We start from the raw sequence: 97,722 nt of genomic DNA on the forward strand, positions 1-97,722 counted from the left end.
CGGCAGCGGCGCGTGGACGGCCGCGCTGGACAGCGGGGCGACGCAGGCCTTCGACGCGACGCTCGCCATCGCGGCGACGGCCTATTCGGCCTCGATCGACGCCGCCGGCAATGTCGGCACGCTCGGCTTCCTTCCCGGCAACACCTCGGGCGGCTCGTCGCTGGGCGGCGCGCTCAATCTGGTCCAGTTCTGGAACAACACGATCGCCGGCGTGGCGTCCGGCGCTTCGCTCGGCGCGACCGACAACGTCTCCGTCACTGCATCGACGACCGACCAGTTCTTTGGCGTCGCGCCGACGTCCGGCAAGGCGGCCGGCGCCCTGGCGCTGAACGGCATCACGTCGATTGCGCTCGTGAACAACACGACCCATGCCTCGATAGGCATCGGCGCGACGGTGTCGGCTCCGACCGTGAATGTGCTCGCCCAGCAGGATCTGTCGATGCTGTCGGTTGCCGGCGCGGTGTCCGCCGGCGGTAACTCTGCCGTCGGCCTCGCCGTCGCCTATCTCGGCGCGACCACCGACACCGCCGCCTATGTCGGTGACAATCACAGCGACATCCGCCCGGGCCCGTTCAGTTCGGACGATCCGTTCTCGGGAACTGGCAGCGGTAACGGGTCGGTCACGGCCGACCATCTGGCGATTTCCGCGACGACCGCGGGCCGGATCACCGCAGCGTCGATTGCGGCTGCGATCTCGGAACCGTCGGTTTCGGACTTCGGCACCAAGGCCGGTGCCGTCGGCGCAGCCGCGACCGGCGGAGCGGGCGGGATTTCAACCGCGCTGGCCAAGGTTGGGTCGTCGTCAGGCGCCTCCAGCAGCGGCTTCACGATTGATCTTGCCGGCAGCTCCTCCATCAGCGATGTGAGCCTTGGCACGACCGCCTCGATCACCGGCGTCACGATCAACCGCTACTCGCCGAGCCCAACGGCCACCTTGTTGGTCCAGGCGCTCAACGACACCATCCTCAACAACGGCTCGGGCGGCGCCGCCGCCAATCTGGGAGGCAGCGCCGGCTCGACGAGCGTGGCCGTCGACGGCACCATCGCCGCGGCGATCTCGAACAATGTGACCAAAGCCTTCATCTCCAACTCCACGGTCAACAACCAGCAGTCCGTGACCGTGCAGGCCTTGAACGGCGGATCGGAAACGGTCGTGGCGATCGGCCTGGCCGCGTCAACGCGGTCCAACGCCGCCTCGATCGCGCTGTCCGTCGGCATCATCACCGACAGTGCGCAGGCCTACATCGAAAATTCGACGATCGCCGGCGGGAGCACAGGCGTCCTGCGGGCTCTCGAGGTCGATGCTTACCAGACCAGCAACATCGCGGTCGGCGGCGGTTCGCTCTATATTTCCGGCGGACAGGGCGGCTTCGGCGTCGCCATGACGTATGCTTCGATCGGCGATCCCTCCGGCGGCAACGCGACTGACGCGCACATCAAGTCCACCTCGATCAGCAATTACGACTCGCTTTTGGTGCTCGCCGACAATGCCAGCATCATCGCGGCCGGTGCCGCGTCGGCCGGGGCAGGGTCGAACGGCCTGTCGGGTTCGATCGTCGTCGACGAAATCACGTCCACGACAACGGCCTATATCAGCAGCAACTCGACGGTGAACATCAATGTCGGCCGTGTGACGGTGCTGGCGGACAGCGGCGCTGTGTCGGACCTCGATACGGCGCTCGGCAATCTCGTCAAGAAGTCGAACAACAATCATTTGGCATCGGACACCTGCACGGCCGCCGCCGGCGGTGGCACGCAGAACTGCATCGATTTTAGCGCGGCGGCGCTCAACGGCGGCGCGGCCAACGGTCCGGGCGCCGGCATCATCTCCGTTGCGGGCATTATCCAGGCCGGCAAGAACAATGTCGGCGCCTCGATGGTGTACGATACCATCGCGACGACGCATTCGGCCTATATCGCCAACGTGCGGATGTCGACGATCGGCAGCGTCAGTGTGAATGCGGTCGACACCACGAAGATCCAGTCGGTCACGATTGGCTTCGGCCTGGCGACCGGCCAGTTTGCCGGCGTCGGCGGCATGACGATCAGCTCGATCGCCAATAGTGTTTCGGCGGCAATCGGCAATAACCAGTCCGACACGACACAATCGACCGTGACGGCCTCCAATATCTCCGTCACCGCGACCGACAATTCGAGCATCACCGGAGCCGCCGCCGTCGCTGGCGCCTCGACGCAAGGCAGCGCAGCGGGCTTGGCCCTTGTCTACAGCAGCATCGCCAACAATGTCAGTGCCGGCGTCACCGGCTCCAAGCTGACCGCCTCCGGCAATGTCGCCGTCAACGCGAACTCGAATGCCGATATCTCGACGGTTGCCGTCGGTATTGCGATTTCCTCGCAGATCGGCCTTGCCGGTTCGGTCGCCACCAATCTGATGGGAACCAACGTCACCGCCAGCATTGCCGGCGGGGCCGACGTCACCGCGAACGACAACGTTGCCGTGATTGCCGGCAATAATGACAAAGCGGGTGTTTTTGCCGGCGCCGTGTCCATCAGCAAGGGCGCGGCCGGCGGCGCGGGCTCGATGGTCACGAACAAGATCACCGGCACCACCGCGGCCTATATCAGCGGGACGACGACGAAAGTGGATGCGCTCGGAACCAGCACGAGCGACGTGCTTTCGGTCAACAGCGGCACGCTCGCGCACGCGATCGATCTCGGCGGCTTCAGCGCGCCCACTGACACCACGCCCGATCTGAGCGAGACCCAGGAGAGCGTACGCGGCCTCGCCGTCGTTGCCAGCTCGCACCAGGCCGTCGTCACCAACGTCGCCACCCTGTCTGCGGGCTCGGGCATCTCCATCATGATCAATCCGATCACCAATGTGATGAGCGGATCCACCAAGGCCCATATCGATGGCGCGGCAATCGATACGCGGCTCGCAAGTTCGACGCTGGACCCGCAGATCGACGTGGCCGCCAGCAGCTTCTCCTATTCGGGCGCGTTCGGCGCTGGCGTGGTGCCGCCAACCGGGAGCGGGGGCGGCGGTGCGACCATTCTCAGCACGACGATGTCGCGTGACACCGAGGCGTACATCACCAATGCGACCGTTGGTGGCGTGCAGTCGGCGAGCGCAACGGTGGGCGCCGTCACCGTGAAGGCCAATGCCGAGCAGGACGCGTCATCGATCGCGGTCGGTTTCGGCACCGGCTCGGTCGGGCTGAACGTCTTCGTCGCGACTACCGAGGCCTATGTCGACGGCGGCTCCCTCACGGCGTCCTCGCTCACGGTCAATGCCTACGACGCCACGGGTATCGCGTCGGCGAACGGCTCGGGCGCCTATGGCAGCCAGGCCGCGATCGGCGCGGCGTTCCTGGTTCAGGTCTCGGCGAACCGGACCGAGGCCTATGTCGGCGACGAGTTCCACTACCAGGGCAACGGCGCGGCGCACACGACCGCGGTCAATCTGAGCGGCGCGCTCGACGTCGAGGCAACGACGAAGAACCGCTTCCAGGCCTATTCAATCGGCGGGGCGCTTTCGACCGGCACGGCGGCGATCGCCGGCATGGCCAACATCGAGATCGCCAACAACACCACCATCGCGGGCGTCTACGACACCACGCTGCAATCGCCCACGGGCGGCGCGGCTGGCGCGGTCACGATCAACGCCACCGAAGACGTCGCGATCAAGGAGATCGCAGGCGCGCTTTCGATTGCCGCCAGCGGGTCCGGCGTCGGCGTCGGCGCGGCGGCCAACGTCATCGTCTTCAAGAGCCAGACCATTGCGGAAAGCCGCAACAGCAACCTCAATTCGTCCGGCGCAATCAATGTCGGCGCGCTCAGCACCAAGGAAGTGTTGTCCTATGCGGTCACCGCCGGCATCGGCGGCAGTGTCGGCATCGGTGCGACCGTCGGCGTCATCATCGTCGGCACCAACACCGCTGATCCGGATACGCAGGGCGAGCAGACCGGCCAGCTCAACCAGGGCAACAACGGCACCCTCGCGTCGGTGAACGCCGGCACCAATTCCTCGCACGGCAGCGACGCGGTCGCGAGCGGCACCTCGGGCAATCCGGGCAACGCCAACGCAACCTCGACCTACGACGTCAGCACCGTTCTGACGGGCGGTAATGACGGTGTCACCGCCCAGATCACGGGCGGCAACGTCACCGGCACCCAGGTCAACGTCGCTGCTACCAGCGCCAACGCGACCAAGATGTTCCTGCTCGGCGCCGGCTTTGCCAAGAATGTCGGGATCGGTGCCGGCATCGGCTACACCAGCGTCAACAGCAGCGTGCTCGCCAATCTGAGCGCGATCGTTGCGGCGCCTTCCGTGACGGTCGCCGCCCGGGTCAAGGACGCCGACACCGGCCCTTATTCGGGCAAGACCGTCGACAGCGAGGCGATTGCCGGCGGTGCAGCGCTCTACTTCGGCGCGGATGCTGCCGTGGCGGTCGGCAACGTCGCCAACACCGTGACAGCCCAGCTCGGCGGCTCCGTCACCGGCACGGGCGGCACCGGCGTCGCCGTCATGGCGATGGACAGCTCGACCCAGAGCGTGACCGCGGGCGGCGGCACCGGCGGCCTTGCGGCCATCGGGGTGTCGATCGCCACCACGGGACGATCCAGTTCGGTCGCGGCAAAGGTGCTCTCGAACGCGACGGTGAACAGCTCGACCCTTGCGGTTGGCGCAGGCGAGGCCGGCGCAATGTCGGCGTCCGCGACCGCGGTTGCCGGCGGTATCGTCGCCGGCGACGGCGCAGTTGCGACGGCAAAGGAAAATTCGACTGTTCTGGCCGAGATTGGTTCCAGCGCCTCGATCACCACCTCCGCGGCCGGCGTCGGCACGCTGGTGTCGGCATCGCTCACCCCCAATCTTTCGAGCGAAGCGATCGGCGTCGCGGTCGGCGGCGGCGCCATCGGCGTGTCGGTCGCGGAATCGATGGTGACGGCCACCGTCACGGCCGATGTCGGCGACAACACCACCTTCTCGGGCGGTGCGCTCGCCGTGACCGCGATGGCGCTGGTTCCGACGAGCGGCACGACGACCTACGCCTGGTCGCTCGCGGGCGGCGGTGGCTCGCTGATCGGCGCACAGGGCAGCTACGCCAGGGCGTCCGAGAACGCGACGGTGAGCGCGTATGGCGGCACCGGGATAACGCTCCCCAACGCCGACGTGGTCATCACGGCCCAGAACGACAGCAGCCAATACGCCCAGGCGACCGGCCTTTCGACCGGCTTCCTGGCAGTGGGTGCGACGGTCGCCCAGACGTCGTCGAGCGCGCACACTTACGCTTATCTGGGCGCCCCCGACGATATGGACGAGACCCATCTGAATCACGCCGACTACACCGGCATCCTCCAGATCACGGCGACCGGCAAGGACATCAACGTCTCCAACGCGACGGTCGGCGCGGGTGGCACTTATGCCGGCGCTGCCGCGGTCGCAACGACCAGCTCGACCGCGGTGACCAATGCGCGGTTCGACGGCGGCACGACGGATGACACGCTGTTCTTCGGCGGCCTCAACATCCAGGCCAAGCACACCACCAACTATGCCGCCAGCGGCGATGCGTACCAGGCGTCTACGGCCGGCGTCTCCGGAGGCAGCACGCAGAACGACGTCAACGCGATCACGACCGTCGACATTGGACCTCATCTGATCATCAACTCGGCCGGCGGCGACATGGTCGTCATCGCCAACGACATCGTCAACCAGGCCGGTGGCGGCGCGCGGTCGGGCTCCGGTGGCGTGTTCGCGGGTGCTGCGGCACTGAGCAGCACGCATGTCACCCAGACCGTCACCACCGATATCGGCGCCGGGACGGTGCTGAGCCTCAACGGCGATCCGCGGACATCGGCGGCGGTGATCAACATCGAGGCCTACAACACGCTGAATACCAACGACACGGCGAGCCTGGCCACAGCCGCCTTCTTCGCCGGCGGTGGAGCCGAATCCAACACGACGGCGAACGCCACGCTTGCGGTCAACATCAATGCCCGCGAACTCTTCAGCGCCGGCAAGATCTATATCGGTACGGCCGCCAAGATGGCGGCGGCCAACAACGCCAATGCCAGTCTCTACGGCGCGATCGCCGGCGTCGGCGCCAGCACCAACAGCTGGGTTCATGCCAACCAGGCCGTCACCGTCGGCAACAATGCCAAGGTCGAGGCCTGGGGCCAGATCAACATCTATGCCGGCATGTCGGGCGACACCATCATCTTCAGCAGCGTTCAGGCTACCGCGACGACGGTCGTCTACAACAACACCGCCATTCCGATCTCGACGCTCTACCGCGGCACGGCCAATGCCGATGACACCACGAGCCTGACGCTCGCCAACACCTCGAGCGTGCTCGGCGTCCAGAACATTTCCCTGGGAGCGACCCAGGGTCAGGTTACGGCCTCCGGCAATGGCAGCAACTACAATCCGTATCTGGACATCTTCAGCGCCAAGAACAGCGACAACCATAGCCACACCAGCGGAACCGGCGATGTCGCGCTCAATGGCCTGGTGGTCGCGGGCATCAACAACGATATCACCATTACGATCGACGTTGGTGGAGGCACACCGACTGCGAGCACGACGAGTCCCTACTCGTCACTGCTGTCCGGCGGTTCGTCGACGCCCACCCTCGAATATGTCGCCGACGTCGATCACTTCAACCCGATGATGAGCTGGAACCACCAGGTGGTCCAGTACACCATCGTCGGCGGCTTCAATCCCTATCAGAGCGTCGTCAACCAGCTCGCCGCGCTGACCGGCCTGACCGCGACGCAGATCCGCACACAGCTCGCGGCGGCGACGCCCGCGGCCCCCGCCACGATGTCGCCGTCCGGCACCGATCCGACCGGCGACTTCCAGCGCCAGATCAACGCGCTGATCCAGCAGGCGCCGTATACCTCCGACGCCGCCGGCAACGCCTTCGCGTTCGGCGATATGCTGGTGTCCGCCGGCAACGTCTCGATCCTGGCGCAGAAGCTGACCGGAAACAGCGGCACGAATCCGATTGCGCCGGCGGTCATCGCGCGCAGTTCGCCGATGATCAAGATCGAGAACAGGGGTCTCGACTTCATGGACCTGGCCAACCTCACGGTCACCAATATCACCGGAGGAAACATCACCTACCGCCAGATCGACCATGTCGACCCGGATTCGCACTCCAATGTGACCTTCACCGCCACGCCGAGCGCGACGCCGATCATCGACATCTCGGCCACCTACAACCGCCTGGATCCCTCCAGCGGGCTCGGCGTCGACCAGAACGGCAACCAGCTGACCCGCACGCCCGACATCTATTTCGACGGCGTCGTCAACAACGAGAACGGCCTGCTCAAGATCACCAACAATCTCGGCAGCATCGTCGCCTCGCAGTCGCTCAACGCCGCGACCGTCCAGATGGTGGCGCCCAACGGCTCGTTCGTCTTCCTCGGCGGCATCGGCAGCTTCTACACCTCCAACCACGATGTTCTCTCGCAATGGTCGGGTGTCGAGTTCAAGCCGGGTGACGACGACACGCTGACGGCGGTGATGGCGGCGGCGACCTATCTCGGCGCCTATGGCGACTACGCGAACAGCCCGCACATCGGCGCGGGCGGCGGTCACCCGTATTCCTACTATTGCTGCGTCGACGGCAATAACGGCGTTCAGCAAACGGCGAGCAACAGCACCATCTTCACCGCGCGCATGCTGGATTTGTATTACGACGGCCTGTCGCTCTATTCGGCGATTTTCCTGCCGATGGGCCAGGGCGCGCCCGGCAGTGGTAACCCGAACGCCGGCGGCGTGCCGAACGCTGCTACGCTCGCAATCATGGAGGGGCCGACGGTTCAGACCATCTCCACCGCGCCGTGGGAGCGGAATACCTATACTGGCCAAGGCGTCTACAGCAACTCGACCTACGACTACACCACGACCTCGACAGATGCGCAGGGCAACACCACGACCACCAACCACACGGCCACGTATTACTCGCCATTCAATTGCGCGGGGTGCTCTGCCTACTTCCAGGTCGTCAATATCCAGCCCGACGTGATCACGCCGAAGACTGCGTCTTCGAACTCAGCCGCGAACTCGAGCACGGGGACCAACCCGCCGGCTAACGCGCCCTTCATCTTCGGCAAGGCGATCATCATCTCGGCGGGGGTCATCAACATCAACGGCACCATCCAGAGCGGCACGAGCAGCGATTACTCGGTCGACATCGGCGGCTCCACGTTGACCGCCATCAACGACCTCAAGAGCCGCAATGCGGGCGCGGACTTTGCCCAGGCCCAGGTCAACGCCCGGAACGGCAGCTATTACGACATCACGGCGTCTGCGACGACGGAGGCCGCCGGCGACATCAAGATCGGGGTGAAGTACAACGCTCTCACCGACCAGATCCTCGTAAACGGCGTGGTGCAGGGCTCGGGCGGCTACGTCTATCTGAACGGCAGGATCATCTCGACCTCAACTCAAGATGGTGTCTCCCAAGGCACGATCGCGGTCAAAGGTGGCGCCGGCTCGATCACGGTCAACAACACAACCGGCCTGCAGCTCGTCACCAACACCATCAATACCGGCGTCAGCGCGCCGAGCGTGATCGAGATCGTCGATCAGCTCAAGCAGCAGACGACGTGGTACGTCTACAATCCTTCCGCCGCGGGCGGCCAGCAGGTGTCGACGTATCAAACGAGCGGCGTCAATGCGAGCCAGTACACAGATACGATGCTGACCAGCCTCAGCGGCACGGCAGGCATCCAGTACGCGACCAAGGCAAACATGTTCTACCAGTGGGTCGATACGGCTACGCTGGATCGTCCGACGAGCTCGACGCAGTTCGACTACGGATGGCACTATACGCCCAACTCGGCCACCGGGCAGAACTGGACCCGCACCATCAGCCTGGTTTCGGACGTGCAGCAGGCCCAGGGCGGCGGCGGCAGCACTGGCCCACAGACATCGAACTTCCAGGAAGTCGTCACCGCGACCGGTTCCTATCACACCGGTGGCGGCAACACCCATCCCGAGAAGTGCTGCGGCACGGACAACCAATACAACTGGTACCAGAATATCTATGATCACCTGACCCTGACGCTGACCAATACGGTCAAGGCGTCGAACCCAATCAACATCTCGTTCAGCGGCGGCGGCAACAGCACGGTTCTGGTCACTTCCAACTCCGGCATCGTCGTCAACGGTCCGATCAACAACCTCTCGGGCACGACCACGGTCAGCGCCACCGGGGCAAATTCGGCCATCACCAGCGGCACGAACGCGAACAACCCGATGATATCGGGCCGGAGCGTCATTCTGTCGGCGGATGGCGGCATCGGCACGATCGGTGCGAACGGTGTTCCCGTCCAGGTGCAGGTCTATGGCGGCAGCCTGACGGCCAGTTCGATCGACCACGACATCGCGATCGCGGCCGTCGGCTCGCTTTCGATCAACCAGGTGAAGGTGAACTCGGCAGGCAGCACGCCGCAGGGCAGCGTCTTTATCTCGGCGACCGGCGACATCAACTCGGCCTCGCCCTACGACGTCACCAACCCCGTCGTGATCGGCAAGAACGTCGAGATCAACTCCACCGCCGGCGCGATCGGCGCGACGAGCGCCGTCATCAACGGCGCGAGCACCCTGACCAATATCAATCCGCTGGTGATCCAGGCGACGGGCACGATTCAGGCCGGCGGCACCGTCGACGGCGGGGTTCTCGACAGCGCATCGGCGACCGGCACCTACATCGTGCAGTCCAAGGGCGATCTGCGTCTCGGCACGGTCCAGTCGAGCGGCGGCCCGGTGTTCCTCGAGGCGGCCGGCTCGGACGGCAACCAGGCCAGTATCCTGAACGGAAGGGCGGCGGTTGGTCTCACCCAGGCGCAGAGCCAGCATCTCCAGGACGTCTGGACCAGCCTCGACCTGCTCAGCGGCAACGCCGCGACCAACGCCGTCAACAGCTACCAGTCGATGGTGACGTCGGCCTATAACGACTACTTCCAGCTCAAGAACATCGCCTTCGCGAACGGCAGCACCTACAACCCGACTTCGGTGGGATTGACGGTGCTACGGGCGCAGGTGGCGGCCAAGCTCGGCATCGATCCCGCGAACGTCTCGACGACGGACATGAAGGTCGAGGCCACGACGCGGTTCCTGAGGGACCAGTTCCTGCTCGGCAAGATCACGACCGACGAGCTCAAGACTTCACTGACGACATTGCTCGGCACGGCACCGGCAGATCCGCTGGGGACCGTGTTCGGCAGCTCGTTGTCGTCGACGCTGTTCACGAAGCTGTTCGACGGCGTAACGACAGCCAATCAGCGCCTGCCGAGCAATACGGCGCTGCAAATGGCGCTGAACACTTACAATGCGAACTACGCCTATACGCTCGCATCGACCGAGCGGGTCTACGGCATCATCACCGCGGGCGCGCAGTGGACCCAGAGCCAGCTTGCCTACACCGTCTCGTCGTCGGCCGTCGGCGCGGCACCGCCGCCGATCGACGAGAACGTCGTGGCCAATGTCAGCGCCAACCAGATCATGCTCTACGCGCCGCACGGCTCGGTCGGCAATTCGGCAGCGCCTCAGACGTTCACCTTCACCAGCGTCGATTCCTCGTCGCTGACGCCGGCGCAGAGGGGATTGCTCGCGACGGCCGGTCCGGGTCAGCTCACCGTCGGCGCGGTCACGGATCCGACCACCCACATCGTGACCTATACGGTCGCCCTGTCGCAGCAGAACCTCGTCGTTGTCGACAACCCGATCGCGATCTCGGCCAAGGCGCTGACCAACGTCTACCTCGGCAGCAAGAACAGCCTCACGCTCGGCGGCATCACCGCGAACTACGGCCCGATCGCGGCCGCGCAGGCCAACGGCATCGAGGTGACCGGCCGCGGCGACGTCAAGCTCGACGCCGTGACCAGCATCACTGCCGCCGCCGGCGTGACCGGTACGCCCGTGATCTCCGGCGATATCGGCAATCTGACTCTGATCGCCGAGCACGGCAATGTCGGTGCCCCCGGCGCTGCCGGAAGCAATCCCGCGACCAACGCAAACGCGATCCAGATCGCGTTCGCCGATCCGAGCAACGACCAGCTCGACCAAGTCTCGTCGGCGCAGGGCATTTATGTGAAGCAGACCACCGGCGATCTCATTCTCGGCAACATCGCCGCCGGCAATGCAATCCAGCTCGCGGCGACCGGCAGCATCTACGCCGAGTCCAACTTCACGGATCGTAGCGCGATCCATATTCTCGGCACCGACCTCGATCTGCGCGCCGGCGGCAGCATCGGCTTCAACGGCTCGACCTTCCAGCCGGTGCAGGTGAATATCTCCGGCGCCGTGATCGGCTCGGCGGTCGGCGATTTCAGCATCCTCGCGGTCACCGGCGATCTCGTGGTCGGCACCAGCGGCGCCTATGGGACGCTGACATCCGGCGGCGCACTGACGCTGAACGTTGCGCGCGGCGCGCTCACCATCAATGCTGACCTCGCCAGCGGCGGCTTGATGCAGCTCCTCGCCAACCGTGGCATGACCTTCGCGGCCGGCACCGGCACGGCCCCCGTGACGGCGACCAGCAGCGCCGGCGGGGTGACGCTGGTAGCCGCGACACTGTCGATGGGAGCTTACTCCGCCATCAACGCGGCCGGCGTGATCTCCGTGACCACCACCGGCGACGCGAGCATCGGCCAGCTGAATTCATCGCTGTCCTATGCGGCGGCCTCGAATGCAGCTTCGATCATCGTCACCGCCGGCGGTGTCGCCTCGCTCGGAGCCATCATCGACAATGGCGACGGCCAGACCAAATTCGTCGCGTCCGGCTCCGGGGCCGAAGTTTCGCTGGGCGCATCCAACGGCATCGGCAACGCGACGAGCCGGTTCATCCTCAGCGCCGCGCGGTTGTCGGCAAGCACGAGTGCCGGCGACATCTATCTGAAGTCTCTGACCGACACCGAGGCGAGCCTGCTCTCGGCGGTCAAGGGCAGCGTGGACATCCTCGGCACCGGCGGCCTGACGTTCGACCAGGTGCTGGCAGGTACGGATGCAGGCGCAAGCGGCTCCTTCAGCGCCGTCGCGAGCAATGGCAGCATCGTCATCGGCACCGCCGACAGCAGCGGCTCGCAGACGGTCCATGCCACCCAGAACGTGACGTTCAAGTCGCTCACGTCCACCGGCTACACCGGCGATGCCGGCAGCATCAACGTCAATGCGGACAACGGCTTCATCCTGGCGCAGACGGTGATGTCGGGCGGCGTGACCACGCTCGGCTCGGTCTCCGCCCACGGATCCGCAAGGCTGATCGCGGCGGGCAGCAACACCGGTCATAACCTCACGGCGACGACCGGCACCGCGGTCCTGAGCGGCACCGTGGTCCATTGGGATAATCTCACGGCTGGCGGCACACTCGACGTCACTGCGACCGCCGGGGGGATTACCGTTGGCACCGCCATCAGCGGCGGCACACAGACCTTGCACGCCGTCAACGACATCGTCTTCAGCCAACTCACCACGACAGGCATCCCGGGCGACGCCGGCGACCTCAACGTCAAGTCCGACACCGGCTCGCTCCGTGGCGGATCGATCTCGGCCAGCGGAGATACGCATTTCGATGTGGCCGGATCGGTCTCGCTCGACCGGGTCAGCGGTAATGTGATCAAGCTGACTTCGTCGGGCGACCTGACCATCGATTGGGTCAGCGTGGTCAGGGAACTCGATCTCGCCGCCGATACCATCAACGTCAAGGGCGAGCAGGTCCGCTCGAACCCGTCGGTTCCGCTGATCATGAACATCACCGGCCATAACGGCGGCACCGCGACCTCGGCCAATATCTCGATCGATCCGGACAGCATCATCATCAACCAGTTCAGGGTGGTGGATGCGAACTTCTGGACCGACGCCCACGCGGTCGCGATCCTGAACGGCTATGTGCCGGGTCAGCTGATGCTGACCACGGCAACCCAGCAGGTGCTGCTCAACAACCGTACGCCGGCGCCGTCCAACTGGCCGTCGCTCCAACTCTACCAGCCGGGTGGCGTGTTCACGATGAGCCAGGTCGGGAATGCCAATGTCAGCAACGCGTATGTGGTGTTCTACACCGGCGACGTCTCCGCGACCGTCACCAATTACGGGCCGACCCACACCTGCTGCAACGACTTCACCGGCGCCAGCATGGTCCGCAACATCTCCGTCGACGGCGAGGGCACCGAGAGCATCGAGACCTGGCTCGCGAAGAAGGACGGGGGGACGTTCTACCTGCTCGGTCTCTCCGGCAAGGCGCGGCTCGATGCCCTGCTGACGCCGCTGCCGGTCGAAACCATCGGCGCCGGTCCCGCCGTCAACATCGAGGGGCTGAGCGACATGCGCAAGCTGCGCCGGCAGGGCCAGCGCGTGGGACGCGTCGGCTGGAAGGACGCGGCGATCGAGGCGGCGAAGCCGGCCATCGGCCGTCTCGCACAGGCATGGTAACGGAACCAGGGATGCGGATTTGGGGGGCAGCGTTAGGGCTTGGGCTGGCAGCGTCGTGCATCGCCTCCGCGCGGGCGCAGATTCCGTCGATCAATCCCGGCGTGATCCAGAACGATGTCGACCGGCAACGCCGGCAGCTCGAACAGCAGAGCGCGCCGCCCAAGCTCAAGGGGCCGGCGGTGATCGGCGGTGAGCGGGAGAAGTCCCAGCTCCTGAAGCCGGGCGGGCCGAAATTCCGCCTGCGCAAGGTCGAGTTCGACGCCTCCAAGTTCATCACGCCGGCCGAGCTCGACGAGATCGCGAAGAAGTATGTCGGCAAGAACGTCGACATCGCCTCGCTGCTGCAGCTCGTCGCCGACATCAACGCCGTCTATACCGAGCGCGGCATCGTCACGGGCATCGCGACGCTGCCCGAGCAGGATGCCAAGGGCGGCATCGTCCGCGTCAAGCTGACCGAAGGCCGGCTGCAGAAGACGACCATCGAGGGCAACAAGCAGACCCGCACCGAGTACATCCTTCAGCGCGTGAAGGAGCCCGAAGGCGAGGTCCTCGACGTTCCAAAGCTCAATCGCGATGTGATCTGGTTCAATCGTACCAACGACGTGCAGATCAAGGCGCTGCTGCAACCCGGCACGAGCTTTGGCCTGACCGATCTCCAGTTCGCCGTGATCGAGCCGCCGGTCGACACCTTGCAGCTCTTCACCGACAATCAGGGCGCGGAAAACACCGGGCGTTGGGAGGGCGGGGCCTTCTACAAGCGCCACGGCCTGTTCGGCGTCGACGACCGCTTGACCTTCTACGGCGTCCGTTCCGACGGCAACCTCAACGGCAACGTCGCCTACAGCATCCCGGTCAATCCCTGGGGCGGCCGCGCCGGCGTCAGCTATACCGAAGGCAAGATCAAGATCATCCAGGGACCGTTCGTCGCGCTCGACGTCACCGGACGCTCGAGCCAGGCCGCGGTCAATTTCAGCCAGCCGGTCTGGGTGACGCAGAACTGGCTGGTGCTGCTCAACGCTGCGGAGACCGAGGGCAAGACGGTCAGCCGCTTCGCCACGGTCGCCGTGACCCAGGATCATTACGACAAGGCCACGGCCGGCCTCTCGGTGACCAATTCCGGCAACACCTATTCGATCACGGTCTCACCGGCGGTGAACTACATCACGTGGCAAGACCACGTGCTCGGCAATAATCGCACGTTCAACACCTATACCGGCTCCATGTTCGCGACCAGCGCCGCAGGGCCGGCAAATTTCAGCACCAATGTGCTGGCGAGCTGGCAGTACACGCAGGAAAAGCTGCTGCCGGGCGACCAGATCTTCTCGATCGGCGGCCCCACCACCGTGCGCGGTTATCCCTCCAACTCGGCGTCCGGCGACAGCGGCTATTATTTCAATGCCGAGCTGCACTACAACTGGTCGCAATGGCTCAGGGGTTTCGACACCTATATCTTCACGGACTGGGGTGCGGTGTATTCGACGTTCCCCGGGATCACCGAGCTGGGCTCGGTCGGCGTTGGCTTCTCCTGGACCTACGCCTCGTTCATGACCTTCGAGGCCAATTACGCGACACCGCTCAAGATGGCGGTCTCGACCCAGCACCACTACGAGGCCTATGGCCGTGTCATTCTCCGGCCGTTGTTGATGTTCCAGAAGCAGGAAAGCCCCGCGCCTTTGGCGGCGGTTGCTGGCAGGAGCAAGTCGTAGTGATTTCGGCGGAGTGGTTCGGCAGCACCTGGCCGCCCGGATCAGCATTCCGGGGTTGATTAAATCGACGCCTTGCGGTTGCATAGGCCAGTTCCGCTACTGGACGGGCGAACGCAGATGGCCGCCACAGAACCAACCGAGCCGGTCGTGCAGAGCCTGGAGCGCTATCGCCTGCGCCTCGGCTTCTGGCAGGCCATCTGGGGCACGCTGATCAGTGGCGGCGTGGCTGTCGCCATTCCGGCCGCGGTCGAAGCCTACAAAGCGCGGCTCGATCTCAGGAAAGCCGAGCAGGAGGTTGCTCTCAAGCAAAAAGAGATCGAGGGCAAGGCCCAGGATCTACACCAAACCTACATCTCGAAATTCATCGACACGGCTCTGAACCAGGACATCGAACTGCGTCTGCGCTTCTCGGAATACTTCTCCTATGTCTCGGACAAGGAGAGCAGAGACCAATGGAGGCTGTATCATGACGAGCTGGAGAAGCGGCGCGACGCGATAAGAAAGAGCATCAATGACAAGGAGATGGACGCGGCGCATCTGAGCGCGCTTCCTAAACCGAGCGAGGCCGAACAGATCAAAATGGCGGCCTTGCGAAGAGAGCTCTATTGGAATTATGCGGAGGTCGGATACGCAAGGCAGGACAGCAATATCACTGTGCCGAGCCTACCGGCCGTTGCCCCGCGGTTCGATTCGAAAGCCATTCAATCGGAGGCTGAGCAACTCTTTGACCAGGCCATCATTGATCCTCAGCGCATGTCCGATGTCGATAAGATGGTTGGGCGCATCCAGGCCAACAAGGAGCGATACCAAGCCATTGAAACCAAGACCAGTGTGCCATGGTACGTCGTGGCGTTGCTTCACGGTGACGTCAATTTCGATTTTTCGCGTCATTTGAACGGCGACCCGCTGTCCGCCAGAACTGTGAATGTGCCGAAGGGGCATCCTTCGCAGGGTGATCCGCCGTTCCCTTGGGAGGATAGCACAATCGACCTCCTAACCCTCGTTGGTTGGCAAGGCATCGATTGGTCCGGCGTCGGAACTGTCCTATTCCGGCTGGAAACCTACAACGGGCTCGGTTATCGGAATCACAATGCCAGATCGCCGTATATCTGGGGGTGCACCAATTTGTACGTTTCCGGAAAGTTCGGACGTGACGCTACGTATGATCCAAATCTGAAAGATACGCGATGTGGTGTGGGTGCGGCGTTGAAAGTGCTCACGCAACGCAGAATCGTTGAGCTACCGTAGCGGATATTGAGTCGTCTAGCGCTTCAGGGTGAACGCGTCCGCGCCGCGCCGATGCTCCCATTTCGCCAACTCGAGCTCAGGCTGCTCGCATTCAACTTCCGGATAGCCGATGCAGAGATAGGCGATGAATTTCCAGGTGTCGGGCACGTCGAGAATGGCGTGGATGCGATCCGGATGGAGGATCGAGACCCAGCCAAGCCCGATGCCATCGGCGCGCGCGGCCAGCCACATCGCGGTGATCGCCGCGACCACGGAATATTCCGTCGTCTCCGGCATCGTCGCGCGGCCGAGGCCGTGACCGACGTCGCTGGCCTTGTCCGCAAACACGGCGAGGTGGCCGGGGGCCTGTTCGAGACCCGAGAGTTTCAGCGTAGCATAGCGCGCTGCGCGCTCACCGGCATAGGCATTCAGCGCGTCGGCGTTGCACGCTTTGAAATCGTCGATCACGGCGCGACGCCGCGCGTCGTCGTCGACGATGACGAAGCGCCAGGGCTGGCTGAGGCCGACCGAAGGCGAGAGACAGGCCGTCTCGATCAGGCGATCGATGGCGCCGTCAGGCAACGGATCGGCGCGAAAGCGGCGCACGTCGCGGCGCCACACGAACAGCTCGCGCAAGTGCTGGCGGAAGGTGTCGTCGAATTCAACCATCGCGTCACCCTCCGATCTGGAAAGCTGCGGCAACCAGCAGGATCAGAATCTCGCCAGTCTGCTCAAACGCGCCGAGGATGTCGCCGGTCTGCCCGCCAATCTGGCGGATGGCAAGTCGCGCCAGCATCAGGCCGGCGAGGGAGAGCAGGATCAGGCTCACCAGCGCCTTGCCGGGCCCCAGCGCGAGCGTGAGCGTGAGGATTCCAACAGCGAATGCGATCGCAACGCTGCGGCCCGGCGGTGATCCGGCGCTCGCCGACAGGCCGTCAGGTCGCGCAGGCGCGACCTGCGACATGAAGGCCGGCAAGCCCGCGCGGGCCGCAGTATGCGCAGCGCACAGCGCGAGCGCGACGGCCCACGGATTGGCGATCGCCGCGAGCGCGCTCCAGCGCAGGCCGAACGACAGGATCAGCGCGCAGACGCCATAGGTGCCGATCCGGCTGTCGCGCATGATCTCGAGCTTGCGCTCGCGGGTGCGGCCGCCGCCGAGCCCGTCGGCAGTATCGGCAAGGCCGTCCTCGTGCAGCGCGCCGGTGACGAGGGCGGTCGCGGCCAGCGCGAGCAGCGCGGCAAGGTTCGGTGCCAGACCGAACCGGCTCGCGACCTTGTAGACCAAGGCGCCGGCAAGGCCGACCAGCAGTCCTGCGACGGGCAACGCCCAGGTCGCGCGTGCGACAGCGCCGTCGGCTGCGGGCTTCGACGATGCGACGGGGAGGATCGTCACGAACGATGCCGCCATCCTGAGATCGGCGATGACGTCTCGCAAGAGTTGGTCGCGCGGCATCATTTCAGTTTCATCGGCAGGCCGGCGACGACGAATTCGACTTCGTCGGCGACTTCAGCGATGACCTGGTTCATGATCCCGGCGGCGTCGCGAAAGCTGCGCGCCAGCGCGTTGTCGGGCACGATGCCAAGGCCAACTTCATTGGTGACGAGAACGACGGGGCTTTTCAACCGGGGCAGGGCGCCGGCAAGCTCCTCGATCTCGCGTTCCCAGTCGCGCTCCGAATGCATCAGGTTGGAGAGCCACAGCGTCAGGCAATCGACGAGCCGCGCGCCGCCGCCGTCCGTGGCGAGCAGCGCGGGCACGAGACCGAGCGGCACTTCGCGTTCGATCCAGTCGGTTCCGCGGCGCGCGCGATGTCTGGCGATGCGCGCCTCCATTTCGGCATCGAGAGCCTCGGCCGTCGCGAGATAGACCGGCTGCCCGGGAAAGGCGCGCGTGCGCATCTCCGCGCGCTTGCTCTTGCCCGATCGCGCTCCGCCGGTGATCAAAATGACGGCCATAAAGTCTCCTGTCGGCCTGCACTAATCACCAAACGCGGCCAAAAACAAAGCCGAAATCCGCCAATCAGGGGCTTGCGCTCCGGCCACCCTTTGCGCAACAGGGGCAGGACAGGAGGCGGGTGTGGGTTTTGCGGGTGCGATGGCGGTTGCGATGGTGGTGGATGCCCTGGTGGGCTGGCCGTCGTGGTTGTTCGCGCAGATCGGCCATCCCGTCACCTGGCTGGGCTGGCTGATTTCTGCCATCGACAAGGCCTGGAATCGACCGTCTGATCCGCCGGCATTCCGCCGCGCCGCTGGTCTCGCCGGAGCGCTCGCGGTGATCGGACTCTCGGTCGCGCTCGGCTGGGCACTTCAGTCTCTGCTTCCGTTGGGTTCGATCCAGATCGTGCTGGTCGGCGTCGTGGCCTGGCCGCTGGTCGCCTTGCGTTCGCTGCACGACCACGTTGCTGCCGTCGCAAATCCGATGCGGGCCGGTGACATCCCCGCCGCGCGCGACGCGGTCTCGCGCATCGTCGGCCGCGATCCCCTGACGCTCGACGAGGCCGGGATCGCGCGCGCGGCGATCGAGAGCCTCGCCGAGAATGCGTCCGACGGCATCGTCGCACCGGTGTTCTGGGGCGCGATGTTCGGTCTTCCCGGCATTTTGGGCTACAAGGCGATCAACACGCTGGACTCCATGATCGGCCATCGCTCCGAACGCCACGAAGCCTTCGGCTGGGCCGCGGCGCGCATCGACGATGTTGCCAATTTCATCCCGGCGCGGCTGACCGGATTTCTGTTCGTGCTGCTGGCGCCCCAGCGATCCGAGGCACTGTCGTGCATGATGCGCGATGCACGCCGACACCGTTCGCCCAATGCGGGCTGGCCGGAGGCAGCCATGGCGGGTGCGCTTGGCGTGCGGCTCAGCGGTCCGCGAATCTATCACGGCAGCACCACCAACGAGCCCTGGCTGAACGAAGGTGCGCGCGATCCGCTTGCCGCCGACATCGATCGGGGATTGACGGTTTACCGTCGCGCCATGCTGCTGCTCGCCGGCCTCCTTGCGATCCTGGCCTTCGCGTGAAAGAACAGCGCATGCGCGAGCACGGTGGAAATCTCGATCAGGCCCAGCAACGTTTCGGCGGTCGCGCGGAGGACTGGATCGATCTGTCGACCGGGATCAACCGCCTGCCTTATCCCGTGGGCGAGGTGAGCTCGCGCGCGTGGAGCGCGTTGCCGTCGCGCGCCGAGATCGAGGCGCTGCATCAGGCGGCGCGGCACGCTTACCGCACGAGTGCGGCGGTTGTCGCACTTGGCGGCGCCCAGGCCGCGATCCAACTGCTGCCGCAACTTCCGCCGGCAGGCCGCGCGTGCATCCTCGCGCCGACCTACAATGAATATGCGGGGGTCCTCTCGGCCGCGGGCTGGGAGGTCCAGGAGGTCGGGGAGCTCGACGCGCTGGCGGGCGCGGACGTCGCCATTGTCGTCAATCCCAACAATCCTGACGGCCGATGCCATCCGCGAAAGGATTTGCTGGCGCTGCTGCCGCGCGTCGGCCGTCTCGTCATCGACGAGAGTTTCGCCGATGCGGCCCCGCAGCTGTCACTTGCATCCGAGGACCGGCCGGGGCTGCTGATCCTGCGCTCCTTCGGAAAGTTTTACGGCCTTGCCGGCCTGCGGCTCGGTTTCGCTCTCGGCAATGCGTCCGACATCGCCAGGATCGCCGCGATGTCGGGACCTTGGCCGGTCTCGGGAGCGGCAATCGCGATCGGTTGCCGCGCTCTGTATGACGATGCCTGGGCCGAGGCCACCTCCGCGCGGCTCGCGCGTGACTGCGCTCGCCTCGATGGCATGGTGCAGTCGCAAGGCTTGACGGTCATTGGCGGGACGCAGCTGTTTCGTCTCTACGCGACGCCTGACGCGCTTGCCGCGCAGGAAAAGCTGGCGCGTCGCCATATCTGGTCTCGCGTGTTCGCGCGGGAGCCGGCATGGCTGCGCCTCGGGCTTCCGGGCGGCGAACCCGAATGGTCGCGCCTGGCCGAGGCGCTAGCGCGCTAGCGCGAGCAGGCCTTCGACGTCGAGATGGGCTTCGATGTGATCGGCAAGGGCATCGAGCGCGCTCTCGACCCTGGCGTGATAGGGCTCGTCGCCTGCGGGAATGTCGAGCTTCGCCAAAAACGCCTTGCGAAAATCGTCCGACGTGAACAGACCGTGCAGATAGCTGCCCTGCACACGTCCGTCGCGCGAGATCGCGCCTTCCGGTTCGCCGTTCAACCTTGCGAATGGACGCGCGCGATCCGGCCCATCAGTGCGGCCGATGTGGATTTCATAAGCCTCGATCGGCTGATCCGTCGCGGCATGCACGGCCGCGACACGCGTCAGCGTCTTCTCCGAGCTCATCACCGTTTCCACATCCAGAAGTCCGAGACCCGGTGTGTCGCCGGCGGGTCCCTCGATCCCATCGGGATCAGTGACGCTGTGTCCGAGCATCTGATAGCCGCCGCAGAGGCCGAGCACATGGCCGCCTCTGCGGGAATGCGCCAGCAGATCAATGTCCCAGCCTTGCGCGCGCAGAAAGGCGAGATCGCCGCGCGTGGATTTTGAGCCGGGGATGATGACGAGCCTGACGTCGCCGGGAATGGCCTCGCCCGACCGCACCATCACGAGATCGACGCCGGGCTCGAGCTTGAGCGGATCGAGATCGTCGAAATTGGCAATCCGCGACAGCGCGAGACAGGCGATCTTGCATTGGCCCGGCTTGCGCGCATCGCTCAGGCCGAGCGCATCCTCGGCGGGCAGCTCGCCGGCGCGCGCGAACCAGGGCAGCACGCCAAAGCCGCGCCATGCGGTCTTTTCTTCGATCAGTCTGTAGCCGTCGTCGAACAGCGTGGGATCGCCGCGGAACTTGTTGATGACAAATCCCTGGATCATCGCGGCATCATCCGGGTCGATTACCGCCTTGATGCCGACGAGTTGCGCGATGACACCGCCGCGGTCGATGTCGCCGACCAGCACGACCGGCACGTCGGCCTTGCGCGCAAAGCCCATATTGGCGATGTCGGCCTTGCGCAGGTTCACCTCGGCCGGGCTGCCGGCGCCTTCCACCAGCACGAGATCGGCGCGCGCCTTCAGCCGCTCGAAGCTCTCCAGCACGGCGCCCATCAATGACGGCTTCATCGCCGCATATTCACGCGCACGCGCGGTCGCGATGCGTTTTCCCTGCACGATCACCTGCGCGCCGACATCGGTCTCGGGCTTGAGCAGCACCGGGTTCATGTCGGTGTGCGGCTCGACGCCAGCGGCGAGCGCCTGGAGCGCCTGGGCGCGGCCGATCTCGCCGCCGTCGACCGTGACGGCCGCATTGTTCGACATGTTCTGCGGCTTGAACGGGAGCACGCGCAGGCCGCGTCGCACAAAGGCGCGCGCGAGGCCGGCGACGATGAGCGACTTGCCCACGTCCGAGCCGGCCCCCTGGATCATCAATGCGCGCGCCATCGCGAGTTTCTTAGAACTCGACGCCGGCTTGCGCCTTGATGCCGGAGCGGAAGGGATGCTTGACCAGCGTCATCTCGGTGACGAGATCGGCGATCTCGATCAGCTCGTCCTTGGCGTTGCGCCCGGTAAGCACGACATGCGTCATCGGCGGCTTCGAGGTCGCCAGGAAATCGACAACCTCCGCGATGTCGAGATAGTCGTAGCGCAGCGCGATGTTGATCTCGTCGAGCACGACCATGCGGAGATTCTGGTCGAGGATCAGCTCCTTGGCCTTCTCCCAGCCGGCGCGGGCGGCCGCGATGTCGCGGGCGCGGTCCTGCGTCTCCCAGGTAAAGCCTTCGCCCATGGCGTGGAATTGGCAGAGGTCGCCGAAATGGCCGGTGAGCATGCGGCGCTCGCCGGTATCCCAGGCGCCCTTGATGAACTGCACGACCGCACAGGGAAAGCCATGGGCGACGCAGCGGACGATCATGCCGAAGGCCGAGGACGACTTGCCCTTGCCGGCGCCGGTGTGGACGATGATGAGGCCCTTTTCGCCGCTCTTGGTCGCCATGATCTTGTCGCGGGCGACCTTCTTCTTCGCCATTTTCGAGGCGTGACGGGCGTCGGTTTCGTCGGCCGTCTGGGTATCCGGTTCTGACGTCATCGGACGGGGTCCTTCGGCTTGACAAGAGGCGGTCGGGGGCAAATGGTGGCCCGACGTTGGTTCCTGTCCTACGACAGGCGAAGAGGGAATGCGATAGGGTCCGAATCGGCAAGATTTGGTTCCAAAATGCAGCCGCCCCCGCGACCGTGACCGGAGAGATGCCCGAAGCCACTGATCCCCATGAGATCGGGAAGGCGGGGATCGAAGGGGAAACCCTGCTCCGGAAGCCGGGAGACCTGCCAACGCGGACGATTTTGGACCGGCGGACGGGGTGTTCCGCGACGGGGAAACGGGCCTTCGCAAGAACGGTTCGTGGGCCTCTTCGCTTCCCGCTGTTTATTCTGGAAGAAGCGATGACCGTCACACTTCATGTCTGCATCACCTGCCGCGCCGGCGAGACGCTTGGCGAGGGCGAGACGACGCCCGGCAAGCGCCTGCATGGTGCGATCCTCGAGGCCGGCGTGCCCGAGGGCGTCAGCGTGGTTCCCGTCGAATGCCTGTCTGCATGCAACCAGGGTTGCTCGGTCGCGCTCAGCGCGCCCGGCCGCTGGTCCTATGTCTATGGTCGCCTCTCGGATGCGCATGCGAGCGACGTGGTCGCGGGCGCCGCGGCCTATGCGGCCGCGCCCGACGGCCTCGTGCCCTGGCGCAGCCGCCCGGAGATCTTCCGCAAGCAATCGCTTGCCCGCATTCCCCCCATTCTCCCCTTGGCCGTCGTGCCGGAGGCTGCCGAATGAATTCGCTCGCAAAAGTCCCGGTCACGGTCGTCACGGGCTTTCTCGGCTCCGGCAAGACCACGCTGATCCAGCATCTGCTCGCCAACGCCAACGGCAAGAAGCTCGCGGTGCTCGTCAACGAGTTCGGCAGCGAAGGCGTCGATGGCGAGATTCTGAAATCCTGCGCCGATGCGAATTGCCCGGAAGAGAACATCATCGAGCTCGCCAATGGCTGCATCTGCTGCACTGTCGCCGACGATTTCATTCCGACCATGGAGAAGCTGCTGTCGCGGCCGGTGCGGCCCGATCATATCCTGATCGAGACCTCGGGCCTGGCTCTGCCCAAACCGCTGCTGAAGGCGTTCGACTGGCCGGAGATCCGTTCGCGCATCACGGTCGACGGCGTGATCGCGCTCGCCGACGCCGAAGCTGTTGCTGCCGGCCGTTTCGCGCCCGACCCAATTGCCGTCGAAGCGCAGCGCGCGGCGGACGGCAATCTCGACCATGAGACGCCGCTGTCGGAAGTGTTTGAGGACCAGATCGCCTGCGCCGACATCGTGCTGCTGACCAAGGCGGATCTTGCGGGCGCGGCAGGGCTCGAGACAGCCAAGGCGGCGATCACCGCCGAGATGTCGCGCCGCGTGCCGATGCTGGCGATCACCGACGGCGCGATCGACGCGCGTGTCATCCTCGACCTCGGCGCTGCCGCCGAGAATGATCTCGCCGCGCGGCCCTCGCATCACGACGGCGAGGAGGATCATGAGCACGACGATTTTGCGTCCGTCGTGATCGATCTTCCTGAGGTCACCGACATCGACGTGCTGGTCGCATCCGTTCAGCGGCTGGCGCGCGAGCAGAACGTGCTGCGCGTCAAGGGTTACATCGCGGTGGAGGGCAAGCCGATGCGCCTCTTGCTGCAAGCGGTCGGCGAGCGCGTGCGGCACCAGTTCGACAAGCCCTGGGGCGCGGGTGCGAGGCGGTCAAAGCTCGTCGTGATCGGCGAGCACGGAAACATTGATGAAGCCGCGATCAAGGCGGGACTTGGTCTTTCAGGATCTGGTATCTAATGCACGTAGTCTTCCGCGAGAGCCGCGGTCTCGAGGAGACCGCGATACCAAGGGACATCGGCCAGGATCCGGCCGATCTCGTGGTGCTCTCGTATTCAGATTCCGATCTTGCCGCGTTCGCGGCCGGCTGGCGCCGTGGCCGCGACAGCCTGCCGTCGCTACGGCTCGTCAATCTCGCAGAACTCCGTCATCCGCTCTCGGTCGACACCTATATCGAGCGCACGCTGGCGCAGGCGCGCGGCATCCTCGTGCGTCTGATCGGGGGTGAGTCCTATTGGTCGTATGGGCTCGCGGCCCTGCAGCAACTGGCGAAGGAGCGCGGCATCGTGCTGGCCGTGCTGCCGGCCGACGGCCGCGACGATACGCGGCTGGATGCATATTCGACCCTGCCGGTCTCGACGCTGCGGCGGCTCAAGGTGCTCTGCGACACCGGCGGCCCTGTCGCATCGCAAGCCGCGATCGCGCAGCTTGCGTTGGCTTCGGGCCTCTATGCGGGACCTGTTATCGGCGAGATGACCGTGCCCGAGATGGGCTTTTACGATCCCGCGCGCGGTGTCATTGCCGCGCCGGCGTTGGGTGAGGGCAGGCGGCGCGCGCTCGTGATCTTCTATCGCTCCTATCTCACCGCGGCCGACACTGGCCCGGTCGATGCCCTGATCGGCGCATTGCGCGAGAAGGGATTCGACGCGCATGGTGTGTTCGTCACCTCGCTGAAAGCCGCGGGGGTTGCGGATTGGTTGCGCGAGTATCTGGCGCATAATCCTCCGGCCGCGATCGTCAATGCGACGGCATTCTCGGCGATGGGCGACGACGGCACGACGCCGTTCGATGCCGCATCCTGCCCGGTGTTCCAGGTCGCGCTCTCCACGGCGCGGCGCGAGGATTGGGCGAGCTCGCTCCGCGGCCTGTCGCCCGGCGACCTCGCGATGCATGTGGTGCTGCCCGAGGTCGACGGTCGCCTGTTTGCGGGCGTGGTCAGCTTCAAATCGGCCGCGATGCGCGATCCCGATTTGCAATTTTCGCATCTGGCACACAGGCCCGACGACGAGCGCGTGAAGGCCGTCGGCGCGCGCGTTGCGGCCTGGCATCGCCTTGCGGAGAAGCCGGCCGCCGAAAAGCGGATGGCACTCGTACTCTCGAACTATCCGGGCCGTCCGCATCAGATTGCGCATGCGGTGGGTCTCGATGCGCTGGCCTCGGTCGAGGCCCTGGTGTCCGATCTCGCGGAGGCCGGCTTCGATGTTGCGCCGGTCCATGGACTCGGCGACACGCTGCTCGAGCAGACCTTGAGCTGGAGCGTTGCCGATTACCGCGCTGCGCTGTCGCGCCTTCCGCAAGTGTTGCAGGATGATCTCGCGCAAGCCTGGGGCGCGCCGGAGACCGATCCGGGTTGTCGCAACGGCGCGTTCCATTTCGCCGCGATTCAATGCGGCCGGTCGATCATCGCGGTTCAGCCGGAGCGCGGCGATGCGACCACGCGCGATGCCGACTATCACGATCTCGCCCGCACGCCGCGCCACGCCTATGTCGCGTTCTATCTCTGGCTCCGGCAGCAGGGCCATGATGCCGTCGTGCACATGGGCGCGCACGGCACGCTGGAATGGCTGCCGGGAAAATCCGTGGCACTGTCGCAGGCGTGCTGGCCGGAAGCCCTGATCGGCGATCTGCCCGTCATCTATCCCTTCATCGTCAACGATCCCGGCGAGGCCGCGCAGGCCAAGCGGCGCCTGGGTGCCGTCACGATCGGCCATCTGCCGCCGCAGCTCGCCGCATCAGCGGTGCCGGACGGGCTACGCAGGCTCGAACAGCTCCTCGACGAATACTCGACGGCTGATGGCCTCGATCCCGCCCGCCGCCAGCGTCTGATTGCCGCGATCCGCGATGAGGCACGCGCGGCTGGCCTGGAAGACGATCTTGGCCTCGATGCAGCCGCCGCACCGGCCGAAGCGATCCCGCGGATCGACCGCTTCGTCTGCGATCTCAAGGAAAGCCAGTTCGGCGACGGCCTGCACGTGTTCGGCCGCGGCGCCTGCGGCGACGCGGAGCGCGACGCTTTGCGGGCCGCGCTTGCAGGACAGCGCGTTGCGCCGGGTCCGTCAGGCTCACCCTATCGTGGCCGGCAGGACGTGCTGCCGACCGGGCGTAATCTCTTTGCCGTCGATCCGCGCGCGGTGCCGACGCCGTCGGCGCATGCGCAAGGCATTAAGCTCGCCGAAGAATTGCTACGTCGTCATCTGCAGGATCACGGCGACTGGCCAAAGGGCCTCGTCGTCGATCTCTGGGGCTCGGCGACGATGCGCACCGCGGGCGAGGAGTTTGCCATGGCGTTGCATCTGGCCGGCCTCGCGCCGCGCTGGGATCACGCCTCCGGCCGTGTGACCGGCTACGCCATCATCGCGCCTGCCGAGCTTGGCCGGCCCCGCATCGACGTCACGCTGCGTGTCTCGGGCCTGTTCCGCGACGTCTTCTCGGGCCTTGCGCAATTGTTCGAGGCGGCAGCCGAGGCGCTGTCGGCCCGCGAGGACGAGGGCGACGAAAATCCATATCGCCATCGCACATCGCGCGTGTTCGCGCCGCGTCCCGGACAATACGGCGTCGGCCTCTCGGCAATCCCGGACGCCTTCACGCCCGAGACGCGCGAAGCCGCCGGCGAAGCATGGCTCTCGGCATCGTCATGGGCGTTCTCGGCCGACGGCGAGATCAGGCTCGATCGTGCCGGTATCGAGAAGCGGCTCTTATCGGCCGATGCTTTTGTTCACGTGCAGGATTTGCCTGAAACCGATCTTCTGCTCGCGGCCGACTATGCCGCGCATGAGGCCGGCATTGCGGCTGCCGCAGCCTATCTCGGTGCGGCCGGACCATCGCTCTATCATCTCGACGCGACGCGCCCCGAGCAGCCGCATGCGCGTACGCTGACCGAGGAAATCTCCCGTGTCGTCCGCGCGCGCGCGGCCAACCCAGCCTGGATCGCCGGCATGATGCGCCACGGTTTTCGCGGGGCGGCCGAGATCACCGCAACGCTCGAGCATATGGCCGCCTTCGCGCATCTGGCCGCCGCGGTGCCGCCGCATCTGTTCGACCTTTACTACGATGCGACGCTCGGCAGTGAGGACGTCCGCGCCTTCATGGCCCGCGAGAATCCGGCGGCACTGGCGGCGATGGAGACGTGTTTCACGCGCCTGCATGAGGCCTCACTCTGGCGAACGCGCCGCAATTCGATCGCGGCTGCGCTGCGGGAGGCGTCATGAGCGCTTCCGTGGTCAAGGGCTGGTGTCCCGGCGCGCTGCGCCCGATGCAATCGGGCGACGGACTCGTGGTCCGCGTGCGTCCGTTCGGCGGACGGCTCGACGCGGCGCAGATCTCCGGACTGGCCCATCTCGCCGAGCGCCATGGCAATGGCCTGATCGACGTGACCAGCCGGGCCAATCTCCAGATCAGGGGCGTCAACGAGACCAGCCACAGGCTGCTGCTCGACGGCCTTTCGCAACTGGCGCTGCTCGATCCGGACGCTGAGACCGAATCCCGTCGCAACATTCTTGTGACGCCGTTCTGGCGTGCCGGCGACGCGACTCAATCGCTCGCCGCCGAACTCGAGGAGGCGCTCGCCGACAGCCAACTCGAGCTTCCAACCAAGTTCGGCTTCGCGATCGATGACGGCACCTCACGCGTGCTTGCGGGCGATTCCGCCGATGTGCGGATCGAGCGCGATGGTTCCGGCGGACTGCTGGTGCGGGCTGATGGCGACAAGCTTGGCCGCTCCGTCGCGCGTGGCGAAGCCGTGACCACCGCGCTGGCATTCGCTAAATGGTTCGTGATCTCTGGCGGCGCCAGAGGCGGGCGAGGGCGGATGGCGGCGCATCTTGCCGCCGGTGCAATCCTGCCGGTGGCATTGCGCGGCGAGGCCGAGCCGGCGCCGATCATGGCCGCGGCGCGCCCCGGCCTCTATGCGCAAGGTGCGATGGTCGGCGTCGCCTTCGGGCAGATGGCGCATGCGACGCTCGACCAGTTCGCCGGTTGCGGGCATGCGCTGCGCATGACGCCATGGCGGATGGTTTTGAGCGAAGGCAAGCGCGCGATGCCGAACGCGACCGGTCTCATCACCGAGGCCTACGATCCTGCGCTGCGCGTCATCGCGTGCAGCGGCGCGCCACGCTGTCGCGAGGCGCATGCCGATACCCGCGGTCTTGCTGCGGCCCTGGCGCCGAACATCGGCGCGGCCGCACGGCTCCACGTCTCCGGCTGTGCCAAGGGCTGCGCCCATTCCGGTCCCGCCGCCATCACTCTGGTTGCGACCGGCGCCGGCTTCGACCTCGTGCGCGCCGGGTCGACGCGCGATGAGCCCATCCTGCGGGGGCTGAACCGCGACGACATCGTCAGAGATCCCTCCATCCTGATGGGAGGGCACTGATGCCGCACACTTACGAGACCGACGGCGCGGCGATCTACCGGCAGTCCTTTGCGACCATCCGGGCCGAAGCCGATCTTGCGCGCTTCACGCCTGACGAGGAGCAGGTGGTGGTGCGGATGATCCATGCGGCCGGCATGGTGGGCCTCGAAGCGCATATCCGCTTCACATCAGGTATGGCGGTCGCCGCGCGCGCGGCCCTGCAGAGGGGCGCACCGATCCTGTGCGACGCGCGCATGGTCTCCGAAGGAATTACGCGGGCGCGGCTTCCCGCGGCCAACGCTGTCATCTGCACGCTGGGCGACGAGACTGTTCCCGCGCTCGCGCGGTCCATGCGCAACACCCGTTCGGCTGCGGCCCTGGAGCTATGGCGCCCGCATCTCGACGGCGCGATCGTGGCGATCGGCAACGCGCCGACCGCGTTGTTTCATCTCCTCAACATGCTGGACGACCGTGACTGTCCGCGGCCCGCGGCGATCATCGGCTGTCCGGTCGGCTTCGTCGGCGCGGCGGAGTCCAAGGCGGCGCTGATGGCCGATCCGAAGGTCCCCGCGCTCACGGTCGAGGGCCGCCTCGGCGGGTCCGCGATCACAGTCGCCGCCGTGAACGCACTGGCGAGCCGGAGCGAATAGCGATGGGACGCATCATTTGCTGCGGTCTCGGCCCCGGTGATCCTGACATGATGAGCGTGCGCGCCGATCGCACGGTGCGCGGCGCAAAGCATGTCGCCTATTTCCGCAAGAAGGGCCGGCCCGGCCAGGCGCGCCGCATCGTCGAGGGCATGCTGGCTGCCGACGTCACCGAATATCCGATGGAATATCCTGTTACGACCGAGATCGCCTTCGACACGCCTGAATATGTCCAGCTGCTTGCCGGATTCTACGATGAATGGTCGGAACGTCTGGCGCGGCTGGCGCGCGCGGTCGACGTCGTCGTGCTTTGCGAGGGCGATCCTTACTTCTACGGCTCCTTCATGCATCTGCACACGCGCCTGCAGGGCCGTGTCGAGATCGAGGTGATCGCCGGCATTCCCGGCATGGTCGGCTGCTGGAATGGCGTGGGACAGCCGATCGCGCTTGGCGACGATGTGACGACGGTGCTCATGGGCACGCTCGCCGAGGCCGAGCTCGAACGCCGAATGCGCGATTCCGATGCGCTCGTGATCATGAAGACCGGGCGCAATCTCGCAAAGGTCCGCCGCGCGCTCGCTGCCGCCGGACGGCTGGACGATGCCTGGCTGGTCGAGCGCGGCACCATGCCGGGCGAGCGCGTGGTGCGGCTCGCGGAGATCGATGCCGCCGATTGCCCCTATTTCGCGATCGTACTCGTGCACGGCAAGGGCCGGCATCCGGACGCCGCCGAATGACGGGCACGCTGACCATCGCAGGCCTCGGGCCGGGCAGCGATGCGCTGGTGACGCCCGAAGTCTCCGCCGCGCTTGCCGCCGCGACCGACATTCTGGGCTACGCGCCCTATGTCGCGCGCGTGCCGCCGCGACCGGGACTCAAGCTGCATCCCTCCGACAATCGCGAAGAGCTGCAGCGCGCGAGCGAGGCGCTGCGGCTTGCGGCCGAAGGCGGGCAAGTCGTCATCGTGTCCTCCGGTGACCCCGGCGTCTTCGCAATGGCCTCCGCCGTGTTCGAGGCGCTCGAACACGCGCCGCAATGGCAGGAACTGCCGATCCGTGTGCTGCCCGGCATCACCGCGATGCTGGCGGCTGCCGCGCGCGCCGGCGCGCCGCTCGGCCATGATTTCTGTGCGATCAATCTCTCCGACAATCTCAAGCCGTGGGCGCTGATCGAGAAGCGCCTGCGGCTCGCCGCGGAAGCCGATTTTGCCATTGCGATGTACAATCCGCGCTCAGTGAGCCGACCGGAAGGATTTGGCCGTGCGCTTGCGGTGCTGAACGAGGCCGGCTGCGGCGAGCGCCTCGTGATCTTCGCGCGCGCGATCAGCGCCGCCGATGAAAGGATCGAGACCGTCAGGCTGAATGAAGCGATACCCGAGATGGCCGACATGCGCACGCTGGTAATCGTCGGCAACTCGCAGACGCGCCGCGTCGGCCGCTGGGTCTATGCGCCGAGGCAGGCCCGATGACCGAGCCACTGCATGATCTCGGCCACGCTCTCGACCCGAAACCGTTCCGGCAATTGCGGTCGCGCGATCATGATCACGGGCAGGCCGAGTACCCGCGCAGCGTCGATCTTGGCGCGCGCGCCGTCGCCACCCGAATTGCGGGCGACGATCCGGGTGATGCCTCGCGCGCGCAGCATCTCCAGCTCGCCCTCGAGCGTGAACGGCCCACGCGACACGATGACATCCGCGGCAAAGGGCAGCGGCGCTTCGGCCGGATCGACGAATCTCAGCGTGTAGGCGTGCTGCGGCCTGGTCGCGAACGGCGCGATGTGCTGGCGGCCGATGGCGAGGAACACATTTGCCGGCGCCTCGGGCAGTGCGGCGACCGCGGCATTGACATCAGGTATGTCGATCCAGTCGTCGCCGGGCGCTTTGGTCCAGGGCGCACGCTCGAGAGCGATCAGCGGCGTACCGGTTTCCGCGCATGCCGCGACCGCATTGCGGCTCATTTCGGCGGCAAAGGGATGCGTAGCGTCGATCACATGCGTGATGTCTTGCCGGCGAATGTAATCGGCAAGACCGCTGACGCCGCCAAAACCGCCGATACGCGTCGGCAACGGCTGACCGGCCGGCGCACGGGTGCGGCCGCCGTAGGAATAGACAGCGTCAATGCCGGCGCGCGCGATCTCCGCCGCGAGCAGGCTCGCGTCGGCCGTCCCGCCCAGAATGAGGGCGCGCGTCATGGCTGATCCCTGGCTGACCATCATCGGTATCGGCGAAGATGGCCTTGCCGGGCTATCCGAGGCAAGCCGAAAGGCGCTCGATGATGCCGAAACTGTCTTTGGCGGTGAACGGCATCTTGCACTGGCCGGCGTGACGGAGCGCGGACGCCCGTGGCCGGTGCCGTTCGATGCAGAGATCGTGCTGAGCCGCCGCGGGCGTCCCACGGTGGTGCTCGCCTCCGGCGATCCGTTCTGGTTCGGCGCCGGCGCGAACCTCGCTGAAAAGCTCCATAGCGACGAATGGATCGCGTATCCGGCTCCCTCGACATTCTCGCTCGTTGCTGCGCGGCTTGGCTGGCGTCTGGAATCCGTTGCGTGTCTCGGTCTCCACGGCGCGCCATTCGAGCGTCTCGTGCCGCATCTGGCGCACGATGCGCGCATCATTTGCCTCGTACGCGACGCGAAGGCGGCTGGTGATCTCGCAAAATGGCTGACGACGCGCGGATGGGGTGCCTCGGCATTCTGGACGCTTACCGCGCTTGGCGGGCCGCGCGAAAGTATCAACGCGCATCGCGCCGACAGCTTCACAGGCGATCTTGCGGGAAGCCTGGTCACGGTGGCCGTGGAGGCGAGAGGAGCGCAGGGCCTTCCTCGCAGCTCGGGACTGTCGGACGATCTCTTCGTCCATGACGGCCAGATCACCAAGCGTCCGGTCCGTGCGCTCGCGCTCTCGGCGCTGGCGCCGCGTCCCGGCGAACGGCTGTGGGACATCGGCGCGGGCTCGGGTTCGATCTCGGTCGAGTGGGCGCTGTGCGGCGGGACGGCGATCGCCGTCGAGGCGCGCGAGGATCGCGTTGCGAGCATCCGCAACAATGCGGCGGCGTTCGGATTGGCGCATCGAATCACAGTCATCACGGGAAAGGCGCCTGAGGCCCTTGCTGCGCTGGACGGGCCTGACGCCGTCTTCATCGGCGGCGGGCTCGACATCGCGATGTTCGACGCCATCTGGTCGCGGCTCTCGCCCGGTACGCGGCTGGTTGCGCATTCGGTAACGTTGGAAACGGAAGCGCTGCTGGGTGAGCTGCACCAGCGCCACGGCGGCGACTTGATGCGGGTCGAGATTGCGCACGCCACTCCGCTCGGCCGCTACCGCTCCTGGGAGACGGTGCGGCCCGTGGTGCAATGGAGCACGGTCCGATGAAGGTCGCCGGGCTCGGATTCAAAAAGGATGTCACGCTGGGCTCGCTGCGCGAGGTGCTGATGGCGGCGGGCGGTCCCGAAGGCCTTGCTGCGGTCGCGACCGTGAGTGATAAAGCGGACGCGCAGGCGCTGAAGCAACTTGCGCGCGAATGCGGCGTGCCGATCAAGGCGATCGCCGCCGAAATGCTTGTTAGCATCGACACGCCGACAAAATCAAAACTCGTCGCCGAAAAATTCGGAACAGGATCGGTCGCCGAGGCCGCAGCACTCGCGGCAGCTGGACCTGGCGCGCGGTTGATCGCGACGCGGGTGGTCTCGCGGGATCGCACCGCGACCGCGGCGATCGCGGAAGGAGATGGTGCATGACGGTGCATTTCATCGGTGCAGGACCGGGCGCGCCTGACCTGCTGACGTTGCGCGGCCGCGACCTCATCGCCGCCTGTCCGGTCTGTCTCTATGCCGGCTCGCTGGTGCCTGAGGGCGTCTTGGCGCATTGCCCGCCCGGCGCGCGCATCGTCAACACCGCGCCGCTGTCGCTCGACGAAATCGTCGCGGAGATCGCCGCCGCACATGCTGACGGCAAGGACGTTGCGCGGCTGCACTCGGGCGACCTCTCGATCTGGTCGGCGATGGGCGAGCAGCTCCGCCGCCTGCGCGCGCTCGACATTCCCTACACGGTCACGCCCGGCGTTCCCTCTTTCTCGGCCGCCGCGGCTGCGCTGGAGGCTGAGCTGACGCTGCCCGGCCTTGCCCAGACGGTGGTGCTGACGCGCACGCCGGGCCGCGCCAGTGCGATGCCGGAAGGCGAGAAGCTCGCCGCCTTCGCCGCCACCGGCGCGGTGCTCGCGATCCATCTGTCGATCCATCTGCTCGACAAGGTCGTCGCCGAGCTGACGCCGCATTATGGCGCGGACTGCCCGGTCGCGATCGTCTGGCGTGCGAGCTGGCCCGACCAGCGCATCGTCCGCGCCACGCTCGCAACGCTCGACGTTGCCGTCGGCAGCGAGATGGAGCGCACCGCGCTCATCCTGGTCGGCAGGACGCTGGGCGCGGCGGAATTTTCCGAGAGCCGTCTCTATGCCGGCGACTATGATCGCCGCTATCGGCCGGTCGGCGCCGAACCGCGTTTTCCGGAGGTGTCGTGATGGCGGCAGGGCTCGTCATCTCCGCGCCGGCCTCCGGCGTCGGCAAGACGACGCTGACGCTGGCGCTCGCGCGCGCCTGGCGCAACAGCGGATTGCGGGTGCAGTGCTTCAAGAGCGGCCCCGATTACATCGATCCCGCGTTTCATGCGGCCGCGACGGGGCGCGCCTCGGTCAACGTCGACAGCTGGGCGATGGATCGCGGGACGATCTCGCATCTCGTCAGTCGCGGCATTGACGCAGATGTCGTGCTGGCCGAAGGCTCGATGGGCCTGTTCGACGGCGTTGCCGCGCGCGGCGTCTGCGGCACCGGAGCGACCGCCGATATCGCGGAGATGCTGGACTGGCCAGTGCTGCTGGTGATCGATCCCTCGGGCCAGGCCCAAACGGCGGCCGCGATTGCCGCGGGCCTTCGCGATTACCGTCCCGGCTTGCGCCTTGCGGGCGTCGTGCTCAATCGCGTTGCGAGCCCGCGCCACGAAGCCCTCGTGCGGCGCGCGCTGTTGGATGCCGGCATCGCCGTGTTCGGCGCGCTGCCGCGCCATGCCGAGATCAGCCTGCCGAAACGGCATCTCGGACTGGTCCAGGCCGAGGAGCAGGCGGAGATCGGCAAGCTGATCGACGAGGCCGCCCGCTTCGTTGCCGAACATGTCGATCTCGACGCGGTGCTGCGTTCGGCTGCCACCTGGTCGCCGCAACCTGCCGCGAGCGGCGTGAACGTAACGCCGCCCGGCCAGCGCATTGCGCTCGCCCGTGACGCTGCATTCTCCTTCGTCTATCCGCATATGCTGGAAGCGTGGCGCGCGGCGGGTGCGGAGATATCGACATTCTCGCCGCTCGCCGATGAAGGCCCTGATCCGGGCGCCGATGTGTGCTGGCTGCCCGGCGGTTATCCCGAGCTGCAGGCCGGCAGGATCGCGGCCAATGCGCGCTTCCGCAGCGGATTGCGCGCCTTCGCCGAAACGCGCCCGGTGCATGGCGAGTGCGGAGGCTATATGGTGCTGGGCACCGCTTTGACCGACGCCGATGGCATCCGCCACGAGATGACGGGCCTGCTCGGCCTGGAGACGAGTTTTGCCAAGCGCCGCATGCATCTGGGCTATCGTCTGGCCGAGCTCGCCGCGCCGATGCCGGGTCATCAGGCGGGTGCACGCCTGCGTGGCCACGAATTCCACTACTCGACGATCGTCGCGCAGCCCGACACGGCGCTGGCGGTCGTGCACGACGCGACAGGCGCGGTCATCGCCGAGACCGGCTCGCGGCGGGGACAAGCCACCGGCACGTTCTTCCACCTGATCGCGGAGGACCGGTGAGCGGTTTTGTCTCCTTTGTCTCTGCCGGCCCCGGCGATCCCGAGCTGCTCACGCTCAAGGGTGCCGCGCGGCTGCGCGAGGCCGACGTCGTGCTCTATGACGATCTTGCTTCAGGCGCGATCCTCGATCTGGCCCGGCCCGGCGCCAATCTCGTCGCGGTGGGAAAGCGGGCAGGACGGGCCTCGACCAAGCAGCACCACGTCAATCGATTGCTGGTCGACTACGCCGCAACAGGCGCGCGCGTGGTGCGATTGAAGTCGGGCGATGCCGGCATCTTTGGCCGGCTCGAGGAGGAGCTCGAGACGCTGCGGGAAGCGGGCATCGGCTACGAGATCATTCCCGGTGTCACCACGGCCTGCGTGGCTGCGGCTCAGGCCGGGATTCCCCTGACCCGGCGCCATACCTCGCGCCGGGTGCAATTCATTACCGGCGCGGACGTCACCGGCGAGCTGCCGCCAGACCTCAACTGGGTAGCGCTGGCCGATCCCGAGGCGACGACCGTGGTCTATATGGGTCGCCGCACGTTTCCGGCGCTTGTCGCGAAATTGATCGAGCATGGCCTCGCCCCAACCACTCCGGCGTTGCTCGCCGAATCGCTCGGCCGTCCCGATGAGCGGCTGGTCCGCACCACCATTTCGGAACTTGCCGAGCAGGTTGCGCGAGGCGGAGCGGCCTCCACGGCGGCCGTCATCCTGTTCGGCGCGCTGGCCGGGGATTATCCGTCATGACGCTCTCGGCCGCCCTTCGCCCCTTGACGCCCGGCTGGCGAAAGGGGCACACAGGAGACGCATGGTGCTCGACGCGGCGCAAAGCGCCGGAGCATAATCGGGAATGGGGATGGGCGGACCCAGTTGCGGCGCCCAAAACCCCAGCCGCCCCCGCGACTGTAAGCGGTGAGGGACTTCGATCAGCCACTGGGCCGCAAGGCTCGGGAAGGCCGGAGACTCCCAGTGAACCGCGAGCCAGGAGACCGGCCGTGCACGTTTTGAGGCCAAGGCCGTCGGGTGTGACGGCAAGAAGGATCTGAGCCATGCATATCGAACCCGGACTAGTCTCGGACGCCAAGCTCGTGCTGAGTTACGCAACCGGCATCGCCGTGGGCGGCGTTGCCTTGAAGCTCGCGGTCGAGACCGTGCGCGAGCAGGGCATCATTTCGTTCGCGGCGCGGACGCTCGCCACCACGGGACTCGTGTTTATCTTCTTCGAGATCCTGCCGCACTTCCCGGTCGGCGTCTCCGAAGTGCACTTCATCCTCGGCTCGACCTTGTTCCTGCTGTTTGGAGCTGCGCCTGCGGCCTTCGGCCTCGCGTTCGGCCTGCTGTTCCAGGGCTTCTTCTTCGAGCCGCCCGACCTGCCGCAATATGGCATGAACGTCACCACGCTGCTGGTGCCGCTGTTCGGGATCCAGGCGATCGCCACGCGGATCATTTCGAGCAACACGGCCTATGTCGATCTGAAGTACCGCCAGGCGCTGGCGCTTTCGACGACCTATCAGGCCGGCGTCATCGCCTGGGTGGCGTTCTGGGCGCTCTATGGCGCCGGTTTTGGCGCGACCAACCTCGTCAACATCGCGACCTTCGCGGCGTCCTATGCGCTCGTCATCGTGATCGAGCCGCTCGCCGATCTCGGGGTGCTGGCGCTGGCGAAGTCGCTGCGCGGCGTCACCGCGGCCGGCCTCGTCACACCGCGTTTGCACAACGCGGCCTAGAGACAAGCGAACGGGCGGCCGTGATGCCGCCCTTCGCAGCCACGATGCTCACGCTCTCCCTGATAGGCATCGGTTGCGGCGATCCCGAGCAGCTCACGCGCGCCGCGATCACTGCCATCAACGCGGCCGATCTCGTCCTGATCCCGCGCAAGGGGACTGCAAAGTCCGATCTCGCCGATCTCAGGCGGACGATCTGCGCGGATGTGCTCACCAGTGACACGACGCGCATCGCCGAGTTCGATCTGCCCGTCCGTGATGCCGCTGAAGCGGATTATCGCAAGGGCGTGGACGATTGGCACGATGCCGTCGCCGCTGCCTGGTCGCAGACGATCGCAGATCATCTCGAAGGCGAGGGCAGAGTCGCGCTGCTGATCTGGGGCGATCCCTCGCTTTATGATTCCTCGCTGCGCATTGCGCGGCGGCTCAATCCCTCGCCAAAGATCGAGATCGTTCCCGGCATCACCTCGATCCAGACGCTGTGCGCGGCGCATGCGCTGCCGCTCAATGACATCGGCGAGCCCTTTCTGGTCACGACGGGACGTCGCTTGCGTGAGGGCGGCTGGCCGGCAGGCGTCGATACCGTGGTGGTGATGCTCGACGGCGGCACGGCGTTCCAGTCGCTCGATCCGAAAGGCCTGCACATCTGGTGGGGCGCCTATCTCGGCATGCCCGATCAGATCATCATGTCCGGCGCGCTGGCCGAGATCGGCCCGCGTATCGTCGCGGTGCGGCAAGAGGCGCGCGAACGACACGGTTGGATCATGGACAGTTACATCCTCAAGCACAGGCTGTGAGGCAAGCGAGGCAGCATGCTCCCCGAATGGGTCACTCAACAATGCCCCGATATCTCCGCAGTCCATCGCGAGGCGGCGGTGGCGCGGCAGGCGCAACTGACGAAACCGACCGGCGCGCTTGGCCGGCTCGAGCAGCTCGCGATCGAGCTTGCGGGCCTCCAAGCAACCGAGCAACCGCGCGCGGCGCGGGTGCCGATCGTTATCTTCGCCGGCGATCATGGCATCGTCGCCCAGGGCGTCTCGGCCTATCCGCAGGAAGTGACGATCGCGATGCTGGCGAACTTTGCCTCCGGCGGTGCCGCGATCTCGGTGCTCGCGCGTGAGCTGGGCTCCAGCCTGGAGGTCGTCGATTCCGGCACGCTGGCGCAGGAGGAGATGGCTGGAATCGTGACCGACAAGCCGCGCAGCGGCACGCGCGATTTCAGTATCGAAGCTGCGCTCACCCCCGCAGAGCTGGCATTTGCGTTCGAAGCCGGCCGACGTGCGGTGACGCGCGCGCAGGCCGGGCAGCCCGATCTTCTGATCTTCGGCGAGATGGGAATCGGCAACACCACGACATCGGCGGCGATCGCGGCCGGCTTGCTCGGTGTGAGCGCTGAGGAGATCGCGGGCAGCGGGACCGGCGTTGACGCGGCCGGCCGTGTGCACAAGGCGCGGGTGATCGACGCTGCGATCGCACGCCATGGCATTGCGGGCGCTTCGCCCGAAAAGATCCTGTGCGCCGTCGGCGGTCTCGAGATTGCGGCCATCTGCGGTGCAATTATCGCGGCTGCACAGCTCCGCATCCCCGTGTTGATCGACGGCTTCATCGTGTCGGTGGCGGCGCTGGCGGCGGCGCGGCTCAACCCCTCGTGCCAGCCGTTCCTGCTGGCCTCGCATCAATCCGCCGAGCAGGGCCATCGGCTGGTGCTTCGCGCGCTGAATCTGCAGCCGCTGATCAGCCTCGATCTCAGGCTCGGCGAAGGATCGGGCGCGGCCATCGCGCTGCCGCTGGTGCGGTCGGCCTGTGCGCTCCACAACGGCATGGCGACCTTTGCGCAGGCCAATGTGCCGGATCGTCCGGCCTGATCAAATCGTCCGCTGATTGACGGAGACGACGCGCCAGCCGGTCGCGAGCCGGTCGATCCGGGTCAGCGACAGCGGATCGATCACAAACCGGAGCGCCGCTTGAGGCGTCAGATCCAGCGCGATGCACAGCGCCGCGCGGATCGTGCCGGAATGCACGACGAGCGTCGCGGCCCCGGCGCCGATCCTCGACAGACCCAGCCGGACGCGCGCGACCTGTTCCTCGAAGCTTTCGCCGCCCGGTGGCCGTCCGCACGCAGGATCGCTCCAGAACTGTGCATAGGCCTCGCCACCGGTCGCGGCGAGCTCGTCGTGCCGACGGCCGGTCCAGTCGCCAAAGTTCTGCTCGCTGAATTCGTCCAGCTGCAGCGGCTCGAGCCCCAGCGCGCGGGCCGTCTCGACCGTGCGCCGCGACGGACTCGCATAGCTCGCGGCGTCGCGCGGCAGGCGCTGCCGCAGCGCCTCCAGCTGCGCCCGAGCGCCGAGATCGGCCGGTGCGTCGGCTGCATGGATCGTCCCCGCGACGCCATCGACGGGCGCGTGCCGTATCAGCCAGAGGAAGGTCTCGCCTCCCATGCTTATCTCCAAGGAAACTGGTCGTTGTGGCAATAACGCCGCAACTGGCACATTGACTCTGTCTGGATCGTAATCCTAGATGCTCGCGACGGTTTCCCCGAGAGGGGATGAAAAGGGAATGCGGTGCGGGGACATTGTCCCCAATGCCGTGGCTGCCCCCGCAACTGTAAGCGGCGAATCTTGCATCACATGCCACTGGGTATCTCGGTCCCGGGAAGGCGACGCAAGGTATTGACCCGCGAGCCAGGAGACCTGCCGTCAGCCGTGGTCACACGCGAAGATGTCGGTCGGGGAGTACAGACATTCGGCTTCATCGGAAGGCTTATAAGCCGGAAGATGGGACCTTGGTTCGCGGTGACGTGCCACTGACGTCATACCGAGGTCCAAGACCGTGTCTCCTGTTCACATGATACGACGGCGTGCGCTTCTGCTTGCATCCGCCGCACTCACATCCTTTGTCGTTCTTGATCCCTCCGCCGCGCTGGCGCAGCAGGCTCGCGAACCTCTGCCGCCGGTCGAGGTAACGCCTGCCCAATCCCGCAAGCAGGCCAAGCCCGCCGCGCGGGAGGCGCAGGGCCCACGCCGCGCAGCAGCGCGCCGGCCGGAGACTGCATCCGCAGTGCCCAAGCCTGTCGTGCCGACTGCGGCAGCACAGACGCCGCTCAATACCAATGCCGTCGCCGAAAGCGCCTCGCGCCTTGGCCTGACCGTGCGCGAAACGCCCGCGACCGTGGAGGTGATCTCGGCCGCAACCATGCGCGAGCAGGGCTATCGCACCGTGTCCGACGTCGCGCAGGGAGCGGTTGGCGTCACAGCCGGCGACAATCCGGCCGAGCCGTCGGCTTTCTCCATGCGCGGCTTCACCAATAGCCAGATCAACACGCTCTACAACGGCATCAAGATCGGTCCGCAGAACATGACCTCGCGGATCACCGACACGGCCAACCTGGAGGCCGTCGAATTCCTGAAGGGGCCGGCGTCGCTGATGTCGGGCGAGGGCGCCGCCGGCGGCGCGATCAACTTCGTCACCAAGCAGCCGCACACCGGTCCGATCCGGAACGAGGCGGATTTTTCCTGGGATTCGCTGAACTCGTTCCGCGCGCATTACGGCTCGGGCGGCAGCACCAATGTGCAGGGACTGGACTACCGTTTCGACGTCAGTCGTTCCTCGCTCAACGGCTTTGCCGACGACACCAACACCAAGACGCTCGATGTGTCGGGCCAGCTCAACTACCGCATCTCCGATAGCCTCAAGGTCTGGGGCGCGATCGAATACCGCGAGGATCGTTCGAAAGCCTATTGGGGGGCGCCGCTGGTGCCGATTGCCTTCAGCGGTTCGCATGCGACGACGGGAATCGTGTCCGGCAATTATTTCAACAAGACTGATCTTGGGGCCGTCACGATCGACGACCGCACCTTCAACACCAACTACAACGTCCTCGACAACAAGAACGTGGCGAAGGAAGTGTGGCTGCGCGGCGGCTTCGAGCTGAAGCTCGCGCCCGACCTGACGTTGAAAAGCCAGGCCTATGGTTATGGCGCAGAGCGCACGTGGCTCAACAACGAGGTCGAGGCGTTCAATTCCGGCACGAACATGGTCGACCGTGGGCGCTTCTATGTCGCGCACAGCCAACGCTTGGTCGGCAACATCACCGACCTGGTCTGGGATGCGAATATCGCCGGCTTTGACAACCGCTTGGTCACGACGCTTTCCTCAAGCTACCTTGATTTCGTGAGGCCGGGCGCCGCAAATTTCCCCGATGATTCCGTCTCGCTGGTCAATCCCGATCGCGGCTATTACGGCTTGCTCACGACCAAGCAGCAGACCGCGCGGATCGACAACGAGGCACTGTCGTTCGAGGACCGGTTGAAGTTGACACGGACCTTTGCGGTGGTCGGCGGCCTCCGCGCCGAGCATATCGGGCTCGACCGCAACTCGACCGACAAGACCGGGCTCGTGAACGTTGGCTTTCCGTTCTCGCAATCCTGGGTCCCGACCACGGGTCGCATCGGCTACACGTGGGAAGCCGTTCCGGGCCTGACCTTCTTCAGCCAATATGCGACCGGCGCCGACATCTCGGCCAACAACATCTTCCTGCTCAATCCGACCGATCCGCTCAACCTGACCACCGCGCGCACCTACGAGACCGGCGTCAAGCACCTGTTCTGGGACAACCGGGCGGAGTGGTCGTTCTCGGCCTATGACATCCTGCGCAAGAACGTCTATGCCGCGGCCGGCGGCATGCAGCTCAACCTCGCCGGGCGGCAGGAGTCGAAAGGCGTCGAGCTGGCCGCATCCGTGCGGCCGATCGAGCCTCTGCGTCTCTGGGGCAACATCGCCTATGTCGATGCGCGCTACGCCGATTACGATTTTGTCGGCGGCTCGTTCTCCGGCAACACGCCGCCGAACGTGCCGCGCGTCGTCGCCAATGCCGGCGCGTCGTACCGGTTCTTCACGCCCTGGGCGGTCGAGCTCGGCATCACCGGCCGCCATGTCGGCGACCGCTACAACGCCGATGCCAACACCGTGACGCTGAAGGCCTACACCGTGGCCGATGTCTACGCCTTCGTCGACATCCCCAAGACCGTGTTCAATGCGGTCGATCAGGCCCGCCTGACATTCCGGGTGCGCAACATCGCCGACAAGCGTTATGCGATCTGGGGCGATCCGTTCTATCCCGATCAGATCCTGCTGGGCGCGCCGCGCACCTATGAAATCTCGGCCGCGTTCAAATGGTAGGACGCTGATCGATGATGCGCGCGATCGTCCTGCTGCATCGATGGCTCGGGGTCGCGTTCTGCCTGCTGTTCGCGATGTGGTTCGCGACGGGAATCGTGATGCACTTCGTTCCGTTTCCATCTCTGACGGAAACGGAACGCTTTGCCGGGCTCGTGCCGCTGGCTAGCGCTGAGACGAGGCTTGCGGTCGCCGATGCCGTGGCCGCAAGCGGCATCGCGGATGCGACGCGCGTTCGCCTGATCCAGCGCAGCGATGGACTGGTCTATGTCGTCTCAGGGCCGTCGCGCGCGGGCGCAGTCCGCGCCTCCGATGGGGCCGACGCGTCGATCACGTCTTTCGGCGTCGCGCTGGCCATCGCGCGAGATCACGCACGCAGCCGTGGGCTTGATGCCGCGCGGGCCGCGATCGTTGCGCGTTCGGACTACGACCAATGGAGCGTGCCGAACGGCTTTGACCGCCATCGGCCCTTGTTTCGGGCTGCCCTGGGCGATCCCGCCGGAACGGAGGTCTATGTCTCCTCGCGCACCGGCGAGATCGTCCTGGATACGACGCGCAGCGAGCGCGGATGGAATCTCGTCGGGAGCGTGCTGCACTGGATCTATCCAACAGTCCTGCGAAGCAACTGGTCGCTGTGGGATCGCGTGGTCTGGACCTTGTCGCTGCTGGCCCTGATCGCAGCTTTGCTTGGCGCTGTGCTCGGGCTTGCGCGGATCAAACCTCGGCGCGGTCTGATCGGCTCGCCCTATCGTGGCTGGCATGCCCTGCATCATCTCATCGGCCTCGCTGCGATGGTCTTCGTGCTGAGCTGGATATTCAGTGGCTGGCTCTCCATGGATCACGGCCGGCTGTTCTCGCGTGGGCAATTGACCTCGGCTGAATCCAGCGTGATGAACGCTTCACCGAACTGGGCAGCGGCTGCATCGCTCGATCGGCAGCCTGTATCGCCGTCGGCCCGTGAGATCGAATGGTTTGCCTTCAACGGCAATCTCTATCGGCGGGACCGGACCGGGCTTGCCGGTCAGACCTTGACCAAGGCAGGCGACGCGCCCCGCGATGGACCAACGGGATCTCTGGATGTTCATGAGGTCCAAGAGCTGACCGCGCGCCTCGCGGCCGGCTGCGGCGTAACGTCGGTCCTTGCCGTCAACAACAGCTATCCCGCGCAGTCCACCGTCCCAGGCGCCCCGGTCTACCGCTCCTACTGCGGCGACCTCTGGTTCGACATCGACGGCGCCGACGGCAATTTGCTGCAAAGGCTGGATTCGTCGCGACGGGCTTATCGGTGGTTCTACGGCGCGCTGCACACGCTGGATTTTCCGGTCCTCGTCGCGCGTCCGTTGCTGCGCGACGGCTTGGTCGTCGGACTCTGCGCCCTCGGCTTTCTGTTCTCCATCACGGGCATCATCATCGGCTGGCGCCGCTTGGTCGCGATGCGTTGAGCGGGCAAAACCACGCTTACTGATCGTACAATAAAGAGAGGCTGAGCCGACTGCCATGCATAGCTCATAAGCAATCGCATGGCCCGTAGCGCCAGTCGATCGCCTGCAAATTAGACAGCGCGTGCGCGGCGCATGGATTGCAGTGCAGCGGATGTGGCGTTTCGTCCGAGGAAATACGTGGTGCGCTGCACTTATCCCGCGTGGAACGATCCACAGGAATTTGCACTCCCCGCGGGCAGCGCTGCACTAAAATGTGCCTTGGCGCGCCGCGCCGGTCGCGGGCTGCTCCAGTGCGTTGCGACAACGCTGACCCTATCCCGAGCCCATCGCTCTGTCGCACGCTCGCAAGCGGTGGCATGACAGGGGATGACGATGAGCGCGCTCGGCTTGGGATTGAATTTCGCGACGGACGGGAACCACCCGGCGTCCGGTTCGAATGTCGTCCGCAGCTGACCCACACATGAGCGCTGACGAAAATCACTGGGAAGTCGGCACCGATATCGGTGGCACCTTCACCGACATCATCGCGATCCGGCACTCCCCCGCGGAGGCGCGGATCGCGAAAGTGCCATCGCGCCCGCAGGCGCCGGTTCAGGCGATGCTGGAGGCGATCGAGGCGGTGGGCCTGCGCAAGAGCGAGGTCAAGCGCTTCGTCCACGGCACCACGCGCGTGACCAACGCCATCGTCGAAGGACGGCTGCCAAAAGTGGCGCTGGTGGCGACCGAAGGCTTTGCCGACGTGCTAGAGATCGCGCGCTATCGTCGGCGCGATCTCTACCGTCTCGACGTCCCGCCAAAATCGCCGCCGCTGGTGCCGCCCGAACGATGTTTTGGCCTGGCCGAGCGCCTCGACCACGAGGGCCGGGTGCTGAAGGCGCTGGATGAAGCGGAGATCGAGCGCTTGGTGGCCTGGCTGAAAATGACTGGCGTGCAGAGCGTCGCGGTCGCGCTGCTTCATGCCTACGCCAATCCGGTGCACGAGAAGATGCTCGGCGAGCGGCTCAAGGGCGTCGTCGCCCACGTCTCGCTGTCGCACGAGGTCAATCCCGAGGCGCGCGAATATGAGCGGACGTCGGCGACCGTGTTCAATGCGGCCGCGATGCCGATTGCCGTCGAATATCTCAGCGAGCTGGAGCAGCGGTTGCCGATCGGCCCCGGCCTGCAGGTGTTTCATTCGGCCGGCGCCATGGTCCCGATCTCGGCGGTAAAGCGGCGGCCGCTGGTGATGGCGATGTCGGGCCCGGCGGCCGGCGTCTCGGCATCGGTCAGCATCGCGCGTCAGCTCGGCACATCGCGCATGCTGACGTTCGACATGGGCGGCACCACGACCGACGTGTGCCTGATCGTCGACGGCCAGGCCGAGATGACAGACGGCCGCATGCTCGGTGACAAGCCGCTGCGTCAGCCGATGCTTGCGGTTCATTCGATCGGAGCGGGCGGCGGATCAATCGTGCGCCATGGTCCCGGCAGCCTGACCGTCGGACCGGAAAGCGCCGGCTCCGAGCCGGGACCGGCCTGCTACGGCCGCGGTGGTACCGAGCCGACCATCACCGACGCCAACGCCGTGCTCGGCTATCTCAATCCCGAAACCAGGCTCGGCGACCGGATCGGAATCAATATCAAGGCAGCCAGTGATGTCATCGCGCCGATCGCGCGCACTCTGGGGCTGAGCCTGACCGAAACCGCGCTCGGCATCATCAAGGTCGCGAATGCGACAATGGCGCGTGCGCTCCGCCGCGTCACGGTCGAGCGCGGCATCGACGGACGCGATTGCACGCTGCTCGCCTTTGGCGGTGGCGGCCCAATGCACGCCGCGGGGCTTGCCGATCTCTACGGGATTGCCGAGGTGGTCGTTCCCAGCGCGTCGAGTGCGTTTTCGGCGCTGGGCTGTCTCACTGCCGATTTCAGCTTCCTCCAGCAGCAAACCTTGCGTGCTGCGCTTGACGGCATCGACCTCGCCCGTGTGTCGGAGCGGATCGGGGTGCTGATTGACGATGCTTCGGCGCCGCTCGTCGCCAACGGCGTGGCCACGACCGAGATTCAGATCGAGCTGGTGGCCTTGATGCGCTACGCCGCGCAGAACGACGCCATTCCGGTGCCGTTCGCGCGACCGCTCGACGTGGTCACGCTGAAGAAGGATTTTCTGGCCCGGCACCACGAGCTGTTCGGCTATGCGACGGGCGAGAGCTGCGTCATCGAGTCCGTGCGGGTGCAGGCACGCCGTCCATCGACGACCGTCGTGAATCGGCCGGCCGTCGCAGTCAGGGCGGTATCCAAAGGCGAGCGCACCTGCTCGTTCAACGGCTTTCACGACATTGCCACACGCATCATCGACCGCGCCTCGCTGACCGAGATCGTCAGCGGCCCGGCCATCATTGAAGACGCATGGTCGACCGTGGTGGTTCCGCCCCGCTGGCAGGCGAGGCCTGATGTTTCAGGCAATCTGTTCCTGACGCGGGGGACGGCATGAAGCTCGATCCGTTCGTCGTCGAGGTCATCAGGCACGGGCTCTCGGCCGCGGCCGAGGAGATGAGCCTGGTGATGACGCGCTCGGCGCGCTCGCCGCTGCTGCGCGAGGCCGGCGACCTGTCGTCGGCGATCACGGACGGCCGCGGCGACCTGGTCGGGCAGGGCCGCGACATCCCGATCCATCTCGGCGCGATGGCCTATACGGTCCTCGAATTGCTGAAAGTGGTGCCGCGGGACAGCCTGAACGACGGCGACGCACTGATCTACAATGTCGGCCCGCTCGGCGGCAATCATCTCAACGACGTCAAGGTCGTGCGGCCGGTCTTCGTCGATGGCGAGATCGTCGCGTTCGCGGTCAGCCTCGCGCATTGGCCCGATATCGGCGGCACCTGGCCCGGCAGCTATTTTGCGAAAGCCATCGACACCTTCCAGGAAGCGATGCGCATTCCGCCGGTTCTGATCGCCACGGCAAGCGGCGTCAATACGCCGATCGTGCAGCTGCTCAAGGCCAATGTTCGCGATCCCGACTCCTGCGAAGGCGATCTGCTCGCCCAGATCGCCGCAACGAAAGCCGGCGAGAAGCGCATCGTCGAGCTCTGCCGCGAGCACGGCAAGGCGGTCTTCACGGCGGCGCAGTCGCGCCTGCACGATCTCTCCGAAATCGAGATGCGCGAGGCGTTGCGCGATCTGCCTGATGGCGTCTACGAGGGCGAGGATTATCTGGACGACGGCGGCGTCGATGACGCGCCCGCGCGCATTCATGTCAAGATCACCATCGCAGGCGACGAAGCGACCTTCGACCTTTCGGGAAGCTGCGACCGCGTCTCGAATTTCTGCAACACCACGCCGTTCATGGCGCGTTCGGCGGTAGCCTATGCCGCGCGCATCATGAGCGGGCGCGACATGAACCAGAACGCGGGCGCGCTGCGGCCGCTGACCATCATCACGCGCCCGGGTTCGATCCTGGAACCGGGGTGGAATGCCTCGGTTGCAGCCGGCAACCACGAGACCTCGATGCGCATCGTCGATGCGATCTTCCGCGCCATGCAGCACACCATTCCCGAACGTCTGTCGGCCGGCGGGGCGACCACGGCAGGTGTCCTCTTCTTCGCCGAGCCGCGACAGAATGGTTCATGGAAGATGCTCTACGAGGTCCACGGCGGTGGCGAGGGCGCGCGGCATGATCGGGCCGGCATCTCGGCGACGCGGGTGCATCTGTCCAACACCTCGAACACGCCGGTCGAGGTGATCGAGGCGAATTACGCCATCCGCATCGAGCAGCAGGCCATTCGCTGGCAGTCCGGCGGCGCGGGCGCCCATCGCGGCGGGGACGGCGTCATTCGTACCTATCGCATCCTGGCGCCGTCGATGCATCTGACCACCTGCATCGAGCGCATGGTGATGGCGCCGTTCGGCATGCAGGGCGGCGAACCCGGCAAGGCCTGCCGCATTTCGCTGATCCGGCAGGGTGCGAGCGTCGCGATCGACGGCAAGTCGAACCTGGTGCTGCAGCAAGGCGATCTCGTCACGATCGAGACCTGCGGCGGTGGTGGCTACGGCGTCGAGGCCGCGGAATGAAGGGATTGCAATGAGCAGATTGTTGCGAACCGGGCTCAATGCCGGCGACAGTGCGCCCATGGCCGTGGTCGGCGGCGAGGGCGTCTATTTTCATCTGTCGGATGGTCGCAAGCTCATCGACGGCAGCAACACCGGCGGCGGCCTCGGACATCGTCATCCCGCGATGGTGGAGGCGATCCGCCGCGCCGCGGATACGCCCGTCGTGAACGAGGGCTGGACCTGGGTCGGCCGCGAGCAGGCCGCTGACGATTTGATGGCCACGGCGTTCAGCGGCGAAGAGGATTGGGTCGGCGCGGTGCGCTTCTGCATCAGCGGCAGCGAGGCCAACGACATGGCGCTGTCGCTCTGTCAGGCGCTGACGCAGCGATCCGCGCTGGCAACGCGCGAACGCGCCTATCACGGCATTACGGGCCTGTCGCGCAGCATGACCGTGCAGCCGCAATGGCATGGCGGCCTTGCGGTGCACTCAGGCGGCTCAAAGCTGCCGGCGCCGATGGCGCCGGTGCGGATATTGCCGGCACCGCACGGCGCGATCTACGGCGCGCCCGCCAACAACACCCCGCCCAGCGAATATCTGGCCGATGCCACGCGCCTGCTTTCGGATACGGCAGCGACGATCATCGACTACACGCAAGGCGGCATCTACTACGATGGCGCCTACCAGGACGAGGTGGCGCGGTGCGCGCGGCAGGTTGGCTCATACTGGATCGCCGACGAAGTGGTGACCGGAGCAGGCCGCGCCGGGCGCTGGTTCGCGTTCCAGGGCGCCGAGAGCCGTCCTGACATCGTGACGCTTGGAAAATCGCTAGGTGGCGGCGCGGCGGCGGTTGCCGCGGTGGTGGTGTCGAAAGCCATCGTCGAGCGGCTCAAAGGCACGAGCTGGCAGAATTACGGCACGCTTCGCGGGCATCCCATCAGCATGGCCGCCGTCAGCGCATATCTGAAGGTCGTCAACGAAGACAAGATTTTGGAGCACGTGAGGGGCCTGGAAAAGCTGTTCGCCCGGCGCCTGCTCGCCATCGCGCAGAAACATCCGAGCGTGCGGCGCGTGGCGGGGCAGGGCCTGCACTGGACCGTCGAGCTGCACGGGCCGGACTGGCGCTCCTGGCATGCCGACACCACCGAGGTGCCGATCGCCTCCCGCGTCGCGGAGCGGGCCCTGGACGCAGGCGCTGTGATCGGGACCAGCGGCGAGCAGACCTCGCTGTTCCTCGCACCGCCACTCGTGATCTCCGAGCATGAGGCCGGGCAGCTTCTGGATGCACTCGACCATGGCCTGGATGTTGCCGATGCGGAGCAGAAATGAGCGTGCAGCGCACACCATGCCGATCGGCAGCCACCGGCTGGAAAGTCCGGGCGATGCTGCGTTATGCTGCGCGCGCCGGCACGTGATTGAAACTGTTGCTTCACACAAGACATCACCAGGAAATCGCCGATGCGTACCGTCAATGTTGCCGCCGCCCAGATGGGCCCGATCCAGAAAGCCGACAGCCGCGAGGCCGTGGTCGAGCGCATGATCGCGCTGATGGATGAGGCCAAGAGCAAGCGCGCCGACCTGATCGTCTATCCGGAACTGGCGCTCACGACCTTCTTCCCGCGCTGGTATGTGGAGGACCGGGCCGAGTTCGACAATTGGTTCGAGCGCGAGATGCCGAACGCGGCGACCCGGCCGTTGTTCGAGCGCGCGGCGCAGCACCAGATGGCGATGAATTTCGGGTATGCGGAGCTGACGCCGGACGGGCATCACTTCAACACCGCGATCCTGACCGACAAATCCGGCAAGATCGTCGGCAAATATCGCAAGATCCATTTGCCCGGCCATGTGGAATACGACACCAAGCGCTCGCATCAGCATCTGGAGAAACGCTATTTCGAGCCGGGCGATCTCGGCTTCAATGTCTGGCGCGAGCTCGGCGGCATCATCGGTATGGCCATCTGCAACGACCGGCGCTGGCCGGAGACCTATCGCGTGATGGGCTTGCAGGGGGTCGAGATGGTACTGATCGGCTACAACACCCCGTCCGTGAATGCGGAGAGGAGCGATGAGGGCGTCGAGAAACGCCTGTTCCACAACCGCCTCTCGGCGCAGGCCGGCGCCTATCAGAACGCGACCTGGGTGGTCGCGGTGGCCAAGGCCGGTAACGAGGACGGACACCCGCTGTTCGGCGGCAGCCTGATCGTCGATCCCAATGGCCAAATCGTCGCCGAAGCGAAGACGGAGGAGGACGAACTGCTGGTCCACCCTTGCGACCTCGATGCCACAAACTTCGGCAAGACCACGATCTTCAATTTCGCGCAGCATCGCCGTATCGAGCATTACGGTCTGATCACGAGCCAGACCGGCGCTGTGCCGCCGCCGGAGAAGTGATGTCGATGGCGGATAAGGGCACATCAGGTATTCCCCTGCGCGAGCTCGATCCGCGCGACCGCTACAAGCTGCTCTGCGGCGTGGTGGTGCCGCGGCCGATTGCGCTGGTGACGACGCTCGACGCGAACGGTGCGGTCAATGCCGCGCCGTTCAGCTTCTTCAACGTGTTCTCGGAGAGTCCGGCGCTGATCGTGCTCGGTCTCCAGCACAAGCCGGATCACAGCCCGAAGGACACCACCCGCAACATCCATCGCGACGGCGAGTTCGTCGTTCACATGGTGGACGAGGCGCTGTCGGGGGCGATGAACGACTGCGCGGTCGACTTTCCGTCCGGTGACAGCGAGGTCGTAGCGGCAGGCCTGGCGACCCTTCCCTCGATCGACGTGAAGGTGCCGCGCCTTGCCGCAGCACCCTTTGCGCTCGAATGCCGGCGCCACGTCGTGCTCAATTTTTCGCCCGATCGCGAGCTGCTGGTCGGCGAAGTGCTCCGGGTTCACGCCCGCGAGGGCCTCGTGGACGAGGCCAACATGTATGTCGACCTCGACGCCTACCGGCCGATCGGCCGCATGTTCGGCAATCTCTACACGACGCAGCGGGATACGTTTGCGCTTGTCCGCGAGAGCCACGCGCAATGGCTCGCGCGGCAGGACGCCAAAGAGCTGAAGGACGCCTAGTGATTCGAGAACTGCACCGTACCCAGCGCCATCGTGACGGCCGCCTGTGTCGGGTCGATCACGGCAATGCCGAGCGCGTCTTCCAGCGGGCGGCGGTGCCGCGCCATGCCGGCGCAGCCCATCACGATGGCACGGGCGCCGTCCTCGTCGCGCAGCGCGCGGCCGACATCGATCATTTTGGCGAGCGTGCCTTCGCCCGAGGCGGTTTCCGCGACGCTCATGTTGAGCGGCCGCTCGCCGGCGAGGCGTTCGGTCAGTCCCATTTGCCTGAGATAGCGCATGTGACGCGGGATCGAGCGCTGGGCGATCGCGATGACGCCAAACGTTTCTGCGCGGGCCAGCGCGGTCAGCACGCCGCATTCGGCGATGCCGAACACGGGCCGGTCGGTGCCTTCGCGGCAGACCTGAAGCCCGGGATCGCTGTAACAGGCGATGACAAAGGCAGCCGAGCTGTTGTCGCCCTCGACCAGCCGGCGCAACGGCATGGCGACGCCGTCGACATCGGCCTGGCTTTCAATGCCGAACGGGCCCTCGGCCAGCGTCTGGCAGACCAGCTCCGGCCCGCCTTCGAAGCCGAGCGGCTTCAGCGCGTCCTCCAGCCCCTGTGTGACAGCAGGGTTGGAGTTCGGATTGATGACGAGAATGCGCGGTCGGGACATGCTGGTCTTCCTGCAAAATTTCGATCACTTGGCTTGAGCCTATCATGGAGTGCCTCATGACTGAACCCGCTTACGATCTGATTATTCGCGGTGGGCGCGTCGCGACGACGACCGATGTCTTTGACGCCGATGTCGCCATCTCCGGCGAGACCATCGCCGCGATCGGGCGCGGGCTTCCGCCGGCGAAGCGCGAGATCGACGCGCGCGGGAAGCTCGTTCTACCCGGCGGCGTCGACAGCCACGCTCATATCGAGCAATTGTCCGCTGCCGGCATCATGAACGCCGACACCTTCGAGAGCGCGACCGTCTCGGCTGCCTTCGGCGGTACGACGACGGTGATCCCGTTTGCCGCCCAGCATGTCGGCATGAAGCTGCCGCAGGTGGTGGAGGATTATCACGCCCTCGCCAAGAAGGGCGCCGTGATCGACTACGCCTTTCACATGATCATTGCGGATGCGACCAAGGAAACAGTCGAGGAGCACATTCCGGCGCTGGTGAAGCAGGGCCACGCCTCGATCAAGATCTTCATGACCTACGACCGGCTCAAGGTCGACGACGAGCCGCTGCTGGACATTCTTCTGGCCGCGCGCCAGTCCGGCGCGATGCTGTGCGCCCATGCCGAAAACCACGGCATCATCGCCTGGATGGTGAAGCGGCTGCTCGCGCGCGGCTACACCATGCCGAAATATCACGCCGTCAGCCACGCCCGCGTCTCGGAGGCGGAGGCCTTCACCCGGCTGATCGGCATGGCGGCACTGATCGACCAGCCCATCATGATCTTCCACGTCTCGACAGCCGAGGGCGCCAAGGTGATCCGGGATTCGCGTGGGCAGGGGTTGAAGGTGTTTGCCGAAACCTGTCCGCAGTACCTGTTCCTGACCGCAGCGGATCTCGACAAGCCCGGTGCCGAGGGCGCCAAGTGGATGTGCAGCCCGCCACCGCGGACGCATGCCGACCAGGAGGCGCTGTGGCAGGCGCTGTCGCTCGGCGATCTCCAGACCATCTCGTCGGATCACGCGCCGTATCGTTACGACGAGACCGGCAAGCTGCGCGCCGGCCCAAATCCCAATTTCAAGCAGGTCGCCAACGGCCTGCCGGGACTGGAGCTGCGCCTGCCGCTGCTGTTTGACGCGATGGTCTCGAAAGGACGGTTGGGTCTGGAAAAATTCGTCGAGCTGACCTCGACCGCGCCGGCCAAGATCTACAATCTGCATCCGCGCAAGGGCTCGATCGCGATCGGCGCCGATGCCGATATCGCGATCTGGGATCCCGATCGCGAGACCGTGATCGCCGATGAGATGATGCACGACCTCGCCGGCTACACGCCGTTTGCGGGACGGAAGCTGAAGGGTTGGCCGGTGTCGGTGCTGTCGCGCGGCCGGGTGATCATCGACGGCAACAAGTGCCTCGCGAGCGCCGGCAGCGGCCAGTTCCTGGCACGCAGCGGCGGCGAGGCGGCCAAGCCCACCGGCCGGCTCGTGGCCGACATGGATCCTGAACGTAATTTCGGAGCGAAGCTACTGTGATGGCGGATCGCGCGCGATGAAAATCGTCATCTTCGGCGGCACCGGCTTTGTCGGCCTCAATCTCGCCGAGGTGCTGCTCGCGCGTGGGCATGACGTCACGCTGTATGATCGTGCAGAGTTGCCGCCATCCGCGCGGCGGTCTCTTGCCGGCTACGGCGCACGGCTCAAAGCCGTGCAGGGCGATATCACCGACGCCGATGCCATCGATGCCCTCATCGCCGAAGGCGTTGATGCGATCGTGCTTGGAGCCGCGATCACCGCCGGTGATGAATTGGAGAGAGCATCGACTGCGCGCGTTCTCGAAATCAACGTGATGGCGCAGATCCCGATCCTGCTCTCCGCGATCCGTCGTGGCGTGCGACGGGTCGTCAATCTCTCCTCGGCATCGGCCTATGGTGCTGCGGGTGCGCGGGTCGAGATTCTGGACGAGGACACGCCTTGCGATCCGGTCTCGTTCTACGCCATCAGCAAGTTTACCTCGGAGCGATCGGTGGCGCGTCATGCCGAGCTCTTCGGCGGCGATTTCCTGAGCGTGCGGCTGAGCGCGCTGTTCGGACCGTGGGAGCGACCAAGCTCTGTGCGCGACACGCCAAGCCTCCAGTTCCAGATCTTGGCCGCGTTCGCCCGCGGCGAGCCGGCGATCATGCCCGAAGTGGGCATGCGGGACTGGATCTACGCGCCGGATGCCGCCGAAGCCGTTGCACGGCTGATCGAGGCCGAGCGGCCGCGCCACCGGCTCTACAACGTCTCCAGTGGAGGGCTTTGGCCTGCGCTGCAATGGGGCGAGGCCTTTGCGGCGTTGCATCCCAGCCTGGAGTGCCGGCTCGCGGCGCCCGGCGAGAAGACCCTCATCAAGCTGCATGGGCCCCATCGCGCGCCGCTGTCGGTGAACCGGATGGCGGATGAATTCGGCTGGCGCGCGAGGTTCGGCTGCGCCGAGTCGGCGGTCGCGATGAGCGCCTGGTTGACGCAGCACAAGGAGTGGATCTGAGATGCGGCTGCAGGGGCGCACGGCCATCATCACAGGCGCAGGCTCCGGCATCGGCCGCGCCAGTGCAAAGCTATTCGCGGAAGAGGGCGCGCATCTCGCTCTGGTCGATCGCGATCCCGCGGGCCTTCAGGAAACGTTGAGCCTTGTGGGCGGAGCGACGGCGTATGTCGGTGACGTCGGCGACGCCAGCTTTGCCGAAACCGTCGTCGGAGACGTCATGGCGCGGCACGGTCGGCTCGATGTCATCATGACCGCCGCCGGCTTCTCCTGCGGCGGCACCGTGTTGACGACGAGCCCGGACGACTGGGATGCGGTGTTCCGCACCAATGTCGGCGGCACCTGGCTGTGGGCGCGGGCGGCCGTGCCGCAGATGCAGCGGCAGAACAGTGGCTCGATCATTACGCTGGCATCGCAGCTTGCGATTGCCGGCGGCAAGGACAACAGCGCCTATATTGCGGCCAAGGGCGCGATTATCAGCCTGACGCGGACGATGGCGGTGGATTTCGCGGCGGACGGCATTCGCGTCAACGCGATTGCGCCCGGTGCGATCGACACGCCGATGCTTCGCCGCAGCTTTGCCCGTCACGCCAATGCGGATGAGGTGCGGGAAACCTCCCGCAATCGCCACGCCATGAAGCGGTTCGGCCAGGCCGAGGAGATCGCGCAGACTGCGCTGCACCTCGCCAGCGATGCGTCCTCGTTCACGACCGGCACGGTGATGGTGGTCGACGGAGGCTGGCTCGCGGCATGAGCAATGCGCTGACAGAGCTCGAAGTGAACGTTCGCGCCGATCTCGCCCGGATTGCGCATCCCGGTGCCGCCTGGCTCGAACCGAAGACAGGACCGGACGGCAAGCCGACGCTGGATGTGCTCGTGATCGGCGCCGGCCAATCCGGCATCGCCATCGGCTTCGGCCTGATGCGCTCCCGCGTCAGCAACATCCTGCTGCTCGACAAGGCCGAGGAGGGGAAGGAAGGCCCGTGGCTCACCTATGCCCGCATGCCGACGCTGCGCAGCCCGAAGGACTATACGGGACCAGACCTCGATATTCCGAGCCTGACCTATCAGTCCTGGCACGAGGCCCGCTTCGGCAAGGAAAGCTGGCAGACGCTGAATCTGATCCTGAGGGAGCACTGGGCCGAGTATTTGCTCTGGCTGCGACGTACGATCGCATTGCCGGTTCGGAACGGCTGCGAGCTCCTGGAAATCCGGCCGGCGGCGGATGGTTTGCTAGCTGCACGCGTGAAACGTGGCGATGGCGTCGAGACGCTCCATGCGCGCAAGATCGTGCTGGCGACGGGGCAGGAGGGGATGGGAAACTGGATGATCCCCGAGCCGCTGAGCCATCTGCCCATGAGCTCGGTCGCAACTGTCGCAGATGACATCGATTTCGAAAACCTTCGCGGCAAGCGCGTCGCCGTGATCGGCGCCGGCGCATCTGCCTTCGACAATGCGGCAACCGCGCTGGAAGCGGGCGCGGCGGAGGTGCATCTGCTGTGTCGTCGGGCGCAGATCCAGCTGATCCAGCCCTATCGCTGGCTGACGTTTCGCGGCTTCCTCCGCCATCTCAGCGATCTCGATGATGCCTGGCGCTGGCGCTTCATGCGCACCATCCTCGAGATGCGCGAAGGCTTTCCGCAGCCGACCTATGATCGCTGTGCGCGCCATGCCAATTTCACATTGCACGAGGGCGCTCCGCTTGAGGCCGCGCGCGAGACCGGCAAGGGCATCGAATTGCAGACGCCGCGCGGCGTCATCGCGGCCGATTTCGTCATCTGCGGCACCGGCATCGACATGGATTTTTCTGGACGTGGCGAGCTGCGCACATTTGCCGGCAATATCGCAACCTGGGCCGACCGCTACCATCCCCCGGAGAGCGAACGCAGCGCGCGGCTCGGCCGCTTTCCCTATCTCGCCGACGACTACGCCTTCACCGAGCGTGTCGCGGGCGGGACGCCGTGGATCTCGAATATCCATCTTTTCGCCATCGCCTCCACCATGAGTTTTGGCCCTTCGGGATCGTCGATCAACGCGATGACGACCGCAGTGCCGAAGCTGGTCAATGGCCTGACGCGCGGCCTGTTCCGCGCCGATGTCGAACGGCACTGGGCCTCGCTCCGCGCCTATGACGTGCCGCAGGCCGTGGTCACGCGGCCAGCGCGAAACATGGAGGAATCGCGATGATTGTCCATGCGCCGCCGCGACAAAGCGTCCGCAAGAGCGCATCATGAGACTGGCGCGCAACTTGCTTCTTTCTTAACCTGTCCTGCTGGCGTTCCTGTCGAGAATTTTGGGGAAAACAAATGCGTTTTGTGTCTTTCAGGTCGGCATCCTCCGTGCTCGCCACCACCGCGTTGTTGCTCGTCGCCACCGCGCCCTCGCAAGCGCAGACCAGGGCCGAGACGTTGCGCTATGTCACCGGCGCGTCCGTCAACACCCTTGATCCCAACATCCCGGGCTCGACGCGCGAATCCTTCGCGCTGAGCATGAGCACCTACGACCGCCTTGTCGCGTTCGGCCGCAAGCAGCTCAACGGCAAATGGGTGTTCGATCTCGACAAGATCACCGGCGAGCTCGCCGAATCCTACGACGTCAGCCCGGACGGACTGAAGCTGACGTTCCGTCTGCGCAAGGATGCCAAGTTCCAGGACGGCTCGCCCGTGACTGCCGAGGACGTCAAATGGTCGCTCGATCGCTGCGTCACCGCGCCGATCCTCGGCAAGGCGCAATTGCTGACGGGATCGCTGACGTCGGCCGACCAGTTCAAGGTGATCGATCCCCTCACGATCGAAGTGACGCTGCCGAAGCCTGACAAGCTCGCGCTGCCCAATCTCGCCACGGTCTACCCGCTGATCATCAACTCGAAGGTCGCCAAGGAGCACGCGACCCCGGAAGATCCCTGGGCCACGGCGTGGCTGAAGGAGCACACCGCCGGCAGCGGCGCTTACGTGATCGAGAGCTTCAAGCCTGGCGAGCAGGTGATCATCAAGCGCAACGAGGACTGGAACCGCGGCTCGCCCGGCAAGCCGGCGTTCTTCAAGCGCGTGATCGTGCAGTCCGTGCCGGAGCCCGCGACCCGCGCCAATCTGGTCGAGCGCGGCGACGCCGATCTCGTCGTCGATCTCCAGGCCAGCGACGTGCAGTCGCTCGAGGCCAAGGGCAAGCTCAAGGTGATCTCGACGCCGCAATACAATTCGATCACCTTCGTCTCGATGAACAACCAGATCCCGCCCTTCGACAACGTCAATGTCCGCCGCGCCGTCGCATTCGCGCTGCCCTATGAGGACATGTTCAAGGCTGCCCTGTTCGGCCGCGGCGCGCCGCTGTTCGGTGCGACTTGGCCGGATGGCAAGCCGCTGAACGGGATCTATCCGTTCCAGGCGCCGGTGAAGACCGATCTCGACAAGGCGAGGGAATATTTGAAGGCCGCTGGACTCCCGGAGGGTTTTTCGACCACCTTCAGCTTCAACGTCGGCCAGGCCTCGACCGCGGAGCCGATGGCGGCGCTCGTGAAGGAATCGCTTGCCAAGATTGGGATCAAGGTCGACATCCAGAAGCTGCCGGACGCGCAGATGTCGACGCAGATCAACGAGAAGAAGCTGCCCTTGTTCACGGAAGGCATCGTCGCCTGGCTGCCCTCGACCGATTACTTCTACCGCAACTTCTACACCGGCAATCAGCGCTGGAATTACAGCTCGATCAACAATCCGGAGCTGGCGACGATCGCGCAGGAAGCGCGCTTCGAGCCCGACAAGGCCAAGTACGAGGAGGATGGCCGCAAGCTCAATGCGATCCATTTCAGCGAGATGCCGCAGATCCCGCTGTGGCAGCCGAACCAGGACGCCGTGATGGCTTCGTCGATCGAGGGCTATACCTACGAGTTCCATCGTCAGGTCGACTATCGCGACGTCAGCCGCAAGTAATCTCGACATGCAAGGGCTCTGAGTGGTGATGACCGGTTTTGGTGCGACGGTGGTGCGGGCGGGAAGGCGGCTTCTGTCGTCGCTGCCGGCATTGTTCGGCGTGCTGGTCTTCACCTTTCTGCTGATGCGGGTCCTCCCCGGAGATCCCGCGGTATTCTTCGCCTCGGGGCCCAATGCCGGCAAGGAGGAGATCGAGCAGATCCGCAAGCAGATGGGGCTCGACAAGTCGGTGCCGGAGCAGCTCGTGTTTTATCTGTCCGATATCGGCCGCGGCAATCTTGGCCGCTCCATGATGACGGGACAGCCGGTCCTGAAGGACCTTCGCGAACGGCTGCCGGCCTCGCTGGAGTTGACCTTCACGGCGCTCCTGATCGCGCTGATCGCGGCGGTGCCGCTCGGCGTGGTCGCAGCCCTGAAACCGGGATCGCTGGTCGATCACGGCGTGCGGCTGTTCTGCGCGCTCGGCGTCTGCGTGCCGACCTTCGTCTCGGGCCTGCTGCTGATCTATGTCTTCTACTATCTGCTCGGTCTTGCGCCTGATCCGACCGGGCGGATCGACGTCTTCACCTCGCTGCCGCCGCAGCGCACCGGCTTCCTGTCGGTCGATTTCCTGCTCACGGGCGACATCGAGGGCTGGTGGGCGGCCTGCAAGCAGCTGATCCTGCCGGCGGTGAGCATGGCACTGTTCGTCATCGCGCCGCTGGCGCGGATCACGCGTGCCTCGATGCTGGTCTCGCTCGGCAGCGATTTCGTGCGCACCGCGCGCTCGGTCGGCTTGTCCTGGCAGAAGGTCGTCGTCACCTATGCGCTGCGCAATGCGATCCTTCCCGTCATCACCATTGCCGGCATCGTGTTCTCGACCATGCTTGGCGCGAACGTCCTCGTGGAGAAGGTGTTCTCCTGGCCGGGCGTCGCCTCCTATGCGCTCGACGCGCTGCTGTCGTCCGACTATGCGCCGGTGCAGGGTTTTGTGCTGCTGATGGCTGGCATCTTCGTGCTGGTCAATCTCGTGGTCGACATCTGCTACGGCATCGCCGATCCCAGGGTGTCGATCGGATGACCAGCGCAACCCTCCGCCATTCGGTCTGGATTTTGCGCGGCAACCCGCTGACCGGCGTCGCCGCGGCCGGTGTCCTGCTGTTTGTCCTGGTCGCGATCTTCGGACCGTGGCTCGTGCCCTATGATCCCGTCGTCTCCAATGTCTCGGAAGCCCTGCAGCCGCCGAGCGCGGCGCATCTTGCCGGCACCGACCAGCTTGGGCGCGACGTGTTCAGCCGCCTCGTCGTTGCGGCCCGGCTCGATCTCGCCATCGCGGTCTCGGCGGTCGGCATCTCCTTCGTGATCGGCGCCGTCGTCGGCTCCTTCTGCGGCTATGCCGGCGGCAGGCTCGACCGCTCGGTCGGCCGCTTCGTCGACGTCATGATGGCCTTTCCGCTGTTCGTTCTGGCGATGGCGATGGTTGCAGCCCTCGGCAACCGGATCGAGAATATCGTGATCGCAACCGCGATCATCAATCTTCCTTTCTACATCCGCTTCGCGCGCGCCGAGGTCAACGTCCGGCGCAATGTCGGCTGGGTGGAGGCGGCGCGTTCCTGCGGCGAGAGTCATTTCTCGGTGGTGCTGCGCTTCCTGCTGCCGAACATCCTGCCGGCGATGGCGGTGCAGATCTCGCTCAATCTCGGCTGGGCGATCCTGAACGCCGCCGGCCTGTCCTTCATCGGCCTTGGCGTCAAGCCGCCGACGCCGGAATGGGGCATCATGGTCGCGGAGGGCGCCCGCTTCATCTCGACGGGGCGATGGTGGCTGGTGGCCTTCCCGGGCCTCGCGTTGATGATGGCCGTGCTGTGCTTCAATCTCCTCGGTGACGGGATGCGGGACATTCTCGATCCGCGCATGCGCACATGAGCGGGGACTTGCTCAGGATCGACAACCTCCACGTCGCATTCTCGACGCGACGAGGGATGGTCGAGGCCGTGCGCGGCGTGACGCTCACGGTCGAAGCCGGGGAGGTGCTTGGCCTCGTCGGCGAAAGCGGATCGGGCAAGTCGGTGACCGGTTTTGCCACGACGCGGCTGCTCGATGCAGCCGGGCGCGTCACTGGCGGAAAAATCCTGTTTCGCGGCCAGGACGTCACAAAACTCAGGGGCGACGATCTCCGTCAGCTCCAGGGCGCCGCGATGTCGATGATCTTCCAGAACCCGCGGGCGGCGCTCAATCCGATCCGGGCGATCGGCCTGCAGATCGCGGACGCGATTCTCACGCACAAGCGGATATCGAAGGACGCCGCCCGTGCCGAGGCGCTGGAGCTGTTGCGCGCCGTCCAGATCCGCGATCCCGAAACCCGGATGAACGCCTATCCGCACGAACTCTCCGGCGGCATGTGCCAGCGCGTCATGATCGCGATTGCGATTTCCTGCAATCCCGCGCTGTTGATCGCCGATGAGCCGACAACCGGGCTCGACGTCACCACGCAGAAGGTGGTGATGGACCTCCTGGCGGAGATTGCCGCCGCGCGCGGCATGGCGACGATCCTGATCACGCACGATCTCGGCCTCGCGGCGCGATATTGCCGCCGCATCGCCGTGATGGAGCGCGGCCGCATCGTCGAAGAGGCAAGCCCGAGGACGCTGTTCGGCGCGCCGCAGCACGCCTATACCAGGCGTCTGGTGGCGGCGTCGCCGACTGCGACCTCCCAAATCGAAGACCTCGTGACGGAAGAGGAGCGGGAAGGCTACGCGGCCGTCGTCAGCAGGCCCAGGCAGGAGCCCGTTCACGGGACGCCGCCGCTGCTGGAAGTGCGCAAGCTCGCAAAACGCTTCGACGAGGGCGCCGCGGCGGTGGCGGACTTCTCCATGACGATGGCCGGCGGCGAGAGCGTCGGCCTCGTTGGCGAATCCGGCTCCGGCAAGAGCACGACGTCGCGCATGATCTGCCGCCTGATCGATCCGAGCGAGGGCGAGATCGTGTTCGACGGGCAGTCGATCGGCCACGTGGCGTCGCGCGACTTTCACCGCTCGCGCTTCCGCAAAGACATCCAGATGGTCTTCCAGGACCCGAACGAGAGCCTCAATCCGCGCTTCACCGCCTTCGACTGCATCGCCCATCCCCTGATGCGGCTCGATCGTATGCGTGGAGGCGATGCGCTGCGCAGGCGGGTGGAAGACTGCGCGGAACGTGTAGGGCTGCCGCTGGATCTGTTGCCGCGCTTTCCGCATCAGCTCTCCGGCGGCCAGAAGGCCCGCGTCGGCATCGCCCGCGCCATCGCCTGCCGGCCGCGGCTCCTGGTGCTGGACGAGCCGACCGCTGCGCTCGATGTCTCCGTGCAAGCGGTGGTACTGCAACTGCTGGACCGCCTGCGGCGCGAGAACGACATCGCACTGCTGTTCGTCAGCCACGATCTCAACGTGGTGCGCATGCTTTGCGACCGCACCATCGTGCTGCGCAATGGCGGCATCGTGGAGCAGGGCGAGAGCCGGGCGCTTTTCGACAATCCCAAGACCGACTACACGCGCAAGCTGGTCGAGGCGATCCCGCATATCGAGACCGGGCCAGTGCTGGCGGCCGCGCTTTGAGGTCTCGACCGGTCCAAATGGTGCGGATATCCCGCTGGCGAAGGTCCGGTTAGTGGCATACCATTTGCTCGCCAATGAGCTCTGGTTTCACCTGTTCTTGGCCAACGATGGCCGGCATCACGGCACTATTGGGAGGATTTCATGGATCGCAGGACCGTATTGAAGGGATTGGCCGGCGCAGGCGGTCTGGCATTGAGCGGCCTTTCGGCCCCGGCGATCGCACAAGGCGCCTCCGCGCGCACCCTGCGCTTCGTGCCGCAAGCAAACCTCGCCAATTTCGACCCGATCTGGGGCACGCAATATGTCGTGCGCAATGCCGCCGCGCTGGTCTGGGATACGCTCTACGGCGTCGATTCCTCGCTGCAGCCGCAGCGGCAGATGGTCGAATCCGAGGAAGTGACCGACGACGGCACCACCTGGACGTTCAAATTGCGACCGGGACTCAAATTCCACGACGGCGAGCCGGTGCTGAGCAAGGACGTCGTTGCGAGTCTCACCCGCTGGGCGGCACGCGACCCGATGGGGCTGATGCTCAAGGCGCTGCAACAGGAACTCACCGCTGTCGACGACCGCACCTTCAAATGGGTGCTGAAGCAGCCATTCCCGAAGATGCTCTATGCGCTTGGCAAGAACAACTCGCCTTGCGCCTTCATCATGCCGGAGCGCATTGCGCAGACCGACCCGTTCAAGCAGATTGGCGATTATGTCGGCTCGGGGCCGATGAAGTTCGCCAAGGGTGAATGGGTCCCCGGTGCGAAAGCCGTGTTCGAAAAGTTCGCCGACTATGTGCCGCGGCAGGAGAAGGCGTCGTGGCTCGCCGGCGGCAAGCAGATGCTGCTCGACCGCGTCGAATGGATCGTGATGCCCGATCCGGCGACCGCCGCGGCCGCGTTGCAAAACGGCGAGATCGACTGGTGGGAGAACCCGATCGCGGACCTTGTCCCGATCCTGAAGAAGAACAAGAACATCAGCGTCGACATCGGCGATCCGCTCGGCAATGTCGGCTCGTTCCGCATGAACTTCCTGTATCCGCCCTTCAACGACGTGCGAGCGCGGCGCGCAGTGCTGATGGCGATGAGCCAGGAAGACTATATGCGTGCGCTCGTCGGCGACGACAATTCGCTGTGGAAGTCGCTGCCCGGCTTCTTCACGCCCGATACGCCGCTCTACACCGAGGCGGGCGGCGAGGTCCTGAAGGGCAAGCGCGATCTCGACGCTGCCAAGAAGCTGCTCGCCGAGAGCGGCTATTCCGGCCAGCCGGTGACGTGCCTGGTGGCGCAGGACCAGCCGATCACCAAGGCGTTCGGCGATGTGACCGCCGATCTCCTGAAGAAGCTCGGCATGAATGTCGATTTCGTCGCGACCGATTGGGGCACGGTCGGCTCCCGCCGCGCGCAGAAGACGCCACCCGGGCAGGGGGGCTGGAACATGTTCCACACCTGGCATGCGGGTTCGGACTGCATCAATCCGGCGCCCTACACCGCCATTCGCGCCAACGGCGACAAGGCCTGGTTCGGCTGGCCCAACAGCCCCGGCACCGAGAAGGAGGTTACGTCCTGGTTCGAGGCCAAGAACCTCGACGAGGAGAAGGCCGCGGTCGCCCGCCTCAACAAGGTCGCGCTCGAGGACGTCGTCTACGCGCCGACCGGCTTCTTCCTCAGCTACACGGCCTGGCGCAAGAACGTCTCCGGCATCACGAAAGGACCGCTGCCGTTCTTCTGGGGCGTGTCGAAATCCGCATGACCCTGCGCTGAAACCAGATGCTCTCCTACATCCTCCGGCGTATCGCCTCGACCTTGCCCGTGATGGCGATCGTCGCGCTGTTCGTGTTCAGCCTGCTCTACATCGCGCCGGGGGATCCCGCCGTGGTGATCGCGGGCGATCAGGCAAGTCCGGAGGATGTGGAGCGCATCCGTCAGAGCCTCGGCCTCGATCGGCCCTTCCTGATCCAGTTCGGCAGCTGGGTCTGGCGCATTCTGCACGGCGATCTCGGCACCTCGATCTTCACCAATTTGCCGGTCTCGACGATGATCGGGCAGCGTCTCGGACCGACGCTGTCGCTGATGATGGTCACGCTCCTGCTCACGATCGTGGTCGCGGTGCCGCTCGGCGTGCTGGCGGCCTGGAAGGCGGGAAGCCTGATCGACCGGGCCATCATGGCCTTTGCCGTGTTCGGCTTCTCCCTGCCGGTCTTCGTCGTCGGCTATGTCCTCGCCTATATCTTCGCGCTGGAGCTCGAATGGCTTCCCGTGCAGGGCTATACGCCGCTCGCCCAGGGCGTCTGGCCCTGGCTGCAAAACCTGATCCTGCCGTCGATCGCACTCGGCTGTGTCTACATCGCACTGATCGCGCGTATCACGCGGGCCACCATGCTCGAAGTGCTGCAGCAGGATTATATCCGCACCGCGCGCGCCAAGGGCCTCGGGCAGGGCGGCATCCTGTTCGTCCACGCGCTGAAGAACGCGGCGGTGCCGATCATCACGGTGATCGGGATCGGCATCGCGCTCCTTATCGGTGGCGCGGTCGTCACCGAGAGCGTGTTCGCGATTCCCGGCCTCGGCCGGCTCACGATCGACGCGATCCTGCGCCGCGATTATCCCGTCATCCAGGGCATCGTGCTGCTGTTCAGCTTCGTCTACGTCCTCGTCAATCTGATGATCGACGTCATTTATACGCTCGTTGACCCGAGGATCCGCTATTGACCGACACGACCGTCAATCCGCAGGCGCTGCCGGCCGGCTTCGTCCTCGCGCCGCAACTGCCGGAGATTCTTCGGCCCGTCGTGATCCGGCGCGGCTTCATCGGCCTGCTGCGGGGGCATCCCACCGTCGCCATCGGCGGCACGTTGCTGCTGATTCTGGTCCTGATTGCGATCTTCGCACCTTATCTTGGAACGGTGGATCCGACCGCACTTGCGCCGGCCAAGCGCACCCGCGCGCCGTCGGCGCTTTACTGGTTTGGCAGCGACGTCCTCGGCCGCGACATCTATTCGCGCGTGCTGTTCGGCGCGCGGGTCTCGCTCACGGTCGGACTGTCAGTTGCGATATGCGCGTCCGCGGTCGGTCTTGCCATCGGCATCGTCTCCGGCTTCATCCGCTGGGCCGACGGCATCTTGATGCGCTTCATGGATGGCCTGATGTCGATCCCGCCGATTCTGCTGGCGATCGCGCTGATGGCGCTGACACGCGGCAGCGTCGGCAACGTCATCCTGGCCATCACTGTCGCCGAAATTCCACGCGTCTCGCGCCTGGTGCGCAGCGTCGTGCTGTCGCTGCGCGAGCAGCCTTATGTGGATGCGGCGGTCGCCTGCGGCACGCGTACGCCGATGATCATCCTGCGCCACATCCTGCCCAACACGCTGGCGCCGATGCTGATCCAGGCGACTTACATTTGCGCCAGTGCGATGATCACGGAGGCGATCCTGTCCTTCATCGGCGCGGGGACGCCACCGACCATTCCGTCCTGGGGCAACATCATGGCCGAGGGGCGGGCGCTGTGGCAGGTCAAGCCCTACATCGTGTTCTTTCCGGCGGCCTTCCTGTCCGTCACCGTGCTCGCCGTCAATCTGCTCGGCGATGGCCTTCGCGATGCGCTCGATCCGCGCATGGCCAAGAGCCTCTGATGTTTCGAGGCTGATCCCGATGGCGCTGCTTGAAGTCGAGAATTTGCAAACCCACTTCCGCACGCCCAGCGGCATCAACCGCGCGGTCGAAGGCGTGTCGTTCCATGTCAACAAGGGCGAGACCCTCGCCATCGTCGGTGAGTCCGGCTGCGGCAAGTCGGTGACCTCGATGTCGCTGATGCGGCTGATCCCGGAACCGCCGGGCAGGATCTCCGGCAGCATCCGCTTTGCGGGCAAGGACCTGCTTCAGCTGTCGGATCGCGAGATGCGCGCGATCCGCGGCAACGACATCTCGATGATTTTTCAGGAGCCAATGACCAGCCTCAACCCGGTCCTGACCGTCGGGCGTCAAATCCGCGAAACGCTGATGATCCACCAGGGCCTGGACAAGCAGGCCGCGGAGGCACACGCGATCGAGATGTTGATTCTGGTCGGCATTCCCGAGCCGAACCGTCGCGTGCGCGAATATCCGCATCAGCTCTCCGGCGGCATGCGCCAGCGTGTCATGATCGCCATTGCACTCGCCTGCAATCCCAAGCTGCTCATTGCCGACGAGCCGACCACAGCCCTCGACGTGACGATCCAGGCGCAGATCCTGAAGCTGATGCTGGATCTCAAGCACCGGGTTGGCGCGGCGATTATCCTGATCACCCATGATCTCGGTGTCGTCGCTGAGATCGCCGAGCGCGTCATGGTCATGTATGCCGGCCGTAAGGTCGAGGAGGCGCCGGTGGCGGACCTGTTCCGATCGCCGCGTCATCCCTATACGCAGGGCCTGCTCGGTGCAGTGCCGCGGCTCGGCTCGTCGCTGACCGGCACCGCGAGACGGCTGGCAGAGATCCCGGGGCAGGTGCCCGATCTGCGCAAGCCCATCGTCGGCTGCGTCTTCGCCGGACGTTGCGCGCTCGCGACCGATCTGTGCCGGCAGTACGCGCCGGGGCTCGAAGAGAAGGGGCCACGTCACGTTGCGGCCTGCCACTATGCGGCCAAGGGAGCGGTCGCGGCATGAGTCCCCCGCTGCTCCAGGTCAACGACCTCAAGAAGCATTTCCCGGTCAAAAAGGGCCTGTTCAGCCGCAAGTCCGAATGGGTCTATGCGGTGGACGGCGTGTCGTTCGAGATCGCGCGCGGCGAGACGCTCTCGCTGGTCGGCGAGTCCGGCTGCGGCAAATCGACGGTCGGCCGTGCGATCCTGCGCCTGTTCGACATCACGGCAGGGCAGGTCATCCTCGACGGCCAGCGTATCGACGACGCCCATCCGAGCACGATGCGCCAGATGCGCCGCCGCGTGCAGGTGGTGTTCCAGGACCCGTTCTCGAGCCTCAATCCGCGCATGCGCGTGCGCGACATCCTAGCCGAGCCGATCCGCAATTTCGGCCTCGCCAAATCCGCGATCGATCTCGAGACCCGCGTGACGGCGCTGATGGATACCGTGCGCCTGCCGCGCGAGGCGCTGAACCGCAGGCCGCACGAATTCTCCGGCGGGCAGCGCCAGCGCATCGGCATCGCGCGGGCGCTCGCCGCCGAGCCCGAGCTGATCGTCTGCGACGAGGCGGTCTCGGCGCTCGACGTCTCGGTCAAGGCCCAGATCGTCAATCTGCTGCAGGATCTCCAGCGCGAGTTCGGCCTGGCGCTGCTGTTCATCAGCCATGATCTCGCGATCGTCGAGCACATGACCCATCGCGTCGCGGTGATGTATCTCGGCAAGATCGTCGAGGTGGCGCCGCGCTACGAGATCTTCGCCGCGCCAAAGCATCCTTACACCAAGGCATTGCTCTCGGCGGTCCCGCTGCCCGAGCCGGGGGCCCAACGCAATCCCATCATCCTCAAGGGCGACGTGCCGAGCCCGATCAACCCGCCGAGCGGGTGCCGCTTCCACACCCGTTGCCCGCTCGTGTTCGATCGCTGCCGGACCGAGGAGCCGACATTGCGCGCGGCTGGACCCGAGCAGTGGGTGGCCTGTCATCTCGAAGATGGGGCGACGGTGATGAGCGGCTAGCGTTAGGCCGGCGGCAAACCTTTCGACAATCGGGTGAGGATGGCACTCTGCTCCTGTTTTGCCCGACGAGTCAAAGACGTTTGCGACGAAAATTCGTGTGTAAAAACAACGGCGTTCTACTGTGCATGGGGTTGTTTTCGCGTTTTTTGTTGAGTCGCCTTCAACCTTGGCGGCGCAGGAAGCCCGTGATCGTGACCTTTTCCCAGATATCGGCAGCCGCAAACGGATCGGCGCGATTGAAAGCTTCGACGTCGCCACGGCCCGGCGCCTCGATCAGGAACAGGCTGCCGATCATGGTCGCGCCGTCGTCGGAGACCAGCGGCCCCGACATCACGATCTCGACGCCGAAGCGCGAGGTGTCGCTCAGGAAAGCCTTGTGGGCGTCGTAATGGGCGAGCCGGGTCGGTAGCGCGCCGGCGCGGTCGAGGGCGTGAATGGCGAACAGCATGATGGTCTCCGTTTATGTCTCGTTTTCTTGGGACGGCCGCGACCGCGGCCGTCCGGGCTTATCGTGATGCTCGGTTACTTGCCGCCGAGCTTGCTGGCTTCCTCGAAAGTCGGGCAGCTCCGTTGCTCCAGCGGCACGTCGAACGGCTGGTAATTGTCCTTGGTGATGACGGTCGGCTTCAGCACGATCTCGGCGATGACGGGCTGGTTGCGCAAAGAACGGATCGCCATCATGGTGCCAAGGCAGCCCTGGAAAAATCCGTTGTAGTCACCGCTCGCGAGCAGCTTGCCGGACTTGATTGCGTCGATCGCTTCCTTGGTGCCGTTGATGCCGATCACCTGCGCCTTGCGGTTGGCGCCGTCGAGCGCCTCGATCGCGCCGACCGCCATGGCGTCGTTGGCGGCGAGCACGCCGTCGATCTGCGCGTTCGACTGCATCAGATTCTCCATCACCTGGAGCGCCTGGAGCCGCTGGTAATTGCCGGGCTGCGAGGCCAGCAGTTTTGCACCGGCATTTTCCTTCAGCGCGTCGTTGAAGCCGCGGACGCGGTCGACATTGGTCAGCGAACCCTTGACGCCCTCGATGATGACGATGTTGCCCTTGCCGCCCAAGGTCTTGAGCAGGAAGCGCGCGGTCTCGAGCCCGAGGCTGTAATCGTCGGCGCCGACGAAGGACAGGAACTTGCCGCCAGCCGAGCGATCGGTGATGTTGACGACGGGGATCTTGGCTTCGTTGATCTTCTCGACACCCGGCACCATCGCCTTGTAGTCGACCGGCGTGAAGACGATGGCGCTCGGCTTCTTCACCACGACGTCCTCGATCTGGCTGAGCTGCTCGGGAATGCTGTCGGGCTTGGTCGGGATGTACTGCAGCGTCTTCGCGTTCAGCGTCTTCGCCATGTTGTCGGCGCCGACCCGCACCGTCTGGAAGAACGGATTGGTCTGGTTCTTGGTGAAGACGGCGATGGTCTCGCCGTCGGCTCGCGCTTGCGTGGTGAGCGCGGCCGCCATCAGCAGCGGCAGCGCCAAATAACCCAGTGTCTGTTTCATGTTGCCTCCATCCCTCATTTTGCTTGTTGGTCGTTCAAGAACTCATTGCGCGCGGCGCCGGGTCTTCATGTCGAGCCAGACCGCGAGAATGACGATGATGCCGGTGACCAGCGGCTGCCAGTTGGCGCTGACCGACAAGAGGTTCATGCCGTTCAGCACCAGCGTCAGGATCAATGCGCCGATGAAGGTGCCGAACACGGTGCCGACGCCGCCGAACAGCGAGGTGCCGCCGATCAGCACGGCGGCGATTGCGGGCAGCGTCAGGCTTTCGCCGATGTCGGCCTCGGCCGAATTGAGCCGCGACAGGAAGATGATCGAGGCGAGCCCCGCCATGGTGCCTGAGACGGCGTAGACCAGCAGCAGGCGGCGCGCGACCGGAATGCCGGAGAGCCGTGCCGCGACCGGATTGGCGCCGATCGCATAGATCTCCTGGCCCCAGATCGTTCGCTGCGCAAACAGCGTCCCGATTCCGAGGAACACCAGCAGCAGATAGACCGGGATCGGCAAGCCGAACAGATAGCCACTGCCGATCTGGCGAAAGCCTGCCGGAAAGCCGTGAAGGGTTTCGCCCGCCATGTACCAATAGGTGAGACCGTTCAGCACCCAGAGCATACCGTAGGTCGCGATGAAGGAGGGGATGCGCAGCGCGGTGACCATGACGCCGTTGAGGAGGCCAACGATGCCGCCGCAGGCAAGCCCGGTGAGGATGCCGAGCGCCGGCGAGCCGGTCTTGTGGATCACGGTCCCGGCGATGCAGGCGGACAGCGCGACATTGGCGCCGACGGAAAGATCGAGACCCGCGGTCAGCACCACCAGCGTCAGGCCGGAGGCGATGAAGAAGGTCAGGCTCGCCTGCCTGAGCACATTGAGGATATTGCCGAGGCTCAGGAAGGAATCGCTGAGCACGGCGAGCACCGCACAGATCAGCAGCGCCGCGAGCAGGCGATAGAATACCTGGATCGCGTCCTGTGACAGGAACGAGCGGGGCGGCGCGATGGCCTCTTTGCTGATGTCGGTCATGCGCGGCTCCGCAGGCCATCCAGGAACAGCGCGACGATGACGAGCACGCCGACGCTTGCGACCTGGACCGAGGACGGCAGTGAGATCAGGTTCAGCCCGTTGCGCAGCACGCCGACCGAGAGCACGCCGAGCACAGTGCCGAGCAGCCAGCCATTGCCGCGCTCGAACGACGTGCCGCCGACGGCGACGGCCGCGATCGCATCGAATTCGAGACCGAGGCCCGCGGTTGGATGCCCGGAATTCATTCGCGCCGTCATTAGCAGGCCGGCGATGCCGGCCATGGCGCCGCCGATCGCATAGACCGCGATCAGCAGCTTGTTGGGCGAGAGGCCGGCATAGCGCAGCGCCTCGCGGTTGCCGCCGAGTGCGAAGATATAGGTGCCGAAGCGGGTGTGATAGAGCAGGCCATGAAAGGCGGCGTAGGTCACCAGCGCCATCACGATCGGCACGGGGATGCCAAGGAGCGTCGCCGAATAGATGTCGCGCACGCTGTGGGGGATGCCGACGACGCTCTGGCCGTCGCTGACGATCAGCGACAGGCCCTGCGCCATGCCGAGCGTGCCCAAGGTCGCAACGAACGGCGGGATGCCCACGATCGCAACCAGCCAGCCGTTGGCGAAGCCGAACGCCGCGCCGACGAGGAGCCCGGCACCGAGGCCGAGCAACATCGAATGGGTCGCGAGCGAGACGATGGCGACGCAGAGCGAGGTCAGCGTCAGCACCGCGCCCATCGACAGGTCCAGCCCCTCGGTCATGATGATCAAGGTCATCGGCAGCGCGAGCATGGTCAGGATCGTCGACTGCACCAGCACGTTGGAGAGGTTGGCGACCGACAGGAAGCCGGGCGCGATCGTACTGAACAGCGCGATCAGCAGCACCAGCACGATGGCAACGCCGGGAATGCGTTGCAGCGGATTCGGTTGAGAGACGACCGCGGCCTCACGCATGATGCATCCCCAGTCGCACGATGTTCTCCTCGGTCAGCTCGTTGCGCGCGAGGTGCCCGGCGATGCGCCCCTCGCGCATCACATAGGCGCGGTCGCAGACATGGCAGATCTCGACCTGTTCGGACGAAATCATCAGCGCCGCCGCGCCTTCTGCGACAAGGCGGTCGATGAGTGCAAAGATTTCGGCCTTGGCGCCAATGTCGATGCCCCTGGTCGGCTCGTCGAAGATGAAGAGTTTCGAGCCGGCGGCGAGCCACTTGCCGATCACGACCTTCTGCTGATTGCCGCCCGAGAGCAGACCGACGATCTGGCGCGCGCTGGGCGTCGCAATGCGTAGCTGACGGATCAGGCCGTCGGCGGTACGCTGCGCGCTGCGTTGATCAAACAGACCGCTCGGGAACAGCTTTCGCAGCGCCGACACCACCAGATTATCCCCCACCGACCGCAACAGCGCGAGGCCCTCGCTCTTGCGGCTCTCCGGGATCAGCGCGATGCCGCGGCGGGCGGCGAGATCAGGCTCGCCGGAGATAGTCTTGCCATCGAAGACGATCTCGCCTGATGTCACGGGATCGGCCCCGAAGATCGCGCGCGCGACCTCGCTACGACCCGAGCCGACCAGCCCACAGAGGCCGACGATCTCGCCACGGCGCACCTCGATGTTGACGTCGGAGATTCCGCTGGTGGCGCTCAGGCTCTTGACCTCCAGCAGCACTTCGCCGGGCTTGTCGGCAAAATTGCGCGGATAGGTCATATCGACATTGCGACCGACCATCATGCGGACGAGCTGGTCCGGCGTAACGTCGGCCGGGCGAACGCCGTCGATGCGACGACCGTCGCGCAGAACGGTGATGCGGTCGCCGAGCGCGAATACCTCCGCCATGCGGTGCGAGATGTAGACGATGGAGACGCCGTCGGCCTTCAGCCGCCCGATCAGCGCGAACAGCAGCTCGGTCTCCCGATCGGACAGCGCTGCGGTCGGCTCGTCCATCACGAGGATCCGCGCGTTCTGGCTGATCGCTTTGGCGATCTCGACCATCTGCTGCTGCGCCACTCCCAACTTGTCGACAATGGTGGAGGGATCGATGTCAAACCCGATCGTGCCGAGCACGCGCGCCGCGTCGGCCAAGATCCTGCGGCGGTCGATGGTGCCGGGGATGCGGCCCTTCGGCTCGCGGCCAAGAAAAATGTTCTGGGCGATATCGAGATGGGGCACCAGCGAGAATTCCTGGAAGATCACGGCAATGCCGAGCTTCTGCGCGTCCGCGGCCGAATTGATCGCGACCGGCTCGCCCTTGTAGTAGAACTCACCTGCATCGGCGCGGTAGGCCCCGCACAGCACCTTCATCAGGCTCGACTTGCCGGCGCCGTTCTCGCCCAGCAGCATATGAACTTCGCCGGGAAAGACGGCAAAGGACACGTCATCCAGCGCCTTGACGCCGGGAAACTCCTTGCTGATGCCGCGCAGCTCCAGCAGCGGCGTGGGGGCGGCGGGCTCGACGGCCAATGCGGCGGTGCTCATGCGCGCGCTCCGCTTGCAAAGATCTTTCCGGGGTTCATCAGGCCATTGGGGTCGAGCGCGGTCTTGATCGACCGCATCACATCGACGGCCTCGCCGAGCTCATCAGCGAGATAATCGATCTTGCCGAGCCCGATGCCGTGCTCGCCGGTGCAGGTGCCGTCCATGGCAATCGCGCGGGCGACCATGCGGGCCTGGAGCGCCGTGGCGCCTTCGACTTCCTCCGGCCTTGCCGGGTCGATCAGGATCAGCATGTGGAAATTGCCGTCGCCGACATGGCCGACGATCGGTGCCGTAAAACCATGCTCCTCCGCGTCGCGCCGGGTTTCTGTGAGGCATTCCGCCAGCCGCGAGATCGGCACGCAGACGTCGGTGATCACGGCACGCGCGCCGGGGCGGAGGCCCAGGCCCGCATAGAGCGTGTTGTCGCGGGCGTGCCAGAGCCGGCTGCGGTCTTCCGGTGCCTTGGCCCAGGCAAAGCCATGGCCGCCATGGTCGGCGGCAACCGCCTGTGCGGCTTCGGCCTGCTCGGCGACGGAGGTCTCGGAACCATGGAATTCGAAGAACAGGGTCGGGGCTTCGCGATAGCCGAGCTTTGCGTAGGCGTTGATGCCGCGCATCATGACCTCGTCGAGCAACTCGATACGCGCGATGGGGATCGCCGACTGGATCACGGAGATCGCGGTGTCGACGGCGTCCTGCAGGGTGTCGAAGCTGCACACCGCGGCCGAGATCGCCTGCGGCACCGGATGTACCTTCAGCGTGATCTCGGTGAGGAGTCCGAGGGTGCCCTCGGCACCGACGAACATGCGCGTCAGGTCGTAACCGGCGGCTGACTTGCGCGCGCGCCGGGCGGTCCGAATCACGCGGCCATCGGCCAGCACCACCTCCAGCGCCATGACATTGTCCTTCATGGTGCCGTAGCGCACCGCCATGGTGCCGGAGGCGCGCGTGGACGTCATGCCGCCGATCGAGGCGTCGGCGCCGGGATCGATCGGAAAGAAAAGTCCGGTGCCGCGCAGCTCGGCATTGAGCTGCTTTCGGGTGATGCCGGGCTGCACCACGACATCCAGGTCGCTGTCGTGCACCGTCAGCACCTTGTTCATGCGTGCGAAGTCGAAGCAGACGCCGCCCGCGACCGCGGCCGCATTGCCTTCGAGCGAGGTCCCGGCGCCGAACGGCACGATCGGCATATTCGCGCCCGCGCACAGCTTGACGATCTCCGCGACTTCCTGCGTGGTTTCAGGAAAGACGACGATGTCGGGCGGCAGGTTGCGATAATGCGACTCGCTCTGCCCATGCTGATCGAGCACGCCACGCGCGACGCTTGCGCGCGGGCCGATCATGCTTGTGAGGCGATCGGCCAATATGCTCGTGCTGACCCGCGGTCCCATCCTTGCTCCCTGTCTGCCTTGTTGTCGGACTCTTGTCTGGTCCGCGATGTTCAGCTTATGCGGCTCTCGCGCTGCTCGCGACCTGCTTCAGGCCGAAATCATAGTTGAGATGAAAATACTCGTTGTCCACCATGCGACCATCGGGCGCACGACCGGGCGGGCACCGCACAAATTCGCGGATCAGGCTGTCCTTGACGCCGAATACCACGTCGGAGTCGAGATACTGGTCGCCGGCCACGAACACATGGGTCACGAGTTGCTCGAAGCCGGGCGCCGAGATCATGAAATGCACGTGTGCCGGGCGCCAGGGATGGCGGCCCTGGACCTCCAGCATGTCGCCGACCGTGCCGTCATGCGGGATCGGATAGGCAGCCGGCTTGATCGACCAGAAATTGAAGCGACCATTCTGGTCGGTGTGGAAGCGCGCCCGCATCGCGAGGTCGCCGATCTTGTCGAGCTGCTGCACGTCGTAATAGCCGTCATGGTCGGAATGCCAGACGTCCACGACGGCGCCGGCAAGCGGCCGTCCGTCGACGGTCGACACCGAGCCGGTGACGAGCATCGGATCGCCCTCCTTGGGACCGGAGATGTCCTCGCCGTTGTCTTTCTCGGGCGACGCCTGCACGAAGAACGGACCGAGCACCGTGGTCTCGGTCGCGCCTTCCGGCACCGGATGATTGATCGCGTCGACCAGCATGGAGACGCCGAGCGCGTCCGACAGCAGGATGAATTCCTGGCGCTTGTCGTCGCACATGTGACCGGTGCGGGTCAGGAAGTCGATCCCGTACTCCCATTCCTTCTGGGTGGGTCGCACCTCGCGGACGAAGGCATGGAGGTGGCGCACCAGCGCTTCGCTGACCTGCTTGATCCGCGGGTCGGTAGCGCCCGCGATCCGTTCCAGCACCGCGTCCGTGATCGTGTTCTCATTGAAATTGCGCATGGGTGCCTCCGTGGATCAGAGTTTGGGTTCGCCAAGCCCGGACAGCCGTTCCAGATGCTTGACGGTCGCGATGAAGTCGGCGTCGCCGTCGCCCTGCGCGACCAGCGAGCCATAGGTCTCGCGCACTTGGGCCGCGAGCTGAAGCGGCACGCCGACGGCGTGGCCGGCGCCGAGGATCAGGTCGAGATCCTTGGCCATCTGCCTGCAGGAGAAGGTCGAGTCGAAATCGCGGCTGCGCAGCGGCTCGGTCTTGTATTTCACCATCGGTGAGGCCACCGCGCTGTCGTCGAGAACCTTCAGAATGTCCTGCCAGCCGATGCCGCCCTTGCGCGCCAGCGCCAGGCTCTCCGCCATCATGGCGGCCGACACCGCAATCATCAAATTGACCGCAAGCTTGGCATATCGCGCTTCCTCGCCGGGCCCGAGATAGGTCTGGGCGCGGGTGAAGGCGGCGAGCAGCGGCTTTGCCTTTTCGTAAGCGTCCTTCGGGCCCGAGACGAAGCAGCTCAGCGCCCCGGTGTGGACGATGCTGGCATTGCCCGAGACCGGAGCCCGCAGGTAGAGGACACCGCGCGCCTGGGCGGCGGCGGCGACCTCTGCGGACGCCTCGACGCTCACGGTGCTGGTCTCGATCAGGACAGATCCAGCCGCCATGGCGGCGATGAGGCCGGTGGGGCCGAGCAATGCGCCGCGCAAGGCAGCGTCATCGGGCAAGGACGTGACGATCGCGGCCTTGCCGTCCACGGCCTCGGCCGCTGAAGCGGCAATCGAAATGCCTTGCGCGCGGGCCTCGTCGAGCCGTGCGGCACTCCGGTCGAACGCGGTCACGGTGTAACCAGCCTTGGCGACAAGCACCGACATCGGCAGGCCCATCTTGCCGATCCCGATGAAAGCGATGTTCTTTGGCATATCAGTCATTGTTGTTGTCCTTGGGACGCTCAAGCGGCGCGTCCCTGTCGTTCGATGTCCTGCACCAGCCGCCGGCCCGATTGCACGAGCAGTTGCTTTTTCGCCTCCAGGCCGTCGGCCAGCAACCGACCATTCCGTTTCTTCCAGACGCCGCCGATCATCACGGCCTCGATGTTGGCAAGGCTCGTCTGCATGACCACGGTGGACACAGGATCGTGCACAGGGACGAGGTTGAGATCGCTGGCATCAATGACGACGAGGTCGGCGAGCTTGCCCGGTGTCAGCGAGCCGATCTGGTCCTCGCGGCCGAGCATGCGGGCGCCTTCCGTCGTGATCCAGCGCAGCGCCTCGCGGACGGGGATTGTGGTCGTTGCCGGAATGGCACCGCTGGCCTTGCGCGACTCGGCGTTGTCGAGTGCCCGCTGCATCGAGAGTGCAACGCGCGCGGCGGAGAGGAGATCTCCGGCCAGCACGGATTCCAGATCGATGCCGATAGTCGGCCGCACGCCGCGCTCGAGCAGCCGTCCGGTGATCGGAAAGCCGTGGCCCTGGATCATCTCGTTCTCCGGCGTCACCGAGAAGGAGACGCCGAGATCGACCATCCGGTCCAGGAGATCGTCAGGCAGGTCGTTGCCGTGCACGATGTTAATTCCAGTGCCGACGAGACCCGCCTCGATCAGCTTCTCCCAGCCACCCTGCGTCTTGGCGGGACCGCCGCCCTGATGCATCGATGCGATCAGCTTGAACTCGCGCGCCAGACGGAAATCGTGCATGGCGACGTCGAGCGTCGAGTAATGCGGGCCGAGGATCGCGAGCCCAAGCGTGACGAGGCCGTCGCGGTCGGCGAGGGGCCCCGCCAGCAGGCGCTCGATCTCACGGCGTGGATGCGGGATCTCCGAGAAATGCGGCTCGCCCGGTTTCGGTTCGGGCTTGGGCGAGCCGTGGAAGAAGGCCGCGCGGATACCGCTCTCGATCAGGCCGCGCACGGCGGCGTCGGTATGATCGGGCGTCGGATTGTTGTGGCACCAGTCGACCAGCGTGGTGGTGCCTTGGTTGATCTGGTTCAGCGCGCCCACCAAGGTCGCGACATAAATGTCCTCGGGCCTGAACACCGTAGCGAGCCCGGCATGCATGCGGCGGAAATATTCCAGCAGCGTCCAGTTGGCGGCATAGCCGCGCAAGCCCGTCTGCCAGGTGTGCATATGGGCGTTGATCAGGCCGGGGATGACGATGCGCCCGGTGCCGTGGATGATCTCGGCCTCAGTCGCGCCGCTGCCGAGATCGATCGATGGACGCAAATCAACGATGCGGTTCCCCTCGATCAGCACGTCGCCACTCGGTAAATCTCCGATCGTGTCATCCATGCTGATGATGACAGCGGATTTGATCAGCATGCGCCGCATCGAATCAAACTGCCGCTTTGGTGGCGTCGGGCGGCTCACCGGCCCAGGCGCGCGCGATCAGGTCGCGGATGGCGTCTCGTTCCAGCGGGCGCGGGTTCCAGTAGGCGTTGGTGACCGCGAGATCCGCAGCCTTGTCGATGCCGGCTTCGGGCATGCCGATGTCGTGCAATGCGAGCTTCGCACCCAGCCGCTTCGCCAGCTCGAAAAGCCCCTGCGATGCATCGGCGGCGCCGATGGCGCGGGAGATCCGCGCCATCGCGTCGGGCACGGCCGGGGCGTTGTAGGCCAGCGCGTGCGGCAGCACGATGGTGTGGGTCTCGGCATGCGGCAGATCGAAGGTGCCGCCGAGCGTGTGGCAGAGCTTGTGATGCAGCGCCATGCCGACGGTGCCGAGGCAGACGCCGCACAGCCAGGCGCCATAGAGCGCTTCGGTGCGAGCCTCGCGATCGTCGCCCTTGGCGGCGATGGCGGGCAGGGCACGTGCCAATGCGCGTATGCCTTCTTCCGCCATCAGCGACGTGACCGGATTAGTGTCGCGCGCGTAGAGCGCTTCGGCTGCATGCGCGATCGCATTGATGCCTGATGTCGCGGCCAGGCTCGCCGGCAGCGTCAAAGTGAGATCGACATCGTAGATCACCGTCTCCGGCAGGATGGCGGCGTCGCGTACCGTGGTCTTGAGTCCGTTCTCGGTCTGGCCGACGATCGGCGTCATCTCCGAGCCGGCATAGGTGGTGGGAATGCACAGTTGGTTGATCCCGGTGCGCAGGGCGAGCGCCTTGCCGAGCCCGGTCGTGGATCCGCCGCCGAGCGAGACGACGCAGTCGGCATCGCACGCCTTCATCGCCGCGAGCGCCCGCTCCGTGACCTCGACCGGCGTGTGCATGGTCGCGCCCGGAAAGATGCCGGCGTAGAGCAGACCGAGCGCCGCGCCCAAGCTCTTGCCTTGCGCCTCCTGCTGCGGCGTTGTCAGCACCAGGGCGCGCTTGCCGCCGAGCCGCTCGACCTCGGCCTTGGCCGAGGCCAGCGTTCCGCTGCCGAACACGACGCGGCAGGGCAGGTTTTCAAAGGTGAACGTACCGATCATGTGCCGGTCTCTTTGATGGGATAATCGACCTGGAAGCGTCCGATCCGCAAGTCGCCCAGTGCCTCGCGTACGCGCAGATGTTCCGGGTGGGTGGCGTAGGCCTGGAGCGCAGCGTGGTCGGTGAATTCGGAGAACAGAACGACGTCGCAGGCGTAGTCGACGTTGCTGACATCGACACCGACCTCGATATGGGTGAGGCCGTCGATCCGGCCGCGCAAGCCCTCGAACAGGGTCTTGACCTTGACCCGGGCGGCGGAACGCTCCGCGGGCGTCTCCCCGCGCAGCCGCCACATCACGATGTGCCTGATCGGGCCCGACATTTCCCTGCTTCCTCGCCTGCCATCTTGCTTCTGTTTGGGTCATTTTGACTTGCGGGATGTGGAAATAAAGGTCAATAATCGTAAGTCTCTTTTCCTGTTTGCGAAAAAATGGACCGCCTGCTCCAATTGGAAGTGTTCGCCAAGACGGCCGAACTCGGCAGCCTGTCCAAAGCTGCCGAAGCGCTGCGCATGTCGAATGCTGCCGCCAGCCGGCATCTCAGCGCGCTCGAGGAGCGCCTTGCGGTCCGGCTGATCGAGCGCAACACCCGTCGGCTCTGGTTGACGGAGGCGGGGCAGGAGCTGCTGGAACGCTCGAGCCGGGTTTTGAGCGAACTGGCGGAGGCCGAGGACATCGTCAGCGATCGCGCGCTGTCGCCGCAGGGCACGCTGCGGGTCACGAGCTCGCTGTCCTTTGCAGTGATCTATCTGGCGCCGATGCTGCCGGCCTTCCGCGCGCGCTATCCGAAGCTCAACATGCAGATCACCACCGCCAACCGGTACTCCGATTTCATCGAGGCCGGCATCGACGTGGCGATCAGGACGCGCGAGCAGGAGCCGGATTCAAACATCATCGTCCGCCGCATTGGCCAGATGCGGCGTGTGCTCGCGGCTGCGCCGTCCTATCTCGCAAGCTGCGGCGAGCCGGAACAGCCCGTCGATCTCGCGCGCCACAACATGCTGGTCTACAATCTCGCCAACGATCCCTATTCGCTGCGCCTGCGCAAAGGCAACGGCGCGCAGACTGTTCGCATCACGCCGACGCTCGACAGCAATGACGGCCAGGTCATCCGCGGCGCCGCACTGGCGGGACTCGGCATTCTCATCCAGCCGCTGTACATCGTGCAAAGCGATATCGCGGCGGGCCGTCTCGTCCCGGTTCTGATGGACTGGGAGCTGCCGCTGCTGACGATGAACATCGCCTACCAGAACCGTGCCGGACTGCCCGCCAAGATCAGGGTCTTTTCCGACTTCCTGGTCACCCACATCCGCGAGCATTCGCAGCCGGGGATCTGGATCGACGCAGCGAAGTGAGCGACATTTTCGAATTCAGGCGGCTTTGCAGAAGGCACATCCATTGAAAGCCAGGACATCCGGCACCGCATGGCGGCATGCCAACATCGGTCGGCTGCTCAACAACGCAGTGCGGCGCTTCGAAGGTCGTGTGCTCGAGCTGATGAGCGAGAAGGGGCATGGCGAAACGCGGATCGCGCATGTCGGCCTCACACGCAATCTCGACGTCGAGGGGACCAGACTGACGGAGCTCGCCCGCCGCGCCTCCATGAGCAAGCAGGCGATGGGCGAGCTGGTCGATCAATGCGCCGAGCTCGGCCTGGTCGATCGCATCGCCGATCCCACCGATCGGCGCGCGCGCATCGTCATGTTCACGCCGGCGGGACGCAAATGGCTCGATGCGTTCCGCGACGCCGTCGACGTTGCCGAGCAGGAGATGCGCGCCGAACTCGGCAAGGCCACGATGGATGCGATCCTGAAGGGATTGGCAGTCTACGGCGCGCAATTCGACACGCTCCACGAGCTCGAGTAGTCAGGCTACTTGACGATATCGTCAGGCATCCTTACCATGCAGGATAATGCTGGTAGGGAGAAGCGCCTTGGAAACATGTCTGACGGCCGCGGTGCTCATCGTGGGCGGGGGGCCCTGCGGGCTGATGCTGGCCAACGAACTCGGCCGGCGCGGCGTGTCCGCGATCCTGGTCGACGAAAAGCCGGGCACGGCCTTCAATCCCCAAGCCAACGCGACGCAAGCGCGCTCGATGGAGCACTATCGGCGGCTGGGTTTTGCCGACGAGATCCGACGCGAAGGTCTGCCTGCGGATTATCCGACCGACGTTGCGTACTTCACGCGCTACACCGGCTACGAGCTGGCCCGATTTCAGTTGCCGTCGTCGTCACGCGCGGGCGAACTCGTCAAGGGCATGTCGGGCTCCTGGAGCGCGGCCGAGCTGCCGCATCGCGTCTCGCAAAAATATGTCGAGGCGGTGCTGCGCCGCCATGCCGAACGGCTTCCCGGAATACGGCTCAGCTACGGTCATCGTCTGATCAGCTACGTCGAGAGCGATGACGCCGTCGTCGCCCAGATCGAACGTCTCGATGACAACAGCCGCTTTGAGGTCCGGGCCGACTTCCTGGTCGGGGCCGACGGGCCGCGCTCGATGGTCCGGCAATCGCTCGGCATTGTCTACGGCGGCGAAACCGGGACGCAGCGCGATTTCATGGGCGGCCGCATGCTGGCCGTCTATCTCCGTTCACCCGGATTCTACGCGAGCATCCCGCACGCCAAGGCGTGGATGTACAATTGCTTCAACGGCGACCGCCGCGCCTTCATGGCATCGGTGAACGGTCGCGACGAATTCGCGTTTCACACGCAGCTTCGGCCCGACGAGGACGAAAGTGCGATCACGATCGACGAAGCCAAAGCAGCGTTCCAGCGTGCCTGCGGCGCGCCGATCGACTGCGAGGTGCTGTCGTTCCTGACCTGGACCGCCGGTCACGCGCTGGTCGCGAATGGAATGCAGCGGGGCAGGGTCTTCCTCGGCGGCGACGCGGCGCATCTGTTCACGCCAACCGGCGGGCTTGGCTACAACACCGCGATCGAGGATGCGGTCAATCTCGGCTGGAAGCTCGCAAGCGTCGTCAAGGGCGTGAGCCCGGCGGGGCTGCTCGACAGCTACGAGGTCGAGCGGCGTCCGGTGGCACTTCGCAACACCGATTACGCGCGCCGCTTTGCCGACTCGCTCGGTCTGTTCGCTCCCGCGCCTGACATCGAGGACGCCACCGAGGCCGGCGACGAGGCGCGGCGGATCGCGGGCGTCTATCTCGAACAGCACGCCCGCGCCGAATTCAACATCCCCGGCGTCACCTTCGGCGGGCGCTACGACGGCTCGCCGATCATCGTCCCCGACGGCAGCCAGCCGCCGCCCGATGCCGCGAACGTCTACGTTCCGAGCGCCTGTCCCGGCGGCCGCGCCCCGCATGCGTGGCTGGAAGACGGCGTCTCCCTGTACGACCTGTTCGGGTTCGAGTGGACGCTGCTCCAGTTTGGCGAAGTCATGTCCGCGCATTCGTCATTCGCCGAGACCATCCGGGCGATCGGGGTCGATGTGAAACTCGTCACGCTGCCGAAATCCCTGCGCGATCTCTACGAGGCGGATCTGGCTTTGATACGCCCCGACCAGATCGTGGCCTGGCGCGGCAGCGCGTCACAGGCTGGCACTGTCGGGCGCGCCCTTGCCCGAGCACTCGGACACAATGCAGGCGACGGCGCACGGCTCGCAAGCTGATCGACTCTCGCCGTCGCATCCGATCAGCGGCTGCGCGGCCAATAACAAGACAACAAATGACACCGGAGGAGGAAACCGTGACGACAAGAGCATTGGAGGACTACGACGGTCATGTTGCGACCGTCGCCATTGCCGAGCAGACGGCGAGCAGCCGCCGGCGTATCCTGATCGCCGGCACCATCGGCACCGCGATCGAATGGTACGACTTCTTCATCTACGGCCTGATCGCGCCGCTGGTGTTCGACCAGCTGTTCTTTCCGAAGTTCGACCAGCTCACGGCGACCATTGCGGTGTTCGCGACGTTTGCCGTCGGATTTCTGGCACGTCCGCTCGGCGGACTAGTGTTCGGTCATTTCGGCGACCGCCTCGGCCGAAAGTCCGTCTTGCTGTGTACGCTGCTCATGATGGGACTTGCGACCATGTCGATCGGATTGTTGCCGACCTACGCCAGCGTGGGCGTGGCCGCGACCGTCGCGCTCGTGGCGTTGCGCTTCGTCCAGGGGTTTGCGCTCGGCGGCGAGTCGACCGCGGCGATCCTTATGGCAATCGAGACGGCGCCCGGGCACCGGCGCGGCTTCTCGGCCGCGGTGATCCAGGCCGCAGGACCCGTCGGTGTCGTGCTCGCCTCGTTCGCGGCGCTCACGATTTCACGGCTGCCGGAAGCGGACCTGCTGTCATGGGGCTGGCGCGTGCCGTTCCTGATCAGTGCGGTGCTGGTCGCGCTCGGCGTCTACATGCGCCTGCGCATCGAGGAGAGCGCGACGTTCCGCGAAGCGAAGGTGACTGAAGTGGCGCCTGTGGTCGAGGCAGTGCGGGAGCACTGGCGGCCGATCCTCATCGTGTTCTTCGCCGAGATGGCGCAGACTTCCTATTTCTATCTGACCGCCATCTTCACCATCTCCTTCGCGACCCGTCAGCTCGGCGTCCAGAAGGACGTCATCACGCAGGCCGTGCTGTTTGCCAATCTCGTCGGGCTCGTTGCGATGCCCCTCATCGGCGCCTGGTCCGACCGCATCGGACGAAAGCGTCTGTTCCTGGCCGGCGTGGTGCTCGCAGCCATCTCGATGTTTGCATTCTACGGTGTGGTCGCGAGCCGTGACACGATGCTGGTGACGTGCGCGGTGATCCTCGCCGCGGGGGTGATCCATCCGCTGATGTTCGGCAGCGAAGGGAGCTATTTCCCGGAGCTGTTTCCGACCCGCATTCGCTTCACCGGCGTGTCGATCGGAAAGCAGCTCGGGACGGTGCTCGGCGGCGGCATCGCGCCGCTGGTCGCCACCAGCCTGTTTGCGCAGACGGGCTCCACCTACGCGATTACGGGATACTACGTCGCGCTCGCGCTCGCGGCGATGATCGCGCTCGGCTTCGCGCGTGAAACCGGCAAGTCGCGGCTGCTCGGCTGAGCTTGGCCACAACACCAGGGAGGTTTTCATGGACGTCAGTCTTCTCATCAACGGGCAGGATCAGGCCGCTTCCAGCGGCAAGGTGTTCGAGCGGCGCAATCCGCTGTCGCAGGAGGTCGCAAGCCGTGCGGCCGCCGCGACCGCTTCCGATGCCGACGCCGCAGTGGCGGCGGCTTCCGCCGCATTGCCAGGATGGTCGGCGCTTGGCCCAAATGCGAGGCGAGCCCTGTTGCTGAAGGCCGCAGATGCGCTCGAGGCCAAGCGCGACGCCTTCGTCCGGATCATGATGGCCGAGATCGGCACGACGGAGATCTGGTCCGCCTTCAACGTGAAGCTCGCGACCGGCATGCTGCGCGAGGCGGCGTCGCTCACCACGCAGATCGCGGGCGAGGTGATCCCGTCGGACAAGCCGGGATGTCTCGCAATGTCCGTTCGCCAGCCGGCCGGCGTTTGCCTCGGCATCGCACCGTGGAATGCGCCGATCATTCTCGGCGTTCGCGCCGTGGCGACGGCGCTTGCCTGCGGCAATTCGGTCGTGCTCAAGGCCTCCGAGATCTGCCCGGGAACGCACCGGCTGATCGGCGAGATCTTCAAGGACGCAGGCTTTCCGCCCGGCGTCGTGAATGTCCTGACCAACGCAGCGGCCGACGCGCCCGCTCTGGTCGAGCGCCTGATCGCCAATCCTGCGGTGCGGCGGATCAACTTCACCGGCTCGACCCGCGTCGGCCGCGTCATCGCCGAACTCGCCGGTCGCCACCTCAAGCCGGCGTTGCTCGAGCTTGGCGGCAAGGCGCCTCTGATCGTGCTCGATGACGCCGACCTCGACGCCGCCGTCGCGGCGGTCGCGTTCGGGGCCTTCATCAATCAGGGCCAGGTCTGCATGTCGACCGAGCGGGTGATCGTCGACGAGGCGGTGGCGGCCGCCTTTGTCGAGAAGCTTGCGAAGAAAACGGCTGCGCTTCCGGCGGGCGATCCGCGCTCCGGTCCGGTCGTCATCGGCTCGATGATCGACGAGGCGCCGGCCAAGCATGTCGTTGCACTGATCGACGACGCGATCGCCAAAGGCGCCGTCAAGCTCGCGGGCGGCGACCGGGTTGGCACGGTCGTCCCTGCCACCGTGCTCGACCGCGTGGTGCCCGGCATGCGCATCTACACCGAGGAGAGCTTTGGTCCCGTCGTCTCGGTGATCCGGGCAAGTGGCGTGGACGACGCCGTGCGGCTCGCCAACGACACCGAGTACGGCCTCTCGGCCGCCGTGTTCGGCCGCGACGTTGCGCGTGCATTGACGGTGGCGCAGCGTATCGAAAGCGGCATCTGCCACGTCAACGGCCCGACCGTGCATGACGAAGCGCAGATGCCGTTCGGCGGCGTGAAGGGATCGGGCTACGGCCGCTTCGGCGGCCAGGCCGGGATCGCCGAGTTCACCGATCTGCGCTGGATCACCATCGAGACCCAGCCGCAGCACTATCCCTTCTGATCGCGCAGCAAGCGAAGCCCACCAGGACGCCATTGATGAATTCGAAAGTTCTCACGGTTCGGGAAGCGACCCTCGGTGTGCTTCGTTCCTTCGGTGTCGATCGCGTTTTCGGCAATCCCGGCTCGACCGAGCTTGCCTTCCTGGGCGACTGGCCCGACGACATCGACTACGTGCTTGGTCTGCAGGAAGCCTGCGTCGTCGGCATGGCCGACGGCTATGCGCAGGCGACGGGGCGTCCGGCTTTCGTCAATTTGCACTCGGCGGCCGGGCTCGGACATGCGCTCGGCAATCTCTTCACCGCGTTCCGCAACAAGACGCCGATGGTCGTGACAGCCGGGCAGCAGGCGCGCAGCCTGTTGCGGATGCGACCCTATCTCTTCTCCGAGGACGCCGCACAGTTTCCAAAGCCCTATGTGAAATGGAGCGCCGAACCGGCGCGCGCCGAAGATGTTCCAGCGGCGATCGCGCAGGCCTTCCTCACCGCCATGCAGCATCCGCGCGGTCCGACATTCGTGTCGGTGCCGTCGGATGATTGGGCGCGGCCCGCGGTTGCTCCGCCGGTCCGCCACATCGCGACGGAGTTTGCGCCGGATCCGGCGGCGATCGTCCGGCTCGGCGCGGCGATCCGCGCCGCCAAGAGGCCAATCTTCGTTGTCGGACCCGAGATCGATCGCAGCGGCTGCGTCGACGCGATGATCGCTGTGGCCGAGCAGGCGAGCGCGGCCGTTTGGGCAAGTCCGATGTCGAGCCGTTCGAGCTTTCCGGAACTGCATCCGCTGTTTGCCGGCTTTCTTCCGGCAGCGCCGGGAGGTCTCGCCCGCGCCCTGCGCGGCGCCGATCTGATCGTCGTGGTCGGTGCGCCGGTGTTTACTTTTCATGTCGAAGGACAATGCGAATTGCTCGACGACGGAACGCCGGTCTGGCAGATCACGGATGATCCGACGGAAGCCGCATCCGCTTCTGTCGGTGACACCATCATCAGCACGCTCCCGAAGGCGCTGGCTGGACTGCTGTCGGCGATGCCCGACATCGCCGAGCGCGAGGTGCCGGCCGCGCGGATGCGGCCTGCCGCTCCTGCCGCGCAAGATCCAATTCCGCCGGCCTATGCGCTCGCCCGGCTCTCGGCGTTGATGCCGGGCGATGCGATCGTGGTCGAGGAGGCGCCGTCGCACCGTCCCGCCATTCAACAATTCCTGCCGCGGCCGGGCGCGGACAGCTTCTACACGATGGCGAGCGGCGGACTCGGTTACAGCCTGCCGGCTTCCGTTGGCGTGGCGCTGGCGCGGCCGGGCCGCCGCATTGTCGCCCTGATCGGTGACGGATCGGCGATGTATTGCATCCAGGCGATCTGGACCGCGGTGCAGCGCCGCCTGCCGATCACCTTCGTGATCATGAACAATTCAGGCTATGGCGCGATGCGCGCCTTCAGCCAGCTGATGCAGGCGCATCGCCCGCCCGGGATCGACCTGCCCGGGCTCGACTTCGTGGCGCTCGCAAGGGGAATGGGTTGTCCGGGGCAGCGCGTGACCGATGCCGGCGACGTCGACGCCATCTTGACCGAAGCGTTGGCATCAAGCGGTCCCGCGCTGGTCGATATCGCCGTCGACGACGCCACGACGGATCTGTTCAACCATCCGCGCTAGCTGGCGGTAGAGGGACTGGTTCGCGGCGACAGAACAGCCGATGGAAATTTGCTTGTCAAGGCGCGGGTCTTGGGTTGGACACGCGATCCGTCGATCACCTCGAGCTGTCCGCAGCGGTTCAAGGTATGCAACTTCCTGCCGGGCCATGCCGGTCCGGGCCGAAGAGAGTGGCGGACGATCTGCTTGAACGCCGTCGGCGACAGCTCGACGATTTCCGCCAGGGCGAGCGCTGCGCCGTATCCGCCGGCACAATCCTGGACCGGGCGCCACAATTTGTCATTGATGATGACGAAATTCCCCGCAGGCCGCGTGCTCGCGCGGTCGATGAGGACCGGGTTGCTGGCATGCGGCAACCACGGGCCCACGAGGTGCTCGGCGTAATAGATCGCCAGCGAATCCGAGTAGCCGCCGGTGCCGTCGCGCCAGGCCCCGAACAGATAGTTCAGGCCGTTGTGCCGCGTGATCGTGGCATCGGCCAGCTCGACGCCCGAAAGCAGCGTCGCGTGCCGCTCCCATTTGTCGGGAAACCGAACGCATTTATAGATGGCGACGTCCCCATTGGTCGAGCTCTCCGGGATCATCCACAACGCGCCATCGTCCTCGATCAAGAACGGATAGGAGAGGTGCCAGGGCTCGTTCAGCACTGGCACAACTTCTCCGACGGGGCCGGCGTCGTCGAACTCGATTGCGGAAATGATTCCTTTTCCAACCCGGTGATCGAGGTCTTCGAAGAAGACGAATGTTCGTCCCTGCCACGTGATGGGGAAAGGATCGGCGTAGAAGTGGTTTCCGGGATCGGCAAGGACGTTCCAGCGAGGGCCTGACAGATCTCCGGTCTGCCAGACGCCTACGCCCTTGTTGATACGCCATCCGACATGCCAGTGCGGGGCATAGCAGCAGAGGCGATAGATCTCCTTGGCGATCGATGTCGCTAGGCCGCGCGCGACGTACGCCGCCGGCGGGCGGCCGTTACCAGTTCGGGCGGGTCGTGCCATCAGCGGCACGATGCGCGGCCTTCCCGACAGGATGGCCTTCACCATGGTCAGGGTTCGCGCCATGACGGTTTCCAGTCCGCCGCTCAGACCGGCCGCGATTTCGGCGGAGGGGTGGCCGCGATCGAGGATGGCACCGTCGACCTCGTCGACGATTTCGATCACCGGCAGATCGCCGGCGAGAATGGCGGCAAGAGCTGCGTTTTCGCCTGCGACTCCATTGAACAGCGGGCGGAGATACTGCCGGGCGGAGCAGTTCGGATCCCGCGCGGCACCGGTGAAATCGACGATCACGTCTGCCGTGCCGGCGCGAGCCTGCATTCGTTCCGGACTGATCTTCAGCCTGTCGGTGCCGCTGTGCTTGCCCTTGTGCAACACCAAACGTTCGAGCTCGAACAGCATGTCGAGACCGGTCGGCCGCGGCTCCGCCGTTGCGGTCCATGCGATCTGGACCGGTACATCCCGGCCGTCGATCGACAGCATCTGGCGGCCCATCCACTGCCGCGCATGCTCAATTTCACAGCGAAACTCGATGGTCATGTCGAGCCGACCCGTTTCAATGCGTCCCGATCAAATGACCTGGCCGAGAATTCGAACGTATTCCTCCACCATGGCATCCACTGAATAGCGCAGCTTCAGGCCTTTGGCGTTTTGCCGCAGTTCGTCGCTCAGTTTTTGGTCCGTCAGGAGCCTGGAGACGGCGACCGCCAGCTTGGTTTGATCGGCGGCATCGACGAACAGCGCTGTCGGTTTGCCTTCGACGGACAACACCTCGCGCAAGACCGGAAGATCGGTGACGACCGAGGGGACGCCGGCATTTGCGGCCTCTACAGCGGCGAGGCCGAAGGTCTCCGCCTGCGTCGGAAATACGAACACGTCGAGAGCGGCGAGAAACTCCGCCATCTGGCGCGGGGTGATTTCGCCGAGCAGATGCAGCCTGTCCGATACTCTCAGCTCGTCCGCCAACTGCCGCAGCCGGGCTTCGTCGGCTCCTTGGCCAGCCAGCGCGAGGTGCCAGGAGGGTTGATCCGGCAACAGACGGATCGCCGCGTCAAGCCGCTTATGCGGGTGCAATCTTGCTGCGCAGCCGAGCAGGGTGCGATCCGGCGGCAGATTGAATTTCTGTCGCGCGGCTTGCTTCGTCAGGGTGAGCGCCTTGTCGTCGAAGCCGTGCGGGACATGCACCATGCGCGCGCGATAGGCCCTCGGGTAGCGCGAATACTCGCGCTGCATGTCCAGCGAGTTGAGCGTGATGCGGTCGAAGAAGCCGAGACTGCCCATGACGATGTCGGCCGTGCGGACTGGCCAGCTCATCGACAGCGCGGATGAAACCTGATTGGCGATGACAGGCGCGCGGCAGATCAGGCGCGCCACACCGGCGCCGATGACATTGCCGAAGTGCTGAAACGTCAGAACGGCGTCGGGCCTGGTGGCCCTGATATGGCCGCCGAGCGTCCACAGCATTCGCAGCAGCGCCAGCGGATTTCCGGGCCGGCTCGACGCGCAATAGATCGTATCGGGCGGCTCGTCGAACGAATCCGACTTGCGGAAGAAGAACAGATTGGTGACCCGGTAGCCGCGAGCTGTCAGCCCGGCGCCAAGCAGGCGCGAGATCTCCTGCGCACCCGCATTCTCGGCCTGGGTCTGTACGAGGAGCACGTGCAGCTTTTGTCCGCTACCGTTAGGCGGCGGGAGTGCTGTCGCAGTCGTCTCGCCCAACGCCTTGTTTGGCTGGTAATGGAGCACGGATCCCGACCCACTGAAGATACGAATTTTTCAACTTCTTAACCCCGTATCTACCATGCGGGTATCACGCGGACACCGACTAGCAATAAACGGAGTTAATGGGCGCCCTGCAGCAAGGGCCTCGTTAGCGAATGAATTCCGCTGGTTCCCGACAAAACGAGGCGAGCGCGTTAACCAATTGGTCATGACCGCGCCAGGCGCGGGTAACCGCGGATTAACCATAGATATTTACGTTGGAGCAGGCACTGAACAGTGTTCGCCAGTTGAATCCGAGTAAAATCCATGACGTTCGGTCGCCGCGCAGACCCGACAAGCTCCGGATCGACCGGTGTTGCCGCGTCGTGGCAGACGCGACATGCGTCGAACGGCGAGTCGCGCGAATCCGCCGCACGCTTGGGCGGTGCGCTCACGGCCGCAGGTGCGCTCTCCTTCATGCGGGACAATGCTCGCCGCATCCTGACGCTCGCTCTCGCGATTTTTGCCCTGGGCGTCGTCGTTCTCTTGGTGATCCCGGTGCGATTTGCGGCGACCGCGCTGGTCGTGGTCGATCCCCGCGAGCAACGCGTGACCACGGAACAGGACGTTCTGCCGGGCATCGGGCAGGACAGCGCCGCGCTGCAAAGCCTGGTCGAAGTGGCGAAGTCCGACGGCTTTCTCGAGCCGCTGATCGAGCAGCTCAAGATTCGGGATGACCAAGACATTTCCGGGGGACATACCGACCCCGCACGCCTGCTCGAGAGATTCCGCAACCGCCTCGACATTTCCCGTCGCGGGCTGACCTATGTCATCGCCATCCGCTTCACCTCGAACCGGCCGGAGCGGGCGGCCTACTACGCCAATGCCATCGCCGAGGCGTTCGTCGCCAGCCAGGGCCGCAGCCGCACCGATGCGACCGACGAGGCCGCCGACTGGCTCAGTGGCCGGCTCAAATCATTGAACGAACGGTTGAAGGCGTCAGAGGACGCCGTGGCCACGTTCAAGCTCGAGCACAGGATCGTCAACGCGGGCAAGGATTCCACCACCCAGCAATTGCGGGTCACCGAACTGTCGCAGCAGGTTGCCGCTGCGCGGGCCCGGACCGAAGAGGCGAAGGCCCGCTACGAGCAGGCACAGCGCGACGTGAAGGCGAATGTCGATAGCCCCGTCAAGCAGGATCTGCTGAGCGCCCTGCGCGCACAGCGATCGGCGCTCAATGACCAGATTGCGCAGAAGCGGGCGGTGTTCGGCGATCGCCATCCCGACCTCGTCATGTCCTACAGCCAGTTGACCGATCTCAACAGGCAGATCGAAGTCGAGCGGACGAAGGGCATCGATACCGCAAAATCGGAATACGAGGCCCAGCGCGAACAACAGAAGGCGCTGGAAGGCCAGATGAAGGCGGCGGAATCGCAGCTTCTGGTCGATGGTCAGGCTCTGGTCCGGCTCCAGGAGCTGCAGCGCGACGCCGAGGCCAACAGAAACATCTACGAGCAGTTCCTCTCGCGCTCCAAGACGACGAACGAGCAGCGCCTCTTGCAGAGCTCCCAGACCAAGATTGCGTCGTCCGCCATTCCGCCGCTGCGCTCGACCCTTCCACCACTGTCTTTGCTGCTCGCCGCTCTTGCGATCGGTTCGCTGCTGACATCGACGGCGGTCGTTGCCGCCACGGGACGCGGATCGGACAAATCCGCTCCTGATATCCGCGACCCCGAACCGGCTCCGCGCCAGCCCGCGACGTGGTCACGTCCGCCCGTGTGGGCCCGCATTCCCGACCTGACGCCTGGCGAAGTCCCCAGAAACATCTGGCAAGGTCCGGTGTCCGCGACGACCGAACTTGATCTTGGTCCCCATCTGCGTCCGCTGCTGGACCGGCTGGAGAGGGTACCGAGACCTCGTGGCAAGGTCGTCCTCGTGATGTCGGTCGGAAAGCGGGCCGGCGGCAACACCGTCGCGCGATCGCTGAATCGATGGGCGGTGAACACGGGGAAGCTGAGCGTCCTGATCCGGGTCGAGCCGGACCTCGGCGGTGCCGAGGCTGGCCTTGCCAAGGGCCAGGCCGACGGCATGACCACCGCGGACTTTCGCAGCGTCGATGAGCTTCTGGGCGCCAGCAAGAGGCCCGAGCCGATGCCCGCGGACGATATTCGTTCGGAGTTCGATCTGATCGTGGTCCACGCCACCTCCCTGGCCTTGCAGCCGGAGGCGGCGGCGCTGGCTGCTCACGCTGATCTTGTCATGCTGGTCGCGCGCGAAGACGCAGTCGACTCGGCCGCAATGCGCAGGGCAATCGCTGCGCTCTCCCGGTTTGCCGGCGTGCCGACCGGCATCGTCGTCAATCGTGTGCCGACCGGCCCCTCGGCGTCGCGTCGCGGCGAAGTGCTGGGGCTGGCTGGTTGAGACGCCAACCGGCAACGGATTGCCAAGCCGTGCAATCGTCTCGCTGAACAGACGCCTATTCGCCGGAGTCCGCGCCACGGACCGCGTAGGCGCTGGGCTTCGATGTCGAGAAGCGCAGAAGCCCCAGAATCGAGGGGTCGACCCCGGTTCGCCGTCGACAGAGGATGTTGAGGGCGATGGTCGCGAGCGCCAGCGACACAGTGGCCGAGATCGCTGCGCCAAGAACGCCGAGCCAGGGAATGAGGACGAGAAATCCGACCAGCCGCAGCGCTACGTTTCCGGCGATCACGGGGACATACTCGCGCTCATAGCCGGTCAGCTGCAAGATCGCCGCAGACGGACCGCCCGCTGCCTGGAACGCCGTTCCAATCGCGAGCACGATCAGGACCCAGTGCTGCGCGGCGAAATGCGGACCGAACAGGTTGAGCAGATGGGGACCTCCAACCCAGATCAGGAGAAGTCCGCTGACCACGCACACCGCGGTCACTTCTGCCATGAGCCGCAACGTTCGCTCGAATTCCTGGTGGTTCTTGCTGAAGTACAGCGAGGGGAGCCGACGTGCGCCAAAACTGTACAGTGCGGCCGAGAGCATGGCGAAGATGTTGGCCAGGCGCGAAGCGGCAAAGTAAATTCCGGCGGTTGTCGGGTCCAGCATCCAGTAGACCAGGATGACGTCGAAATACTGGTTCGCGGCTTCGAGGATGGACGCGACCCAGAAATGAAGCGCGCTCGATCTCCAGCGCGACGTCTCGGACCCCACCGCCGTGCCGCGGAAATCCGGCAGGGTTCGCGCAATCGCGATGATCTGTGCGATGAGTCCGACCGACATGGCGATCGTCATCACGGCGATCAATTCGGCGGGATCGAGCTGGCGATGGCCGAACATGATTGCAAGCAGGAACAACACGACGCTGACGCGCCAGAAGAACTCCCTGTTTCCTTCTCCCATGAGAATGCTGACCAGCGAGCGTGCGATCTGGCTGCCAAGCATCAGCCCCGCATTCACGGCCGTGTAGGCCGACACCGCGATGATCAGCAGCCACGAGGCGCCTTTGATGTTCGCGCCGATCGCCATTGTGCCGATCGCAATCAGCATCGCGATCGAGGAAATCTTCAGGCTCGATAGCAGCACGCCTTTGGTGAGATCGGGCTGATTTCCCACCCGATACTCGTTCAGAAATCGCACCAGCAGCGATTCCTGGCCCACCAGACCGACGACCGCTGCCATCTGGGCCACCGAAAGCCAGGTCGCAAAGATGCCGAACCCATCGGGCGACATCGTTCGTGCCGCAAGCGAGAACAACGCGAACGCAAGCGCGCCGCTACCAACCTTGAGAAGGATGGTTCCGGCAACACCGCGCGTCACGTCGCGCCGCATGAATTGGACGATGGATTCGATCATGGAAATTTAAAAGGCAACTTCCCCTGAAGAGACATCTTTCCGATTACCTGCAAAAGCCTAGCATGCCGAAAAACCGCGAGTGTTAATGGACGGCCTCCATGATCCTGCCGACCGCGGCGACGTCGCGGCCATGCCTGTTGCTTCACTATGGAACATCGCTGACCCCATTGTCCCAGATAGAGCAAAGTGCGGCCCGATCGCGTGGCGGCATAGCGCCGCATCGACGGCCGATGAGGCGAGATGAGCCGCTGGAATGCGGACCGGCTCGCCGGGAATGGCCTTCCCGAGCAAGGCGCGTGCCGAATCTCATCGGGCCGGGCAGGTCTCCGCTGCATTAACCGAGATATCGAGAAATGATCGCGTTTGGTCCTGCTATGCGACATCAGGCGAGAGAATTGCACGGGCAACCATCGTTGACCGTGGGAGCCTGGATCATGACGGCGGATAGCAACGTGACCGAGCCGAACGCCGCGGCGGGCACTTCGACGATCGCCGCCGACATCGCGATCGTGGGCGGCGGCCTTGCGGGCTCGCTCGCGGCGGCCGTGCTCGCGCGGGCAGGGCATCGTGTCGCTCTCGTCGACAAGCGCGCGGTCCATCCGGACGAGTTCCGGGTCGAGAAAATCGGCGGCCACCAGCTGGAGATGTTGCGCAAGCTGGGCTTCCTCGACGCGCTCGACAACGTGGCCTGCCGATATGATCAGGTGCTCAATGTCAGGGACGGCAAGGTGGTCGACGTCAACGTCGGCCGGGCTTACGGACTAGCCTATGCCGATCTCGTCGCCATGGCGCGCAGTCAACTGCCTGATCCGTCCAGCCTGATCGTCGACGAGGTCACGGCCGTCAACTGCAGCGACGATATCCAGCATATCGAGCTCGCGTCCGGGCGGCGCATGACAGCGCGCCTTGTCGTGTTGGCCACGGGCATGGCGGGCGTTCTCGGCTACAAGCTCGGTATCAAGCGGCGGGTGCTGGCCGAGCGCCATTCGGTCACGTTTGGATTCACGATCGCGCGCCGGGACGATGTGCCGTTCGATTTCGAGGCGCTGACCTGTTACGGCGAGCGCACGGCGGACGGCATCGATTATCTCAGCCTGTTTCCCGTGCGTGCCGGCATGCGGGCAAACCTCTTCATGTTCCGCGACCCGGCCGATCCGATCATGCGCGAATTGCGCCGCGAACCGGAAGCGACGGTGTTGCGCCTGCTGCCCGGATTGCGGCCTTACCTTGGCGATTTCCACGTGACCGACCGGGTGCAGAATTGGGTGATGGACCTGTCCGTCGTGGAAGGACATCTCCAGCCCGGCGTCGTGCTCATCGGCGATGCCTTCCAGACCAATTGCCCGGCCGCCGGCACCGGCGTTGCCCGCCTGTTGGTCGACGTCGAGCGGCTCTGCACTGAATATGCGCCGCGTTGGCTGGTGACCGAGGGCATGAGCCAGGAGAAGATTTCGGAATTCTATTCCGACCCTGACAAGGTCGTGGCGGACCAGCAGTCGCTCAAGATGGCGCGCTTCCGGCATGCCCTGACGTCCCGCAACGATATCGGCTGGGACCTGCGGCGGCGGCTGCACTTCCTGCGACGCAGGATCACCCACCGCGTCGATCAGATGCGGCCAGGCTGGCTCGCGCATGTTCGAAGCGCGCTACACGCCTGAGAGCCGCGCCTGTCGGGGCCTCGCGTCGGTCAGCGCGTGGGCGTTGAGGTCCGGGTCGGCAGGAGCCTGAACTCCGACATTCGCTTGGCGGCGAGTTTAAGCCAGGGGGCCTGTTTCAGTGCGAACAAGGAAATGGCGCCCACGGTGCTGCCGGCCTGCGTAACCGCCCACATCGGCGAAGGCTGCGCGCCGAACAGTTTCTTGTAGGGCTCGTCACCGATGGTGAAATCGAGCATCTGATCCCCGCGCTCGATGCAATCCTTCGCCACCTGCTCGAACATCAGCGCGCCCAGGGACTGGCTCTTGTATCCGGCAATGTCGAAGGCGCTCATGATGACGAGGAAGCTGCCTCGATGGCAGAGCCCGAGCACGGCGGCGATCACCTCGCCATCCATCTTCATGGCATAGAGCCGGACAAAGGAGCCGAGGCCGCGCTGCGCCATCTCGGAATAGAAGCCGTAATATTCGGGGCGCTGGAGCAGATCTCCATCGCCTTGCGCCTGAAAGCGCGGACCGCGGAATTTGCGCATCACGTCCAGCGCCTCGATCACGGAGGCGCTGTCGCTGCAGCATGAAAAACTCAGATCGCCCTTCTTCTGGAGCTGCCGGGATTTCTTTGCGAGCTCCTTCTGGTAGGAACGGTCCATCGCACTGGCGCGCCATTGCTCGAACGGCGCGACAAGGACGGTCGCATAGGCATTGGACTCCATCGCGACGCGGCGGGGCGTCGCCAGCAGGTTCTCGATCGGAAGCCGTCCGTCCGGCAGCTTGGTCATTCGGAGCAGATCGAACGGGCGGACGAGGTACCTGATTTCCGCGCACGCACTCTCGTCCTTGAGCAGTTCGGAAAATACCTGCGGACTGCACACCGGCGCCAGATAGTCGGAGACGCGGAGGTCGGCGAATTCGACGGTCCGTATCGGGCCGCGCCGGATCCGCAGCAAGGGCAGCACCATCGCAAGGGCGCCCGTCGCGCGGTGGCGTACCACGACAACCAGAGGCGTTGCGCCTGCATGAGACGCGAGCCGGGTGTAGAGGGTGTCCAGCCAAAGCGGATGCTGGAACGCGGTGGCAGCCGAGTTGTCAAACAGCTCCGCGTAATCAGGCGACAGGAAGTCGAATCCCTGCTGGATGGCGATGTCGAACGTGTTGCTAGCTTTGTTCATGCACAACCAGGGAAACCGGATAGCTCGGGACGGGGCGCTCGAGCCGGATCTGCGCTTTATAGCAGGGTCGTTACGGGCGAGACACCGGCGGCGTGCAGTTTGCATTAACGCCTCGCGCAAGGCTCATATCGTTACCAAAACGTTAATTTCGCAACGGCGCCGCGTCGCAGCGATGGAGATCGACCTGCGCTAGCGAATTATTAACCGCGCTTAAGGAAGGTCATCTCATGGCCAGCCTGCAGACCGAGGTGGATTCCGGAGCACCCGGGAGCGCGATCTGGACGACGCGCAGCGTTGGCGTCGAGAAGATAGCCAGGGTCGCGATCAGCTGTTCGATCACCATCAACGTGGTCGCATCGATGGGCATCTTCAACGCCGCGCTGCTGCCGGCGGAGCTGAGCTTTCTGCAACAGGCCATAGCCCTTCTGATGTGGGGCGTCCTGATCTACGCAAGTGCATTCGTGCAGCCGCGCCTGCGGTTGCAGGTCAACCCCGATCTGGTGGCGCTGGTCGCATTCTACGCCTTCGCAATTGTCTCGGTGTTCTGGTCCAGCCTGAGCGTCGCGGCGATCATGAAGAGCGCGGCGCTTGCGATGACGACGTTCGGCGCATTCTGCCTCGTCACGCGCGTCGACCTGGACGAGATCGTGAAAGCCACGGCCCTTGGGCTCTTCATATTGGTCGCCGCGTCGGCTGTCTGTGCGTTGGCTGTGCCCGACATCGGGATCGACCACAGCTGGATGCATAACGGTCAATGGCAGGGCGTCTACGAATCCAAGCAGACGCTCGGCTTCGTCGGCGCGTATCTGATGTTCTTGGCCTGCTATCGAAAGATGACGGGGCAGGGGTGGCTGGCTTTCCTCGCCGTGTTCCTGCTGGCGTCAACCTGTGTCTTCGCGTCGGAATCGCGCGGCGCCGGCGCTGTCGCTCTGGCCGCCTGCGCCATGCTCGTGACCTCGATGTGGTCGGTTGGCTGCATGAGGCTCTATGCGCTCCTGCCGTTTGTCATGTGCATTCTGGCCGGCCTTCTGATCCTGTATTTCTACGCGACGGGATACGACGCCATCCATATCGGCGATGCCAGTATCGATTTCACCGAACGGACCTTCATCTGGCACTACGCGATAAGTCATTTCAACGATGCGCCGCTGCTCGGCTTCGGCATCAACGGCTTCTGGACGATCCCCTCAATCTACGATTATTTCGAACAGAATCACGGCTGGGTGCTCGACAATTATCACAGCGGCTACATCGCGATCCTGATGGAGACCGGATTTCTGGGGTACATGCTCTTTGCCGCCAGCGTCCTCCTGTTTTCGCACAAGATCCTCCATCTGATTTCCGCTCGCACGATCGATCGGTCGCACTGTGCCCTCATCATCGGATTCGTCGTCCTCAGCTTTCAGACCAATTTTACGGAGACGACGTTCCTTCGTTCGACGATGTTCACGTCCGTGCTCCTGGTGGGGCTGTTCTTCGCGACGTGCAGGCCAGTGCGGCCGACGGAATTCCAGGCTTTAGGAATGGAAGCAGTATGACCGCCATGCGAGCTCGCTGGCCGAGAAGCTTCAATCTTGCGGCTATTGTGATTTTCCTTGCATCGCTGTTCTCTCATGCTCATTGCGCCGAGCAGACCGCCGCCCGTGACATGCCAAAACTGGGGCGCGGTATCAACATTCTCGGCTACGATGGGATCTGGGAAGGCGGCCAAAACGCGCCGTTTCGCCTGGACAATCTGACCGCGATCAAGAAGGCGGGGTTCGCGCATGTCAGGATCAATTTCTTCGGCTTCAAGTTCATGGGCCCGGGGAACGTCCTGGACGAGATCGTCCTGAGGCGCCTTGACGCCGTCATCAAGGAGGTTCTCGCGAGGAAGCTCGTTCCCATCGTCGACGAGCACGATACCCACCTTTGCCAGCGCGATGTTTCCGAATGCGCCGAGAAGCTCAAGGCGTTCTGGCGGCAGATCGCCGAGCGCTATGCCGGCAAATATCCGGCGCTCGTCTTCGAGGTGTTGAACGAGCCTGGTGGAGAAATGACGTCCGCCGGCTGGAACTCGCTCCTCAATGAATGTCTCGGCATCATCCGCCGCACCAATCCCGAACGGCCGGTCATCGCCGCCGTTCTCAACACCGATGAGATCCCTGTCGACGAGCTGGTTCTCCCGGCCGATGACAGGCATCTCATCGTCACGTTTCATTATTACGCGCCGATACGGTTCACCCATCAGGGCGCGCCGTGGTCTCCGACGTTTTCGCGGATCGGGCCCCTGGACTGGGGCAGCCCGGAGGATGAAGCGAAGGCTGCCGCCGACTTCAGGAAGATGAGCCTCTGGGCGGAGAAAGAGCAGCGCCCGGTTTATGTCGGCGAGTTCGGAGTGTACGAGCGTGCGCCATCCGACAGCCGGCAGCGATATTTGTCGTTCGTGGCGAGAAGCGCCGACCGGCTCGGCTGGTCATGGGCCTACTGGCAGTTCGATCACGACTTCGCGGCGTTCGACAGTGCGCGCCAGGCGTGGAAGCCGGGTATCCTGCGTGCGCTGATGCCGCCGGCGCGTTGAAATCGCGCCCCGAGTCCGCTCATTCCGCGGAAGGGGTGCCGGGCAGGACCCGTCGGGCAAAACACCCGCCATCCCGTCAACCCCTTTCCGCAAATATATTCCACTTTACCGAAATTCGGAAACGGCGTATGTGTCGCCAATCCCGGCTCATCCTTGAGGGGCGATCTCGTTGTCGTCTTGATTGCGAGCCGGGCTTGCGGTGGACGCGGCAGCGTC

The 97,722-nt window shown here is 65.3% G+C and carries 73 protein-coding genes and 3 riboswitches (1 of these 76 running past the window's edge); of the genes, 50 read left to right on the forward strand and 23 right to left on the reverse strand.

From position 1 onward, the window contains the following. From AC0L3J_RS21265 to AC0L3J_RS21275, 3 genes are all read left to right on the forward strand, one after another. Positions 1-13,402, forward strand: the 3' portion of a protein-coding gene (locus tag AC0L3J_RS21265) for a leukotoxin LktA family filamentous adhesin (protein ID WP_456765044.1). The gene continues 2,921 nt to the left of window position 1, outside the view; only the last 13,402 of its 16,323 coding nucleotides appear in the window; its start codon lies beyond the left edge, outside the window; its stop codon occupies positions 13,400-13,402. Positions 13,403-13,413: 11 nt separating this feature from the next. Continuing rightward, a complete protein-coding gene (locus AC0L3J_RS21270) occupies positions 13,414-15,108 on the forward strand; it encodes a ShlB/FhaC/HecB family hemolysin secretion/activation protein (RefSeq protein ID WP_456765043.1) in 1,695 nt (564 codons plus the stop codon). A 117-nt stretch (positions 15,109-15,225) separates the two neighbouring features. Next, complete coding sequence (locus AC0L3J_RS21275; protein ID WP_456765042.1) at positions 15,226-16,356, forward strand: hypothetical protein; 1,131 nt, start codon at positions 15,226-15,228, stop codon at positions 16,354-16,356. A 15-nt stretch (positions 16,357-16,371) separates the two neighbouring features. On the opposite strand, the gene bluB is transcribed toward AC0L3J_RS21275, so the two are convergent. From bluB to cobU, 3 genes are read right to left on the reverse strand one after another with little or no spacing between them, the layout of a single operon-like run. Beyond that, positions 16,372-17,004 (reverse strand): 5,6-dimethylbenzimidazole synthase, encoded by a 633-nt coding sequence (gene bluB / locus AC0L3J_RS21280; RefSeq protein WP_456765041.1) that lies wholly within the window; start codon positions 17,002-17,004, stop codon positions 16,372-16,374. A 4-nt stretch (positions 17,005-17,008) separates the two neighbouring features. Beyond that, on the reverse strand, positions 17,009-17,791 hold the full coding sequence (gene cobS, locus AC0L3J_RS21285) for an adenosylcobinamide-GDP ribazoletransferase (RefSeq protein WP_456765040.1): 783 nt from the start codon (positions 17,789-17,791) through the stop codon (positions 17,009-17,011). Further along, a complete protein-coding gene (cobU, locus tag AC0L3J_RS21290; protein ID WP_456765039.1) occupies positions 17,788-18,291 on the reverse strand; it encodes a bifunctional adenosylcobinamide kinase/adenosylcobinamide-phosphate guanylyltransferase in 504 nt (167 codons plus the stop codon). The genes cobS and cobU overlap by 4 nt, the downstream gene beginning before the upstream one ends. 121 nt (positions 18,292-18,412) lie before the next feature. Between cobU and cbiB the strand changes: the two genes are divergently transcribed. Both cbiB and cobD read left to right on the forward strand, forming a co-directional pair. Next, on the forward strand, positions 18,413-19,354 hold the full coding sequence (gene cbiB, locus AC0L3J_RS21295) for an adenosylcobinamide-phosphate synthase CbiB (protein ID WP_473348236.1): 942 nt from the start codon (positions 18,413-18,415) through the stop codon (positions 19,352-19,354). A gap of 11 nt (positions 19,355-19,365) precedes the next feature. Next, positions 19,366-20,328, forward strand: coding sequence for a threonine-phosphate decarboxylase CobD (gene cobD / locus AC0L3J_RS21300; RefSeq protein ID WP_456765037.1), 963 nt, complete (start codon positions 19,366-19,368; stop codon positions 20,326-20,328). On the opposite strand, the gene AC0L3J_RS21305 is transcribed toward cobD, so the two are convergent. Next, positions 20,317-21,765, reverse strand: a complete 1,449-nt coding sequence (locus tag AC0L3J_RS21305) for a cobyric acid synthase (protein WP_473348237.1) — start codon at positions 21,763-21,765, stop codon at positions 20,317-20,319. The genes cobD and AC0L3J_RS21305 overlap by 12 nt on opposite strands. Positions 21,766-21,775: 10 nt before the next feature. Beyond that, positions 21,776-22,411, reverse strand: a complete 636-nt coding sequence (cobO, locus tag AC0L3J_RS21310) for a cob(I)yrinic acid a,c-diamide adenosyltransferase (protein ID WP_456765036.1) — start codon at positions 22,409-22,411, stop codon at positions 21,776-21,778. Between the two features lie 40 nt (positions 22,412-22,451). Further along, a riboswitch (cobalamin riboswitch) is annotated at positions 22,452-22,669 on the forward strand. A gap of 95 nt (positions 22,670-22,764) precedes the next feature. On the opposite strand from cobO, the gene AC0L3J_RS21315 reads away from it, so the two are divergent. From AC0L3J_RS21315 to cobJ, 7 genes are read left to right on the forward strand one after another with little or no spacing between them, the layout of a single operon-like run. Further along, positions 22,765-23,148, forward strand: a complete 384-nt coding sequence (locus AC0L3J_RS21315; RefSeq protein WP_456765035.1) for a DUF1636 family protein — start codon at positions 22,765-22,767, stop codon at positions 23,146-23,148. Further along, entirely contained in the window at positions 23,145-24,194 is a 1,050-nt protein-coding gene (gene cobW / locus AC0L3J_RS21320; RefSeq protein ID WP_456765034.1) for a cobalamin biosynthesis protein CobW, read from the forward strand. Before AC0L3J_RS21315 ends, cobW begins: the two co-directional genes overlap by 4 nt. Beyond that, positions 24,194-27,442: a cobaltochelatase subunit CobN gene (cobN, locus tag AC0L3J_RS21325; protein WP_473348238.1), complete on the forward strand. Its 3,249-nt coding sequence runs from the start codon at positions 24,194-24,196 to the stop codon at positions 27,440-27,442. Before cobW ends, cobN begins: the two co-directional genes overlap by 1 nt. After that, positions 27,439-28,602, forward strand: a complete 1,164-nt coding sequence (gene cobG, locus AC0L3J_RS21330; protein ID WP_456765033.1) for a precorrin-3B synthase — start codon at positions 27,439-27,441, stop codon at positions 28,600-28,602. The genes cobN and cobG overlap by 4 nt, the downstream gene beginning before the upstream one ends. Next, complete coding sequence (locus AC0L3J_RS21335; protein ID WP_456765032.1) at positions 28,602-29,231, forward strand: precorrin-8X methylmutase; 630 nt, start codon at positions 28,602-28,604, stop codon at positions 29,229-29,231. The genes cobG and AC0L3J_RS21335 overlap by 1 nt, the downstream gene beginning before the upstream one ends. 2 nt (positions 29,232-29,233) lie before the next feature. Beyond that, positions 29,234-29,965, forward strand: a complete 732-nt coding sequence (locus AC0L3J_RS21340; RefSeq protein WP_456765031.1) for a precorrin-2 C(20)-methyltransferase — start codon at positions 29,234-29,236, stop codon at positions 29,963-29,965. Further along, complete coding sequence (cobJ, locus tag AC0L3J_RS21345; protein ID WP_456765030.1) at positions 29,962-30,696, forward strand: precorrin-3B C(17)-methyltransferase; 735 nt, start codon at positions 29,962-29,964, stop codon at positions 30,694-30,696. Before AC0L3J_RS21340 ends, cobJ begins: the two co-directional genes overlap by 4 nt. Here the strand turns inward: cobJ and AC0L3J_RS21350 are convergent. Next, entirely contained in the window at positions 30,672-31,418 is a 747-nt protein-coding gene (locus tag AC0L3J_RS21350) for a cobalt-precorrin-6A reductase (RefSeq protein WP_456765029.1), read from the reverse strand. The genes cobJ and AC0L3J_RS21350 overlap by 25 nt on opposite strands. Here AC0L3J_RS21350 and cbiE point away from each other — a divergent pair. The 8 genes from cbiE (at position 31,417) to cobT (ending at position 38,622) form a co-directional block, all read left to right on the forward strand. After that, on the forward strand, positions 31,417-32,598 hold the full coding sequence (gene cbiE, locus AC0L3J_RS21355) for a precorrin-6y C5,15-methyltransferase (decarboxylating) subunit CbiE (RefSeq protein WP_456765028.1): 1,182 nt from the start codon (positions 31,417-31,419) through the stop codon (positions 32,596-32,598). The two genes, AC0L3J_RS21350 and cbiE, sit on opposite strands and share 2 nt — an antisense overlap. After that, complete coding sequence (locus AC0L3J_RS21360) at positions 32,595-32,963, forward strand: cobalamin biosynthesis protein (RefSeq protein WP_456765027.1); 369 nt, start codon at positions 32,595-32,597, stop codon at positions 32,961-32,963. Before cbiE ends, AC0L3J_RS21360 begins: the two co-directional genes overlap by 4 nt. Further along, a complete protein-coding gene (gene cobM, locus AC0L3J_RS21365; protein WP_456765026.1) occupies positions 32,960-33,742 on the forward strand; it encodes a precorrin-4 C(11)-methyltransferase in 783 nt (260 codons plus the stop codon). The genes AC0L3J_RS21360 and cobM overlap by 4 nt, the downstream gene beginning before the upstream one ends. Beyond that, the gene (locus tag AC0L3J_RS21370; RefSeq protein ID WP_456765025.1) at positions 33,742-35,052 is read left to right on the forward strand and encodes a cobyrinate a,c-diamide synthase; all 1,311 of its coding nucleotides are present in this window, start codon (positions 33,742-33,744) and stop codon (positions 35,050-35,052) included. Before cobM ends, AC0L3J_RS21370 begins: the two co-directional genes overlap by 1 nt. Then, the gene (gene cobA / locus AC0L3J_RS21375) at positions 35,049-35,780 is read left to right on the forward strand and encodes a uroporphyrinogen-III C-methyltransferase (protein WP_456765024.1); all 732 of its coding nucleotides are present in this window, start codon (positions 35,049-35,051) and stop codon (positions 35,778-35,780) included. The genes AC0L3J_RS21370 and cobA overlap by 4 nt, the downstream gene beginning before the upstream one ends. 45 nt (positions 35,781-35,825) lie before the next feature. Next, positions 35,826-36,045: riboswitch (cobalamin riboswitch) on the forward strand. A gap of 37 nt (positions 36,046-36,082) precedes the next feature. Beyond that, positions 36,083-36,760: an energy-coupling factor ABC transporter permease gene (locus tag AC0L3J_RS21380; RefSeq protein ID WP_456765023.1), complete on the forward strand. Its 678-nt coding sequence runs from the start codon at positions 36,083-36,085 to the stop codon at positions 36,758-36,760. Positions 36,761-36,804: 44 nt separating this feature from the next. After that, positions 36,805-37,554 (forward strand): precorrin-6A synthase (deacetylating), encoded by a 750-nt coding sequence (cobF, locus tag AC0L3J_RS21385; protein ID WP_456769663.1) that lies wholly within the window; start codon positions 36,805-36,807, stop codon positions 37,552-37,554. A 15-nt stretch (positions 37,555-37,569) separates the two neighbouring features. After that, the gene (gene cobT / locus AC0L3J_RS21390; protein ID WP_456765022.1) at positions 37,570-38,622 is read left to right on the forward strand and encodes a nicotinate-nucleotide--dimethylbenzimidazole phosphoribosyltransferase; all 1,053 of its coding nucleotides are present in this window, start codon (positions 37,570-37,572) and stop codon (positions 38,620-38,622) included. On the opposite strand, the gene AC0L3J_RS21395 is transcribed toward cobT, so the two are convergent. Continuing rightward, a complete protein-coding gene (locus tag AC0L3J_RS21395) occupies positions 38,623-39,195 on the reverse strand; it encodes a histidine phosphatase family protein (RefSeq protein WP_456765021.1) in 573 nt (190 codons plus the stop codon). It abuts the gene before it with no gap. A 72-nt stretch (positions 39,196-39,267) separates the two neighbouring features. Further along, a riboswitch (cobalamin riboswitch) is annotated at positions 39,268-39,469 on the forward strand. Positions 39,470-39,601: 132 nt separating this feature from the next. Here AC0L3J_RS21395 and AC0L3J_RS21400 point away from each other — a divergent pair. The 7 genes from AC0L3J_RS21400 to AC0L3J_RS21430 all read left to right on the forward strand — a co-directional run bounded on the left by AC0L3J_RS21400 (position 39,602) and on the right by AC0L3J_RS21430 (position 50,463). Next, on the forward strand, positions 39,602-41,935 hold the full coding sequence (locus AC0L3J_RS21400; RefSeq protein ID WP_456765020.1) for a TonB-dependent receptor: 2,334 nt from the start codon (positions 39,602-39,604) through the stop codon (positions 41,933-41,935). Positions 41,936-41,946: 11 nt separating this feature from the next. Beyond that, the gene (locus AC0L3J_RS21405) at positions 41,947-43,374 is read left to right on the forward strand and encodes a PepSY domain-containing protein (protein ID WP_456765019.1); all 1,428 of its coding nucleotides are present in this window, start codon (positions 41,947-41,949) and stop codon (positions 43,372-43,374) included. A gap of 460 nt (positions 43,375-43,834) precedes the next feature. Then, entirely contained in the window at positions 43,835-45,844 is a 2,010-nt protein-coding gene (locus AC0L3J_RS21410) for a hydantoinase/oxoprolinase family protein (protein WP_456765018.1), read from the forward strand. Further along, positions 45,841-47,421, forward strand: a complete 1,581-nt coding sequence (locus tag AC0L3J_RS21415) for a hydantoinase B/oxoprolinase family protein (protein WP_456765017.1) — start codon at positions 45,841-45,843, stop codon at positions 47,419-47,421. The genes AC0L3J_RS21410 and AC0L3J_RS21415 overlap by 4 nt, the downstream gene beginning before the upstream one ends. Positions 47,422-47,431: 10 nt before the next feature. After that, positions 47,432-48,727: an aminotransferase class III-fold pyridoxal phosphate-dependent enzyme gene (locus AC0L3J_RS21420; RefSeq protein ID WP_456765016.1), complete on the forward strand. Its 1,296-nt coding sequence runs from the start codon at positions 47,432-47,434 to the stop codon at positions 48,725-48,727. Between the two features lie 129 nt (positions 48,728-48,856). Continuing rightward, on the forward strand, positions 48,857-49,789 hold the full coding sequence (locus AC0L3J_RS21425) for an N-carbamoyl-D-amino-acid hydrolase (protein ID WP_456765015.1): 933 nt from the start codon (positions 48,857-48,859) through the stop codon (positions 49,787-49,789). Positions 49,790-49,794: 5 nt separating this feature from the next. Further along, a complete protein-coding gene (locus AC0L3J_RS21430; protein WP_456769662.1) occupies positions 49,795-50,463 on the forward strand; it encodes a flavin reductase family protein in 669 nt (222 codons plus the stop codon). Here the strand turns inward: AC0L3J_RS21430 and AC0L3J_RS21435 are convergent. Continuing rightward, positions 50,460-51,122 (reverse strand): aspartate/glutamate racemase family protein, encoded by a 663-nt coding sequence (locus AC0L3J_RS21435; protein WP_456765014.1) that lies wholly within the window; start codon positions 51,120-51,122, stop codon positions 50,460-50,462. The two genes, AC0L3J_RS21430 and AC0L3J_RS21435, sit on opposite strands and share 4 nt — an antisense overlap. Positions 51,123-51,178: 56 nt before the next feature. On the opposite strand from AC0L3J_RS21435, the gene hydA reads away from it, so the two are divergent. The 13 genes from hydA (at position 51,179) to AC0L3J_RS21500 (ending at position 66,754) form a co-directional block, all read left to right on the forward strand. After that, complete coding sequence (hydA, locus tag AC0L3J_RS21440) at positions 51,179-52,648, forward strand: dihydropyrimidinase (RefSeq protein ID WP_456765013.1); 1,470 nt, start codon at positions 51,179-51,181, stop codon at positions 52,646-52,648. A 16-nt stretch (positions 52,649-52,664) separates the two neighbouring features. Then, a complete protein-coding gene (locus AC0L3J_RS21445; protein ID WP_456765012.1) occupies positions 52,665-53,639 on the forward strand; it encodes an NAD-dependent epimerase/dehydratase family protein in 975 nt (324 codons plus the stop codon). A 1-nt stretch (position 53,640) separates the two neighbouring features. Then, on the forward strand, positions 53,641-54,390 hold the full coding sequence (locus AC0L3J_RS21450; protein WP_456765011.1) for an SDR family oxidoreductase: 750 nt from the start codon (positions 53,641-53,643) through the stop codon (positions 54,388-54,390). Beyond that, the gene (locus AC0L3J_RS21455) at positions 54,387-55,823 is read left to right on the forward strand and encodes an NAD(P)-binding domain-containing protein (protein WP_456765010.1); all 1,437 of its coding nucleotides are present in this window, start codon (positions 54,387-54,389) and stop codon (positions 55,821-55,823) included. Before AC0L3J_RS21450 ends, AC0L3J_RS21455 begins: the two co-directional genes overlap by 4 nt. Before the next feature lie 119 nt (positions 55,824-55,942). Then, on the forward strand, positions 55,943-57,562 hold the full coding sequence (locus tag AC0L3J_RS21460) for an ABC transporter substrate-binding protein (protein WP_456765009.1): 1,620 nt from the start codon (positions 55,943-55,945) through the stop codon (positions 57,560-57,562). Positions 57,563-57,587: 25 nt separating this feature from the next. Continuing rightward, positions 57,588-58,622, forward strand: coding sequence for an ABC transporter permease (locus AC0L3J_RS21465; protein ID WP_456765008.1), 1,035 nt, complete (start codon positions 57,588-57,590; stop codon positions 58,620-58,622). Beyond that, positions 58,619-59,467 (forward strand): ABC transporter permease, encoded by an 849-nt coding sequence (locus AC0L3J_RS21470; RefSeq protein ID WP_007608569.1) that lies wholly within the window; start codon positions 58,619-58,621, stop codon positions 59,465-59,467. Before AC0L3J_RS21465 ends, AC0L3J_RS21470 begins: the two co-directional genes overlap by 4 nt. Then, positions 59,464-61,134, forward strand: a complete 1,671-nt coding sequence (nikE, locus tag AC0L3J_RS21475; RefSeq protein ID WP_456765007.1) for a nickel ABC transporter ATP-binding protein NikE — start codon at positions 59,464-59,466, stop codon at positions 61,132-61,134. Before AC0L3J_RS21470 ends, nikE begins: the two co-directional genes overlap by 4 nt. 141 nt (positions 61,135-61,275) lie before the next feature. Then, the gene (locus AC0L3J_RS21480) at positions 61,276-62,877 is read left to right on the forward strand and encodes an ABC transporter substrate-binding protein (protein ID WP_456765006.1); all 1,602 of its coding nucleotides are present in this window, start codon (positions 61,276-61,278) and stop codon (positions 62,875-62,877) included. A gap of 17 nt (positions 62,878-62,894) precedes the next feature. Beyond that, complete coding sequence (locus AC0L3J_RS21485; protein WP_456765005.1) at positions 62,895-63,836, forward strand: ABC transporter permease; 942 nt, start codon at positions 62,895-62,897, stop codon at positions 63,834-63,836. After that, positions 63,833-64,756 (forward strand): ABC transporter permease, encoded by a 924-nt coding sequence (locus tag AC0L3J_RS21490; RefSeq protein ID WP_456765004.1) that lies wholly within the window; start codon positions 63,833-63,835, stop codon positions 64,754-64,756. Before AC0L3J_RS21485 ends, AC0L3J_RS21490 begins: the two co-directional genes overlap by 4 nt. Positions 64,757-64,775: 19 nt before the next feature. After that, positions 64,776-65,765: an ABC transporter ATP-binding protein gene (locus tag AC0L3J_RS21495; protein WP_456765003.1), complete on the forward strand. Its 990-nt coding sequence runs from the start codon at positions 64,776-64,778 to the stop codon at positions 65,763-65,765. Continuing rightward, the gene (locus AC0L3J_RS21500) at positions 65,762-66,754 is read left to right on the forward strand and encodes an ABC transporter ATP-binding protein (protein WP_456765002.1); all 993 of its coding nucleotides are present in this window, start codon (positions 65,762-65,764) and stop codon (positions 66,752-66,754) included. Before AC0L3J_RS21495 ends, AC0L3J_RS21500 begins: the two co-directional genes overlap by 4 nt. A 160-nt stretch (positions 66,755-66,914) precedes the next feature. On the opposite strand, the gene AC0L3J_RS21505 is transcribed toward AC0L3J_RS21500, so the two are convergent. The 11 genes from AC0L3J_RS21505 to AC0L3J_RS21555 form a co-directional block, all read right to left on the reverse strand. Beyond that, positions 66,915-67,202, reverse strand: coding sequence for a YciI family protein (locus tag AC0L3J_RS21505; RefSeq protein ID WP_456765001.1), 288 nt, complete (start codon positions 67,200-67,202; stop codon positions 66,915-66,917). Positions 67,203-67,276: 74 nt separating this feature from the next. Continuing rightward, a complete protein-coding gene (locus tag AC0L3J_RS21510; RefSeq protein ID WP_027517121.1) occupies positions 67,277-68,251 on the reverse strand; it encodes a sugar ABC transporter substrate-binding protein in 975 nt (324 codons plus the stop codon). A 42-nt stretch (positions 68,252-68,293) separates the two neighbouring features. Continuing rightward, positions 68,294-69,271: an ABC transporter permease gene (locus AC0L3J_RS21515; protein WP_456765000.1), complete on the reverse strand. Its 978-nt coding sequence runs from the start codon at positions 69,269-69,271 to the stop codon at positions 68,294-68,296. Next, positions 69,268-70,218, reverse strand: coding sequence for an ABC transporter permease (locus AC0L3J_RS21520; protein ID WP_456764999.1), 951 nt, complete (start codon positions 70,216-70,218; stop codon positions 69,268-69,270). The genes AC0L3J_RS21515 and AC0L3J_RS21520 overlap by 4 nt, the downstream gene beginning before the upstream one ends. Next, complete coding sequence (locus AC0L3J_RS21525; protein WP_456764998.1) at positions 70,211-71,737, reverse strand: sugar ABC transporter ATP-binding protein; 1,527 nt, start codon at positions 71,735-71,737, stop codon at positions 70,211-70,213. Before AC0L3J_RS21525 ends, AC0L3J_RS21520 begins: the two co-directional genes overlap by 8 nt. Continuing rightward, a complete protein-coding gene (locus AC0L3J_RS21530) occupies positions 71,734-73,128 on the reverse strand; it encodes an FAD-linked oxidase C-terminal domain-containing protein (RefSeq protein ID WP_456764997.1) in 1,395 nt (464 codons plus the stop codon). Before AC0L3J_RS21530 ends, AC0L3J_RS21525 begins: the two co-directional genes overlap by 4 nt. Positions 73,129-73,183: 55 nt before the next feature. After that, positions 73,184-74,068 (reverse strand): intradiol ring-cleavage dioxygenase, encoded by an 885-nt coding sequence (locus tag AC0L3J_RS21535; protein ID WP_456764996.1) that lies wholly within the window; start codon positions 74,066-74,068, stop codon positions 73,184-73,186. A gap of 15 nt (positions 74,069-74,083) precedes the next feature. Then, complete coding sequence (locus AC0L3J_RS21540) at positions 74,084-74,986, reverse strand: NAD(P)-dependent oxidoreductase (protein ID WP_456764995.1); 903 nt, start codon at positions 74,984-74,986, stop codon at positions 74,084-74,086. 20 nt (positions 74,987-75,006) lie between these two features. Beyond that, on the reverse strand, positions 75,007-76,380 hold the full coding sequence (locus tag AC0L3J_RS21545; RefSeq protein WP_456764994.1) for an amidohydrolase family protein: 1,374 nt from the start codon (positions 76,378-76,380) through the stop codon (positions 75,007-75,009). Between the two features lie 4 nt (positions 76,381-76,384). After that, complete coding sequence (locus AC0L3J_RS21550) at positions 76,385-77,464, reverse strand: maleylacetate reductase (RefSeq protein WP_456764993.1); 1,080 nt, start codon at positions 77,462-77,464, stop codon at positions 76,385-76,387. Next, positions 77,461-77,784 (reverse strand): Dabb family protein, encoded by a 324-nt coding sequence (locus tag AC0L3J_RS21555; RefSeq protein ID WP_456764992.1) that lies wholly within the window; start codon positions 77,782-77,784, stop codon positions 77,461-77,463. Before AC0L3J_RS21555 ends, AC0L3J_RS21550 begins: the two co-directional genes overlap by 4 nt. Positions 77,785-77,892: 108 nt before the next feature. Between AC0L3J_RS21555 and AC0L3J_RS21560 the strand changes: the two genes are divergently transcribed. From AC0L3J_RS21560 to mdlC, 6 genes are all read left to right on the forward strand, one after another. Further along, the gene (locus tag AC0L3J_RS21560) at positions 77,893-78,816 is read left to right on the forward strand and encodes a LysR family transcriptional regulator (protein WP_456764991.1); all 924 of its coding nucleotides are present in this window, start codon (positions 77,893-77,895) and stop codon (positions 78,814-78,816) included. Positions 78,817-78,859: 43 nt separating this feature from the next. Then, complete coding sequence (locus tag AC0L3J_RS21565) at positions 78,860-79,327, forward strand: MarR family winged helix-turn-helix transcriptional regulator (protein WP_456764990.1); 468 nt, start codon at positions 78,860-78,862, stop codon at positions 79,325-79,327. 46 nt (positions 79,328-79,373) lie between these two features. After that, positions 79,374-81,083 (forward strand): FAD-dependent oxidoreductase, encoded by a 1,710-nt coding sequence (locus AC0L3J_RS21570; RefSeq protein WP_473348239.1) that lies wholly within the window; start codon positions 79,374-79,376, stop codon positions 81,081-81,083. A gap of 77 nt (positions 81,084-81,160) precedes the next feature. Continuing rightward, the gene (locus AC0L3J_RS21575) at positions 81,161-82,486 is read left to right on the forward strand and encodes an MFS transporter (RefSeq protein WP_456764988.1); all 1,326 of its coding nucleotides are present in this window, start codon (positions 81,161-81,163) and stop codon (positions 82,484-82,486) included. Positions 82,487-82,514: 28 nt separating this feature from the next. Next, positions 82,515-83,963 carry an aldehyde dehydrogenase gene (locus tag AC0L3J_RS21580; protein WP_456764987.1) on the forward strand — a complete coding sequence of 483 codons (1,449 nt, stop codon included), beginning with the start codon at positions 82,515-82,517 and terminating at the stop codon, positions 83,961-83,963. A 35-nt stretch (positions 83,964-83,998) separates the two neighbouring features. Then, positions 83,999-85,606 (forward strand): benzoylformate decarboxylase, encoded by a 1,608-nt coding sequence (mdlC, locus tag AC0L3J_RS21585; protein ID WP_456764986.1) that lies wholly within the window; start codon positions 83,999-84,001, stop codon positions 85,604-85,606. Here the strand turns inward: mdlC and AC0L3J_RS21590 are convergent. Continuing rightward, a complete protein-coding gene (locus AC0L3J_RS21590; RefSeq protein WP_456764985.1) occupies positions 85,603-87,138 on the reverse strand; it encodes a glucosamine inositolphosphorylceramide transferase family protein in 1,536 nt (511 codons plus the stop codon). The two genes, mdlC and AC0L3J_RS21590, sit on opposite strands and share 4 nt — an antisense overlap. A gap of 30 nt (positions 87,139-87,168) precedes the next feature. Next, on the reverse strand, positions 87,169-88,344 hold the full coding sequence (locus AC0L3J_RS21595) for a glycosyltransferase family 4 protein (protein WP_456764984.1): 1,176 nt from the start codon (positions 88,342-88,344) through the stop codon (positions 87,169-87,171). A gap of 282 nt (positions 88,345-88,626) precedes the next feature. Here AC0L3J_RS21595 and AC0L3J_RS21600 point away from each other — a divergent pair, with 282 nt between their 5' ends. After that, positions 88,627-90,720, forward strand: a complete 2,094-nt coding sequence (locus AC0L3J_RS21600; RefSeq protein ID WP_456764983.1) for a GumC family protein — start codon at positions 88,627-88,629, stop codon at positions 90,718-90,720. A 55-nt stretch (positions 90,721-90,775) separates the two neighbouring features. On the opposite strand, the gene AC0L3J_RS21605 is transcribed toward AC0L3J_RS21600, so the two are convergent. Then, a complete protein-coding gene (locus tag AC0L3J_RS21605; protein ID WP_456764982.1) occupies positions 90,776-92,122 on the reverse strand; it encodes a lipopolysaccharide biosynthesis protein in 1,347 nt (448 codons plus the stop codon). Between the two features lie 434 nt (positions 92,123-92,556). Between AC0L3J_RS21605 and AC0L3J_RS21610 the strand changes: the two genes are divergently transcribed. Then, positions 92,557-93,780 carry an FAD-dependent oxidoreductase gene (locus AC0L3J_RS21610; protein ID WP_456764981.1) on the forward strand — a complete coding sequence of 408 codons (1,224 nt, stop codon included), beginning with the start codon at positions 92,557-92,559 and terminating at the stop codon, positions 93,778-93,780. A gap of 29 nt (positions 93,781-93,809) precedes the next feature. On the opposite strand, the gene AC0L3J_RS21615 is transcribed toward AC0L3J_RS21610, so the two are convergent. Continuing rightward, positions 93,810-94,946, reverse strand: coding sequence for a GNAT family N-acetyltransferase (locus AC0L3J_RS21615; protein WP_456764980.1), 1,137 nt, complete (start codon positions 94,944-94,946; stop codon positions 93,810-93,812). A 227-nt stretch (positions 94,947-95,173) separates the two neighbouring features. Here AC0L3J_RS21615 and AC0L3J_RS21620 point away from each other — a divergent pair, with 227 nt between their 5' ends. Both AC0L3J_RS21620 and AC0L3J_RS21625 read left to right on the forward strand, forming a co-directional pair. After that, complete coding sequence (locus AC0L3J_RS21620) at positions 95,174-96,484, forward strand: O-antigen ligase family protein (RefSeq protein ID WP_456764979.1); 1,311 nt, start codon at positions 95,174-95,176, stop codon at positions 96,482-96,484. Then, complete coding sequence (locus AC0L3J_RS21625; RefSeq protein ID WP_456764978.1) at positions 96,481-97,506, forward strand: glycoside hydrolase family 5 protein; 1,026 nt, start codon at positions 96,481-96,483, stop codon at positions 97,504-97,506. Before AC0L3J_RS21620 ends, AC0L3J_RS21625 begins: the two co-directional genes overlap by 4 nt. Positions 97,507-97,722: the final 216 nt, after the last annotated feature.

It is taken from the genome of Bradyrhizobium sp. Kon37, assembly GCF_055807535.1.

Coding starts and splice junctions, on each gene's coding strand:
- AC0L3J_RS21270 (WP_456765043.1), top strand. CDS start 13,414: ATGCGGATTTGGGGGGCAGCGTTAGGGCTTGGGCTGGCAGCGTCGTGC.
- AC0L3J_RS21275 (WP_456765042.1), top strand. CDS start 15,226: ATGGCCGCCACAGAACCAACCGAGCCGGTCGTGCAGAGCCTGGAGCGC.
- bluB (WP_456765041.1), bottom strand. CDS start 17,004: ATGGTTGAATTCGACGACACCTTCCGCCAGCACTTGCGCGAGCTGTTC.
- cobS (WP_456765040.1), bottom strand. CDS start 17,791: ATGATGCCGCGCGACCAACTCTTGCGAGACGTCATCGCCGATCTCAGG.
- cobU (WP_456765039.1), bottom strand. CDS start 18,291: ATGGCCGTCATTTTGATCACCGGCGGAGCGCGATCGGGCAAGAGCAAG.
- cobD (WP_456765037.1), top strand. CDS start 19,366: ATGCGCGAGCACGGTGGAAATCTCGATCAGGCCCAGCAACGTTTCGGC.
- AC0L3J_RS21305 (WP_473348237.1), bottom strand. CDS start 21,765: ATGGCGCGCGCATTGATGATCCAGGGGGCCGGCTCGGACGTGGGCAAG.
- cobO (WP_456765036.1), bottom strand. CDS start 22,411: ATGACGTCAGAACCGGATACCCAGACGGCCGACGAAACCGACGCCCGT.
- AC0L3J_RS21315 (WP_456765035.1), top strand. CDS start 22,765: ATGACCGTCACACTTCATGTCTGCATCACCTGCCGCGCCGGCGAGACG.
- cobW (WP_456765034.1), top strand. CDS start 23,145: ATGAATTCGCTCGCAAAAGTCCCGGTCACGGTCGTCACGGGCTTTCTC.
- cobN (WP_473348238.1), top strand. CDS start 24,194: ATGCACGTAGTCTTCCGCGAGAGCCGCGGTCTCGAGGAGACCGCGATA.
- cobG (WP_456765033.1), top strand. CDS start 27,439: ATGAGCGCTTCCGTGGTCAAGGGCTGGTGTCCCGGCGCGCTGCGCCCG.
- AC0L3J_RS21335 (WP_456765032.1), top strand. CDS start 28,602: ATGCCGCACACTTACGAGACCGACGGCGCGGCGATCTACCGGCAGTCC.
- AC0L3J_RS21340 (WP_456765031.1), top strand. CDS start 29,234: ATGGGACGCATCATTTGCTGCGGTCTCGGCCCCGGTGATCCTGACATG.
- cobJ (WP_456765030.1), top strand. CDS start 29,962: ATGACGGGCACGCTGACCATCGCAGGCCTCGGGCCGGGCAGCGATGCG.
- cbiE (WP_456765028.1), top strand. CDS start 31,417: ATGGCTGATCCCTGGCTGACCATCATCGGTATCGGCGAAGATGGCCTT.
- AC0L3J_RS21350 (WP_456765029.1), bottom strand. CDS start 31,418: ATGACGCGCGCCCTCATTCTGGGCGGGACGGCCGACGCGAGCCTGCTC.
- AC0L3J_RS21360 (WP_456765027.1), top strand. CDS start 32,595: ATGAAGGTCGCCGGGCTCGGATTCAAAAAGGATGTCACGCTGGGCTCG.
- cobM (WP_456765026.1), top strand. CDS start 32,960: ATGACGGTGCATTTCATCGGTGCAGGACCGGGCGCGCCTGACCTGCTG.
- AC0L3J_RS21370 (WP_456765025.1), top strand. CDS start 33,742: ATGGCGGCAGGGCTCGTCATCTCCGCGCCGGCCTCCGGCGTCGGCAAG.
- AC0L3J_RS21380 (WP_456765023.1), top strand. CDS start 36,083: ATGCATATCGAACCCGGACTAGTCTCGGACGCCAAGCTCGTGCTGAGT.
- cobF (WP_456769663.1), top strand. CDS start 36,805: ATGCTCACGCTCTCCCTGATAGGCATCGGTTGCGGCGATCCCGAGCAG.
- cobT (WP_456765022.1), top strand. CDS start 37,570: ATGCTCCCCGAATGGGTCACTCAACAATGCCCCGATATCTCCGCAGTC.
- AC0L3J_RS21395 (WP_456765021.1), bottom strand. CDS start 39,195: ATGGGAGGCGAGACCTTCCTCTGGCTGATACGGCACGCGCCCGTCGAT.
- AC0L3J_RS21400 (WP_456765020.1), top strand. CDS start 39,602: ATGATACGACGGCGTGCGCTTCTGCTTGCATCCGCCGCACTCACATCC.
- AC0L3J_RS21405 (WP_456765019.1), top strand. CDS start 41,947: ATGATGCGCGCGATCGTCCTGCTGCATCGATGGCTCGGGGTCGCGTTC.
- AC0L3J_RS21410 (WP_456765018.1), top strand. CDS start 43,835: ATGAGCGCTGACGAAAATCACTGGGAAGTCGGCACCGATATCGGTGGC.
- AC0L3J_RS21415 (WP_456765017.1), top strand. CDS start 45,841: ATGAAGCTCGATCCGTTCGTCGTCGAGGTCATCAGGCACGGGCTCTCG.
- AC0L3J_RS21420 (WP_456765016.1), top strand. CDS start 47,432: ATGAGCAGATTGTTGCGAACCGGGCTCAATGCCGGCGACAGTGCGCCC.
- AC0L3J_RS21425 (WP_456765015.1), top strand. CDS start 48,857: ATGCGTACCGTCAATGTTGCCGCCGCCCAGATGGGCCCGATCCAGAAA.
- AC0L3J_RS21430 (WP_456769662.1), top strand. CDS start 49,795: ATGGCGGATAAGGGCACATCAGGTATTCCCCTGCGCGAGCTCGATCCG.
- AC0L3J_RS21435 (WP_456765014.1), bottom strand. CDS start 51,122: ATGTCCCGACCGCGCATTCTCGTCATCAATCCGAACTCCAACCCTGCT.
- hydA (WP_456765013.1), top strand. CDS start 51,179: ATGACTGAACCCGCTTACGATCTGATTATTCGCGGTGGGCGCGTCGCG.
- AC0L3J_RS21445 (WP_456765012.1), top strand. CDS start 52,665: ATGAAAATCGTCATCTTCGGCGGCACCGGCTTTGTCGGCCTCAATCTC.
- AC0L3J_RS21450 (WP_456765011.1), top strand. CDS start 53,641: ATGCGGCTGCAGGGGCGCACGGCCATCATCACAGGCGCAGGCTCCGGC.
- AC0L3J_RS21455 (WP_456765010.1), top strand. CDS start 54,387: ATGAGCAATGCGCTGACAGAGCTCGAAGTGAACGTTCGCGCCGATCTC.
- AC0L3J_RS21460 (WP_456765009.1), top strand. CDS start 55,943: ATGCGTTTTGTGTCTTTCAGGTCGGCATCCTCCGTGCTCGCCACCACC.
- AC0L3J_RS21470 (WP_007608569.1), top strand. CDS start 58,619: ATGACCAGCGCAACCCTCCGCCATTCGGTCTGGATTTTGCGCGGCAAC.
- nikE (WP_456765007.1), top strand. CDS start 59,464: ATGAGCGGGGACTTGCTCAGGATCGACAACCTCCACGTCGCATTCTCG.
- AC0L3J_RS21480 (WP_456765006.1), top strand. CDS start 61,276: ATGGATCGCAGGACCGTATTGAAGGGATTGGCCGGCGCAGGCGGTCTG.
- AC0L3J_RS21485 (WP_456765005.1), top strand. CDS start 62,895: ATGCTCTCCTACATCCTCCGGCGTATCGCCTCGACCTTGCCCGTGATG.
- AC0L3J_RS21495 (WP_456765003.1), top strand. CDS start 64,776: ATGGCGCTGCTTGAAGTCGAGAATTTGCAAACCCACTTCCGCACGCCC.
- AC0L3J_RS21500 (WP_456765002.1), top strand. CDS start 65,762: ATGAGTCCCCCGCTGCTCCAGGTCAACGACCTCAAGAAGCATTTCCCG.
- AC0L3J_RS21505 (WP_456765001.1), bottom strand. CDS start 67,202: ATGCTGTTCGCCATTCACGCCCTCGACCGCGCCGGCGCGCTACCGACC.
- AC0L3J_RS21510 (WP_027517121.1), bottom strand. CDS start 68,251: ATGAAACAGACACTGGGTTATTTGGCGCTGCCGCTGCTGATGGCGGCC.
- AC0L3J_RS21515 (WP_456765000.1), bottom strand. CDS start 69,271: ATGACCGACATCAGCAAAGAGGCCATCGCGCCGCCCCGCTCGTTCCTG.
- AC0L3J_RS21520 (WP_456764999.1), bottom strand. CDS start 70,218: ATGCGTGAGGCCGCGGTCGTCTCTCAACCGAATCCGCTGCAACGCATT.
- AC0L3J_RS21525 (WP_456764998.1), bottom strand. CDS start 71,737: ATGAGCACCGCCGCATTGGCCGTCGAGCCCGCCGCCCCCACGCCGCTG.
- AC0L3J_RS21530 (WP_456764997.1), bottom strand. CDS start 73,128: ATGGGACCGCGGGTCAGCACGAGCATATTGGCCGATCGCCTCACAAGC.
- AC0L3J_RS21535 (WP_456764996.1), bottom strand. CDS start 74,068: ATGCGCAATTTCAATGAGAACACGATCACGGACGCGGTGCTGGAACGG.
- AC0L3J_RS21540 (WP_456764995.1), bottom strand. CDS start 74,986: ATGACTGATATGCCAAAGAACATCGCTTTCATCGGGATCGGCAAGATG.
- AC0L3J_RS21545 (WP_456764994.1), bottom strand. CDS start 76,380: ATGCGGCGCATGCTGATCAAATCCGCTGTCATCATCAGCATGGATGAC.
- AC0L3J_RS21550 (WP_456764993.1), bottom strand. CDS start 77,464: ATGATCGGTACGTTCACCTTTGAAAACCTGCCCTGCCGCGTCGTGTTC.
- AC0L3J_RS21555 (WP_456764992.1), bottom strand. CDS start 77,784: ATGTCGGGCCCGATCAGGCACATCGTGATGTGGCGGCTGCGCGGGGAG.
- AC0L3J_RS21560 (WP_456764991.1), top strand. CDS start 77,893: ATGGACCGCCTGCTCCAATTGGAAGTGTTCGCCAAGACGGCCGAACTC.
- AC0L3J_RS21570 (WP_473348239.1), top strand. CDS start 79,374: ATGCTGGTAGGGAGAAGCGCCTTGGAAACATGTCTGACGGCCGCGGTG.
- AC0L3J_RS21580 (WP_456764987.1), top strand. CDS start 82,515: ATGGACGTCAGTCTTCTCATCAACGGGCAGGATCAGGCCGCTTCCAGC.
- mdlC (WP_456764986.1), top strand. CDS start 83,999: ATGAATTCGAAAGTTCTCACGGTTCGGGAAGCGACCCTCGGTGTGCTT.
- AC0L3J_RS21590 (WP_456764985.1), bottom strand. CDS start 87,138: ATGACCATCGAGTTTCGCTGTGAAATTGAGCATGCGCGGCAGTGGATG.
- AC0L3J_RS21600 (WP_456764983.1), top strand. CDS start 88,627: ATGACGTTCGGTCGCCGCGCAGACCCGACAAGCTCCGGATCGACCGGT.
- AC0L3J_RS21605 (WP_456764982.1), bottom strand. CDS start 92,122: ATGATCGAATCCATCGTCCAATTCATGCGGCGCGACGTGACGCGCGGT.
- AC0L3J_RS21610 (WP_456764981.1), top strand. CDS start 92,557: ATGACGGCGGATAGCAACGTGACCGAGCCGAACGCCGCGGCGGGCACT.
- AC0L3J_RS21615 (WP_456764980.1), bottom strand. CDS start 94,946: ATGAACAAAGCTAGCAACACGTTCGACATCGCCATCCAGCAGGGATTC.
- AC0L3J_RS21620 (WP_456764979.1), top strand. CDS start 95,174: ATGGCCAGCCTGCAGACCGAGGTGGATTCCGGAGCACCCGGGAGCGCG.
- AC0L3J_RS21625 (WP_456764978.1), top strand. CDS start 96,481: ATGACCGCCATGCGAGCTCGCTGGCCGAGAAGCTTCAATCTTGCGGCT.